At 71.7% G+C, this 115343-nt stretch carries 94 protein-coding genes and 5 pseudogenes (1 of these 99 running past the window's edge); 53 read left to right on the top strand and 46 right to left on the bottom strand.

Annotation, left to right across the window (positions count from 1 at the left end; all coding sequences use genetic code 11):
• Window positions 1-232: 232 nt before the first annotated feature.
• A complete protein-coding gene (gene polX / locus IE313_RS11765; protein WP_189931034.1) occupies window positions 233-1960 on the top strand; it encodes a DNA polymerase/3'-5' exonuclease PolX in 1728 nt (575 codons plus the stop codon).
• A 131-nt stretch (window positions 1961-2091) separates the two neighbouring features.
• Here polX and IE313_RS11770 read toward each other — a convergent pair whose 3' ends face one another.
• Together IE313_RS11770 and IE313_RS11775 are read right to left on the bottom strand one after the other, a co-directional pair.
• The gene (locus tag IE313_RS11770) at window positions 2092-3219 is read right to left on the bottom strand and encodes a CapA family protein (RefSeq protein ID WP_189931036.1); all 1128 of its coding nucleotides are present in this window, start codon (window positions 3217-3219) and stop codon (window positions 2092-2094) included.
• 21 nt (window positions 3220-3240) lie between these two features.
• Window positions 3241-3858 (bottom strand): annotated as a pseudogene (locus tag IE313_RS11775) (phosphoribosyltransferase); the annotation flags it as partial.
• 388 nt (window positions 3859-4246) lie between these two features.
• Here IE313_RS11775 and IE313_RS11780 point away from each other — a divergent pair.
• Window positions 4247-4921, top strand: coding sequence for a hypothetical protein (locus tag IE313_RS11780; RefSeq protein ID WP_189931040.1), 675 nt, complete (start codon window positions 4247-4249; stop codon window positions 4919-4921).
• Between the two features lie 186 nt (window positions 4922-5107).
• Here the strand turns inward: IE313_RS11780 and IE313_RS11785 are convergent, their stop codons facing one another.
• The 5 genes from IE313_RS11785 to IE313_RS11800 form a co-directional block, all read right to left on the bottom strand.
• Window positions 5108-5845 carry a toll/interleukin-1 receptor domain-containing protein gene (locus tag IE313_RS11785; protein ID WP_229924554.1) on the bottom strand — a complete coding sequence of 246 codons (738 nt, stop codon included), beginning with the start codon at window positions 5843-5845 and terminating at the stop codon, window positions 5108-5110.
• Between the two features lie 41 nt (window positions 5846-5886).
• Window positions 5887-6027, bottom strand: coding sequence for a hypothetical protein (locus IE313_RS35110; protein WP_229924555.1), 141 nt, complete (start codon window positions 6025-6027; stop codon window positions 5887-5889).
• A 21-nt stretch (window positions 6028-6048) separates the two neighbouring features.
• On the bottom strand, window positions 6049-6438 hold the full coding sequence (locus tag IE313_RS11790) for a toll/interleukin-1 receptor domain-containing protein (RefSeq protein WP_229924556.1): 390 nt from the start codon (window positions 6436-6438) through the stop codon (window positions 6049-6051).
• A gap of 225 nt (window positions 6439-6663) precedes the next feature.
• Window positions 6664-7539, bottom strand: coding sequence for a hypothetical protein (locus tag IE313_RS11795; RefSeq protein ID WP_229924557.1), 876 nt, complete (start codon window positions 7537-7539; stop codon window positions 6664-6666).
• A gap of 220 nt (window positions 7540-7759) precedes the next feature.
• Window positions 7760-8614 (bottom strand): aldo/keto reductase, encoded by an 855-nt coding sequence (locus tag IE313_RS11800; RefSeq protein ID WP_189931041.1) that lies wholly within the window; start codon window positions 8612-8614, stop codon window positions 7760-7762.
• Between the two features lie 387 nt (window positions 8615-9001).
• Between IE313_RS11800 and IE313_RS11805 the strand changes: the two genes are divergently transcribed.
• Genes IE313_RS11805 through IE313_RS11815 form a run of 3 tightly spaced genes read left to right on the top strand, consistent with a single transcriptional unit; the run spans window position 9002 to window position 12080 of the window.
• Complete coding sequence (locus tag IE313_RS11805) at window positions 9002-10291, top strand: extracellular solute-binding protein (protein WP_189931043.1); 1290 nt, start codon at window positions 9002-9004, stop codon at window positions 10289-10291.
• Window positions 10288-11262, top strand: a complete 975-nt coding sequence (locus IE313_RS11810) for a carbohydrate ABC transporter permease (protein ID WP_189931045.1) — start codon at window positions 10288-10290, stop codon at window positions 11260-11262. The genes IE313_RS11805 and IE313_RS11810 overlap by 4 nt, the downstream gene beginning before the upstream one ends.
• The gene (locus IE313_RS11815) at window positions 11259-12080 is read left to right on the top strand and encodes a carbohydrate ABC transporter permease (protein WP_189931046.1); all 822 of its coding nucleotides are present in this window, start codon (window positions 11259-11261) and stop codon (window positions 12078-12080) included. Before IE313_RS11810 ends, IE313_RS11815 begins: the two co-directional genes overlap by 4 nt.
• A gap of 37 nt (window positions 12081-12117) precedes the next feature.
• Here the strand turns inward: IE313_RS11815 and IE313_RS11820 are convergent, their stop codons facing one another.
• The 6 genes from IE313_RS11820 to IE313_RS35975 all read right to left on the bottom strand — a co-directional run bounded on the left by IE313_RS11820 (window position 12118) and on the right by IE313_RS35975 (window position 18159).
• Entirely contained in the window at window positions 12118-13380 is a 1263-nt protein-coding gene (locus tag IE313_RS11820; protein WP_189931047.1) for an amidohydrolase, read from the bottom strand.
• Window positions 13381-13579: 199 nt separating this feature from the next.
• The gene (locus tag IE313_RS11825) at window positions 13580-15307 is read right to left on the bottom strand and encodes an AbgT family transporter (protein WP_189931048.1); all 1728 of its coding nucleotides are present in this window, start codon (window positions 15305-15307) and stop codon (window positions 13580-13582) included.
• Complete coding sequence (locus tag IE313_RS11830) at window positions 15304-16536, bottom strand: threonine synthase (protein ID WP_189931049.1); 1233 nt, start codon at window positions 16534-16536, stop codon at window positions 15304-15306. The genes IE313_RS11825 and IE313_RS11830 overlap by 4 nt, the downstream gene beginning before the upstream one ends.
• Window positions 16537-16937: 401 nt before the next feature.
• Window positions 16938-17171, bottom strand: a complete 234-nt coding sequence (locus IE313_RS11835) for a hypothetical protein (RefSeq protein WP_189931052.1) — start codon at window positions 17169-17171, stop codon at window positions 16938-16940.
• A complete protein-coding gene (locus tag IE313_RS11840) occupies window positions 17168-17860 on the bottom strand; it encodes an RNA polymerase sigma factor (RefSeq protein WP_189931057.1) in 693 nt (230 codons plus the stop codon). Before IE313_RS11840 ends, IE313_RS11835 begins: the two co-directional genes overlap by 4 nt.
• A gap of 170 nt (window positions 17861-18030) precedes the next feature.
• On the bottom strand, window positions 18031-18159 hold the full coding sequence (locus IE313_RS35975; RefSeq protein WP_268256698.1) for a hypothetical protein: 129 nt from the start codon (window positions 18157-18159) through the stop codon (window positions 18031-18033).
• A 313-nt stretch (window positions 18160-18472) separates the two neighbouring features.
• Here IE313_RS35975 and IE313_RS11845 point away from each other — a divergent pair, with 313 nt between their 5' ends.
• The gene (locus IE313_RS11845) at window positions 18473-19105 is read left to right on the top strand and encodes a hypothetical protein (RefSeq protein ID WP_189931059.1); all 633 of its coding nucleotides are present in this window, start codon (window positions 18473-18475) and stop codon (window positions 19103-19105) included.
• 210 nt (window positions 19106-19315) lie between these two features.
• Window positions 19316-20881 carry an FMN-binding glutamate synthase family protein gene (locus IE313_RS11850; protein ID WP_189931558.1) on the top strand — a complete coding sequence of 522 codons (1566 nt, stop codon included), beginning with the start codon at window positions 19316-19318 and terminating at the stop codon, window positions 20879-20881.
• Between the two features lie 141 nt (window positions 20882-21022).
• On the opposite strand, the gene IE313_RS11855 is transcribed toward IE313_RS11850, so the two are convergent.
• Window positions 21023-21190: a hydrophobic protein gene (locus tag IE313_RS11855; RefSeq protein WP_189931062.1), complete on the bottom strand. Its 168-nt coding sequence runs from the start codon at window positions 21188-21190 to the stop codon at window positions 21023-21025.
• A 435-nt stretch (window positions 21191-21625) separates the two neighbouring features.
• Window positions 21626-22570 (bottom strand): Dyp-type peroxidase, encoded by a 945-nt coding sequence (locus IE313_RS11860; RefSeq protein WP_229924558.1) that lies wholly within the window; start codon window positions 22568-22570, stop codon window positions 21626-21628.
• Here IE313_RS11860 and IE313_RS35115 point away from each other — a divergent pair.
• Both IE313_RS35115 and IE313_RS36610 read left to right on the top strand, forming a co-directional pair.
• A complete protein-coding gene (locus IE313_RS35115) occupies window positions 22475-22714 on the top strand; it encodes a hypothetical protein (protein WP_229924616.1) in 240 nt (79 codons plus the stop codon). The genes IE313_RS11860 and IE313_RS35115 overlap by 96 nt on opposite strands.
• Before the next feature lie 549 nt (window positions 22715-23263).
• The gene (locus tag IE313_RS36610) at window positions 23264-23416 is read left to right on the top strand and encodes a DUF7848 domain-containing protein (protein WP_444546248.1); all 153 of its coding nucleotides are present in this window, start codon (window positions 23264-23266) and stop codon (window positions 23414-23416) included.
• Between the two features lie 882 nt (window positions 23417-24298).
• Here the strand turns inward: IE313_RS36610 and IE313_RS11865 are convergent.
• The 3 genes and pseudogenes from IE313_RS11865 to IE313_RS11875 all read right to left on the bottom strand — a co-directional run bounded on the left by IE313_RS11865 (window position 24299) and on the right by IE313_RS11875 (window position 26991).
• Window positions 24299-25430: pseudogene (locus IE313_RS11865) on the bottom strand (IS30 family transposase).
• 208 nt (window positions 25431-25638) lie between these two features.
• On the bottom strand, window positions 25639-26121 hold the full coding sequence (locus IE313_RS11870; protein ID WP_189931064.1) for a hypothetical protein: 483 nt from the start codon (window positions 26119-26121) through the stop codon (window positions 25639-25641).
• A 6-nt stretch (window positions 26122-26127) separates the two neighbouring features.
• Entirely contained in the window at window positions 26128-26991 is an 864-nt protein-coding gene (locus tag IE313_RS11875; RefSeq protein ID WP_229924559.1) for a Hint domain-containing protein, read from the bottom strand.
• 38 nt (window positions 26992-27029) lie between these two features.
• Between IE313_RS11875 and IE313_RS36615 the strand changes: the two are divergent.
• Window positions 27030-27322, top strand: a pseudogene (locus tag IE313_RS36615) (tyrosine-type recombinase/integrase); the annotation flags it as partial.
• Between the two features lie 88 nt (window positions 27323-27410).
• Here IE313_RS36615 and IE313_RS11880 read toward each other — a convergent pair.
• On the bottom strand, window positions 27411-27902 hold the full coding sequence (locus IE313_RS11880) for an SMI1/KNR4 family protein (protein WP_189931066.1): 492 nt from the start codon (window positions 27900-27902) through the stop codon (window positions 27411-27413).
• Complete coding sequence (locus IE313_RS11885; protein WP_189931067.1) at window positions 27902-35485, bottom strand: HNH/ENDO VII family nuclease; 7584 nt, start codon at window positions 35483-35485, stop codon at window positions 27902-27904. Before IE313_RS11885 ends, IE313_RS11880 begins: the two co-directional genes overlap by 1 nt.
• A gap of 753 nt (window positions 35486-36238) precedes the next feature.
• On the opposite strand from IE313_RS11885, the gene IE313_RS11890 reads away from it, so the two are divergent.
• The 12 genes from IE313_RS11890 (at window position 36239) to IE313_RS11945 (ending at window position 51283) form a co-directional block, all read left to right on the top strand.
• The gene (locus IE313_RS11890; RefSeq protein ID WP_189931068.1) at window positions 36239-37594 is read left to right on the top strand and encodes an MFS transporter; all 1356 of its coding nucleotides are present in this window, start codon (window positions 36239-36241) and stop codon (window positions 37592-37594) included.
• A gap of 262 nt (window positions 37595-37856) precedes the next feature.
• Window positions 37857-39758 carry a pectate lyase-like domain-containing protein gene (locus IE313_RS11895; RefSeq protein ID WP_189931069.1) on the top strand — a complete coding sequence of 634 codons (1902 nt, stop codon included), beginning with the start codon at window positions 37857-37859 and terminating at the stop codon, window positions 39756-39758.
• A 725-nt stretch (window positions 39759-40483) separates the two neighbouring features.
• The gene (locus tag IE313_RS11900; protein ID WP_189931070.1) at window positions 40484-41323 is read left to right on the top strand and encodes an ABC transporter ATP-binding protein; all 840 of its coding nucleotides are present in this window, start codon (window positions 40484-40486) and stop codon (window positions 41321-41323) included.
• A 10-nt stretch (window positions 41324-41333) separates the two neighbouring features.
• Window positions 41334-42128, top strand: a complete 795-nt coding sequence (locus tag IE313_RS11905; RefSeq protein ID WP_189931071.1) for an ABC transporter permease — start codon at window positions 41334-41336, stop codon at window positions 42126-42128.
• A 16-nt stretch (window positions 42129-42144) separates the two neighbouring features.
• Window positions 42145-43167: an ABC transporter substrate-binding protein gene (locus IE313_RS11910; RefSeq protein WP_189931072.1), complete on the top strand. Its 1023-nt coding sequence runs from the start codon at window positions 42145-42147 to the stop codon at window positions 43165-43167.
• A gap of 1 nt (window position 43168) precedes the next feature.
• Complete coding sequence (locus IE313_RS11915; RefSeq protein WP_189931073.1) at window positions 43169-44626, top strand: UbiD family decarboxylase; 1458 nt, start codon at window positions 43169-43171, stop codon at window positions 44624-44626.
• Window positions 44620-45402 (top strand): GntR family transcriptional regulator, encoded by a 783-nt coding sequence (locus IE313_RS11920; RefSeq protein WP_189931074.1) that lies wholly within the window; start codon window positions 44620-44622, stop codon window positions 45400-45402. Before IE313_RS11915 ends, IE313_RS11920 begins: the two co-directional genes overlap by 7 nt.
• Entirely contained in the window at window positions 45399-46022 is a 624-nt protein-coding gene (locus tag IE313_RS11925) for a (2Fe-2S)-binding protein (RefSeq protein WP_189931075.1), read from the top strand. Before IE313_RS11920 ends, IE313_RS11925 begins: the two co-directional genes overlap by 4 nt.
• On the top strand, window positions 46022-48445 hold the full coding sequence (locus IE313_RS11930) for a xanthine dehydrogenase family protein molybdopterin-binding subunit (protein ID WP_189931076.1): 2424 nt from the start codon (window positions 46022-46024) through the stop codon (window positions 48443-48445). Before IE313_RS11925 ends, IE313_RS11930 begins: the two co-directional genes overlap by 1 nt.
• On the top strand, window positions 48442-49365 hold the full coding sequence (locus IE313_RS11935; protein ID WP_189931077.1) for an FAD binding domain-containing protein: 924 nt from the start codon (window positions 48442-48444) through the stop codon (window positions 49363-49365). Before IE313_RS11930 ends, IE313_RS11935 begins: the two co-directional genes overlap by 4 nt.
• Window positions 49362-50207: an alpha/beta fold hydrolase gene (locus IE313_RS11940; protein WP_189931078.1), complete on the top strand. Its 846-nt coding sequence runs from the start codon at window positions 49362-49364 to the stop codon at window positions 50205-50207. The genes IE313_RS11935 and IE313_RS11940 overlap by 4 nt, the downstream gene beginning before the upstream one ends.
• Entirely contained in the window at window positions 50204-51283 is a 1080-nt protein-coding gene (locus IE313_RS11945; protein ID WP_189931080.1) for an amidohydrolase family protein, read from the top strand. The genes IE313_RS11940 and IE313_RS11945 overlap by 4 nt, the downstream gene beginning before the upstream one ends.
• On the opposite strand, the gene IE313_RS11950 is transcribed toward IE313_RS11945, so the two are convergent.
• Together IE313_RS11950 and IE313_RS11955 are read right to left on the bottom strand one after the other, a co-directional pair.
• A complete protein-coding gene (locus tag IE313_RS11950) occupies window positions 51213-51959 on the bottom strand; it encodes a GntR family transcriptional regulator (protein ID WP_189931559.1) in 747 nt (248 codons plus the stop codon). The two genes, IE313_RS11945 and IE313_RS11950, sit on opposite strands and share 71 nt — an antisense overlap.
• A 240-nt stretch (window positions 51960-52199) precedes the next feature.
• Window positions 52200-53540, bottom strand: a complete 1341-nt coding sequence (locus tag IE313_RS11955; RefSeq protein ID WP_189931081.1) for a Gfo/Idh/MocA family protein — start codon at window positions 53538-53540, stop codon at window positions 52200-52202.
• A gap of 632 nt (window positions 53541-54172) precedes the next feature.
• On the opposite strand from IE313_RS11955, the gene IE313_RS11960 reads away from it, so the two are divergent.
• The 14 genes from IE313_RS11960 (at window position 54173) to IE313_RS12020 (ending at window position 68874) form a co-directional block, all read left to right on the top strand.
• Window positions 54173-55405 (top strand): GAF domain-containing protein, encoded by a 1233-nt coding sequence (locus tag IE313_RS11960; RefSeq protein ID WP_189931083.1) that lies wholly within the window; start codon window positions 54173-54175, stop codon window positions 55403-55405.
• A gap of 160 nt (window positions 55406-55565) precedes the next feature.
• Complete coding sequence (gene adh, locus IE313_RS11965) at window positions 55566-57083, top strand: aldehyde dehydrogenase (RefSeq protein ID WP_189931085.1); 1518 nt, start codon at window positions 55566-55568, stop codon at window positions 57081-57083.
• Entirely contained in the window at window positions 57083-57502 is a 420-nt protein-coding gene (locus IE313_RS11970) for a DUF779 domain-containing protein (protein ID WP_189931087.1), read from the top strand. The genes adh and IE313_RS11970 overlap by 1 nt, the downstream gene beginning before the upstream one ends.
• Window positions 57503-58163: 661 nt before the next feature.
• Window positions 58164-59510 carry an amino acid permease gene (locus tag IE313_RS11975; protein ID WP_229924599.1) on the top strand — a complete coding sequence of 449 codons (1347 nt, stop codon included), beginning with the start codon at window positions 58164-58166 and terminating at the stop codon, window positions 59508-59510.
• 558 nt (window positions 59511-60068) lie between these two features.
• Window positions 60069-60281, top strand: coding sequence for a type A2 lantipeptide (locus IE313_RS11980; protein WP_189931091.1), 213 nt, complete (start codon window positions 60069-60071; stop codon window positions 60279-60281).
• A 151-nt stretch (window positions 60282-60432) separates the two neighbouring features.
• Window positions 60433-60561 carry a hypothetical protein gene (locus IE313_RS35985; protein ID WP_268256699.1) on the top strand — a complete coding sequence of 43 codons (129 nt, stop codon included), beginning with the start codon at window positions 60433-60435 and terminating at the stop codon, window positions 60559-60561.
• Window positions 60561-61427, top strand: coding sequence for an amidohydrolase family protein (locus tag IE313_RS11985; protein ID WP_189931093.1), 867 nt, complete (start codon window positions 60561-60563; stop codon window positions 61425-61427). The genes IE313_RS35985 and IE313_RS11985 overlap by 1 nt, the downstream gene beginning before the upstream one ends.
• Window positions 61420-62316: a substrate-binding domain-containing protein gene (locus IE313_RS11990; RefSeq protein ID WP_189931095.1), complete on the top strand. Its 897-nt coding sequence runs from the start codon at window positions 61420-61422 to the stop codon at window positions 62314-62316. The genes IE313_RS11985 and IE313_RS11990 overlap by 8 nt, the downstream gene beginning before the upstream one ends.
• Before the next feature lie 53 nt (window positions 62317-62369).
• Window positions 62370-63674, top strand: a complete 1305-nt coding sequence (locus tag IE313_RS11995; RefSeq protein WP_189931097.1) for a cation:dicarboxylate symporter family transporter — start codon at window positions 62370-62372, stop codon at window positions 63672-63674.
• Between the two features lie 280 nt (window positions 63675-63954).
• Complete coding sequence (locus tag IE313_RS12000; RefSeq protein ID WP_189931099.1) at window positions 63955-65145, top strand: acyl-CoA dehydrogenase family protein; 1191 nt, start codon at window positions 63955-63957, stop codon at window positions 65143-65145.
• 85 nt (window positions 65146-65230) lie between these two features.
• Window positions 65231-66235 carry an NADP-dependent oxidoreductase gene (locus IE313_RS12005; RefSeq protein ID WP_189931101.1) on the top strand — a complete coding sequence of 335 codons (1005 nt, stop codon included), beginning with the start codon at window positions 65231-65233 and terminating at the stop codon, window positions 66233-66235.
• The gene (locus IE313_RS12010; protein ID WP_189931103.1) at window positions 66232-66807 is read left to right on the top strand and encodes a winged helix-turn-helix transcriptional regulator; all 576 of its coding nucleotides are present in this window, start codon (window positions 66232-66234) and stop codon (window positions 66805-66807) included. Before IE313_RS12005 ends, IE313_RS12010 begins: the two co-directional genes overlap by 4 nt.
• Window positions 66808-67312: 505 nt before the next feature.
• Window positions 67313-68110, top strand: a complete 798-nt coding sequence (locus IE313_RS12015; RefSeq protein WP_189931105.1) for a hypothetical protein — start codon at window positions 67313-67315, stop codon at window positions 68108-68110.
• On the top strand, window positions 68107-68874 hold the full coding sequence (locus IE313_RS12020; protein WP_189931107.1) for a hypothetical protein: 768 nt from the start codon (window positions 68107-68109) through the stop codon (window positions 68872-68874). Before IE313_RS12015 ends, IE313_RS12020 begins: the two co-directional genes overlap by 4 nt.
• A gap of 158 nt (window positions 68875-69032) precedes the next feature.
• Here IE313_RS12020 and IE313_RS35990 read toward each other — a convergent pair whose 3' ends face one another.
• The 6 genes from IE313_RS35990 to ltaE form a co-directional block, all read right to left on the bottom strand.
• Window positions 69033-69164 (bottom strand): hypothetical protein, encoded by a 132-nt coding sequence (locus tag IE313_RS35990; protein WP_268256700.1) that lies wholly within the window; start codon window positions 69162-69164, stop codon window positions 69033-69035.
• Window positions 69165-69170: 6 nt separating this feature from the next.
• Window positions 69171-73160, bottom strand: coding sequence for an SGNH/GDSL hydrolase family protein (locus tag IE313_RS12025; protein WP_229924560.1), 3990 nt, complete (start codon window positions 73158-73160; stop codon window positions 69171-69173).
• 781 nt (window positions 73161-73941) lie between these two features.
• A complete protein-coding gene (locus tag IE313_RS12030; RefSeq protein ID WP_189931109.1) occupies window positions 73942-74874 on the bottom strand; it encodes a pyridoxamine 5'-phosphate oxidase family protein in 933 nt (310 codons plus the stop codon).
• 73 nt (window positions 74875-74947) lie between these two features.
• Window positions 74948-75403 carry a VOC family protein gene (locus IE313_RS12035; protein WP_229924561.1) on the bottom strand — a complete coding sequence of 152 codons (456 nt, stop codon included), beginning with the start codon at window positions 75401-75403 and terminating at the stop codon, window positions 74948-74950.
• A 606-nt stretch (window positions 75404-76009) separates the two neighbouring features.
• Entirely contained in the window at window positions 76010-77632 is a 1623-nt protein-coding gene (locus tag IE313_RS12040) for an APC family permease (RefSeq protein ID WP_229924562.1), read from the bottom strand.
• A 246-nt stretch (window positions 77633-77878) separates the two neighbouring features.
• A complete protein-coding gene (ltaE, locus tag IE313_RS12045; protein ID WP_189931113.1) occupies window positions 77879-78919 on the bottom strand; it encodes a low-specificity L-threonine aldolase in 1041 nt (346 codons plus the stop codon).
• 155 nt (window positions 78920-79074) lie between these two features.
• On the opposite strand from ltaE, the gene IE313_RS12050 reads away from it, so the two are divergent.
• On the top strand, window positions 79075-80292 hold the full coding sequence (locus tag IE313_RS12050; protein ID WP_189931122.1) for a cytochrome P450: 1218 nt from the start codon (window positions 79075-79077) through the stop codon (window positions 80290-80292).
• Between the two features lie 61 nt (window positions 80293-80353).
• Here IE313_RS12050 and IE313_RS12055 read toward each other — a convergent pair whose 3' ends face one another.
• From IE313_RS12055 to IE313_RS35120, 6 genes and pseudogenes are all read right to left on the bottom strand, one after another.
• On the bottom strand, window positions 80354-81616 hold the full coding sequence (locus IE313_RS12055; protein ID WP_189931124.1) for a cytochrome P450: 1263 nt from the start codon (window positions 81614-81616) through the stop codon (window positions 80354-80356).
• Window positions 81613-82230 carry a GTP-binding protein gene (locus IE313_RS12060; RefSeq protein ID WP_189931126.1) on the bottom strand — a complete coding sequence of 206 codons (618 nt, stop codon included), beginning with the start codon at window positions 82228-82230 and terminating at the stop codon, window positions 81613-81615. The genes IE313_RS12055 and IE313_RS12060 overlap by 4 nt, the downstream gene beginning before the upstream one ends.
• Window positions 82211-82567 carry a DUF742 domain-containing protein gene (locus IE313_RS12065; RefSeq protein WP_189931127.1) on the bottom strand — a complete coding sequence of 119 codons (357 nt, stop codon included), beginning with the start codon at window positions 82565-82567 and terminating at the stop codon, window positions 82211-82213. The genes IE313_RS12060 and IE313_RS12065 overlap by 20 nt, the downstream gene beginning before the upstream one ends.
• Entirely contained in the window at window positions 82564-82983 is a 420-nt protein-coding gene (locus IE313_RS12070) for a roadblock/LC7 domain-containing protein (protein WP_189931129.1), read from the bottom strand. The genes IE313_RS12065 and IE313_RS12070 overlap by 4 nt, the downstream gene beginning before the upstream one ends.
• A 123-nt stretch (window positions 82984-83106) precedes the next feature.
• The gene (locus IE313_RS12075; protein WP_189931131.1) at window positions 83107-84939 is read right to left on the bottom strand and encodes an ATP-binding protein; all 1833 of its coding nucleotides are present in this window, start codon (window positions 84937-84939) and stop codon (window positions 83107-83109) included.
• Between the two features lie 407 nt (window positions 84940-85346).
• Window positions 85347-85460: pseudogene (locus IE313_RS35120) on the bottom strand (chemical-damaging agent resistance protein C); the annotation flags it as partial.
• A gap of 427 nt (window positions 85461-85887) precedes the next feature.
• On the opposite strand from IE313_RS35120, the gene IE313_RS36195 reads away from it, so the two are divergent.
• Window positions 85888-86010 carry a hypothetical protein gene (locus IE313_RS36195; RefSeq protein ID WP_308439164.1) on the top strand — a complete coding sequence of 41 codons (123 nt, stop codon included), beginning with the start codon at window positions 85888-85890 and terminating at the stop codon, window positions 86008-86010.
• Here IE313_RS36195 and IE313_RS12085 read toward each other — a convergent pair.
• Entirely contained in the window at window positions 85983-86387 is a 405-nt protein-coding gene (locus IE313_RS12085) for a hypothetical protein (RefSeq protein ID WP_189931133.1), read from the bottom strand. The genes IE313_RS36195 and IE313_RS12085 overlap by 28 nt on opposite strands.
• Window positions 86388-86901: 514 nt before the next feature.
• Between IE313_RS12085 and IE313_RS12090 the strand changes: the two genes are divergently transcribed.
• On the top strand, window positions 86902-88776 hold the full coding sequence (locus IE313_RS12090) for a CASTOR/POLLUX-related putative ion channel (RefSeq protein ID WP_189931134.1): 1875 nt from the start codon (window positions 86902-86904) through the stop codon (window positions 88774-88776).
• Window positions 88777-89069: 293 nt separating this feature from the next.
• Window positions 89070-89807, top strand: a complete 738-nt coding sequence (locus IE313_RS12095) for a family 16 glycosylhydrolase (protein ID WP_229924563.1) — start codon at window positions 89070-89072, stop codon at window positions 89805-89807.
• A 60-nt stretch (window positions 89808-89867) separates the two neighbouring features.
• Here the strand turns inward: IE313_RS12095 and IE313_RS36200 are convergent.
• Window positions 89868-90107 (bottom strand): annotated as a pseudogene (locus IE313_RS36200) (ATP-binding protein); the annotation flags it as partial.
• A gap of 458 nt (window positions 90108-90565) precedes the next feature.
• On the opposite strand from IE313_RS36200, the gene IE313_RS12100 reads away from it, so the two are divergent.
• Together IE313_RS12100 and IE313_RS12105 are read left to right on the top strand one after the other, a co-directional pair.
• Window positions 90566-90832: a type II toxin-antitoxin system Phd/YefM family antitoxin gene (locus IE313_RS12100; RefSeq protein WP_189931136.1), complete on the top strand. Its 267-nt coding sequence runs from the start codon at window positions 90566-90568 to the stop codon at window positions 90830-90832.
• On the top strand, window positions 90825-91088 hold the full coding sequence (locus tag IE313_RS12105) for a type II toxin-antitoxin system RelE family toxin (protein WP_189931138.1): 264 nt from the start codon (window positions 90825-90827) through the stop codon (window positions 91086-91088). Before IE313_RS12100 ends, IE313_RS12105 begins: the two co-directional genes overlap by 8 nt.
• A 485-nt stretch (window positions 91089-91573) precedes the next feature.
• On the opposite strand, the gene IE313_RS12110 is transcribed toward IE313_RS12105, so the two are convergent.
• The 4 genes from IE313_RS12110 to ychF all read right to left on the bottom strand — a co-directional run bounded on the left by IE313_RS12110 (window position 91574) and on the right by ychF (window position 94528).
• Window positions 91574-92470: a hypothetical protein gene (locus IE313_RS12110; protein WP_189931140.1), complete on the bottom strand. Its 897-nt coding sequence runs from the start codon at window positions 92468-92470 to the stop codon at window positions 91574-91576.
• A 238-nt stretch (window positions 92471-92708) separates the two neighbouring features.
• Window positions 92709-92963, bottom strand: coding sequence for a Txe/YoeB family addiction module toxin (locus IE313_RS12115; protein ID WP_189931142.1), 255 nt, complete (start codon window positions 92961-92963; stop codon window positions 92709-92711).
• Complete coding sequence (locus tag IE313_RS12120; RefSeq protein ID WP_053623546.1) at window positions 92960-93241, bottom strand: type II toxin-antitoxin system Phd/YefM family antitoxin; 282 nt, start codon at window positions 93239-93241, stop codon at window positions 92960-92962. The genes IE313_RS12115 and IE313_RS12120 overlap by 4 nt, the downstream gene beginning before the upstream one ends.
• A 198-nt stretch (window positions 93242-93439) precedes the next feature.
• Window positions 93440-94528: a redox-regulated ATPase YchF gene (gene ychF / locus IE313_RS12125; RefSeq protein ID WP_189931143.1), complete on the bottom strand. Its 1089-nt coding sequence runs from the start codon at window positions 94526-94528 to the stop codon at window positions 93440-93442.
• 590 nt (window positions 94529-95118) lie between these two features.
• Here ychF and IE313_RS12130 point away from each other — a divergent pair.
• On the top strand, window positions 95119-95691 hold the full coding sequence (locus tag IE313_RS12130) for a DUF6542 domain-containing protein (RefSeq protein WP_308439165.1): 573 nt from the start codon (window positions 95119-95121) through the stop codon (window positions 95689-95691).
• A 220-nt stretch (window positions 95692-95911) separates the two neighbouring features.
• Here the strand turns inward: IE313_RS12130 and ppgK are convergent, their stop codons facing one another.
• Window positions 95912-96658: a polyphosphate--glucose phosphotransferase gene (gene ppgK / locus IE313_RS12135; protein WP_189931147.1), complete on the bottom strand. Its 747-nt coding sequence runs from the start codon at window positions 96656-96658 to the stop codon at window positions 95912-95914.
• Window positions 96659-96907: 249 nt separating this feature from the next.
• Window positions 96908-97945, bottom strand: a complete 1038-nt coding sequence (locus IE313_RS12140) for a 4-hydroxy-3-methylbut-2-enyl diphosphate reductase (protein WP_189931149.1) — start codon at window positions 97943-97945, stop codon at window positions 96908-96910.
• 171 nt (window positions 97946-98116) lie between these two features.
• Here IE313_RS12140 and xseA point away from each other — a divergent pair, with 171 nt between their 5' ends.
• The 3 genes from xseA to IE313_RS12155 all read left to right on the top strand — a co-directional run bounded on the left by xseA (window position 98117) and on the right by IE313_RS12155 (window position 100831).
• Window positions 98117-99487 (top strand): exodeoxyribonuclease VII large subunit, encoded by a 1371-nt coding sequence (gene xseA / locus IE313_RS12145; protein ID WP_189931151.1) that lies wholly within the window; start codon window positions 98117-98119, stop codon window positions 99485-99487.
• A gap of 9 nt (window positions 99488-99496) precedes the next feature.
• Entirely contained in the window at window positions 99497-99808 is a 312-nt protein-coding gene (locus IE313_RS12150) for an exodeoxyribonuclease VII small subunit (RefSeq protein ID WP_189931153.1), read from the top strand.
• Window positions 99809-100240: 432 nt separating this feature from the next.
• The gene (locus tag IE313_RS12155) at window positions 100241-100831 is read left to right on the top strand and encodes a malonic semialdehyde reductase (protein ID WP_189931155.1); all 591 of its coding nucleotides are present in this window, start codon (window positions 100241-100243) and stop codon (window positions 100829-100831) included.
• 223 nt (window positions 100832-101054) lie between these two features.
• On the opposite strand, the gene IE313_RS12160 is transcribed toward IE313_RS12155, so the two are convergent.
• On the bottom strand, window positions 101055-101573 hold the full coding sequence (locus IE313_RS12160) for a DUF4245 domain-containing protein (RefSeq protein WP_189931157.1): 519 nt from the start codon (window positions 101571-101573) through the stop codon (window positions 101055-101057).
• Window positions 101574-101790: 217 nt separating this feature from the next.
• Here IE313_RS12160 and glpX point away from each other — a divergent pair, with 217 nt between their 5' ends.
• On the top strand, window positions 101791-102822 hold the full coding sequence (gene glpX / locus IE313_RS12165) for a class II fructose-bisphosphatase (protein ID WP_189931159.1): 1032 nt from the start codon (window positions 101791-101793) through the stop codon (window positions 102820-102822).
• A 126-nt stretch (window positions 102823-102948) separates the two neighbouring features.
• Here the strand turns inward: glpX and IE313_RS12170 are convergent, their stop codons facing one another.
• Window positions 102949-103323 (bottom strand): WhiB family transcriptional regulator, encoded by a 375-nt coding sequence (locus IE313_RS12170; protein ID WP_189931161.1) that lies wholly within the window; start codon window positions 103321-103323, stop codon window positions 102949-102951.
• A 145-nt stretch (window positions 103324-103468) separates the two neighbouring features.
• Window positions 103469-104173, bottom strand: a complete 705-nt coding sequence (locus IE313_RS12175) for a DUF1707 SHOCT-like domain-containing protein (RefSeq protein WP_189931163.1) — start codon at window positions 104171-104173, stop codon at window positions 103469-103471.
• A gap of 359 nt (window positions 104174-104532) precedes the next feature.
• Here IE313_RS12175 and IE313_RS12180 point away from each other — a divergent pair, with 359 nt between their 5' ends.
• The 5 genes from IE313_RS12180 (at window position 104533) to IE313_RS12200 (ending at window position 112145) form a co-directional block, all read left to right on the top strand.
• Window positions 104533-106209: a fumarate hydratase gene (locus IE313_RS12180; protein ID WP_308439166.1), complete on the top strand. Its 1677-nt coding sequence runs from the start codon at window positions 104533-104535 to the stop codon at window positions 106207-106209.
• Window positions 106210-106344: 135 nt separating this feature from the next.
• A complete protein-coding gene (locus IE313_RS12185) occupies window positions 106345-107757 on the top strand; it encodes a class II fumarate hydratase (RefSeq protein ID WP_189931166.1) in 1413 nt (470 codons plus the stop codon).
• A 507-nt stretch (window positions 107758-108264) separates the two neighbouring features.
• Complete coding sequence (gene fomD, locus IE313_RS12190; protein ID WP_189931168.1) at window positions 108265-109029, top strand: cytidylyl-2-hydroxypropylphosphonate hydrolase; 765 nt, start codon at window positions 108265-108267, stop codon at window positions 109027-109029.
• A 118-nt stretch (window positions 109030-109147) separates the two neighbouring features.
• A complete protein-coding gene (locus tag IE313_RS12195) occupies window positions 109148-109825 on the top strand; it encodes a class I SAM-dependent DNA methyltransferase (protein ID WP_229924565.1) in 678 nt (225 codons plus the stop codon).
• Between the two features lie 76 nt (window positions 109826-109901).
• Window positions 109902-112145 (top strand): ATP-binding SpoIIE family protein phosphatase, encoded by a 2244-nt coding sequence (locus tag IE313_RS12200; protein ID WP_189931172.1) that lies wholly within the window; start codon window positions 109902-109904, stop codon window positions 112143-112145.
• A gap of 203 nt (window positions 112146-112348) precedes the next feature.
• On the opposite strand, the gene IE313_RS12205 is transcribed toward IE313_RS12200, so the two are convergent.
• Window positions 112349-114616 (bottom strand): transglycosylase domain-containing protein, encoded by a 2268-nt coding sequence (locus IE313_RS12205; RefSeq protein WP_189931181.1) that lies wholly within the window; start codon window positions 114614-114616, stop codon window positions 112349-112351.
• A 478-nt stretch (window positions 114617-115094) separates the two neighbouring features.
• Here IE313_RS12205 and IE313_RS12210 point away from each other — a divergent pair, with 478 nt between their 5' ends.
• Window positions 115095-115343, top strand: partial view of an SPFH domain-containing protein gene (locus IE313_RS12210; protein ID WP_189931567.1) — the start only. 645 nt of this gene lie beyond the right edge of the window; only the first 249 of its 894 coding nucleotides appear in the window; the start codon lies at window positions 115095-115097; its stop codon lies off the right edge, out of view.

A 115343-nucleotide genomic window follows, 5' to 3' on the forward strand; every position in this document is an offset into this window, starting at 1 on the left:
GCCGCATGACACCCACAAGTCAAACCACCCCAAACCGAACCCGAACACCTTGACGAAAGACATAGAGGCACCCCCCCCCGGGCCGGCCCACCGGCCCGGGGGCACCCCGCACCCGTGCCCGGCCGCACCCGCACCCGGCCGGATCCGGGCGCCCCGGGCGCCGGGGCGCCCCGTCCTCACCAGCCCCGCCCCCATGTGGCAAACGCGACATTTCCCCTCCTAGACTGGAGGAATGGCCCGGTCCAATGACGAGGTCGAGGCACTGCTCCGGGAGTACGCGGACCTCATCGCGATCACGGGAGGCGACGCCTTCAAGGCGCGCGCCTACGAGAAGGCGGCCCGCGCGATCGGCGGCCACCCCTTCGACGTCTCCCGCCTCGGGCAGCAGGACCTGCGGAAGATCCCCGGTGTGGGCAGGTCGATCGCCGAGAAGGTGGAGGAGTACCTGCGCACCGGCACCGTCGGCGCGGTCGAGCAGCGCCGGGAGGCGATCCCCGCCGGTGTACGGGAGCTCATCGCGATCCCCACCCTCGGCCCCAGGAAGGCCATGACGCTCTACGAGGACCTGCACGTCTCCTCGGTGGCCGAGCTGGCCGAGGCCATCCGGGCCGAGCGGCTGGGCGGCCTCAAGGGCTTCGGGAAGAAGACCGAGGAGAACATCCTGCACGGCATCGAGCTGATGGAGCAGGCCGGCGCCCGCATCCCGCTGGGCACCGCCATGGACCCCGCCGAGGAGATCGTCGCCGAGCTGTCCCGGCTGACCGGCTGCGCGCACTGCGCCTACGCCGGGTCACTGCGCCGGGTGAGGGAGAGCGTCGGGGACATCGACATCCTCGTCGCAGCGCGCCGCGCGGACCCGTTCATGGCGGCGCTCGGCGAGCTGCCGTCGACCGCCGAGGTGATCGCCCGCGGCACGAAGAAGACCTCGATCCGCACGGTGCAGGGCGTCCAGGTCGACCTGCGGGTGCTGCCGCCCCGGTCCTGGGGCGCGGGGATGCAGTACTTCACCGGGTCCAGGGCGCACAACATCCGCACCCGCACCATCGCCGTCCACCGCGGTCTGAAGCTGTCCGAGTACGGGCTGTTCGACATGGACAGCGAACGGTCCGTCGCCTCCCACACCGAGGAGGAGGTCTACGCACGGCTCGGCCTGCCGTGGATCCCGCCGACGCTGCGCGAGGACCGGGGGGAGATCGAGGCCGGCCTGCGGGGCGAGCTCCCCGAGGTGGTGACCGAGCGGGACATCCGCGGCGACCTGCACACGCACACCTCCCTCACCGACGGTCTCGCCCCCCTGGACGAGATGGTGGCGGCCGCCGCCCGGCGCGGTCTGCGGTACTACGCGGTCACCGATCACGCGCCCGACCTCGCCATGCAGCGCATGACCGACGAGAAGGCGCTGGCCCAGCGGGAGCGGGTGCGGGAGCTGGACGGCGCGCACCGCGGGATGCGGCTGCTGCACGGCACCGAGCTGAACATCGGCCCGGACGGCGAGGTGGACTGGCCAGAGGACTTCCTCGCCGGCTTCGACCTCTGCGTGGCCTCGCTGCACTCCCACTTCGGCCTCGGGCGGCGGGCCATGACCCGGCGTCTGGTACGGGCCTGCGAGCATCCCCGGATCAACGTCATCGGCCACCCGACCGGCCGTCTGATCGGCAAACGGCCGCCCGTGGACGCCGACTGGGACGAGGTGTTCGCCGCCTGCGCCCGCACCGGCACCGCACTGGAGGTCAACGCCCAGCCCGACCGGCTCGACCTCGGCGACGAGGACATCCTGCGCGCCAAGGAGTTCGGGGTGCGGTTCGCCGTGGACTCCGACGCCCACTCCGTCCTCCACCTCGCGCAGTTGCGCTACGGCGTCGGCACCGCCCAGCGCGGCTGGCTCACCCCGCGGGACGTCATCAACACCTGGCCGCTGGGGCGGCTGCGCGGCTTCCTGGCCAAGGGCAGGAAGCGGTGAGAGCGGGCCGGGGGCTCCACCGCCGAGGTGCGGACGCCACCGGCCCGGCCCGACGAGGTCGGCCGGGTCCGGGTGCGCACTGCCCGGGTGAGCGCATACCGCCGCGGGGCGCGGTGCGCCCGGCCGCGGCCTCATGCGCCGGGCGCGGTACCCGGCCACCGCAGTGCGAGCGCGCCGCCGGGCGCCGGATCGATCCGGCAGCCGAACTCCCGGCTGACCCCGTCGACGACGGCACGCAGCCAGGCGGTGTCCGCGGGTGAGGTGTGCCGCAGCCGCATCCGGTGCGCCTTGAGCGGCACCATCCGGACGCCGGCGAGGCGCCCGGTGTCCGGCTGCACCGACACCAGGTACAGCAGCCGCAGGTCGTCGCGGTACTGCTCGTGGCCGCCGATGCCCTCGTAGTCGTCGACCAGGTCGCCGCAGCCGTACAGCACGAGCCTGTCCCTGTACACCTCGAGCGGGCGCGGATGGTGCGAGGAGTGGCCGTGCACGACGTCCACGCCCGCGTCGACGAGGGCGTGCGCGAAGCGGGTGTCGGCGGCGGAGACCTCGTAGTCCCAGTTGCCGCCCCAGTGGACCGAGGCGACGACGATGTCGCCCGGCCGTTTCACCTCCCCCAGCCGCTCGGCGAGTGCCGCCGCGTACGCCTGCGGGTGCACGGCGAGGTCGACGCCGGCCCGTGTCCTGGTGGCGGCCCAACTGTACGGGATACCGCTGGTCGGCAGGCCGAGGGAGAAGACCAGCAGCCGTCCGCCGGACGGCAGCGGCACGAGGGCGGGCCGCCGCGCCGCGTCCGCGTCCCGGCCGGCACCTGCCGTGCCGAGCCCCGCGTCCGCCAGGACGTCGAGCGTCTCCTGAAGGCCGCGCCGGCCGAAGTCGAGCACATGGTTGTTGGCCAGCGCGCAGACGTCGGGGCGGACGGCGGCCAGGCACGGCAGGTTCGCCGGGCTCATGCGGTAGTGGACGCCCTTGCCGGACGCGAAGTCGCCGGCCCTGGTGACGCTGGTCTCCAGGTTGACCACCCGTGCGTCGGGCGCCGCCGCGTCCAACTGGTGCAGCACCTCGCCCCAGGGCCAGCGGTACCCGGCGGGGCGCGGGACGGGGCCGTTCACCGATTCGGCCAGGCCCACGTAGTCGCGGGCGTCGCGGACGTACCCCTCCCTGAGCGTCGGGTCGCCGGGGTGCGGCAGGATCTGGTCGACGCCGCGGCCGAGCATGACGTCACCGCAGAGGAACAGGGTGACGGCGGCGGTGGACACAGGTCACCGGGGCGGTGTGGCCGCGGCGGTCAGGCAGGCGACCACCTCGTCGTCGTCGGTCTGCGCGAAGTCGACGTAGAACTGGCCGATCGCGTAGAACTCCCGCGGTGTCTGCGGGCTGACCAGTTCGTCGGCCTCGCCGCCGAGCCGGTCGGTCCAGCCGTACGGCGCCACGGGCACGGCCAGCACGGTGCGCGCCGCCCCGCGGGCCCGGACGATCCGGCACGCCGCGCGGGCCGTGGATCCGGTGGCCACTCCGTCGTCGACCACCACCACGGTGCGGCCTGCCAGGTCGATCGGGCGGGCCCCGCCGCGGTAGCGCCGCGCCCTGCGCTCCAGGACGGCCCGCTCGCGCTCCTCGACCTCGGCCAGCTCCTCGCGGGTGACCCGGGCGTCACGCATCACCTCGTCGTTGATGACACGCACACCGTCCTCACCGAGGGCGCCCATCCCCAGCTCCGGCTGGAACGGCGTCCCCAGCTTGCGCACCAGGCACACGTCCAGCGGTGCGCCGAGCGCCTCGGCGACCTCGCGGGCGACCGGCACCCCGCCCCTGGGCAGCCCGAGCACCACGACGTCCTCGCCGGTCAGGTGCCGCAGATGCGCGCCCAGCCGGCGTCCCGCTTCCCGACGGTCCATGTAGATCACGATGCGTCCCTCTTCTCCTGTGGCGGCCCCGGGCCGGCCGGCCCACCGTGGACGGGCACCGCCCGGCCGCCGGTGTCGCCCGCGCCGGGCGCCCGGCCGGGCTCTCCTTCCACTGTGACTCGGGGTGCCGCCCGATGCCCAGTACAGGAGGCCGGCAGGGGGTGGCGGCAGGTACACCCCCGATCCACCGCCTGGGCCCAGGGACCCGGTGCGGCGATCCGGCGAGGATGGTGCGCGTCGGCACGGGAGGGAGAGCGCCGCCGCGAGGATCCGCCCCGCAGGGACCCGCAGAGGACACCCGCAGAGGAGACCCGCGGACGACACCCGCGGACGACACCCGCAGGAAGAACCCGCAGGAAGAACTGGAAGAAGACGAACCATGAACGAGACAGGCGCACGACGCCTCACCGGTGCCGCCGGCATCGCCGCCGCGGCCGCCCTCATCATCGAGGTACCTCTCTACTTCGTGTACTCGGGGCCGCCGACGGCCCCCAACGTGCTGTCCCGGCTGCTGATCGGGATCTTCGCGCTGGCCTTCCTGCTGGTCTTCGTGACCGGGCTGCGCGATCTCGTCAGGCGGGTCGGTCCGCAGTACGAGTGGGCCGGGACGCTCGCGTTCGCGGCAGGGATCGCGTACTGCACGCTCACGCTGGTCTCCAGCGGCCTGGAGGCGGGCGCGGTCATCGCCTCCGACCACCGGATCGACCCGACCGTCACCGTCGACGGCACCTACGTCCTGTACGGGTCCATCGGCCGGGTGCTGCTCGCGCTCTTCCTGCTCGCCCTCGGCCACGCCGTCTCCCGCACCGGCCTGCTGCCGCGCTGGACCGCGCGTTCGGCCTACCTGCTCGGTGCGGTCAACCTGGCGTTCGTCCCGTCCCTGTTCTTCGGCAACGACCCCGCGCACTTCTACGCCGCCAACGGCTGGGGCACCACGGCGCTGATGGGCGCGATCCTCAGCTACTGGCTGCTGGCCACGGGCATCGCCACGCTGCGCAGCGCCCGGGGGACGGCGGCGGGCGCGGCGCGCCGGGAGCTCAGCCCGCAGCACTGAGCCGCCGCCGTGCTGCCGCCCTCGCCATGACCCTCGTGTGGACCCTGCCGTTCCTGGCGTGGTGGGCGCTCGGGATCCCGTTGGGGCCGGGCGCCGCCGTCCGTTGGGCGATGCCGTTCGCGGACGTGCCGGCTCGCCCGCGCGTCCCGGCCCGCGGTCGGCCCCGCACCGGACGCGGCCGGGGTGCTACGTCGCCTCCCCCTGGAGGTCCTGGGCGTCCTCGCGGGCGTCCCCCTTGGCCAGCGAGGGCCGCGCCCTGCCGTCGATCCCGGTGTCCTGGTGCAGGTTCCGCACGTTCCTCAGCAGTTCCTCCAGCCGTGCGATCGGCTGTGTCTCCAGGTAGGCGGAGAGGTCCCCGGGCCTGAGATCGGCGGCCGACCAGACGGGCAGTGCGGCCGCTCTGAGCTGGTCGGCGAGCGCAAGGCCGTACGCCGCGTCGGCGGGGGCGTAGCAGACCACGAAAGCACGCTGGTCGGGCTCGGTCACGGGACGGGGCGGCGACGGCAGGGCCGCCGCGACGTTCTCCCGGCGCACCTGCGCGCCCTGGCCGTGCGGTGTCCGGCAGGCCGTCTCGTCCGCGATGACCGCGAAAAGCTCCTCGACCCTGTCCTCGTACTCCCGCTCGTCGACGTTCCCGAAGTCGCGCCAGACCCGGTTGGCGGCAAAGGGCGGAAGGACGGCACCGCCGATCAGCACGGGAATGAACCGCAGGTTGCGCGTCGCTCCGGCCGCGGCCAGGGCCGCGTACTCCTCAAGGGCCCGCGGTGATGTCGCAGAGGCCGGGCTGACGACCACGAGGGCGCACGCCGCGTCGCTGATCGCGGCGTCGGTGCGGTGCACCACCACATCGCCGGGGAGCACGTCCCACTCGTCGAAGAAGACGTTCAGACCGCGTCGGGCAAGACCGCTCGCCAGCCTCCGCACCCAGGGGCCGTCCTCGTGGGCGTGGGAGACGAAGACATCGATCAGGTGGCATCACTCCGGGGCCGTACGGCTCGCACCAGCATGGCGAGGCTCTGGTCGAACCGGTCGCTGCCCGGGTCCCGCAGATCCACCGGTCTGCGGATACGGGCGAAGGGCGGCAGGTCCACGTCCTCCACCAGCACGGGGATGAACCGCCGCCCTCCCTAGCGCACACGCTGGAGGAGGGCCGCGTACTCGTCGCGGATCGCGGCGTCGTTCATGGTCGCACCGCTGAACACCAGCAGTCCGTTGGCCGAGGCGCGCAGGGCCTCTTCCTTCTCCAGGCTCTCCACGAGGCCGGGGCCGATCCACCGGGCCAGGAAGACACGCAGTCCTTCGGCGTCCAGCCGGGACGCCAGCATCTCCGCAAGCCCGCTGTCCGCCTCGGCGTGGGAGATGAACACGTCATAGGTACCGCCCGGGTCCGCAGCAGGCGGGACAGGGGCGAAAGGCCGTCTGCGGGGCAGCCGGTCGCGAACCTCCAGGCCGGTCGAGACGAGCGCGGCGACCACACCGACGACGCCGATCACCAATCCCCACTCATCGGGATCCATGCCGCGACATTACCGGCGGGAAGCGTGGATGCCGGAGCCTTTCGCCGTCAACGGGCCACTTCGGAGGCTGGCTTGAGGTTGGCCCGGGGGCGCGGGCGTCGGGACCGTCCCTCCGTGCACGGCATGCCCCGTGGGACCGCCGGCCGCGGGTGCGTGCGACGGCTCGGCCCCGCGCCCGCCCCGCGGGTGTACGCCCACGGCGCGCGACGGGCCACGGGGCGGCCGTCAGGCCCCGTCGCGCCGGTACTCGTACACCGTCGTGCCGACCTGGCACGCCCCGGGCGGCACCACCTGCGCGCGCAGCACGCCGGAGTGCGGGTCGTAGTCCACGCCCTCGGCCTCGAAGGTGCCGGTGCAGACGCTCTGCTGCGGGAGGGGGCCGAGGTCGCTCACGTGCCCGGTGACCTCCGTGCCGTCCAGGGCGTGCGGCAGGTCCACCTGGAGCAGCGGGCGCGGGTCGGGGAAGAGGTCGGTGGCGGCGTCGTCGGAGGCGCACACCAGTTGGGTGGCGGTGACGAAGTCGCAGCCCTGGATGTCGCGCACCGGGTGGTCGAGGGTGATCTGCCCCGCCTGCGGGAGCGTCCCCCCGGTGGCCGGGGTGGCGGGGTTGAGCAGCGGGGCCGGGAAGACCTGGAGGCGGCCCTGGTCGCCCCACTCCCCGGAGACCAGCCACTGCGCGTCCGGGGAGACGGCGGCGAAGGAGTTGTTGAGCTTCTCGCCCGCGTCGAGCGGGTGCTCGTACAGATAGCGGGTCCCGTCCTGGGTGGTGACCGCGAACATCTTCTTCGTCGCCGTGTCGCCGCCCTGGTAGGCGTCGAAGACGTAGCCGCGGGAGGCGTCCGGGTCGCCGACGTGGTTCCAGCCCCGGATCCGCAGGTCCAGCGGTATCGAGCCCAGGCCGCGGTAGACCAGCGACCCGTCGTCGAGCGAGGCCAGGCCCTCCCCGCCGGTCAGGGAGCCGACGCTCAAGGTGCCCGTGCGCACCCAGCCCTGTGTGGCGGCGGACGCGGTGGCGGCGCACAGCGCGGTCAGCGCGGCGGCGCCGAGGAGCGCCGTGGTGGTGCGGGCGGCCGTGCGGGTGCGGGGACGGAACAGGCTCATGGTCACTGTCACCTCGTCAGGTCCACGGTGGGGAGCTGAGCGTAGCCCCGGCCCAGTGGCCTCGGCCACCCCTTCCGGCCCCCCGTGTCCCGTCCGTCCCCGGCGGTGCGCGCATGCCCGCAGACCGCGTCCGTCCCGCAGTCAAACGGTCAGCGGCTGCCGCGCAGGTGCGGCAGGCGCCGGGCACCTGCCGCACCGGCCACCCGCCCGGCGGCGCCGGCTACGCCCCGAGCAGGGCGAGCTCGTCCGCGTCGAGGGAGAGTTCGGTCGCGGCCACGGAGTCCCTGATGGTCTCGGGGCGGCTGGAGCCCGGGATCGGGATCACCACCGGGGACAGCGCGAGCATCCAGGCGAGGCAGACCCGGTGGGGGCTGACGCCGTGCGCCTCGGCGACCCGGGCGAAGGCGTCGTGGCTGGTGCCCAGGCTGTCCGCCCTGGTGATGCCGCCGAACGGGCTCCAGGGCAGGAAGGCGATGCCGAGTTCGGCGCACAGGTCCAGCTCCGGGCGGCTGGAGAGGAAGGCGGGCGAGAACTGGTTCTGCACGGACACCAGCCGGCCGCCGAGGACCTCGTCGGCCTGGCGTATCCGGGCGGGGTCGGCGTTGGAGATGCCCGCCATCCGGATCTTGCCCTCGTCCAGCAGCTCGGCGATGGCGCCGACGGACTCCTCGTAGGGAACGGCCGGGTCGGGGCGGTGGAACTGGTAGAGGCCGATCGCCTCGACGCCGAGCCGCTTGAGCGACGCCTCGCAGGCCCGCTTGAGGTGCTCGGGGCGGCCGTCGAGGGTCCAGGTGCCGTCCCCGGGGCGCAGGTGGCCGCCCTTGGTGGCGACCAGCACCTCCGAGCCTGCGGAGTGGGTGGCGAGCGCCTTGGCGATCAGTGCCTCGTTGTGGCCCACCTCGTCTGCGTGCTGATGGTAGGCGTCGGCGGTGTCGATGAAGGTGACGCCGGCGTCGAGGGCCGCGTGGATGGTGGCGATCGAACGGGCCTCGTCCGGGCGTCCCTCGATCGACATGGGCATACCGCCCAGTCCGATCGCGCCGACCTGGACGTCACCGATACGACGGGTCTGCATGAGTGCCATTGCCTTTCGACGGCGGGGTGCGGCGGGTGCCGCGGCCGTCCGGCTCCGTCGCGTGCCCGGCGGGGTCTTCGTCCCGGTTCGGGTACGGCGCGCCCGGCCGGACCGCCGCTGATGGGGACAGCCTCGCTCCGGCGACGGCCGGCTGTCCAATAGAAGGGAGCGAACGCATTGAGAGCCTGCTCCGCTGAATCGGACGGTGAACCGGAGAGTGAACCGGAGAGTGAACCGGAGCGGCTCGCTCCGCTGCTGCGGCCAGGACCGGGGGGACCGGAGAGGCCCCTCCCCTCTTGACACTTGCGCATCACCAGCAACAAACTTCCCGGCATTCACGAGCACTCACGGGAGCGCTCAATGGTCTCCGCTTCCGAAGGGTCCTCGATGACGCTGACTCGACGAAGGCTCCTGACGGGCGCCGCCGCCCTCGGCACCACCGCCCTCGGGGCCAGCGCGTGCTCCAGCCCCGCGACCGCCAACCCGGGCCGCCTCACGCTCTGGTACACCTACAACGGCCTGTCCGAGCACGTGCTGAAGGAGGCCGGGAAGCGGTTCGCCGCGGACCGGTTCGTCACCTCGCAGGTGAGCGGCGACCTGACACAGCGGCTGCTCGCCGCCCTCGCGGGCCGGGCCTACCTGCCCGACATCACCATGATCGGCGACAACATCTCCCGGTACTTCGCCGACAGCGACCGCTTCGTCGACCTGAACCGGCTCGGCGCCCGGAAGCTGGCGGACCGCTACCTGCCGTGGAAGTGGCAGGCGGGCGCGAGCCCGGACGGCTTCCAACTCGGCTTCCCCATCGACGTCGGCCCCGCCGCCCTCTACTACCGGCACGACATCTTCGAGGGGGCCGGCTTCCCGAGCGAGCCCGACGACGTCGCCGCCGCCGTGCCCACCTGGGAGAAGTACTTCGCCTTCGGCGAGCGGCTGCGGAAGAAGCTGCCGGGACGCTACCTGATCACGGACACCAAGACCGTGTTCACGTACTCCATGGCCCAGGAGCCGAAGAAGTACTTCGATCCGCACAACCACTACCTCGACGACCAGTCCCACGTCCGGCTGGCGTGGGACCGGTCGGTGGAGGCGTTCCACCGCCGCCTGACCGCCGGGTACGCGGGCTCGCAGAGCGTCAACGGCCAGTCCGTGGACCGGCACGCGGCATGGAACACCGGCCGGGAGCTGAGCCTCGTCAACGCCTCCTGGATCACCGGTGAGATCAAGCAGTCCGCGCCCCGCACCGCCGGCAAGTGGCGGGTGTGCGCGCCGCCCGGCGGCCCCGGCAACCAGGGCGGCTCCTTCCTCGCCATCACCAGCGCCTGCCCGCACCCCGAGGCCGCGTTCGAGATCGTCAGTTGGCTCCAGGACCCGGCGAACCAGACCTGGGACTACCTCGACATCGGCCTCTTCCCGTCCAGCCCCGCCGCCTTCACCGACAAGCGGCTCACCGCGCCCGACCCGTTCTTCGGCGGCCAGTCGACCGTGGAGGTCTTCGCCTCGATCGCCAAGCGGGTGCGGTACGCCTACTTCAGTCCCTGGGACATCACCATCAGCGACACCTACACCGACGAGCTGACCAACGTCGAGCTCGGCGGCAAGGACCCGGAGCGGGCCTGGCACGACGCCAGGACCCGCATCGAACGGCTGCTGCGCCGGCAGGGAGTGCTCTCATGACCGCGATACCCGGCGTCGACGCGCCGCCCGCCCGCCCGGCGCCGCCGTCGCCCTCGGACGCGGCCCGGCGCCGCCGCCGGTGGCGCCACCTGCCCCAGTACGCGGCCATCTCGCCGTTCTTCGTCCTCTTCGCCGTCTTCGGCCTCTACCCGGTGCTCTACTCGCTCTACCTGGCGCTCCAGCGCTGGGACGGGGTCGGCCCGAAGAAGTTCGTCGGCCTGGAGAACTTCCGCTACCTGCTCACCGACGGCCAGTTCTGGGACTCGATCGGCAACACCCTCCTCATCTGGGTGATGTCGACGGTCCCGATGACCGTGCTCGCGCTGCTCATCGCGCTGGGCCTGAACTCCTCGATCCGCTTCAAGGGCGCCCTGCGGATCGCCTACTTCATGCCCAACGTGACGTCGATCGTGGCGATGTCACTGGTGTTCGGCTCGATCTTCAGCGGCGAGTTCGGCATCCTCAACTGGTTCCTCGGCCTCTTCGGCCTCGGCCACGTGCCCTGGCTGGCCGACCCGTGGGCGATCCGCTCTGCCATCGCCATCATGATCGTCTGGCGCTGGACCGGCTACAACGCCATCATCTTCCTCACCGGGCTCCAGGCGCTGCCCACCGACGTCTACGAGGCCGCCCGCATCGACGGCGCGGGGCCCGTGCAGACGTTCTTCCGGATCACGCTGCCGCTGCTGCGCCCGGTGCTGCTCTTCTCGCTGGTGATGTCGGCCATCGGCGGTCTGCAGACCTTCACCGAGTCGCAGGTGCTGCTCGGGGACCGGGGCGGCCCCGGAGCGGCGGGGATGACGATGGTCCTCTACTTCTACGGCACCGCCTTCGCGGACAACGACTTCGGCTACGGGGCCGCGATCGCCTGGGGCATCTTCGTGGTCGTCGTGCTGTTCGCCATCCTCAACTGGCGGCTCGTGCAACGCCCCGACCGGGGCCAGGTCACCACCGAGGAGGGCGGGCGATGAGCACCCGCGGACGGATCCTGACGTACGCCGCACTCGTCATCGGCGCGCTGATCACCCTCTTCCCCTACTACTGGCTGAGCGTGATGGCGTCCAACACCACGGCCGACATCTACGCCGCCCCGCCGAAGCTCGTCTACGGCGGCCAGCTCTTCCACAACATCGGCGAGGTCTTCTCGAAGATCGACTTCTTCGGCTCGCTGCTCAACACGATGGTCGTGGCCGTGGTGACGACACTCGCGGTGCTGTTCTTCGACTCGCTCGCCGCCTTCACCTTCGCCAAGTACACCTTCCCCGGCAGCAAAGCGCTCTTCGGCATCCTGCTGGCCACCTTCGTGGTGCCCACCCAGCTCGCGGCCATCCCGCAGTTCTCCCTGATGGCCCACTTCGGCTGGGTGGGCAGCCTGAAGGCGCTGATCGTGCCCGCGGCCGCCAACGCCTTCGGCATCTTCTGGATGCGCCAGTACGCGGCCGGAGCACTGCCGGACGAACTGCTGGAGGCGGCCAGGATCGACGGCTGCGGCTTCTTCCGCACCTACCTGAACGTCGCCCTGCCCGTGCTGCGCCCCGCGCTCGCGTTCCTCGGCATCTTCACCTTCGTCAACGCCTGGAACGACTTCCTGTGGCCGCTGGTCGTCCTCATCGACTCCCACCACATCACACTCCAGCTCGCGCTCGCCCAGCTCAACGGCCTCTACGTCACCGACTACAGCGTCGTCATGGCCGGCACCCTGGTGGCCGTCGTGCCGCTGGTCATCGTGTTCCTCCTCGGTGCGCGCCACTTCATCCGCAACATCGCCTCGGGGGCGCTCAAGGGATGACCCGGCCTCCCGGGCCCGCCACGACGGCCGGCCGCCGTCACAGCGAACGCCGCACGGCCTCCTCCAGCAGGTCCACGCCCAGCCCCAGCGCCGCCTCGTCGAAGTCGAAGCGCGGCGTGTGGTGCGGGGCGGCGAGGTCGGCTCCGACCGCGAGGTAGCAGGCGCTCCCGCCCCGCTCCTGCACACGGCGCATGAACGCGGTGGCGTCGTCGCTCGCGACACCGCTCTCCGCGGAGGGTGTCACCAGGCGCAGGCCGCGGGCGGCGGCGGCCGCCTCGACCAGCTCCACCGCGCCGCGGTCCGCACGGGCCGTGGTGACCGAGCCGATCAGCTCGATGTCGACGCCGAGGCCGTACGTCTCGGCCGCGCCGCGCAGCGCACGCCGTGCCCGGTCCTCCAGGTCCGCGTTGACGTCGCCGTCGTCGGCCCTGGTCTCCAGCAGCACCTCGGCGGTGTCCGGCACGATGTTGCTGCTGGTGCCCCCGTGGATGGCGCCGACCGCCACCCGTGTCTCGTGGCCCGGGACGCGGGGCAGGCCCTGCACCGCAAGGGTGGCCGCGGCGGCGCCCAGCAGCGCGTTGCGGCCCTCGTGCGGGGCGAGCGAGGCGTGTGCGGCCACGCCGCGGAACACCGCGCGTATCTTGGCGTTGGCCAGCAGCCCGTCCAGCGAGCTGGCCACGGTGCCGGTCGGCTGGTTCAGGCCCAGGTGGGCGGCGAGGAAGACGTCGACGGAGTCGACCACCCCGCTCGGCACCATGGCCCGCGCCCCGCGCCCGCCCTCCTCGGCCGGCTGGAAGAGCAGGGTGAGCGAGCCGGCCTCCGGGGGCTCGGCGGCGATGCGTTCCGCCAGCTCCATGGCGATGCCGATGTGGCCGTCGTGCCCGCACGCGTGCATCACGCCGTCGTGCGCGGAGCGGAAGCCGTCCCGGGCCGGCAGGTGGTCGGCGGCGTCCGACTCGGTGATCGGCAGCGCGTCGATGTCCGCCCGCAGGGCGAGCGCGCGGCCCGGCCGTGCACCCTGCCAGGTGGCCACCACCGCGGTGTTGCCGCCGCGCAGCGAGGGCAGGTGGCGCTGGTCGGCGCCCTCCTCGGCGGCCCGCCGGTAGGCGGCCTCCAGTTGCTCGGCGCCGGGCACGCCCAGCCGTGCTCCGGGGCTGATCACCTCCTGACCGGTACGCACCTGCCAGCCGAGGTCGGCGAGACGGCCGGCGATCAGACTGGCGGTGCGGAACTCGGTGAAGCCGACCTCCGGGTGGCGGTGGATGTCCCGCCGCCAGCGGACCGCCGTGGTTTCCGGCATGCGCCGTCACCTCCTGGTACGTCGATTCGGGTTCGATCACTGATGAAGGGGTTGGGGGGATGGGGGGATGGGTCGGTGGGGGGAAGCCTGCGGGCGCGGAGTCGATCGGGGCGTGGGGTTCGACGGGAGGCGTGGGGGTCGACGGGGGCCGAGTCGGCGGGGCGGGGCCGGCGAGGGGTGCCGGCCCCGGGGCCGCGGCTCAGTGGCCCAGCCTGGTGGGCACGCCGGGGCCGAACGGGATCCCCGCGAAGTAGAAGACGGCGAACAGCGCCACCCACAGCACCGCCACCGGCACCACGAACAGGCTCAGCCGGGCGAAGACCATGCCCAGCGTGAAGTGCCGGTCGTAGGTGCGGGCGGACAGCTCCAGCATGTACACGTACGGGTTCAGCGGTGACACGGGGTGGGTCACCGAGTCGCCGACCCGGTACGCCGCCTGCACCACCGCCGGGTGGTAGCCGAGTCCGGCGAAGACCGGGACCAGCACCGGCGCCAGCACCGTCCACAGCGACGATCCCGAGAACACCACCAGCGACAGCAGCCCGCTGAACGCCATCGCCACCAGCAGTGCGGGGAACCCGGTCAGGTGCGCGGTGCGCAGCACCCCGGCGCCCTGCACCGCCAGGAACTCGCCGACGTGGCTCCAGGTGAACATGGCGATGAACTGGCCCGCGGTGAAGGCGATGACGATGTATCCGAGCATGCCCTGCAACGCCTCGGCCATCAGCCGCGGCACGTCGCCGGCCGCCCTGATGGTGCCGGCGGGCACGCCGTAGGCGATGCCGCAGACGAGGAAGGCGAGCATCACCAGGGTGACGATGCCGTCGAAGAACGGCGACTGGACCAGCCCGCCGCCCGGGCCGCGCAGCGGACCGGAGGGGATCAGCCAGCAGGCGAGCACCAGGACGAGGAACGCGGTCAGCGCGAGGACCGCGCACCGCAGGCCGCGGCGCTGCTCGGCCGTGATCGCCTGGCCCGCCGGTGCCGCACCGCCCGGTCCGGCGCGATCCGGTCCGGCGCCATCCGGTCCGGCGCGATCCGGTCCGGCGCCGTGGGAGGGCGCACCGCCGGAGGCCGCACCGCCGTGCTCCGTACGCTCGGCGGCCGCGCCGTCCCCGTCCCGCGCGGGCCGGTACGGCGGCAGGCTCGGCTCCACCCAGCGGACCAGCAGGAAGCCGGTGAGCAGCGGCAGCACCAGACCCGAGACGGCCTGGAAGAAGTAGTTCATCACCACGGAGGTGGTGATGCCGAAGCCGTGCGGGGCCACCGAGGCGGTGATGGCGGACAGGTTGGCGTCCAGCGCGCCGATCAGCACGCCGGAGGCGTAGCCGACGGTGGTGGAGGCGAAGCTGCCCAGCATCCCGGCGATCGGATGCCGTCCCACCGCGCGGAACGCCAGGGCGGCCAGCGGCGGCAGGATCACCATCGAGGCATCGCCCATCACATGGCCCTGGGCGGCGACGTAGGTCACCGCGTACGGCATCAGCCCGCGCGGCACCCGGGCCAGCACCGCGGAGACCACCGCGTTCAGGAACCCGGCGCGCTCGGCGACGCCGACGCCGAGCAGCATGGCCAGCACCACACCGAGCGGCGGGTAGCCGATGAAGTTGGTGACGAAGGTGGACAACAGGTGCTGGACGCCTGCGACGGAGAGCACCGACCGCACGGGAAGGGCCCCGTCGGCACCGGGGACGCGGGCGGTGGCGTCAAGGTGGGAGAGCACCGCCGAGGCCACCGCCAGGACGATCAGCAGGTAGAGGAAGAGCAGGAACGGGTGCGGGATGCGGCCGCCGGCCCGCTCCACCACGGAGAAGAAGCGGCCCAGGCGACCGAGGTCGAGTGCGCGGCTCCCGGCCGCGGTGGCCGTCCCCTCGCCCGGGCCGGCCGGCTCCCGGGACTCGGGGTCGGGACCGGAGGGAGAGGTCACCGAGGCTCCGGCGCGCCGGGTATCCGGCCGTCGACGGGCAGGGTGGGCACGTCCACCGGCACCGTCTCCGGGTACTTCAGGCCGGCCCCGGTGTTCAGCACCACGACCTCCTCGTCGCCGCGCAACCAGCCGGTGGCGCGCAGGTTCCGCACGGCGGCGAAGCAGGCCGCGCCCTCCGGGCAGATGAACGCGCCCTCGGTACGGGCCAGCTCGCCCTGGGCGGCGAGCAGTTCCCCGTCGCTGACGGCGACCGCGGTCCCCTCGGTCTTGCGGACCGCCTCCAGGACCAGGAAGTCGCCGAGCGCCTTCGGTACCGTGATGCCGAAGGCCACGGTGCGGGCGTCGGGGAAGGCCACGGACTCCGTGTCACCGCGCTGGTAGGCCTCCACGATCGGGGCGCAGCCCTCGGCCTGGACGGCCACCAGACGGGGCAGGTCGCCGCTGATCCAGCCCAGCTCCTGCATCTCCAGCAGCGCCTTGTAGATGCCGATGATCCCGACACCGCCGCCGGTCGGGTAGAGGATCACGTCGGGGACCCGCCAGCCGAGTTGCTCGACGATCTCGTAGCCCATCGTCTTCTTGCCCTCGATGCGGTAGGGCTCCTTGAGGGTGGAGATCTCCTGGTAGCCGGTGCGCTCGGCCACCGCGGCGGCCACCAGCCGTCCCGCGTCGCCGATCAGGCCGTCCACGAGGTACAGCTCGGCGCCGGAGACCACGCACTCGGCGCGGGTGATCTCGGGGGCGTCCACGGGCATCGCCACCAGGCTGCGCATCCCGGCCCGGGCCGCGTACACCGACCAGGCGGCGCCCGCGTTGCCGTTGGTGGGCATCGCGATGCCGGTGACGCCCAGCTCGGCGGCGCGGGAGACGCCGACCGCCGCACCGCGGGCCTTGAAGCTGCCCGTGGGGATCAGGCTCTCGTCCTTCATCTTCAGGGCGGGCACGCCGAGGGCCGAGCCGTAGCGGGGCAGGTCGAGGAGGGGCGTCATGCCCTCGCCGAGGGTGATCACGTTCGCCTCGGAACGCACGGGAAGGACCTCGTGGTACCGCCACAGCGACGGAGGCCGGGCGGCCACCTCCTCCTTGGTCACGGTGGCCCGGACCTGCTCCAGGTCGTAACGCGCCAGCAGCGGGGCGCCGACGGGCGAGGTGCCCTGCACCACATCGGCGTCGTGCCGGCTGCCGGTCCGTGAGCATTCCAGGTGGGTCAGGGCGGAGTACGCGGGCATCGGTTCCTTCTCGGGGTGGGGCCGGTGGTTGTGACTGGGCGACGCGGGTGCGCTGGTGGTTCGGAGGCTGGTGGTGCCACTGAGCACAACCCACCGGGGAATCGTGAGTCAAGTGTTCGAGTGCACTCCAGGTGGTGCGCGCGACCGTTTCGGGGCACCTCCCCCCGTCTCCACCGAGGCACGGGGAACGCGCCGCCGCGGCGCGGGGACCGGGCCACCGCGGCTCGGGGACCGGCCATCACGGCTCGGGGAAACGGGCGGGCCACCACGGCTCGGGACGCCGGGGCGCGGGGGAACGGGTCGCCGCCGCGCGGCACCCGGCCACCGCCGCCGGGCCACCCGCCGCGCCTCGGACCCGGCCACCCCCCCCATGCCCCGGACCCGGCCGCCCCCGCCGTGCCTCAGAGCTCCGTGACCGCGGCCAGCAGCCCCTCGTACTCGTCCGAGCACGGTCCGCAGGCCCGCAGATGGGCCGCGATGCCCGGGTAACGCTCCTCCGGTGCCTGGCCCGCAGCCCTGAGCTCGACGTACACGTGGAGCAGCTCCATCGCCCGCTCGCACCCGACGTCCCGCGGGTCCGTCTCCAGGAAAAGGCGCAGCCGATCGGCCAGGGTCGGCCCGTCCGCGTGGTTCATGACCGCCTCCGCGTCGTCGCGTCCAGGTACCCGTCGGCCTCCAGCCGCAGCCTCAGCTTGCGCCGGGCGTCGAACATCGTCTTGTACACGGCGTTCCTGTTCGTGCCCAGCTCCGCCACCACGGCCTCCAGCGGGACCCCGGCCAGCACCACGGCCACGAAGATCTTCCGCTGGTGGTCGGTGAGCACCTCGTCGATGCCGGAGCGCACCGCGGAGGCCAGTTCACGGGCCTGTGACTCCTCGGCGGGACCGGCGCCCAGCACGTCGGGCAGCCGCTCCCAGTCCTCCGTGTCCATCGGCACCCCGCGGGTGCGCCGGAAGTGGCGGCCGAGCTGGGTGGACACCTCGAAGATCACGAACTTGTACGCCCACGTGGTGAACCGGCTCTCGCCCCGGAACTGGCCGATCTTCCTCGTGATGGCGAGGAGCGCGTCCGCGGCGGCCTGCTGGCCCACGTCCTCCAGCTCCTGCCCGGACAGCCCGTGCCGGTCGTGGCGCCGCGCAAGCTCCTTGAAAGCGATCCGCAGGAGGTCCCCGTACAGCCGCGCGCACGCCTGCTCGTACTCGGCACCCTGCGATGTGAGGGCGGTCACCCACTCCTCGGACACGGGATCCAACGGCGGCGGGGACGACTGATGCGGGTCCTCGGCCGCGGCCCGACCGTTCTCGTCACGGCGTACGGAAGCCATGGTCGTCATCCTAGAGACCGCCCCCGCGGACCCGGGGCGGGCCCGGGTCCGCAGGGCGGTGGCGGCGCCGTGCTCGCGGGCGACGCGCCGGCGCGTTCCTCGACGCGCCGGACCGGGCCGACGCCGTCCCCCGGCACCGGGCGGCCGACGGCTGCGCCGGAGCGGGGTCCTCACGTGCCCGCGCTGACCGGCACGGCCCCGGGGCACCGGGCCGGCTCGTCCGGCACGGCGGTCCGCGCGTCCCGGGCCGCGTCGAGGGCGGGGTTCGCGCAGGCCGAGCCGCTGTCCGAAGGTGTCATGGCGAAGCTCCTGTTCGGGCGGTGGCGGCGGTGGCCGGTTCCGGTGGCCGGTTCCGGCGGTCGGTGCACCGGCTCATGTGCGTGGCGGCGCGGGGGCTTCTTACGCGCAGTACTCGTCTGGGCCGGCGCACACGGCCGAGCGCGGCGGCGGACACCGTGACCGCCGGGTAGCGCCGAGCCCACGGGCCGGGCAGCGGCGCGGGTACGGGGTGCCGGCGGGCGGGCGGCGGCGAGGAACGCCTCGGGACGGGTGTGGCGCCGTGGAGGGACGGGTGTGACGCGGTGCAGGGACGGGGGTGAGTAGAGTGACGGAATGGCGAATCGGGGGCGGGCGCTGAAACTGGCGGCGGTACTGGGCATGACGGCACTCGCGTTGACCGGCTTCGTGCCGGCGCGGAGCCACGGGGGCCACAGTCACCACAGTGGCGGGGGCGGGTGCAGCAGTTCGCACCAGGACCACGACGGCTCGTCGTCGGGCTCGGGCTACGGCTCGTCGTCGACGTCCGGCTCGTCGTCCGGTTCCTCGTACGGCTCGTCGTCGACCTCCGGTTCGGCGTACGGCGATGACGACGACGCCTACGGCAGCGGCGGGAGCACGAGCGGCGGCGCCTACCGCCGGTATCCGACCCGCCACCCGACCTCCTCCAGCTCCCCGACCGGCGACGGCCGGCTGAAGGACGCGAAGGTGAGGCTGATCGGCTGCGCGACGCAGAAGGCCCCGTACGCGACCGTCGAGCTCACCAACGGCAACACCAAGGCGGCCCGCTTCTGGGCGTCGGTCACCTTCGTGGACGCCGACGGCATCACCGTCACCGACGCGTCCGACGATCTCAAGGTGCCCGCCGGGGGCAAGGCGACCACCAGGCTGAAGGTGGGCGGCGAGGGCCTCGCCGAGCTGGTCGACCACTGCGACGTCGACCCGTACGCCACGCCCGTCTCCGACTGACACCCGCGACCGCCCGCGGGCTCCGCGCGGCCCGCGAGCCCGCGTCGGCGCCCCCGCCGGTTGGCCGCCGCCGGTGGGCCCCCGCCGGTGGGCACGGCGGCGCCGTCTCGGCCGACACGGTTACCGTGGCCTGCGAAGGTTCGCGAAGAACGGCGGCTGCGGGAGTACGGAGTGCGGGCGATGGCCTCTGGTGTGGCTAGATTCGTGTTCATGGTGGCGGTGGCGTGCGCCGCGTGCGTCTGCGCCGCCCTCGCCTGGGCCGTCTCGCCGTGGTGCTGGGTGCCGGCCGGCGTGCTGGTGGCGCTGACCGCCCTCGGGACGTGGGACCTGCTCCAGCGCAGGCACTCGGTGCTGCGCAACTATCCGATCCTCGGCCACCTCCGGTTCCTGATGGAGGGCCTCAGACCGGAGCTCCAGCAGTACTTCATCGAGCGCAACTACGACGGCCGGCCCTTCGACCGGGACGTGCGCTCCCTCGTGTACGAGCGGGCCAAGGGCACGGACGCGGAGGAGCCCTTCGGCACGGAGCGCGACCTCTACGCGGAGGGCTACGAGTTCCTGGTCCCGTCCATGGTCCCGAAGGCCGTTCCCGACGAGCCCCCGACGGTGCGCGTCGGCGGCCCCGACTGCACGCGACCGTACGACATGGCGCTGCTGAACGTCTCCGCGATGAGCTTCGGCGCGCTGTCGACCAACGCCATCCTGGCCCTCAACCGGGGCGCGGCGGGCGGTGGCTTCGCCCATGACACCGGCGAGGGCGGCCTGTCGGAGTACCACCTGCGGCACGGCGGCGACCTGATATGGGAGATAGGCACCGGTTACTTCGGGTGCCGCACGAGTGACGGACGGTTCGACGCGGGGAAGTTCGCGGACAAGGCCCGGCACGAGCAGGTCAGGTGCGTGTCCCTGAAGCTGTCCCAGGGGGCCAAGCCCGGCATCGGCGGTGTGCTGCCCGGCAGCAAGGTCAACGCCGAGATCGCCCGCGTCCGCGAGGTGCCCGAGGGCCGGACGGTGATCTCCCCGCCCTACCACCAGGTGTTCGGCACACCGCGCGAGCTGGTGCGCTTCGTGGCGCGGATGCGTGATCTGGCGGGCGGCAAGCCGACCGGGTTCAAGCTCTGCCTCACCTCGCGCCGGCAGTTCCTCGCGGTGTGCAAGGCGATGCTGGCCGAGGACGTCACCCCTGACTTCATCGTCGTCGACGGCGCCGAGGGCGGTACCGGGGCCGCGCCGCTGGAGTTCGCCGACCACCTCGGCACTCCGCTGACCGAGGGCCTGACCACCGTGCACAGCGCGCTGGTCGGCACCGGGCTGCGGGACCGGATCAGGATCGGCGCGAGCGGCAAGGTCGCCACCGGCGCCGATCTCGTCAAGCGCCTCATCCAGGGCGCGGACTACACCAACGCCGCCCGCGCCATGATGTTCGCCGTCGGCTGCATCCAGGCCCAGCGCTGCCACACCAACACCTGCCCGGTGGGGGTGGCCACCCAGGATCCGCGCCGGGCACGCGCGCTGGACGTCGCCGACAAGTCGGAGCGGGTGCGCCGCTTCCAGGAGGCGACCGTGCACAGCGCCCTGCAGATCATGGCGTCCATGGGCGTCACCGACCCGGCGGACCTGCGCCCCCATATGCTGCGGCGGCGCCTGGACGCCACCACCGTGGTCTCCGGCGCCGAGATGTACGACCTGCTGGAGCCCGGGCAACTGCTCGCCGAGCCGCCCCGCACCTGGGCCGAGGACTGGGCCGCGGCCGACCCGGACGAGTTCACCGTCTGAGCGGGGACCGGGCGAGCCCCCGGGCGGGCGACCCAACAGAAGCCGGGGCCGCCGGGGGAGGTCCTCCCCCGGCGGCCCCGGCGCATCACTGAACGCTCTCACGGCTGTCGGTACACAGATCTGAAGGATCGTTTCATCAGATCACCATCGGTACCATCGACGGCGCCTGCCGCCCTCGGCCGCACGGAACACGAAGCCGAGCAGCCAGATCACCAGGACCACCAGCGCGATCCACCACAGAAGCTTCACGGCAAAGCCGAAGCCGAAAAGAAGCAGTGCCAGTAGCAGTACGAGGAGCAAAGGGCCCATCGTCAATCACCTCCGCACCCGCTGGTGCCCTGTCCCGATCGCCTTATGCACTGCTTGTGAAGACGACGTGGCGGGCCTGCGCCCCGGCCGGGCACCGACGGCCCGTCGGGTCCGAACGGGCCTCCCGAACGGGCCCCGGGCCGAGGCGCGCCTGCCCGGGCCCGAGCCGCGGCACCGTGCCCGGCAGGCGCGCCTCGGCCGGGGGACGTCGCGCTCGGCAGCGCGTCCCGCGGTCCCCGGCTCGGCCGGGGAGACGTCGCGCCCGGCCCGGCACCTCACGGCGGGGGTCGCCGCGCCGGCAGCGGGCCTCACGCGGGGTCGCCGCGCCGGCAGCACACCTCACACAGGGGTCGCCGCGTCGCCAGCCCGCCTCACGCAGGGTTCGCCGCGTCGCCAGCCCGCCTCACGCAGGGATCGCCGCGCCGCCAGCCCGCCTCACGCGGGGAACAACGCATCGAGCCAGGCGCGCCCCTGCGGCGGGACGAAGAAGTACCCGCCGCCGACGGTGAGCGTGTACTTCGCCATCGACTCGCCCCGCAGCCTCCTCTGGACGGCTTCGAAGCCGTCTGCCAGGTCCCGCTGGAAGCAGGAGAAGACCAGGCCCCGGTCGCCGTGGCCGCGGTCGTAGTTGTAGCTGCGCCGCACGAGCGGCGGAGGATGACGGCGGTCCGGCGCCGCACGGCGCACATGCGCATCGAGGGGAGTGGCCCTCCCCCGCGGGTCGGCGGCGAAGTCCGCCCGCTGTGCACCGGGCGTCCCGTCCAGCCACCGTCCGTCCTTCCCCCGGCCGATGATCCGCTCCTGCTCGCGCGGGGAGTCCCGGTCCCACAGTCCGTCCGCGAGCCTGATGATCCGCACCACCTGGTAGCTGCCGCCCACCGCCCAGTCGGGCTCGCCCTGGCCGGCCCGGACGAACACGCGGTCGGCGACGGCCCGGTAGTCGCCGGGGTTGCCGTACCCCTCGGTGAAGTGGAACGGGTTCCGGGCCAGCCCCCTGCCGTTCTCCACACGGTTTCCGGGCCGGTTCCCCTCCGCCCTCCAGCGCACCCGCCAGTGCGGAAGGGCGCCCAGGATCCGCTGCGCTGCTCGCGCCGCCGTGTGCGCCGAGGCCCCGGTGACCTGCACCAGAAGATCACCGTGCGACCGCTGCCGGTCCAGCACGTCCCCGGGGAAGGACGGCATCGACCTGAGCCCCCTCGGTCTGGCAGCCGACTCGGGCACGAGCCCGGCCCCAAGGGCGAGCCACGCGGCGACGGGACCGTCGTCCGCCGCGGTGACGACCCGGTGGGCTTCGCCGACCGCACGCCCGGCTTCCTCTTCCGGCACGGCGAGATCGAGGGCGAGAACCTGCGCGTGGGCGAGTGGGGCGGCACCCCGCACGAAAGGGGGATGTGCATCTTCACCGGCGCCGCCGCCGGCAGGGCCGTCCCGCAGCAGGGCAGCGGAGACGGCAGCGGCGGAACCACCGCCCAGACCCGCGAGAACGGCGGAGAGAAGGAGTCTCCTCCTGCTCTTCGCCACTGATAAGCGGGGGACCCACTTCCCGACCATCGCCGCCCACCCTCCTCATCCGCCCCTCAACCACGGCCAGGCACAACCTCGCACGTGGCCACCCCCTCGTACAACGCGTTCGGCGGCCTCATCCCATCCGCCCGGCGGGCCGCCCCGCCCGGTCCGACGCCGTCCGTGCCTGCCTGGGCTTGACGGTGACGGTGACGGTGACGGCTGTCGGACGGCGCGGCGGTTCGCCGCCGTCCCGGGCGCCGGCGGCCGCAGTCACGGATCGGAGCACGCACCCGACAGCGCTTCGTGGTGCCGAGGACCACCGACTTGCCCTTCGGGACCAGAGATCGCGCCGCCGACAGCTCCCTCAACCGCCGGCCACCACCACGCCCACATCGGCGTCACGGCCACTCGACAGCCCGACGATCGCTGAGACAGGCCGCGCCAACGGCGACAAGACAAACCGTCACCCAGCAGCGCTCTCGTCCGCTGACGTTGCCGCCAACTACTGCCGAAACCCGCGCTGAAGCACCGCCAGGACGCACCTGGCGGGACGTCGGATCTACATGCGTGTCGATCCAGGTCCTTCTACGCGTCTCCGCCTGCACCAGAAACCGGCACGAACCGCAGCACTGGGTGCTACGCCACTGCGGCCAGAACCCATCCCACCACATCTACCGGGAGCTCATCACCCGGCCCTGGCGGGCCTGGCGGCAGATGTGACCCGTTCTGCTCGCCCAGGTGGCGCGCCGCGCTGACCCACCCGACTCCCGTCCCTGCCGGGCGTGACCGATCGAGGCTCCCCGTCCTCATCAGCCCCGGCAGGGACGGGCGCTCACATGCCGGCCCATGAGCACGGGGTTCTGGCCTCAGCCACAGAAAGTCAGCCACGATGGCGGGCACGCTGACCGATCGCCCGTCACGTGTGTCTCGCTCAACCCCGCACCGGCATCAGCCCAGTTATCTCTATCGTCACGGCCTCAGCCAGGCACAAAGGCCCAGGCGGCCGGGAAGTCAACTCGGCCCGGGTGCCGACGCACGGTACGAACCCGCCGGACGGCCTCTCAGCACCCGCCCGCCCTGCTGCAGCCGAAAGGGCTTCTGCCTGATGGTCCGGCCCGCGATCTCCGGATCTACGCGCCGAGCGGCCGGTGGGCGTCGCCAGCGGGGCGGCAGACAGGAGCGGGCGGCGGCCACCGGACGCCGGCGCGCGGCGGCCCGCGTCAGCGGGACGCCCTTGATCCAGTAATGAAACTCTTAACAGCCCAGCCGACCACGGCGTCAACGAGCCGCGGAACGACCGCTGCTCCGCTCCCGGTGACTCGGTCTGCAACGATTCCCCGTCCACCTCACGTCGGCCCTTCAACCTCTCCTGTCCTCGCGCTGCCCTGCTGTCGCGTCAGCCTCGGGACGCAATTGACACCCTCAGCATCGCGTTCAACGATCCTTCGAGCACCGCGAGGGCCACTGGCGACGGCAACGAATTGCCAACCTGCGCGACCTCCGTCCTCTGACGTTGCCGTCAACTACTGCCGTCACCTCACAGAGAAGCCCCGCCAGGGCGCGGGCGGATTCCAGGGGTTGTTGCAACACGTGGTCGGTTGATCAGGTCGCGAGGATTTTATGCAGGCGCTCGGCTGGGGTTTCCCAGTCGAGCGTTTTGCGTGGGCGGCTGTTGAGTTCGGCGGCGACGGCGTCCAGGTGCTCGCGGTTGTGGGCGGCCAGGTCGGTGCCCTTGGGGAAGTACTGCCGCAGCAGACCGTTCGTGTTCTCGTTCGAGCCGCGCTGCCAGGGGCTGGCGGGGTCGCAGAAGTAGACCGGGATGTCGGTGGCGAGGGTGAACGCGTGATGGGCGGCCATCTCCGAGCCCTGGTCCCAGGTCAGGGACTTGATCAGGTGCCGTGGCAGCGTCTGGACGGTGGTTTGCAGGGCCATGCTGACGTCTTCGGCGCCGCGGCCGCCCGGCAGGTGGACAAGCATGACGTAGCGGGTCGCGCGTTCGACCAGGGTGCCGATGGCAGAGGCGCCGTCCTTGCCGATGATCAGATCGCCTTCCCAGTGGCCGGGAACGGCCCGGTCGGCAGCCTCCGCGGGCCGTTGACTGATCATGACCATGGGATGGGAGAAACGTGGCTGCCGGGCGGCGGCCTGGCGGTGCGGCCTGCGCCGGGCCCGCCCCGTGCGCAGTGCTCGGGCCAGCTCGCGTCGGAGTTCCCCGCGGCCCTGGACGTAGAGGGCCTGATAGATCGTCTCGTGGACCACGTGCATCTCCGGCCGATCAGGGAACCATCTGCGAAGAGCGTGACAGATCTGCTCAGGACTCCACCGCATGGCCAGGTGAGCCTGGATGAAGTCCCGCAGCTCGGGGTTCTGGCCGATCTTGCCGGGCTTGGGCCGGGGCCGGCGCCGATCGGCTCGGCGCTGAGCAGCGTGGGGGCGGTAGGCCCACCGGGTGCGCTCACCGCGCAGCGGCATGCCGTTGCGGCGTATCTCCCGGCTGATCGTGGACGGGCTGCGGCCCAGCTCGGCGGCGATCGTGCGGACAGACGCCTTCTCCCGCAGCCGGTCGGCTATGTGGATGCGTTCGTCCTCACGCAGACCTCGTCGACGAAGGCTCGGGCTCCTGCTCCGCCAGAGCAGGAGCCCGCCGTCGCCTCGGGTCCCTCCGGCCATTTCGCCACTCGCGGCCGGTCCGCTCATGCACGCCGACGCGTCGGCTTGCCTCTCGGTTGGTCAGCCCCATCTGCACGAGCCGGAAGTATTCCTCCCGCTCAGCCCGGAGCTTCACAGGCCCCTGAGCCTTGCGAACCCTACGGATCTCGAAGTCCATCACACCCCTAGAGCTGGGGTGTCGCGACGACCACTAGAACCGAAGATCGCCCGGCGGGGCTTCAGATTTGCTGACGCTAACGAATCTTCTGCTTACCCGTGCGCCTCAGCGCCTGTCACTCCGCAAAAACCGGATTAAGCCAGACCGACACCAGATCACCATTGTCGACGCCCAAGACAGTTCCGCCAGCGATTTGGACGAAATTAGCGTCGGTGGCATCGTTCAGACGAATGGTAACCCACCCGGAGGAAGGATCATACGAAACCCGCCACCTGTCTCCAGGAACCTCGAAAGAAACCCCAGGCTCGAAAGAGTGGTCCGACGAGATGAATACCCGCCCGGGATTGAACTGTGGAGCAGTCAACTCGGCCACCACACCCCGAACGTGCGGGAAGTACCCCCAGGCGAACAGGACTTCCCGGGACTCAATATCGACCTCAAGTTGGAGCGTGCCGATCAGCACACTCGCAACCCCCTCCGAGCCGAGCCTCTCGCTCAACGACTCCCCGCTCTGCGCACTGAAGGAGAATCCGTACTCGGACTCGTCGTAAGTGAGGACACCCTCAAGAGGAGATCCATCTTGGATGGAGAATTTCATTTCGGGCTAGCCTTTTGTGCTCTTGAAGAGGAAGTGGACGATTCTGTTGGAATTTGCGTCGATGTTGAGCTCCCAGATCCCGTTGCTTCCGTTCATCGTTCCAGGCGTTCTCCACTCGACAACCCCAGGAGCGCCACGGGAATCCATCCTGGGCGCAGATCCCTCCATGATCTCCCGCAGAAGCAGCCCGTTATTGCCGTTCATGTAAGGACGTGCTGCCTTACCGAAGTTGGGGGCATCGACGTCCCGAGTACCAGCAATGTCCCAGGTGTGATTTTCGACGGTCTTGGTCATCGAAATGTTCTCAACATCGATCTTCGATGCCAGATCCGAGACGTCACAGTTACTGTTGTGAACGAGGACCGGCGTCTCGCCCGCCAGCACATAGTACGTATGCAACCCGCTCACGGTGAGGTTGTGGACCGTGGCCTGCCGGGTGTGGTGGCGGATTGCGGTGATCTGGATCCAGGTGCCCGCGCTGGTCTGGAGCCACTGGCCCAGTTCCAGGTCGGATGCCCGGACCCACCGGTGCAGGGCCGGGACCCAGAACGGGTGGCCGTCCGTGGCCGTGACGGTCGTGGACGTCCCCCCACCAAAGCCCCCGGAGACACCGGAACCGCCAGGACCGTAGACGGCAAGCGTGATCTCCGTCAGGTGTTTCGCGCCCGTGCCCTCGATGACCGCCGTCACCGTACGCGGACCACTCTCACCGGTCTCCGGATCGGTGGCGGCGACCTCATCGCCCACCCCCACATCCCGTATCGGCTTCCTCGTACCGTCCGCCATCAGAACCGGTGTGTCACCGGTGAAGCTGTTCGGCAGACACACGTCGTCCGCGACCCGGCTGACCGCCCTCCCCTCGCCCAACACACCACTCAGACAACCCGTCAGGGCCGAGGCACCGACCCGACCCCGCCAACCCATCCACCGCTTCGGCCCCATTCCTCAACCGGGCCAGGCCCCGCCGTATCCACTTCCACGACCACCACCACTCGACCGCCACCCTGCCCCTGGAACAGGGACTCGACCTCGCCGCGATCAAGGAGCTATTGGGTCACACACATCGGCGTCACTACCGGTGTCTACGCCCACGTCCGGCTCCGCCTCCAGCGCCACGCCATCGACCGACACCCTCGGCAACGCCCTCACCCAGGGCGACGACGCCGCCGAGGACCCACACGCCTCAACCCTCGTCCGCTGACGTGGCCGTCAGCGTTGCCGTCAAGAACCGCTGAAGCCTCGCCAGAAAACTCTGGCGAGGCTTCTCACTTTTCTCCCGGTTTTCAGCTTCAGCCAGACTCTTGCCAGCGTGTTACGGCTCGCTGGCACAGGGCGAACGCGAAGGACCCGAAATCATCCCCGAGTCTCTCCATGCTGTCGCGGTCCACATCTCCGGGGTTCCAAACGAGGACCGGATACTCGCCTTCCCGATCCACTTGAGAGGAATCGAGGGCGACCAAACCACCCATTCCATCGAACATCACAACGATCAGATCGGATGGCATTCCGTACTGGCTGCGAGCATCCAGAGTCTCCGTTACGGAACCCAACAGTTTCTGCCCCATCGCGGGCGTCTGATATACGCCGAGGAATTCCTCGCCAGCGATATCCCAGGTCCCGAACTCTTCGATCAAACGGCGGTACGAAGGTGGGAAGGCCACACCCAGATCGCTCTCAGCGGCGGCCATCGTCCCTGCGTCACATCCGTCGGCGTGGTTCGCGATGTCATCGTTCCCGCGAACCAGTTCGATCAGTTGCTCACTCGCCTCGACAGCGTTCATTATCCACCAAATCCTGCCGCTCTGTCTTTCCAGTACTGAGATTTCCAGGCATTGAAGGCGTCGCGATCAATTCCACTGGGGATCTTGGTGCCCGCCTTCCAGTGCAACTGACTATAGTTCCCGAAGTGCATCGAGTGCGTGACCTCGGCGATCGGCCCGTCCTGCGTCTGGAGCATGTGGTGAAGGTTCAGCGGCTTGCCGTCCGGGCCCATCGGGGCCAACCCCTGCTGCATTCTCTTGAGATTGCTACGACCGTACTTGTCCGCTGGCGAGAAGTATTCCGGATTCACCAGATCATCCCGCCGATAAATGCGCTGACCGCTGTAGTCGGTCCGCGACCAGAACTGGCAGTTTGAGTTATGAACCAGAACCGGCGTCGCCCCAGCCAGCACATAGTACGTGTGCAACCCGCTCACGGTGAGGTTGTGGACCGTGGCCTGCCGGGTGTGGTGGCGGATTGCGGTGATCTGGATCCAGGTGCCCGCGCTGGTCTGGAGCCACTGGCCCTGTTCCAGGTCGGATGCCCGGACCCACCGGTGCAGGGCCGGGACCCAGAACGGGTGGCCGTCCGTGGCCGTGACGGTCGTGGACTTCCCCCCACCAAAGCCCGCAGAGCCCCCGGAGACACCGGAACCGCCAGGACCGTAGACGGCGAGCGTGATCTCCGTCAGGTGTTTCGTGCCCGTGCCCTCGATGACCGCCGTCACCGTACGCGGACCACTCTCACCGGTCTCCGGATCGGTGGCGGCGACCTCATCGCCCACCCCCACGTCCCGTATCGGCTTCCTCGTACCGTCCGCCATCAGAACCGGTGTGTCACCGGTGAAGCTGTTCGGCAGACACACGTCGTCCGCGACCCGGCTGACCGCCCTCCCCTCACCCAACGCACCCAGACCCTCGCCCAACATGCCACTCAGACAACCCGTCAGGGCCGAGGTGCCGACCTGGCCCCAGTCGACCTTGCGGCCGGACAGGCGCTGGGTGAGCCAGTCGATGCCGCCGTCCATCAGGCCGCCGATCAGGCAGCCCGCGATCAGCGGGTTGTCGCCGGACGGGTCCGTGTACGTCGTCGGGGACGACAGCGCGTACTGGTAGAGGTTGGCGCCGCCGGCCTGCCCGGTCGGGTCCTGGGAGATGAAGCGGCCGGTCTCGGGGTCGTAGTAGCGGTCGCGGTAGTAGAGCAGGCCGGTGCCGTCGTCCTCGCGGCCGGTGAAGGTGTACGGGTTGGAGGCCGTGTCACCGCTGGTCGCGGTGCGACCGTTCGGGTCGTAGGTGTAGCGGGTGGCCACCGTGCCGTCGGTGTTCGCCAGGCCGAGGACGCTGCCGAGGGCGTCCGTGAGGTAGACCTGTGTCCTGCCGTCCTCGCTGCGGGTGAGGAAGTCGTCCAGACCGCCCATCGTCACCGTGGCCGCGATGTCGCCCGTGGCGTTCTGCTCGGCCAGCGGGTTGCCACCGTCGGTCAGGTACTTGCTGGTCGTATCACCTGTGGTCTTCGAGGCGCGGCGGCCCGAGGGGTCGTAGGAGAAGCTGCCGGACCGACCGTTGGCGCCGGTGCCGCCGGCCGGGGTGAGGCCGGTGAGCTGGCCGCGGGCGTTCCAGGTGTAGGTGCGCTGCCCGTCGTCCTTGAGTTGGCCGTCCTTGTCGTAGGTGAAGGAGCGGCCGCCGTAGGTGGTGATGCGGTTGTCGTCGTCGAAGACGGTGCCCGTCTCGGCTGCGGGGAGGGCGACGTCGGCGAGCGATCCGGTCAGACCGGTCTGAAGGCCCCGGGCGTCGCGGGTGTAGGTCAGGTCGCCGATGGACGCGCCGGTGTCCTTGGTGTAGGCGATGGAGCTGATGACGCCGGTCCTGTCGTGGCCCGTCGTCCGGGTGATGCCGCCGGGCAGGGTCGCCGTCCTCTCGCGGCCGACCTCGTCCAGGCCGAAGGCGACCTGCTGCGTGCCGGTGGTGAGGGTCGTGAGGATGCCGGAGTCGTCGTAGTCGTAGGTGGTCGTGGTGCCGGCGGCCGTCATGGTCCTGCGCTGGTCGAGCGCGTCGTAGGTGTAGGTGACCGTGCCGGTCGGGCCCGTCGTGGTGCGCAGGCGGTCGTAGGCGTCGTAGGTGAAGGACTGGGAGCCGGCCTGGCTGTCGGTGACGGTCTTGGGCAGGTCGACGTCGTCGTAGTCGTAGCCGACGGTGGACTCCGCGCTGCCGTCGGCCTTCACTCCGTAGGATGTGGTCCTCGTCCGGCCGAGCAGGTCGTAGTCGGCGGTGGCGACCTGGCCGGAGCGGTTGGTCACCTGCTTCAGACGGCCCGCGGCGTCATAGGCGAAGGATGCCTGGGCGCCGAGCGGGTCGGTGGCCGTCCTCGGACGGTCGGAGTCGTCGTAGTCCCAGGTCGTGGTGTGGTCGCGGGCATCGGTCAGGGTGCGCAGGTTGCCGCCCGCGTCGTAGGTGTAGGCGGTGGTGTGGCCGAGCGGGTCGGTGACCTCGCGGGGCTGGTTGAGCGCGTCGTAGGTGATGCGGGTGACCGAGCCCGCCTCGTCGCTCACCGCGCTCGGGCGGCCCGCGGCGTCCGTGAACTGTCCCGCCACACGGCCCTCTGCGTCCTTGACCGAGACCAGGTCACCGTGGCGGTAGGTGTACTCGGTGACGGCGTCGGAGGCGTCGGTGACCGTCCTGACCTGGCCGTCGGGCTCGTAGGTGTAGGCGGTGACCCGGTTCTCGGGATCGGTGGCCGTTCGAAGGTCGCCGTTCGCGTCGTAGGCGAGGACCGTCGTGTGCTGCTCCGCGTCCGTGACCGTGGTCGGCTGGTCGTAGGGGCCGTCGAAGGCGACCGTGCCGGACGAGCGGGCGTCCGCCGTACCCGCCAGCTCGATCGATTCCGTGACGTGGCCGCCCTCGTCGTAGCGCAGCTCGGTGCGCCGCCCGTAGGGATCCGTCACGGCGTCCACACGGTGGTAGGGGCCCCGCTCGTAGACCGTCTTACGGGCCAGGTCGCTGCCGTGGGCCACGGTCTGCGAGGTGCCGAAGCCGTCCGCGTCGAACGTCACCCGGCGCACCGCGCCGCCCGGTTCGGTCGCCTCCGCCGCGGTGACCTTCCCCGCGGAGTCCTCGGTGTAGGCGAAGGAGTACGTGGCGCCGTCGGTGAGCGTCTGCTTCCTGACCCTGCCGTCCGCATCGAACAGGTTGGTCATGTAGGTGATGCCACGGGCGTCCGTCGCCGTGGCGATCCGGTTCGACGTGCCGTCGTACGTGTACGAGCTGGTCTTGTTCGCGGTGTCCGTGACCGTCTTCAGGCGGCCCGCGCCGTCGTACCCGTAGGAGGTGCCGCGGCCCGCGTTGTCCCGCGCCGCGGTGATGCGCTTGTCCGAGTCGTAGGTGAAGGTCACCCAGCGGCCGCCCGGCGTGGTGATCCGGGTGACCGGACCGGCCGAGCCGCCCTCGCGGGTCAGCCGGACGGCGTTGCCGTGCCGGTCGCGGATCTCCGCGAGCGGTGAGTACTGCGGGAACACCCACACCGTGCCGTCACGGAACTTCAGGTTCCACTCGCCGCCGCCGTCCTGGTTCCACACGATCTTCGTACCGTGCAGCTCGGACGGCGTGTCGGTGGGCTCGAACACGGCGTCGCTGAAGCCGGTGCCGGGCGAGGTGCGCACGTAGTGGACCTTCTGCCCGCCGGGCAGGTACAGGTCGACCTGCTCGTACTGCTTCTCGGAGTGCAGGAAGACGTTGTAGGACAGGTCCCGGCCGATACCGAACGCGCGGGGCTTGTCGTCGCCCTGCCAGTAGGTGCGGGTGACCTCCGCGGAGCCCAGCGGGTCGGCCGCGCCCAGGTCGGTGTGGGAGTCGGTGAGCAGCCCGGTCCCCAGGTCGACCGGGTCGCCGGAGAGCCAGTCGACGACGTCCTTGACCGCGGACAGGTCCCACGGCAGCCAGTCGCTGATGTTGAACATCGCGCCCGTGAACGCCCACACCCGCGTCTTCGCATCGGGCACCACCTGCCTGCCGTCCGCCGTGACCTGCCCGTGGCCGTAGACGTGCCAGCCCTCGCCCTCGGGGTCGTAGGCCATGAACCGAGTCCGCGTACCGGGCGCGGCGTGGGTGTAGTTGGGGTAGACGACCTGCGCGCCCTCGGGGAACACGTACGTGCTGCCGGGCTGCACGGTGAAGTAGACCGGCACCACGCTGTTCCTCGGCAGCGGGAAGGGCGGGCGGTCGATCGGGATCGCCGTGATGCCCAGTTCGGTGACCGGCCTGCCCTGCTCGTCGCGGACCACGCTGCCCTTGGGGATGCGGACTTCGAGGCCGGGGACGGCCGGGGTCCTCAGGACGACGTCCTTCTTCGCCGGGGCGTCGAAGTGGACGGTGTGCCTGGTGTCCAGCGGAGTCAGCCACACGGGGAAGCCCAGGTCCGTGCTGCGGTGGGCCTTCGGGTGGATGCGGATGTCGTAGCGGCCGTACGTGCGGCTCCCGGTGTTCGCCGTCGAACCGTCCACGACCAGGGTGGTGGCGTCCGCGCTGACACCGGACAGCAGGAAGCGGCCCTTGGCGTCGGTGCGCGCCGACTTCTTGCCGACGCGGACCGAGACCTTGGGCAGCGGCCTGCCGTCCAGCCGCAGGACGTGGCCGGTCAGGGCGGTGGCACCGCGCGGAGCACGCAGCCTCGCCGGTGCCTTCGGCGCGGCACCGCGCCGGGTCGCCCAGTCGTGGCCCGTCAGGTTCGCCTTGTCGGGGCGCCATGCGTCCGGGCCGGCGGGCACGGTGCCGGCCTGCTGCCTGCCGGCCGCCGCCCGGTGCCGGTGCGCGCCGGCCGCCCCGGTGCGCTCCGCGGTCGCGCTCGCGCCGTCGTCCGCGGCACTCGTGCGCGTCGCCCTCTTCGCCGCCGTGAGGGCCGTGGCGGTCAGACCTAGGGAGTACGTGCCCGTCTTCAGCGAGGTCGGATCCACCGTCAGCGTGTACGTACCGTCCGCCGGGAGCGCGGGCAGTGCCTTGCCGGTCGTGCCGGTGCCCATCGACGCCGCGTCCACCAGCCAGTTGCCGTCCGGCCCGAAGACCGACAGCAACCAGGCGGCTGGGGGCGTACTCAGCCCCAGGGTGAGCTGCTGGCCCTTGGTGCCGGTGAACGTGTAGTGGGCGTTCTGCCCGGCCGAGGCGATGGTGACGGACTTCCTGGCGGCGCCCACGGTCAGCGCGCCGCCGTTCACGTCCGGGAGCAGGGTGGCCTTCGTGCTGCCGGTGTCCGGGGTGTCCGGTCGCACCACCAGACGGTGGGTGCCTGCGGCCAGTGGGGCCCGCAGCGGCACGTCCAGCGTGCTGCTCGCCAGCGTGCCCGCGTAACCGCCCGACGTCGCGCCCGGCTTCCAGTACTGAAGGGTCGGGCCGTGCGTGAACGTCGTACCGCTGAACACGACGGAGGCCCCCGCGCCTGCGGTCGCGGCGTAGGTGAACTCCAGTTGCTGGCCCGGCCGTGTCATCGTGCCCGTGGCGGGGGCGCCGGACGCCAGCGCGAGGGGTGCGGACGGCTTCGACACCCACAGCTTCATGGATCCGGTGACCGCCTGGTTGGTGGTCACCACCACGGCGTACGCCGCCCCCGGCGTCAGGCCCGTCAGGTACAGCGCCCGGGAGGACGTCCCGGAGAACGAGCCGAGGTAGGTGCCCTTGCCGCCGGACGAGGACACCAGGTAGGCGTCGCTGCTGCTGGAGACGGTGTTGTCGGTCACCGCGAACCCGAGCGACGGGGTGTCAGGGGCCGTGAAGGAGGCCCTGATCTGCTGGCCCGCGCGGGCGATCACCGCCGTCACCGCCGCGCCGTCCACCGCGGGCGCGGCCGCCACGTCCAGCGACAGGGTCAGCTTCAGGCTTCCCGTGCCGCCGTCGTGGGGGTTCACGACCACCTGGTAGGTACCCGTCTCCGGCAGGTCCGGAAGGGGGAGGGTGAGCGCCGACCCCGGTGACAGGAAGGAGCCGTCGACGACCTTCGCGCCGGACGGCGCGAGCACACTGACGTCCACGGACGAGGAGAAGGTGTCGCCGGTCAGACCCAGCGACAGGTCGTCGCCCGCCGAGGCCGCGAAGCTCGCCACCGCGTTCTGCCCGAACCGTGTGACCTGTGCCGTTCCCGCACTGCCCGTGCTGGTCAGCGCGCCCGCGTCCGCGTAGTGCGAACCGGTCACCCGCACGGTGCCGGTACCGCCGCCGGCGGGGTCGAGCAGCAGTACGTAGCGGCCCGTCGTGGGCAGGGCGGCCACGTCCACCTCACCCGTGGACCGCGCGGAGACGTACCGGTAGGCGACCTCGTCGCCGTCCGGGCCCAGCAGCCGGGCGTCCAGCGAGTCGTCCATTCCCGCCGTGTCCAGGGCCAGGCTGAGCGAGTCGGCGCCGTCCGCGTCGAAGCTCCAGCGTCCGTCCTGTCCGGCCCGCACCATCGCCGTGTCGCCCGCCGGACCCGCGAGGTCCAGCTCGCCGCCCGCCGGGTACGACGCCGTCACCGTGGCGGCACCGGTGTTGCCGGAGCCGGGGTCGAGGACGAGCGAGTAGGTGCCGGACAGCGGGAGGTCCCGCACCTCCCAGTCACCGCCGCCGGAGAACGTCACGTAGGTGCTGTCCCCGACCTGCCTGCCCTGCGGGTCCACCAGCGCCAGCTCCACGGAGGAGGAGAACGTCGACTCCGTGAAGCCGAAGCCGATGTCGTCGCCGCGCTCCGCGTCGAAGAGCACCCGTGCCCTGCCGTCGGACCGCGTCACCGCCACCGACGGCGGGTCGTCGTCGGTCACGGACGTCCGTACCGACGTCTCGAAGTCGTCGCCGCCCAGCGGGACGGTGAAGTCCCCTGCCGAGACCCCGCTGCCCCCCGGCGTCTCGACCTCCACCCGGCCCGTCGTCGCGCCCTCGGGCACCTTCACCGTCACGGACGTCGTCGTGGCGGACACCAACTGCGCGGCGGTGCCGCCGTTGAAGCGCACCACGTTGTCCGTGGCACTCGCAGCGAACCCCGCGCCCGACAGCACCACCTGCGTGCCCGGCACACCGGACGACGGCGTAAGCCCAAAGACCACGGGCGCCCCGGCGGCAACGGTGAACTCCTCCGCGGACCGTGCCGTGGCACCGTCCACCGCGACGGACACCGTGCCGTCGGCCGCACCGGACGGCACCGTCACCACGAGACGCGTCGCCGACGCCGATGCCACGGCCGCCTTCGCGCCGCCGAAGGACACCGTGTCCGCGGACGCGGTGGCGGAGAAGCCGGTACCCGAGAGCGTCACCTTCGCGCCGACCGGAGCCCGCGCCGGGACGACGGACAGCACCGACAGCGTGCTCGACGGATAGCGGTCGACACCGAGCCGGTTGCCGGCCTCGTCGTAGCGGTAGCGGGCCGTCTCGCCCGCCGGGTCGGTCACCCCGACCAGCCGGTCCGCCGCGTCGTAGGCATAGACGGCGTGGTCGGTGCCGGAGTCGGCCGCGGCCCGCCTCTCGGCGTCCTTGCCTCCGGGCGCGTCCTTGCCTCCGGGCGCGTCCTTGCCCGCGGGTGTGCCCTTCCCCGCGCCCTGGTGCGCGCCCCCGTCCCCGCCACCGGTCGGCCGGGGAGCGGTGGCCTGCGGCAACGGCGCGTCAGAAGGGGCTTCGGCAGTGGGCCGTGTCGTCCGATCCGGCCCCGGTGGAGCCGCCTGCGCGGAGAGGGAGCCACAGGCCAGTGCCAGCACCAGCGCACCGACCGTGGCAGACCGCCGACGAGCCCCCCTGCGTAAGACGAACCGCTCTCCGCGCCTGCGCACGCACCCTCCCCAGGGCAAACACATATCTCACGAGAAATCCATGACCCTTACATGTCACACGCAATGCGTGACACTTTATGCGCGCTCGGTCACATGTACGAGGACTCCTGGCGTGATTGGCCGGAATCACCATCCGCCCCTCCCGCCCCGGCGGCTTACCTTCCGCCTCATGCATCGCGTCGGGCCCCGTCGCATCCCGCCTCTCCCGCGTGGATCACGGGCGTGGCGGCCGGAGCCGACCCGCCCCGTGCCGCCCGTCCGTCGCTCCGTGCGGTGCCGCCGGCGTGAGGACGAGCACCGGTTCCGGCCACTCGCCCCCAGGGCCGCGGGGGCGAGGACCGGCCGCGGGGCCCGCGCACCCTGGCCAAGTCGGCCCCGGTGCCGGGACCATGGGCCTTTCGGCCCTCGCGTCGTGACGTCCCCGCACGTCCGCGCCCACGACCTCGTCCCCCGAGCCCCCGGGCCCCCGGCCCCGGCACCCCCCTCGCCCCGGCACCCCGCCACCATGTCGCCCCGCGTCGCCGACGGCACCGAAGGACGAACCGAACTCGAAGGACGCACCGAACCGAAGGACGGACCGAGATGACGACCGAGAGCCGGCCCCCGGCGCCCAGCACCCCGTCCACCGCGGCGCCTGCGGGCGCCCCCGACCCGGCCGCGGTGCGCCGCAGGGTCGCCGCCGCCACCGCCGTCGGCAACTTCGTCGAGTGGTTCGACTCGGGCGCGTACGCGATCATGTCCGCCACCATCGCCGGACTGTTCTTCCCGCAGTACGACAAGACGGCGGCGCTGCTCGCCACGTGGGCCGTCTTCGCCGGGGGCTTCGTCGCCCGGCCCCTGGGCGCCGCCTTCTTCGGGCGCTACGGCGACCGCATCGGCCGCAACCGCATGCTCGCCCTGAGCGTGCTGTTCATGAGCGGCTCGACACTGCTGATCGGGCTCCTGCCCACCTATGCGGCGCTGGGCGTCACCGCTCCGCTGCTGCTTTTCCTGCTGCGGGCTGTCCAGGGCTTCTCCGCGGGCGGCGAGTACACCGGCGCCTCGGCGTTCATCATGGAGTACGCCCCACAGGGCCGCCGCGGCCGTTACGCCAGCGTCGTGCCGCTCACCGTGGGGCTGGCCTCGGTGGCCGGGGCCATGACCGGACTGCTGATCACCTCCACCCTGGACGCAGCCGCACTGGACAGGTGGGGCTGGCGCGTGCCGTTCCTGCTGGCGGGGCCGCTCGGGCTGATCGGCCTCTACCTGCGCACCAGGATCGAGGACACGCCTGTCTTCAGGGCCATGGAACGGCGCAGGGCGGTCCGGCGGGCGCCGCTGCGCGAAGCCTGGCGGCTCTGCCGCAGGCAGGTGCTCACGCTCTTCGGCTACAGCATCACCAATGCGATCGGCTACTACCTGATGAGCAGTTACATGATCGCGTACATGTCGGAGGAGGTCGGCTACACCAAGTCGCAGGCACTGCTCGCCAACGTCGTCGCGATGCTCGCCTACAGCGCCGCCTGTCCACCGCTGGCCGCGGCCAGCGACAGGTTCGGGCGCAGGCCGATGCTCCTGATCGCCTGCGGCGGCTTCGCGGTGGCCACCCTGCCCGCCTTCTGGCTGATCGGCACGGGACTGGGCGGCGCGCTGGCCGGCACGTCGGTGCTCGCCGTGCTCGACGCCGTGATCGGCACGTCGAACGTCCCCGCGATGGTCGAGATGTTCCCCGGGCAGTTGCGCGCCAGCGGCTCGGCCATCGGCTACACGGCCGCGTACGTCCTCTTCGGCGGCACGGCCCCGTTCGTCGCCACCGGGCTCGTCTCCCTCGGCGGCAGCCCGCTCGCCCCCGGCTTCTATCTGATGGGACTCGCGATCGTGTCCGGGCTGGTCGTCCTGTTCTCGTTCCGCGAGACCGTGCGGCTGCCGCTGAACAGGACGACCGTGCTGGAGAAGTGAGGGGGACAGGGCCGCCGTGCCGGAGAAGCGAGCTGGACAGGACCGCCGCTCCGGAGAAGTGGGCGGCGGCCGGCCGGTCGGGGCCACCGCGGGCGGGTGCCCCCGACGTCCCGGATGTCTCACGAGACCTTGACGCCCCAGATGTCCCACGAGTTAAATCACGCCTTGAAAAAGGCCCCGGCGCCCTGGGTTGGCGCTGCCGGCGTTCCGGCCGGGGCCGTGAGCACCACATGGCTTCCGGCCCCTTCGAAGGGACGGTCCCGTGTCCGTTGACTCGCCCGAGAATCCTTCCGCCTCCGCACCGGAGCGCACCGGCCTGGGCCGGCGCGGCTTCCTCGCCGGCGCCTCCGGAGCGGTGGCCGCCGGAACCGGTGTCGCCCTCGGCAGCCCGGCCTCCGCGGCCGAGCGCCGGGCGGCACCGGCCGCGGCCGCCGCACCCGCCACGGCCACCGAGGCCATCAACGCCCCCAACGCCCCCAACGCCACGAAGGCGGTAGCGCCGCCGCCCGCCGAGCACGCCGCGGGAGAGCCGGACTTCGGCCCGAACGTCTACGTCTTCGACTCCAGCACGTCCGCACAGACCATCCAGTCCCTGGTGGACAAGGTGTACGCGCAGCAGGCGGGCGCGCAGTTCGGATCCGGCCGATACGCCTTCCTGTTCAAGCCCGGCCTCTACGACGTGGACGTCAACGTCGGCTACTACACACAGGTGTCGGGCCTCGGCCTGCAGCCGGCCGCCACGACCATCAACAACGCGGTGCACACCGACGCCGACGCGCACGGCCACGGCGCCCTGACCAACTTCTGGCGCGGCGTGGAGAACATCAACCTGGTGCCCCGCAGCGGCACCGCCCGCTGGGCGGTCTCCCAGGCGACCTTCTTCCGCCGGATCTACCTGCTGGGCAACATGCAGTTGGACGACGGCGGCTGGTCCAGCGGCGGCTTCATCGCCGACTGCAAGATAACCGGCCAGGTCAACTCCGGCACCCAGCAGCAGTGGCTGACCCGCAACTCCCTGGTGGGCCAGTGGACCGGCTCCAACTGGAACATGGTCTTCGTCGGCGTCGACAACGCGCCCGCCACCACCTTCCCGGCGCCCACCTACACCTCGGTGCCCCGGACCCCGGTGGTGCGCGAGAAGCCCTTCCTCCACGTCGACGGCGACGGCGCGTACCACGTCTTCGTGCCCGCAGTCCGCACCGACAGCCACGGCACCAGTTGGGAGGGCCGCAAGCCCGCCGGGAAGTCCCTGCCGATCGGCGACTTCCACATCGCGCACGACGGTGCCACGGCGGCGGAGCTGAACTCCGCGCTGCACCAGGGCAAGCACCTGCTGCTCACCCCCGGCACGTACCACCTCTCCAAGCCCCTGGCGATCACCCGTCCCGGCACCGTGGTGCTCGGCCTCGGCCTCGCCACCCTCGTCCCCGACGGAGGCGTGAGCGCGCTCGACGTGGCCGACGTCGACGGTGTGGTGATCGCCGGGCTGCTGGTGGACGCCGGCAGCACGGTCTCCGACGCCCTGGTGCGCGTCGGCCCCGACGACTCCCGCCGCGGCCACCGCGCCGACCCCACCTCCCTGCACGACGTGTTCGTGCGGATCGGCGGCGCGGGGGTGGGCAGGGCCAGGCGGTCGGTGGTGGTCAACAGCTCCGACGTGATCATCGACAACACCTGGCTGTGGCGCGCCGACCACGGCTCCGGCGTCGGCTGGACCACCAACACCTCCGAGGAGGGCCTGGTGGTGAACGGCGACGACGTCACCGTCTACGGGCTGTTCGTGGAGCACCACCAGAAGACGCAGGTGCAGTGGAACGGGGAGCGCGGCAGGACGTACTTCTTCCAGAACGAGATGCCCTACGACCCGCCCGGCCAGGCCGACTGGATGGACGGCGAGCACCGCGGCTTCCCGGCCTACCGGGTCGCCGACCACGTCCGCGCCCACGAGGCGTGGGGCCTTGGGAGCTACTGCATCTTCGCCGAGGACCCCACCATCGTCGCCGACCGCGCCTTCGCCGTACCGCGCAGCCCGGGAGTGCGGCTGCACAGCATGATCACCTTCTCGCTCGGCGGCGGCCAGGGCACGATCGCCCACGTCGTCAACACCACCGGCGGGCCCTCCGACGCGGAGGTCAACCTGGCACTGCTCACCACCTACCCCTGATCGCCCTGACCGGGGCAGCCCGGTGGGCGAGGACACGGGTCTCCGTCCGGCGGTCCCGGCGCGAGCACGGGCACAGGCACAGGCACAGGCACAGGCAGAAGGACAAGCACAGGCAGCGACAGGCACGGCCACCCCGGTCCGGGGTGGCCGTGCCGTTTTCTGCGTGGGCGGTGACCGAGGCGCCCGGGCGGGGGCACCGGGGCGCGCGCCCGGGCAGCGCGCGTGGCTCCGTCGGCACGCGTGGCTCCGTCGGCACACGCGGACCACCGGCACGCGGCACCCCACCGGCCACATGGCAGCGCGCCCCACCGCGTCGCGCATCTCAGCGGGCAGCGCGCGCCCGCCCCGCCCTGGGCGGGCAGCGCGCCGCCGCCCCTCTCAGCGGTGAATTCCGGCCAGTGGCACGGGCGTGGGCCGCACCGCCTTCCCCGCCCACCGACCTGCCACCCCCGGATGAAGTGTCGACACTTCAAGCAGAGGCGCGACGGAGGCCGGACACCACTCCCCCGACCCGACGGCCCATCCGCACCCGGAGGACCACTCTCGGTAGACAAGGATGCAGGCTCCACACAAGGGAGGCGCCCCTGCGCGCCCTCCAGCCCACGAGCCGGGTCCGACACTTCGCGGTAACCCTCTAGACACACGAGTCCCCCGCTGCTTGAATCCGAGTGTCGACACTTCAAGCCAGCGGCACTGAATCGACATCACCCTCCGAGGAGGTATCTGTGAACCTTCCACGACAGAAACTGGTCGTCGAAGACCTCAGGCTCGGGTACTGGTCGCGTCGGTCCCACTCCTTCTCACTCGCCTGCGACGGACTGAGTTTCGACGTGGCGGAGAACGAGTTCGTGGCCATCGTCGGACCGAGCGGCTGCGGCAAGACCACCTTCCTCACCGCGCTGGCCGGGCTCACCCCGGTGACCTCGGGTCGGCTGGAGCTGAACGGCGAGCAGATCGAGGGGCCCGCCCCGGACCGCTCACTCGTCTTCCAGCACGCCTCGCTCTACCCGTGGCGCAACGTGGTGGCGAACATCGAGTTCGGCCTCAAGGCCCAGAAGCGCCTGGACCGCCGCGGCAGGGCCCGCGTCGCCGAGCTGATCGACCTGGTCGGGCTCACCGGCAAGGAGGACACGTACCCGCGCGAGCTGTCCGGCGGTATGAGCCAGCGGGTCAATCTCGCCCGTGCGCTCGCCACCGACCCCGACCTCCTGCTGCTCGACGAGCCGTTCTCCGCGCTGGACGCTCAGACCCGCGAGCTGATGCAGGACGAGCTGACCCGCATCTGGCAGTCCGACGGCGCGGGCACCGGCAAGACCGCGGTCTTCATCACCCACGACGTCCCCGAGGCGGTCTTCCTCGCCGATCGCGTCGTGGTCTTCTCCAGCGGCCCCGCCCGTCTGGTCGAGATCGTCGACGTCCGCCTGCCGCGCCCCCGTGGCTCCGAGATCAAGCGGACCCCGCAGTTCCAGGAGATCCACGACCACATCCTCGATCTGGTGATGAGCCAGACCCAACCAGGCCGAAGGGCGGCCCCCCATGACAGCAACGCACCTGTCGCCGGATAGCACCCGTACCGTGGCGGCACCACCGGCCCGCCGCCGGCGCACCTCGGGAAACCGCCACCTCAACCTGTTCCTCGGCGTCATCGGCCTGGCCGCGGTCCTCGCCCTCTGGCAGATCTGCGCCGTGACCGGCATCGTCGACCCGAACTTCAGCAGCTCGCCCTCGGGCGCGTTCACCGCACTGGTCGACTCGATCAGCACCGGAGCCGTCTGGGACCCGCTGGGGTCCACCCTGTCGATCGTGGCCTGGGGCATGCTCATCTCGGTGGTCGTGGCCATTCCCGCGGGACTGCTGATCGGGCGGAACCGGATCCTCTACGGGCTGACCGACCCGCTGATCAGCATCATGTACTCCGTCCCCTACGTCGTCTTCCTGCCGATGCTCATCTTCTGGTTCGGCATCGAGATGAACGCCCGCATCGTCATCGTGGTGTGGAGTGCGCTGTTCCCGCTGCTCATCAATGTGATCGCGGGCGCCCGCAACCTCGAGTCCAGCCATATGCAGGTGGCCAAGGTGTTCTGCGCCTCGCGGGTGATGACGCTGCGTTCGGTCGCCTTCCCCGCGACCCTGCCCTACATCCTCGCCGGTGTACGCCAGGCGGTCGGCCGGGCGCTGATCGGTGCGATCGTCGCCGAGCTGTTCATGGGCTCCGCCGGGCTCGGCTACCAGGTCCAGCTCCAGACCTCCAACTTCGAGATGGACGACGCCATGGCCTCGATCGCGGTGATCGCCGTGGTGGCCATCGTGCTCACCCGCGGGGTCGCCTACCTGGAGCGGCGCTTCACGTTCTGGTCGGGCTCGGACTGAGGGGGTGGACCACTCGATGCGCACCGCCAGACCGCTCTACGCGGCACTGACAGCCGTGGTCCTGCTGGCCGCCGCGGGCTGTGCCGTGACACCCACCGCGTCCGTGCAGAGGGCGAGCATGAAGATGACGGTCGGGTACACGGCGATCGGAGCCGCCTACTCGGACCTGTACATCTGCGAGGACCAGGGTGTCTTCAGGAAAAACGGCCTCGACGTCAAGCTCACCCTGCTCAACAGCTCCTCGCAGCTCGTCGCCGCGCTGGTCAGCAACAGCGTCCAGGTCGGCGTGGGGGCGACGACCTCCACCGCGGCCGGCGCCATGAACCTCAAGGGCGTCGACCTGCGCTACATCGCGCTGCCGATCGACCACTACTACCTGGAGATGTGGGGCAAGAGGTCGGTCCGGCCCGGTGACGGAGTCAAGGGCCTGAAGGTCGGCCTCAGTTCACCGGGCTCGCTGGGCGACGCGGCCGTCGACTCGCTCATCGCGCACAACGGCTGGCGGCAGGGCGACATCCACAAGATCTTCCTGAAGAGCACCCCCGCCGAGGTCTCCGCGCTGGAGAACGGCGCCGTCGACGCCATCGTCACCCAGCCCCCGACCGGCGCGAAGACCCGTCAGAAGGGCTTCAAGAAGGTCATGGACTTCACCTCGCTGCCCGCCGCGGCGAACGCCTACACCGTCAAGTCCGACTACATGTCCGCGAACAGGAAGGCGGTGTCCGCCTTCGTGAAGTCCGAGACCGAATGCCTCGCCATGCTGCACAACGACAAGGCGGCGGCCCTGCGGAGCATCATGAAGCACAGCGGGGTCAGCAACCGCTCGCTCGCCGAGTACTCCTACGCGTTCTTCAACCCGCTGTGGGCCAGGACCCCGCGGGTCAGCCCCGCCCTGGTGCACGACGCGTTCGCCGCCACGGTGGCCAAGGGCGTGGGGAAGATGCCCGCGAACACCGGCGTCTTCGTCGACAACTCCTACGTGGACGCCCTGCGGCGGTCCGGTTTCATCTCGTCCCTCTACCGGCAGGGAGGCAAGTGAGGTGACCTCACTCGACGACATCGACGACCTGCGGGGCTGGCTGGCCCTCGCCGACAAGCTCGGCGAGGTCAGGACCGTCGCGGGAGCCCACTGGGACAAGGAGATCGGCGCCGCGTCCGAGGTGAACTACAAACGCCCCTCGCCGCCGGCGCTGCTCTTCGACGACATCGTGGGCTACCGTCCCGGCCAGCGCGTCCTCACCGCCTCCATGGGCAACGCACGCCGCCTCGGCATGACCCTGCGGCTCGGCACGGACCTCGACGACCGCTCCCTGGTCGACGCCCTGCGCACCAGGCCGGGCGAGTGGGCCGCCGGCGCCTCCCGCCACCCCGTGCGGGAGGTGTCCACCGGACCGGTGTGCGAGAACGTGCTGCGCGACGCGGACGTCAACCTGCTGGACTTCCCCGTGCCGCAGTGGCACGAGGGGGACGGCGGCCGGTACATCGGCACCGGCTGCGCGGTGTTCACCACCGACCCGGACACCGGCGTCCTCAACGCCGGCGCCTACCGCATGCAGGTGCAGAACGACGGCCGGGCCGCGAGCATCAACATCGAGGCGGGCAAGCACGGCGCCGCGCACGTCAGGGAGTGGTTCGCGCGCGAGGGCCGGGCACCGGTCACCGCCTCGCTGGGCCACGATCCGCTGCTGCTGGTCGTCGCGGGCACCGAGGTCCCCACCGGCGTCTCCGAGCTGGAGTACGCCGGCGCGGTCCTCGGCCGGCCCGTGGACGTGATCCGCGGCGAGCTCACCGGCCTGCCGATCCCGGCCACCTCGGAGCTGGCCGTGGAGGGCTGGCTGTATCCCGGGCGGCGCGAGCAGGAGGGGCCGTTCGGGGAGTGGACCGGCTACTACAGCGGCGGCACCGAGGCGGTCCTCACCCTCGACGTGCAGCGCGTCTACCACCGCGACGACCCGATCCAGCTCGGCGCCCCGCCCGGCAAACCGCCGCACGACTACTCGTACATGCGCAGTGTGATGAAGTCGGCGATGATCCAGGACGCCCTGGTCAGAGCGGGCCTGCCGGGTGTCGAGGGAGTGTGGGCGCACGAGGCGGGCGGTGGGCGCCAGTTGCTCGCGGTCGCCGTCCGCCAGCAGTACGCGGGCCACGCGCGGCAGGCCGGCTACCTCACCGCGCAACTGCCGTCCGCCGCGTACATGAACAAGTTCGTGGTGGTCGTGGACGCCGACGTCGATCCGCGCAGCCTCAACGACGTGGTGTGGGCGATGTGCACCCGCACCGACCCGGCCGAGGACATCGAGACGATGCGCTACACCTGGGGCAGCCGGGTCGACCCGCTGCGGGAGCAGGGCGCGCCCGCGTTCAACACCCGTGCCGTCATCGACGCCTGCCGGCCCTGGACGCGCCTGGCGGACTTCCCGAAGGTCGCCGAGGCGAGCAGCGAACTGCTCGACCGGGTGACCCGCCGCTGGCCCGACGTCCTGGGCGGCGCATGGTGACTGCCAAGGCACCCCCCACACCCGGCGGGCCGGGCCCCCTGCGGGACGTGCCCGCCACCGCCCGGCTGCCGGTCGCCGAGGCGGCCCGCCGGCTGGAGATCACCCGGACGTTCGGCCGCGGCACCTCCGTGCCCAGCATCGCGGACGAGATAGCGCTCGCGGTGGCCACCGAGATCATCGAGGGCCGCCTGTCGCCCGGCGATGACCTCAACTCCGTGGACCTCGCCCGGTCCTTCCACAGCAGCAGGACCCCGGTGCGCGAGGCACTGCTGGTGCTGGAGCGGGAGGGCTTCGTCGAGATCACCGCGCGGCGCCGCCCGCGCGTGGCCCGGCTGCTGCTGCGGGAGGTCAGGGAGCTGTACAACCTGCGGGCCGAGTTGTACTCCGTCGTCAGCCGGACCGTCGTCCAGGTGGCGACCGAGGCCGACCTGGAGACCCTGCGCGGCCACCAGCGAGCGCTGGAGGCCGCCGCCGCGGACGGCGACGTTGACCGCTACTTCTGGGTCAACGTGCAGTTCCGCAACACCGAGGCGGACATCACCCGGGACGCGACGCTGCGCCGGGTGCTCGACTCCCTGGGGCTGCGCGCCCTGCAACTACGCCATCTCAGCCTCGCCCAACCGGGCCGGCTCGAACCGTCCCTGCACGATCACGCCCGACTGCTCAAGGCGTACGAGGACCGGGACGCCGAACTCGCCTCCGCCCTCACCCAGTCACTGGTACGGGCCGGGTACGCGGCGATCGAGCGCTCGGGATGGACCGGAGAGGAACCATGACCGACACCACCACCCACAGGCCGGGCGACACCGCGGCAGGCGGACACCGGACGGCACCGGCGACGCAGTGCGCGGCGCAACCCGGTACCGCACCCGGCACGGCGCCCCGGGCGGGGACGTCCACGGCCGTTCCGCTGCGCTTCCGGCTCAACGGCGAGGACGTGGAGGTGCACGTCCAGGACCCGGCCGCCCCGCTGCTCGACGTCCTGCGCCACGACCTCGGCCTCACCGGCACCAAGTCGGGCTGCGCGATCGGCTACTGCGGCGCCTGCACGGTCATCGTGGACGGCGCCGCGGTGCCGTCCTGCCTGCAGATGGCCGGTCTCGTCGAGGGGCGCGACGTGCGCACCGTCGAGGGCCTGGAAGGGCCCGGCGGGCTCGACCCGGTGCAGGAGGCGTTCGTCGCCCGCGCCGGACTCCAGTGCGGCTTCTGCACGCCCGGCCACGTGATGGCGCTGCGTGCCCTGCTCGACGCGGACCCCGAGCCGGACGAGGAACGGATACGGGAGGTGGTCGACGGCAACTACTGCCGCTGCACCGGCTACGTGAAGATCCTCGACTCGGCGCGCGAGGCCGTGGCCCGGCAGAAGACGGCCCCCACCACCGAGGAGGAGCGCTGATGTCCACCGCCGAACTCCCGATCGCCCCGCTCGGCCTCGGCCGCGCCGCGCTGCCCCGGATCGTCGGCAGCCCGGTGGAGCGCATCGACGCCGTGGAGAAGGTCACCGGACGTGCGGTGTACGCGGCGGACAGCCGGCTGCCGCGGATGCTGCACGGCGCCGTCGTGCGCTCTCCGCACGCCTGCGCACGCATCATCTCGATCGACACCTCGCGCGCCGAGCGGCTGCCCGGTGTGCACACCGTCGTGACCGGCGCGGACACGGCACGGGTCAAGTGGGGCGCCTTCCGGCCCGATCTGTACCCGCTCGCCATCGGCCGCGTCCGCTACGTGGGCGACGAGGTGGCGGCGGTCGCCGCCCGCGACCCCGAGACGGCCCGCCGCGCCGCGGAGCTGATCCACGTCGAGTACGAGGTGCTGCCCGCCGTCCTCAGCCTGGACGAGGCGCTCGCCGAGGGCGCGCCGCTGGTGCACGACGACGCGCCCGGCAACGTGGCCCACGAGTTCGGCTTCGACCGGGGCGGCGTGGAGGCGTGGTTCGACCGCAGCGACGTCGTCGTGGAGGGCACCTGGCAGAGCGAGCGGCAGTGGCACGGCTCGATCGAGACCATCGGCTGCACGGCCGAGTGGACCCGGGACCGGGTCAGCCTGTGGGTCAACACCCAGACGCCGTTCCTCGCCCGCCAGCGGTACGCCACCGCGCTCGGGCTGCCGCTGCGCGCCGTGCGGGTGGTGCAGACCGAGGTCGGCGGCGGTTTCGGCGGCAAGTCGGGCGACGACAACACCTCCGTCATCTGCGCGCTGCTGGCCCGCAGGGCCGGCCGCCCGGTGCAACTGGTGAACACCCGCGAGGAGGAGTTCCTGGCCAGCCGCCCGCGCATCCCGATGCGCTACACCGTCCGGCTCGGCTTCACCGAGGACGGCCTGGTCACCGCGAAGGACATCGAGGTCGTCGCCGACAACGGCGCCTACACCGGCAAGGCCCAGGCCGTGCTCGGCGCCGCGACCGTACGGCACGACGCGCTGTTCAACTACCGCGCCGTGCGCGCCCACTCGCGGCTCATCTACACCAACCTCGAACCGACCGGCGCCTTCCGCGGCTTCGGCAACCCGTCCGCGGACTGGGCGGTCGGCCAGGCGTGGGACCTCGCGGCCGCCCGGCTCGGCATCGACGTGCCGGACCTGTTCCTGCTCAACGCCGTGGAGTCCGGCAGCGTCTCGCCGCACAACCACAAGATCACGAGCTGCGAGCTGAAGCAGTGCATCCGCAGGGCCGCCCAGGCGATCGGCTGGCAGGCCAAACGCGCCGAGCGCACACCGCACCGCGGCCTCGCCATGGGCGTGAGCGTGCACGTCTCGGGCCGGCGCAGCTTCGGCGACTACGACGGCAGCTCCGCGATCGTACGGCTCACCGAGGACGGCCGCGCCACGGTCATCGTCGGCGAGGGCGAGATCGGCACCGGCGCGAGGACCACCCTCGCCCAGATCGCCGCCGCCGAACTCGGCATCCCCGTCGCGGACGTCTCCGTGCCCCGCCCGGACACCGATCTGACCACCCATGCGCTCGGCGCGCTGGCGAGCCGGGTGACGTACGTCGCCGGCAACGCGGTCCAGCGGGCCGCGCAGCAGGCCTGCGAGCGCCTGCTGGACGCCGCGGCGCGCCAGCTCGACAGGCCCGCCGCCCAGCTCTGGGTCGAGGACGGCACGGTGCACGGCCCGGCCGGGCCCGACGGCGAGGGCCCGGTGAGCGCCCCGGTCGGCGCGGTCGTGCGGGCCGAGCTTTACCGGCCCGGCGGCGAGCCGATCGTGGGCCTGGGCTCGTTCGACAACCCCTCGGAGTTCCCCGACGGCAGCAGGTACGGCAACGAGTCCGGCGCCTACAACTTCGTCGCGGAGGCCGCCGAGGTCGAGGTCGACCCCGCGACCGGCGCGGTGCGCGTGCTGGAGCTGGCCGCCGTCGCCGACTGCGGCACCGTCCTCAATCCGCCGCTCGCCGAGGGCCAGGTCGAGGGAGCCATCGCCCAGGGCCTCGGCATGGCACTCACCGAGCGGTTCCACTGGCAGGAGGGGGCCCCGGTGCGGCCGAACTTCTCCGACTACAAGCTGCCCACCGCCGGTGTCATGCCGAAGCTGCACATCGGGTTCGCCGACTCCTACGAGCCGACGGGCCCCTTCGGCGCCAAGGGCGTGGGCGAGATCGCGCTGGACCCGGTGCCGTCGATCATCGCCAGCGCGGTGGCCGACGCGGTCGGCGTGCGCGTGCACGAACTGCCCATCACCGCCGAGAAGATCTACTGGGGCATGCGGAACGGCGAGCCGGGAGCCGCCGTACCGGTCACGTCCGCACCCGCCGTACCCGCCGTACAGGACCCGTCCCCACCCGCCGGCGCGGACCGCGCCGGCCAGGAAGGCGACCCGCGATGACCACCCTCGACTCCGGGCCGCTGCCGGTCGGCGCGTCCCCGGCACCCGTGACCCTGCTGACGCCCGCCACGCTCGACGAGGCGCTGCGGCTGATCGCCGGCGGCGGTGCAGCGGTGCTCGGCGGCGGCGTCGGCCACACGCTGCGCCGCGGTGAGCGGCGCCGGCCCGCGCCCTCCCCGCTGGTGTCGGTGGCGCACCTGCCCGGGCTCACCGGCATCACCCGGGGCGAGGACCACCTCGCCATCGGCGCGGGTGTCCGGCTCGCCGCCTGTGCGGCCGACGAGGAGCTGGGCCGGGCCTGGCCCGTGCTGACCGAGGCGGCGGGCTCCGTCGCCACCGGCCGCATCCGCGAGATGGTCACCCTCGGCGGCAACATCGCCGCCCGCGACGACAGCCATGACCCGCCCGTCGCGCTCACCGCCGTCGGCGCGACCCTGGCGGTGCGCAGCGCGACCGGTTCCAGGACGCTCACGGTCCCCGAGGCGGCGCGGCTGCGCCCCGACGAGCTGATCGAGCACGTCCGGGTGCCGCTGCCCGCACCGCGCACGGGCTCCGCCTACGAGAAGTTCCTCGTGCGCGGCGTGTGGGAGTACGCCTGCGTCAACGTCGCCGCGGTCGTCACCCTCGAAGCGGACGGCACCGCGGGGCACCTGGCGCTCGCGGTCGGCTCGGTGGCGGGCGGCCCCGTCGCCGTCGACCTCACCGGGCTGGCGGGCGCTCCCGCCGATGCCGCCCTCGTCGCCGAGGCGGCCGACCGCGCGGCCGCCACGACCTCGCCCTACGGCGACGTCAGGGGCTCCGCCGCCTACAAGACGCGGATGATCGCCGAATTCGCCCGGCGCGCCCTGACCACCGCGGTCCGCCGCGCCGCGGCCGCGCCCGACCGCCCCTCGAAGCACAGCGCAGGAGGAGACCGATGACGGCCACGGAGATCCTCGGGGAGGCGCGGACCAGGGACGGCGTCCCCCTGTCGTACACCCTGTACCCGGCGATGCCCGGCGCCCCGCGCATCGCCTTCGTGCACAGCCTCGCGCTCGACCGCTCGGTGTGGTCGCCGGTGGCGGCCGCGCTCGCCGGCCGTGCCGAGATGGTGGCCTACGACTGCCGGGGCCACGGCCGCTCGGGCCGCCCCGCCGGCCCCTACACCACGGACCAGTTCGGCGACGACCTCGCCGACCTGCTGGACCACCTGGGGTGGGCGGACACCGTCGTCGCCGGCTGCTCGATGGGAGGCTGCGTGGCGCAGGCGTTCGCGGCCGGGCACCCCGGGCGCACCCGCGGCGCGCTCCTCGTCGACACCACCGCCTGGTACGGGCCCACGGCGCCGGACGACTGGGCGAAGCGGGCCGCCGCCGCGCGCACGAAGGGCCTCGCGTCGCTGATCCCCTTCCAGCTCACGCGCTGGTTCGGCGACGCCTTCCGCACGGCGCAACCGGACCTGATGGCCCGGCTGGCCGAGGTGTTCACCGCGAACGACATCGACTGCTACGAGGCCACCTGCACCATGCTCGGCCGGACCGACCTGCGCGGCTCCGCACCCTCGATCCCCCGTCCCGCGGCCGTCCTGGTCGGCGAGGACGACGGTGCCACCCCGCCCGAGATGGCCCGGGAGCTGGCCCGGCTCATCGGGGACGGCCCCGCCACCGTGGTGCCCGGTACCCGGCACCTGACGCCCCTGGAGAACCCCGGCGCCGTGGTCGGGGCGCTGACGGCGCTGCTCGGCCGCACGGCGGCCGGCGAAGCGGTCGGAGAGAGCGCATGAGCACGTCCCTCGTCGTCGACACCCACGCACACCACGTCGGCGCGCACGCCATCGAGCGGATCAGGGAGGAGGGCGCCGGGCACCGGGTGCGCCTGGTCACCCAGGAGGTGGCGGGCAGGCCCCTCACCCGCGTCGAGGTCGCGGGGCGGCTCAGCGGGCTGCCGCTGCTCCCCAGGCTGAGCGACGTGGCCGCCCGGCTGGAGTGGATGGCCGAGGCGGGCGTGGACGTCCAGCTCGTGGCGCCCTGGATGGACCTCGCCGGCTACGAGCTCGACCCCGACGACGGGCTCTGGCTGGCCCGGGTGCAGAACGACTCCGCGGCCGAGCTGCGCGCCGCGCACCGGGAGTTCCTCGTCGCCGCGGCCGTGCCCCTCCAGCACCCCGGGTACGCGGCCGCCGAGCTGCGCCGTGCGGTCACCGAACTGGGCCACGCGGCCGTGCAGATCGGGGCGCGGGTGAACGAAGTCGGCCTGGACGACCCCTCGCTGGACGTGTTCTGGGATGCCGCCGAGGAGTTGGACGTGCCGGTGATCGTGCACCCGGCCGAGCTCGACGTACCGGAGCGCAGCCGGCGGCTGTTCCTGCACATCCTGGTGGGCAACCCGTCCGAGACGACGTTCGCGGCGGCCGCCCTGCTGCTCGGCGGGGTGCTGGAGCGGCGGCCCGGGCTGCGGGTGCTGCTGGTGCACGGCGGCGGGTTCGTGCCCTACCAGATCGGCCGGCTGGAGCGCGGGTTCACCGCGGCGCCGCCGCAGTTCCGCGCGAAGGGCACGCGCGCGCCGCGCGACCTGCTCGGGCAGCTCTTCTTCGACACCGTGCTGCACGACGACGCCGCGCTGCGCCACCTGGTGGCCTTCGCCGGCGCCGAGCACGTCCTGCTCGGCAGCGACTACCCGTTCCCGATGCGGACGGACCGGCCCCTCGAAGCGCTGGACGCGGCCCGGCTCGACGGCGACCTGCGCGCGGCCGTGCTCTCGGCGGCGCACCTCCTCGGTGCCGGCCCGCTCAGCCCGCGGCCCCCGTCCAGCCCGAGCGCTCCACCGCCGCGAGGCCGCGGCGCACGATCGACCGGGTGAGGGCACTGGCCAGCTCGGACTCCCGGTCCCGGTACGCCTGCATCAGCCGCCGGTGGTCGGCGACCGACGTGTCGAGCCGGCCCGGCAGGGACAGGCTCAGATGGCGCAGGTGCAGGGTTCTGACGCCGACCGAGTCGAGCACGCCCCGTACCGTCTCGTTCGCCGCGAGCCGTGCCTCGGTGTTGCGGAAGGCGACGTTGAGCCAGAAGTACCTGTCCAGCTCCCGGCCCGCTCCCGCGGCCTCCAGCTCGGCCTGCACGGCGCCCAGTTCTTCGAGCTGGGCGTCGGTGCAGTGCTCGACGATGCGCCGGCTCACCAGCCCGTACAGCTCGCCGCGCAGCTCGTATATCTCGCGGACCTCGTCGATGCCGAGCCGCCGAACCCGGGGCCGCTTGCGGGCTGCGATCTCGACCAGGCCCTCGCGCTCCAGCGTCGCGAGCGCCTCGCGCACGGGCGTGCGGCTGCTGCGGAACCGGCGGGCGAGCTCGACCGAGTTCAGGTCGTCGCCGGGGTGGAGCCGGCCCTCGATGATGTCGGCGCCGATCGAGACGAGGATCGCGTCACGGACGCTGTCCGGCTCCTGCGACCGGCCGAGCACCCGCAGGATCTCCCGCTCGCCCGCCGTCAGCCGGGCCGTCACCGGCAGGACCGGCCCCGTCCCGGCCGCCCCGTCCATTGCCACGGCCGCCCACCACCTCGTCATCGTCCAAGGCACCCAGAAAGGGGCCCCGCATGGATCTCCAGCCAACCACACCCAGGACGCCGTGGGTCATCGGCATCACCGGGGCCGGCGGCACACCGTACGCGGTGGCCGTCGTCGGGGGGCTGCTCGACGCGGGTGAGGCGGGCGCCCCGCCGCCGGGGGTGCGCCCCGCCGGGCCCGGTGCCCGGGTGCGACGGCGGTGGCGGTGGCGGCTCAGTTCTCCGGGATCTCCACCACATCGGTGATGTCCACCGGCGCTCCGGTGGCGAACGACTCGTTGGCGGCGAGTCCGGTGGCCAGCGCGAGAGCGCCGTCCACGGCCGTCGCGGGGTCGATCCCGGGCGCCTCAGCGGCCGGGCCCACGGGCCCGAACAGCGCATCCAGCATGCGCGCGTCCCCGCCGCCGTGCCCCGCGTGGTCGAAGGCCGGGACGGGCACCCGGTACGGAGGCCGCCACAGCGGGCCCACGGTGACGGCGGCACCGCCGGCCTGCGCCGCGGCGGTGTCCCCGTGCACCGAGCCCCTGGCGGAGTCCGCCCGGGCCCGCGGCGGCTGCCACGTGCTCTCCACCACGTCCAGTTCGAGCCTGCCGCCCGATCCGTTGAACACCACCCGGTACCCCTCGCCGGGAGCGTAGGCGTGCAGGTGGTAGCTCATCGTGGCGCCGGTGGCGTAGCGGACCACCAGCGCCATGTCGTCCTCGATGGTGATGCCGTCGCCGAACACGTTGCGGTCCCGCAGACAGCCGTCCTGCGACTCCGCGTCCAGGTAGAGCGACCGCAGCCCGGGGTCGTCGGCGAGGTGGAGGGCGAACGGGTCGTCGGCCGCCGCCGGCGAGCCGTGGGCGCGTTCGTAGGCACGCCGGTAGCCGTTGCGGGTGCCGGCCTCACGGCCGTAGAAGCCCAGTCCGCCGTAGCCGAACACCTGCTGCGGCCGGGCGCCGAGCCACCAGTTGACGAGGTCGAAGTGGTGTCCCGACTTGTGCACCGTCAGTCCGCCGCTGTTGGCCTTCTCACGGTGCCAGCGCCGGAAGTAGTCGGCTCCGTGCCGCACGTCCAGGTCCCATTCGAAGTGCACCGAGAGCACCTCGCCGATCGCACCGTCGGCGAGGTGGCGCCGCACCAGCTCGTGCACCGGGTTGAATCGGTAGTTGAACGCCACGCAGAGGTCGCCGCCGGTGCGCTCCAGCGTCCTGAGGATGCGGCGGCAGCGCTCGGCGTCCATCGTCATGGGCTTCTCGGTCACCACCCGGCAGCCGGCCTTGAGCGCCGCGACGACGTACTGGTCGTGGGTGGAGTCCATGGTGGTGACCAGCACCTGTTCGATGTCCTCCGCCTTCAGCATCCGTTCGAAGTCCTCGGCGGCCCAGGCGGTGGGCTCCGGTTCTCCGGCCGCGGCCAGCAGGCGCCGGTGGTGTGCGATGCGCACGGGGTTGCGGTCGCACAGGGCCGCCACGGTCAGGTGCGGGCGCCGGGCGAGGCCCTCGGTGAAGGTCTGCGCGCGGTGGCCCGTGCCCACGACGGCCACACGGGCCGTCGGCCGGTCAGTGCTCATGGGTGCCTCCATCGGCGGTCAGGTGTCACGGGTGCGGAGTCGGTGCTCGGAGGCGCGCTCGGGGCTCGTTCGGCCCGGGCACGTTCGGCCCGGGGCTCGTTCGATCAGGGACTCGTGCGGTTGGGGACTCGTTCGGTTGGGGCGCGCGGCCTGGCGCTGCCGCGCGCCGCATACGGCGCTGTGGCGCCGGCGGGTGCGCCGATGCGCTCCGCGCCGGTGTGCGCTGGGCTCCTGCCCCGCGGCCTGCCGCACCACGCGGACGACGCCCCCGAGGCCGGCGGCGACGGAGCCGCGAAGGGGACGCGGGCCCCGGGACGGCCGGGAGCCGCGGTCCGACCGGGGTCCGGGCCGCGGGCCGTGACCTGACCGACGGGCCGGGCCCGTACCGCCGCCGCTCCTGAACGGCGCACCGCCGCACCACCCCTTCAGGTGTGACACAGATCACAGCACTTGTCTCCATGTCGGGCACCCTCGACAGGGGAATGGCCTCAGAAGAGACCGACGGCGACAGCACGGGCCGCACAGCGACTCCTGTGGCCCGTGCATCCATCGGTCCGGTGCACCGGGCCGGGTCCTGCCCACCGCGTCACCGGCCCGTGCACACCTCGACGATCACCAGGCTGGGGATGCCGATGTCGGAGCAGGGAGCGCTGTGGCAGCGGCGGACCGTGCTGGAGCACCAGTGGGCCCGCCACGTACCGGGGTTGAGGGCCGCGGGGCCGCCGCCCGCAGGCCCTCCTCCGCTGCGCCGGGAGGTCACCGAGTCCTGGATCCGCTCGGTTCGGACGGTGGACCCCGGGCGCGACAGCGCTCCGTCGAAGGACGGCGTGCACGCCCTCTGGTCCCGCTCACCGCTGTACGAGCCCGTGTGCGACCTCGCGGACGAGCTCCGCAGCGTCGCGGACGACGCCGACTTCGTCGCTGCCGTGACGGACGAGACCGGCACGATCCTGTGGACGTACGGCGGACGGGTGATGCGGCGTCGCGCGGAACGGGTGAACTTCGCTCCCGGAGGCTGCTGGAACGAGCCGGCCATGGGCACCAACGCGCTCTCGCTGACCCTGCGCACCGGCCTGCCGAGCACCGTGTTCTCCGCCGAGCACCTGGTGGCGGCGCTGCACGGCTGGGTCTGCTACTGCGCGCCCATCCACGCCCCGGACGGCCGGGTGCTGGGCGTGCTGGACCTGTCGACGACCTGGGACCGCTCGCACCCGCTGGCCATGTCCACCGTGCGCATGATGGCGTCCGCCGTCGAGGGCGCGCTGCACGGCAGGGGCGAGTGGGCCGCCCGCCCGGGACCCGGCAGACTCCGGCTGACCTGCCTCGGCGGCGGGAAGGCGGTGCACGGCGGGGTGCCCCTGCACCTTCCGCCCCGGCAGATGGAGATCCTGGCGCTGCTGGCCCTGGAACCGGGCGGCTTCTCCCCGAAGCGGCTGCACGAGGCGCTGTACGGCGACCGGGCGGTCGGCGCGTCCACGTTCAAGGCGGAGGTGTCGCACCTGCGGCGGGCCCTCGGCGGCCAGATCGCCACGCGCCGCTACGAGCTGACCTCACCGGTGGTGTGCGATGCGACCGAGGTGCTGCGCGCCCTGGAGCGCGGCGACACGGAAAGGGCCGTGGAGCTCTACCGCGGCCCCCTCCTGCCGCACTCGGACGCCCCCGCCGTCGTCGAGTGGCGGGAGCACATCGAGGTGGCGGTACGGGAGGCGGTACTGGCCAGTGCTCGCCCCGAGCACGTGCTCCGCTACGGTGAACGGGCGCCGTACGACACCGAGATCCACGAGCACGCGCTGCGCATCCTCGGCCCGAACGACGCGCGCCGCGGCATCGCGGCGGGAAGGCTGACCACCGCCCTGCGCATCTGACCAGGTGACGGGGCGGCCGCCCGGCCGCCCGGCCCGTGCTGCGGTGGCCGGTCCCGACCAGGCGACCAACCTCTGACCAACCTCCTCCGCGCACAGTGTGCCCGCGCCACGACGGTCGATCCGTCCCGCACCCGCACCCTCTACCGCGAGGAGCACGGCCATGGTCTACGCACAGCCAGGCACCGAGGGCAGCATCGTCAGCTACGCCCGACGCTACGACAACTTCATCGGCGGCGACTGGGTGGCGCCCGCCGAGGGCCGGTACTTCGAGAACAGGTCGCCGGTGACGGGCGAGGTCTTCTGCGACGTCGCCCGCTCGACGGCCCCCGACATCGAGCGCGCCCTGGACGCCGCGCACACCGCCGCCGATGCCTGGGGCCGCACCTCCACCACCGAGCGCGCGGTGATCCTCAACAGGATCGCCGACCGCATCGAGGAGAACCTGGAGAAACTGGCCGTCGCCGAAACCTGGGAGAACGGCAAGCCGGTGCGCGAGACGCTGGCGGCGGACCTACCGCTCGCGGTGGACCACTTCCGCTACTTCGCGGGCGCCATCCGCGCCCAGGAGGGCAGCATCGCGGAGATCGACGCGGACACGGTGGCGTACCACTTCCACGAGCCGCTCGGCGTGGTCGGGCAGATCATCCCGTGGAACTTCCCGATCCTGATGGCGACCTGGAAGCTGGCGCCCGCGCTGGCCGCGGGCAACTGCGTGGTGATCAAACCGGCCGAGCAGACCCCGGCCAGCCTGCTGCTGGTGATCGACCTGATCGCCGACCTGCTGCCGCCGGGCGTGGTCAACGTGGTGAACGGCTTCGGCGTGGAGGCCGGCAAGCCGCTGGCGTCCAGCTCGCGGGTCGCCAAGGTGGCGTTCACCGGTGAGACCACCACCGGGCGGCTGATCATGCAGTACGCCAGCGAGAACATCATCCCGGTCACGCTGGAGCTGGGCGGCAAGAGCCCCAACATCTTCCTGCCCGACGTGACCGCGGCCGACGACGACTTCCTGGACAAGGCCGTCGAGGGCTTCGTGATGTTCGCCCTCAACCAGGGCGAGGTGTGCACCTGCCCGTCCCGGGCCCTGATCCACTCCTCGATCTACGACGAGTTCATGGCCCGCTGCCTCGAACGCACCAGGGCCATCACCGGCGGCGACCCGCTGGACCCCGCCACCATGCTGGGCGCGCAGGCCAGCAACGACCAGTACGAGAAGATCCTCTCCTACATCGACATCGGCCGGCAGGAGGGCGCGGAGGTGCTCACCGGCGGCGGCACCCGCAAGGTGGCGGGCCTGGAGGGCGGCTACTACATCGAGCCGACCGTCTTCCGCGGCACCAACGACATGCGGATCTTCCAGGAGGAGATCTTCGGCCCGGTCGTGTCCGTCACCACCTTCGACTCCGTGGACGAGGCCCTGAAGATCGCCAACGACACGCTGTACGGGCTCGGCGCGGGCCTGTGGACCCGGGACGGCAGCACCGCGTACCGGATGGGCCGGGAGATCAAGGCCGGCCGGGTGTGGACCAACTGCTACCACGCCTACCCGGCGCACGCGGCCTTCGGGGGCTACAAGAACTCCGGCATCGGCCGGGAGAACCACAAGATGATGCTGGAGCACTACCAGCAGACGAAGAACCTGCTGGTCAGCTACTCGCCCAAGAAGCTCGGATTCTTCTGATGGACGCCCGTGGCAGCGCTCCCGCCCGTGTCGAGCTGACCGCGGCCGCGGAGCGGCTGGTCGGCGAACTCACCCGGCGGCACGGGCCGTTGATGTTCCACCAGTCCGGCGGGTGTTGCGACGGCAGTTCGCCGATGTGCTACCCACGGGGTGAGTTCCGGGTCGGGGCCGCGGACGTGCTGCTCGGGCAGGTCGCCGAGCAGACCCCGTTCTGGATGAGCGCGAGCCAGTACGCGTACTGGAAGCACACCCATCTGACCGTGGACGTGGTCGAGGGACGGGGCAGCGGCTTCTCCCTCGAGGCCCCCGAGGGCGTGCGCTTCCTCCTCAGGTCCCGGCTGCTCACCGAGGAGGAACTGGACGCACTCGCCGCCCAGCCCCCGCTCCTGACCGGCGACCGCGTGGAGCACGGCGCCTGACGGGCTGCCGGTGCGCGGCATGAGCGGGCCCGCGGCGCCCGGTGGGCCCACCGCCCCCGGGCGCCGCGCCCGGTCGCGCCCGCTGTCCGCCTGAACGACGACGCGGCCGGGAGCGCGCCCCGGCACGGACGCGGGCGCCGGGGCGCCGCCCCGCCGAAGACCCGAGGCGCGCGGGGCGCGGGGCGCGGCCGGTGACGTCCGCGGGCACCCGGAGCCCTCCCCGGCAGGCTCAACGGATGCTCAATTCCGCCATCGGCAGGCTCAGACAACGCTCAATTCACGGTAACGATCATGTGTCCACGAGGGCCGCCTTTACGGCGTACGGTGTTCTTTGCCCTCATTTCCCTGAGATCTGCGTCACATTTCCTCCCGTCGCGCCGACAGGGCGCCGTGATAAATCTGCGCAACCACTTCGGGACGCCACCCCTGTTCCGAGCGCGCTCACGCCGACCGATCGCCGGCCACTCCGTCCATCCAGGGGGGATCGGATACCGCTCCACGACCGCCAGGGTCGTGGACCGGCAGGGAGAAAGGGCATACCACCATGGGGTCCGCGCAGATCAACAACCTTCCCGGTGGCAATGCGACATTAATCGAGAAGTCCAGTGCCGAAACGGCAGAAGAGGGTTACGAGCGGGGGCTCGGCAGCCGTCAGATCCAGATGATCGCCATCGGCGGCGCCATCGGCGTCGGGCTCTTCATGGGCGCCGGGGCGAACATCGCCAAGGCGGGCCCGAGCATCATCCTCATGTACGCCCTCGCCGGCGTCATCATCTTCTTCATCATGCGAGCCCTCGGCGAGCTGCTGCTCTACCGGCCCATCTCGGGTTCCTTCGCCGAGTACGCCAGGGAGTTCCTCGGCCCGTTCTTCGGTTACGTCACCGGCTGGACGTACTGGCTCAACTGGGTCGTCACCGGCATGGCCGAGCTGACCGCGGCGGCGATATACGTCCACTTCTGGTTCCCGCAGATCCCGCAGTGGGTGAGCGCGCTCACCTTCCTGGTGGTGCTCTTCGGGGTCAACCTCATCTCGGTGAAGATCTTCGGCGAGGTCGAGTTCTGGTTCTCGATGGTCAAGGTCACCGCCATCATCGGCATGATCGTCATCGGCCTCGGCGTGCTCACGCTCGGCTTCTCCGACGCGGGCGACACCGCGACCCCGGCGAACCTCTGGTCGCACGGCGGGATCTTCCCCAACGGCATCGGCTCCAGCCTGATGACGCTCCAGGGCGTCATGTTCGCCTACCTCGCCGTCGAACTCGTCGGCGTCACCGCGGGCGAGTCCGAGAACCCGGAGAAGACGCTCCCCAAGGCGATCAACACCCTGCCCTGGCGCATCATCATCTTCTACGTCGGCGCCCTGGCCGTGATCCTCTCGGTCGTCAAGTGGACCGAGTTCACCGCGGGCGAGAGCCCCTTCGTCTACGCCTTCGAGAAGATCGGCATCCCGCTCGCGGCGGGCATCGTCAACTTCGTGGTGCTGACGGCGGCGCTCTCCTCCTGCAACTCCGGCATGTACTCCACCGGCCGGATGCTGCGGGGCCTCGCGAAGAACAGGGAGGCACCCGAGGCATTCGGCAGGCTCAACTCCCGCAAGACCCCGGCGATCGGCATCGCCGTCTCGGTCTCCCTGATGGGCATCGGAGTGGTCCTCAACTACTTCGTCCCGGCGAAGGCGTTCGAGTACGTCACCTCGGTGGCCACCGCGGCCGGCATCTGGACGTGGATGATGATCCTCGCCAGCCACATCCGCTACCGCCGCGGTGTCGAGACGGGCCGGCTGCGGAAGTCGCCCTTCCCCGCGCCCGGCGGCTCGACCTGCAGTTGGATCGCCCTGATCTTCCTGCTGGTCGTCACCGTCATGATCGGCATCAACCCGGACTCGCGCGTGTGCCTGTACGTGGGAGCGGTGTGGGCGGTGGGCCTCGCCGTCGGCTGGCAGTTCGTGAAACAGCATCACCAGGAGCCCGCGGCCGCGGAACCGGCGCCCGCGCCGGCCCCCCGGTGACGACACTCCCCTCGGCCGCCCCGGATCAACCGATCCGGGGCGGCCCCGTCCGTTCCACCCGGCCCGGGGCCGGCGCCACGCCCCTCTCGGACCCGGCGGGGCGGAAAGAGGGGCGGAAAGAGGAGTGATGCCGGCCCGCGCCCCCCGCAACACATGCACACATGGAATCTTCACAATGTTTCACAAAGGACGGGCAACGGCGATGATTTGTTCGACGAATCGAGCGCTCAGCCCGATGATCGAACGCGGACTCGACCACGCGTGACTATTTCCATCAAAGATGTGAATATGCTGAGTGCGGCGCTCCTCACCTCGGTCGTTATCCGTTTGCACATTGCGCGTCTCATGGCGCTGGAACTCCCGTTCGGATGCCGAGCAGAGATGCCTCGTGCTTAGATCCCTGACGTAGCTGCAAGGCCGGATGGCAGCCGCTGACCGTCTGGGTCGCATCCCCCTGTTGCCCGCCCGACCGCGGGGTCACCACAGGAAATGCGCCAACCGCTCCCGTTCCGACGGCGGTCGCAATCCAAGAACCAAGAGTGAAGGGAAGTTTCACCCATGGCCTCCACCCCCAACATCGAGACCCACGAGATCTCCGACGCCGACCTGGACATGGTGTCCGGCGGCCTCGCCGACTCGCTCACGAGCATCGCCCCCAGCGTGACCGGTCTCGCCTCCGTTGAGGGTCCCCTGGCGACCGTCGTCAGCAACGTCGCGCCCTCGGTCGAGGTCAACGCCTCGGGCGTCTCGGGCCTCATCGGCAACGCCTGACCAATCCCCGAGCTGCCCAGCAGCTTGCGCGCCCCGGTCTCGCTCCGCGAGGCCGGGGCTTTGCGTTGCCCGCACACGGCGGCGGGATCGCCGCGAGTCGCACCCCTCACTGTCCGCTCACACCCCATCACCCCCCGGCATCGTCACCAAAATGATCCTCACGATCTCCTACGAGATTGTTGACGATCACGTTGACATCCGCTTCAGTCTCACCGGGAGCTGCGGCCGGGACGTCCGGAGCTCGCCGACCGCCACTCCGCTCGGCCCCCAGGAGGTCTGATGGACATCGTGGACACGCACACCCATGTCATCTCGCCGGACACGGTGCGATATCCGGTCGACCCCATCGGGGGGCGGCAGTCGGCATGGTCCCTGGACCACCCGGTGGACATCGACGGCCTGGTGCGGGCACTCGACCAGGCCGGCATCGCCAGGGCGGTGGTGGTGCAGGCGTCCACGGTGTACGGGCACGACAACCGCTACGTCGTTCAGGCGCTGCGGGCGCACCCCGACAGGTTCGCCGGCGTCTACTCGATCGACGCGATGGCCGAGGACGCCGTGGCGAGGATCGAGCACTGGCAGGGGCAGGGCCTGTCCGGCTTCCGCCTGTTCACCACCGGGACCACCATGCCCGGCCAGGCGGACTGGCTCGGCCACGAGAGCTCCTACCCCGCCTGGGCCCACGCCGAGGAACACGGCATCCCGGTGTGCCTGCAGATGACGATCCAGGGACTTCCCGCGCTGCGGCGGCTGCTGGAACGGTTCCCCGGTGTCCGCGTGCTGCTCGACCACTGCGCACGCCCGGACCTGTCCGACGGCCGGCCCTACCGCAGGGCGAAGGACCTCTTCGAGCTGGCGGCGTTCCCCGGGGTGCACCTCAAGCTCACGCACCGGGCCCTGGCGGCGTCGGCCGAGGGCGCGTCCACGCCGGCCCAGTTCCTGGCGGACCTGGTCGCGGCGTACGGCGCCGGCCGTATCGCGTGGGGCTCCAACTTCCCCGCGGCGGACGGGACGGCGGCGGACATCCTGGCAGAGGCCCGCGGCATGATGTCCAGCCTGCCAAAGGCCGACCAGGAAATGATCCTCGGTGGCACGGCCACCGCCTTCTACCCCTCCCTCGGGGCGACGGGAGGCCGTCGTGCCTGAGCCCACCGTGCTGCGCACCGTTCTCGCCGACTACCCGCACACGACGACGCTGAAGAGCGGCGAGATCGGCAGTGACCGGGTGCGGCTGGACTTCCGCACCGTCTCGCCGATCCACCGGGCGTTCGCCCCGATGGTGCGCGACGAGGCCTACGACATCAGCGAGCTGGCCATCGTCACGGCCCTGCAGGCGATCGCGTACGGACGTCCTGTGGTGCTGCTGCCCGCCGTGGTGGCCTCGCGTTTCCAGCGCGGCTGCCTCATCGCGCACGCATCGCGCCCGGTGGCTCCGCAGGACCTGGCCGGCCGGCGCATCGGGGTACGCGCCTTCACCCAGACCACCGGCATGTGGGTGCGCGCGCACCTGGCCGAGGACTACGGCATCGCGCCGCAGGACATCCGCTGGAGCACCCGCGAGGGCGCGCACGTGGCGGAGTACGCGGACCCCGGTTTCGTCGAGCACGACGGGTCGCAGGCGAGCCTCCTCGACCTGCTGCGCGAGGGCCGCATCGACGCCACCATCCTCGGCAACGACCTGCCGGGGACGGACGAGTTCGTGCCCGTCGTGCCCGATGCCGCGGCCCGCGACGAGCGGTGGTGGCGGCAGCACGGGTTCATGCCGGTCAACCACATGGTGGTCGCCGGGGAATCCGCGTGCCGCGGGGATGCCGCCGCGGTCCGCGAGGCGTACGCGCTGCTGCACCGCGCGGACGCCGCCGTGGTCCGTCGGGACGGCGCACCGCGGCCGACGCTCTTCGGCTTCGAAGCCCTGCGCGGGCCGATCGGGACCGTGATCGACGCCTGCCTCGCGCAGGGGCTGCTCCCGCGCCGACTCGGCGTGGACGAGGTGTTCGGACCGGCCAGGGACGTCCTCGGCCACACAGCGGACTGAACGGGGACCCAGGCCGGACACCGGCGCCGACGTTCGACGGAGAACCGGAGACGATGAGCGAGACCATATCCACGGGCAGCCCCGTGCAGAGACAGAAGCCCAGCACACCCTTCTACCGCGACCTGGCCTTCCAGGTCCTCGTCGGGGTCGCCCTCGGGGTCCTCGTGGGGGCCCTGGCCCCCTCGGTCGGACACCACGTCCAGTTCCTCGGCGACATCTTCATCCACCTCATCCAGATGGTCGTCGGCCTGATCATCTTCTGTACGGTCACCCACGGCATCACCAGCGTCCGCGACCTCGGCAAGGTCGGGCGCATCGCGGTGAAGTCCCTGGTGTACTTCGAGGTGGTCACCACGATCGCGCTCGTCATCGGCCTCGTCGTGGTCAACGTGCTCAGGCCGGGCGCGGGCATGCACATCGACCCGTCGTCGCTGCACGCCGACGCCGCCGGCACGGCGCCGGCCAAGTCGGAGGGCTTCGACGACTTCCTGGTCAGCCTCGTGCCGACCTCCGCGGTCCAGTCCTTCGCACAGGGCGACATCCTCCAGGTGCTGGTGTTCTCCGTGCTGTTCGCCTGCGGCCTCGCCTCGCTGGGCGAGAGGGCGCAGCCGGTGCTCGACATCGTCGGCACCGTGCAGCAGGCGCTGTTCTGGATCATCCGGAAGGTGATGCGCATCGCGCCGGCAGCGGCCTTCGGCGCCATCGCCTTCACGGTGTCCCGCTACGGGCTCGGCACCCTGCTCCCGCTCGCCCGGCTGGTGGGCGTGTTCTACCTGATCGTCGTGCTGTTCTTCGTGCTGGTGCTCTGGCCGGTCGCGCGGTACGCGGGGGTCAGCCTGCTGAAGCTGCTGCGCTACTTCCGTGCGGAACTGGTGCTGGTGCTGGGCACCAGCTCGTCGGAGAGCGTCTTTCCCCAACTGACGGCGAAGCTCAGGAAGCTGGGCGTGGACGAGCCCGTGGTCGGCCTCGTGCTGCCCACCGCCTACAGCTTCAACCACGACGGCACCTGCCTGTACTTCGCCGCGGTCAGCGTGTTCCTCGCCCAGGCCACCGGTACGGACCTGAGCTGGCAGGCCCAGCTCGGGCTGCTGCTCGTCCTGCTGCTCACGTCCAAGGGCGGTGCCGGGGTGTCCGGGTCCGCGATCGCCGTGCTGGCGCTGACCCTGAGCGCGACCCACACGATTCCGGTCAGCAGCATCGCCCTGGTGCTGGGCGTGCACAGCATCCTCTCGGCCGCCTTCGTGTTCACCAACATCGCCGGCAACTGCGTGGCCACCCTGGTCGTCGGGAAGTGGGAGAACGCGGTGGACCGGGTGCGGCTGCGCACCGAACTCGACGCGGGGTACCGGGCCGCGTGACACCACGGGGGTGACGCCCCTGCATGGTGCGGCGGCGCGGCGCGGCGGCGGCCGCCCGGGCGCCGTGCACGCAGAGCCCCCCGCCCCGCCCGCCAGGCGGCGCCCGGCCCCAGCGGCCGGGCGCCGCCTGGCGCGTTCCGGCCGCGCAGGGCCGTGACCGCCGGTGCGGAGCCACCGGGCCACCGGTACGGGGACACCGGTGCGGCCTCTTGACGTCGCACACCACCCTGGTTAGTTTTCTGAACCGGTAAGAAAACTGAACCGAGGGGGAGTTCTGCCGATGCCTCGCAGGGCCGGATCGACCGCGCACGACGACGACTGGGGCGGCTACGAGGACCTGGGCAGAGCCGCACGGGAGAGCGCGGACCTGGCCCGCAACCTGGCCCGCACCACCGAGGAACAGCGGTCGCTGCCGGACGAGCTCGTGACCGCCCTGATCGACGGCGGACTGTGCCGCACCGGCGTCCCGAAGGCCCTGGGCGGCCCCGAGATCCCACCCGCGCAGGTGCTGCGCTCCGCCGAGGCGGTGGCCCGGGGCGACGCGTCCGCGGGGTGGTGCGTGGCCATCGCGGCGACCACCAGCCTGCTGAGCGCCTACCTGCCGGCCAAGGGCGCCGCGGAGGTCTTCGGCGACCCGCGGTCGGTGGGCGCGGGCGTGTGGGCACCGCGTGGCAAGGCCCGGCTGGTGGACGGCGGCGTCCGGGTCTCGGGCCGCTGGGCCTTCTGCAGCGGCGTGACCCACGCCGACTGGCTGCTCGCCGGCTGCGTCCTCGCCGACCCGGGCGCGGCGCAGGACGCCGCGCCCCTCCTGCGGGTCGTCGCGATCCCCACGTCGGAGCTGGAGGTCCTGGACACCTGGCACACCGGCGGTCTGCGCGGCACCGGCAGCCACGACGCGGTGGCCGACGACGTGTTCGTGCCCGCCCACCGGATGGCGTCGGTGGTCGACGGACCGCCCGCGGACGCCACCGCGCTGCACCGCTTCCCGCTCTTCGGCTTCTTCGCGCTGTCGGTGGCCGCCGCCGCCCTCGGCAACGCCCGGGGCGCCATCGACGACCTCGTGGAGCTGGCGGGGGTCCGGCGGCCCTCCGGTTCGAGCAGGACGCTCGCCGAACGCGGTTCGACGCAGTCCGCGGTGGCCCGGGCTGAGGCCGCCCTGCGCGCCGCACGCCTGCTGTACTTCCGGTCGGTGGCCGACGCCTGGGACGCCGCGCAGGACGGGGCCCCGGTGGCGGACGACCTGCGGGTGGGGCTGCGCCTCGCCGCCACCCACGCGGCCGAGGTGGCGGCCGAGGTGGCGTCGCGGATGTACGAACTGGGCGGCGGCGCCGCCATCTACGCGGACTCCCCCCTGCAACGCAGGTTCCGCGACGCGCACACCGTCACCGCACACCTCCAGGTGAACCCCACCACCTGGGAGGTGACGGGCCGCCACCTGCTGGGTCTGCCGATCCGCACCGACCAGCTCTGAGGGCCGCGCCCCGCACCCCCCGCACCCCCGTCCCCGCATCCCCCGCATCCCCCGCATCCCCCGCACCGAAGAAGGAGTTCCGCACGTGACCCGGACCAACGCCCAGTACCGCCTCGTGGCACGGCCCGTCGGCCTGCCCCGGGCCTCGGACTGGAAGTACGTCGAGGAACCGGCCCCGAACCCCGGCGAGGGCGAGTTCCTCGTCGAGGTCGACTACCTGTCCATCGACCCGGCCATGCGCTCCTGGATGAACGAGGGCCGCTCCTACGTTCCCCCGGTCGGCCTGGGCGAGGTGATGCGCGCCGCCGGGATCGGACACGTGGTCGAGTCCCACCACCCCGACCACCCCGTCGGCGAGGTGGTGAGCGGCAGCTTCGGCGTGCAGCGGTACGCGGTCTGCGACGGCAAGGGCGTCACCCCGGTCGACCTGTCCCTCGGCGAGGCCCCCGTCCACCTCGGTGCGCTCGGCTTCAGCGGGCTGACCGCGTACTTCGGCCTGCTCGACATCGGCCGCCCGGAGCCCGGCCAGACGGTGGTGGTCTCCGCCGCCGCCGGCTCCGTCGGCAGCCTGACCGGGCAGATCGCCAAGCTCAAGGGGTGCCGCGTCATCGGCATCGCGGGCGGTCCCGACAAGTGCCGGTTCCTGGTGGACGAGCTGGGCTTCGACGGCGCGGTGGACTACAAGGCCGGGTCCGTGCGCGCCCGGCTCAAGGACCTCGCCCCGAACGGCGTGGACGTGTTCTTCGACAACGTCGGCGGACAGGTACTGGACGACGTGCTGGCCAGGCTCGCGCACGGCGCCCGGGTGGTCATCAGCGGCGCCGTGTCGCAGTACAACTCCACGCAGGGCATGAGCGGGCCGTCCAACTACATGCAGCTCCTCGTCAAACGGGCGTCGATGACGGGGTTCGTCATCTTCGACTACGCGGCGCGCTACGGCGAGGCCAGGGCTGAGCTGGCCGAGTGGCTGCGCTCCGGCCGGCTCAAGGAACGCACCCACGTGATCGAGGGCGGCGTCGAGCGGTTCCCCGAGGCGCTGCTCGGGATGTTCGCGGGGGATAACACCGGCAAGCTGGTCCTGGCCCTGTGACGGACGACCCGTCGCGGTCCGGGTCGGTCGAGCGCGACCTGGCCCACCGCTTCGACGCGGAGTCGGTCGAACGGACCCTGAGGCTCGTCGGCGAGCGCTGGACGCTGCTGATCCTGCGCGAGGCGTTCCTCGGGGTCCGCCGCTACAGCCGCTTCCAGCGGAACCTGTCGATCCCCCGCCCCACCCTGTCCGCCCGGCTGGCGACCCTGGTCGAAACGGGCCTGCTCACGCGGGTGAGGTACGCCAGCGACCCGGACCGCCACGAGTACGTGCTGACGCAGGCGGGGCGGGACCTGTTCCCCGCGGTGGCCACGCTGATGCGGTGGGGCGACACCCACCTGGCAGGACCGGCCGGGCCGCCCATCGTGCTCAGGCACCTGGACTGCGGACACCGGGCGGACGTCCGCCTCACCTGCACCGCCTGCGGTGGCGAGGTGGCCTTCCACAACGTCGCACCGGAACCGGGTCCCTCGTGGACCCGGGACACCGGCCCCGGGAGCGGGGGCGGGGGCGCGGCGGCCGGTGAGGGCGCGTCCACGGCGGACGGCACCGGTCCGGGCACGTCCGGCTGACCGGCGCACGTGGCCCGCTGGCCGCCCCGGGTGCTCGGTACCTTGAGGCTGCACAGTATGTCGCACGTCGTTCGAAGTCCCGGATGCCCTTGCCATCCGCGAACCTCCCCCTCACACTGCGCGGGCCGGGAGGCCGCAGCGCCGGCGGCAGGGCGGCCACCCTGGCGCCCGCACCGGCACCCGCACCCGCACCCAGTGCTGCACGGTGTGCTGGGCCACGAGCTGACCCGCGGCCGTGCGGTCCCCGAGGCACCGGCCCGGGATCGGCTCGTGATCGGCCCGGGAACCGTCTCCGACCCTGCCCGCCCTGCCCCGGCGAACGGAACGGCCGGCCCGGGCGGGGGCGGGCGCAGCCCGTGCGGGCCACCGCGTGCTGTGCTGTACTGGGCCGGTGAGGCTCAGGCACTCCCAGGGGGCACTCCGGGGCGCCCGGCGGTCCGGCGGGGCGGCCTCCGGCACCGCGCGGGACCGGCAGGCCGAGGAGGAGCGCCGCAGGGTCCGACTCATGATCGAGATCACGGCCCGGGCGGGAGCGTACCGCAAGGGGCTGGTGACGGCGGTCGGCCGCCTCAGCCCCGAGGAAGCGGCGATCCTTGCCGACCTGGAGCGGAACGGACTACAGGTTCCGCAACTGCACGACGTGCTGTGCGGCGGCCATGTACTGGTGGACGACCCGCAACTGTACGAGGACTGGCGGTTCGCCGGGCAGAGCCGGCCACGGCTGTCCAGCCACCACCGCGACATCGACAAGACGCTCTACCCGGACATCGGGATGCGCGGGCAGGTCGTGCGGGAGAAGCTGCACGGACGCACCGCACAGGGCACCTGGGTGCAGTTGGAGAAGACCCCCGCCGCCTTCGGTGAGCGCAGGCTGCCCGGCCTGAACGACGTGCGGCACCTCATGGACTACGTCGTGTACCGGATCACCCGCAGCAACGTCGGCCCCTGGGGCCTGTCGCGGATGACGGAGCGGCGCCCGATGTACCTGTCACCGGTCCTGGCCCTGCCCACGCCCCTGACGCCCCCGGTCGCGCGGTCGCTGACCCGGGCACTGCACCGGATCGAGGCGGACGACGACGTGACCGCCGTGTCGAAGGACCTGGCCGTGCGGTTCCCGCCGCCGGACCGGCCGGACCTGGCCGGCGAGCTGGGCCGGTCCCTGTCCGGCAGGGCGGGACGCGGACTGTTCGGCAACTCCGACGTGTGGGTCACCCAGACGCCGTCGCCCAGCGCCGCCGCGGTTCTCGGGGAGGGCTCCGAGCCGTCCGAGGCGGGCGCGTGGCCGCGAGGAGGGGCAGCATGAGCGACGCACGAGGCGAGGGGCCGCGGCCGGTGGCACCGGGCCTCGGGGACGCCGGTGACGTGTCCGTCCCCGAGGGGCTGGTTACTGCCGTACTGAACCTGGTGGACACCGGACCGGTCCTGCTGGGGGCGTACACCATCGCGGAACTCACCGCCGTGGACGCGATCGTGGACTTCCTGGAGGCCACGCCGTCGGACGAGGTGCTCGCCGAGGCGGTCCGCTCGCTGGCGGCGCGCCAACTGCTCCTGGCGGGTTCCACGGCCGAGCAGGTCCAGGTACGAGGTGACCTGGGCATCGCCGTGGCGTTCCAGCGCAGGGCGCGGAAGGTGCTGGACGCGCGCACCACCGGCACGGACCCGGGGGAACCGTGGCGCATCCTCCTGCTCCCCCAGCCGGAGGGGATCTGCCTGGTGGTCCGGATCGACGCGCTCGGCGTCCACCAGATCGGCCTGTACAAGCTCGACGAGGCGCTCCGCGTGCTCACCGACTGGTTGCCCCGCGGCCCGTCGGCCGACCCCGATCCCGCGGTGGACGTCGATGCGGTGCTCGCCGGCTCGGAGCGTTCCGCGCTCATCACCGTCACCCACTACACGGCGCGGGGGTCGGCCGAGACCGCGGGCACCAGTACCGACCTGGTCCTCGCCCGCGACGGCGGGCGGCTGCACGTCCTCTCCCGTGACCCGGACGACCGGGAGAGGCTGGTGCAGAGCCGTACGGAGGGCAGGGACGGCGTCCGCGAGAGACTCGTGGAGCTGCTGGCGTAGCCGCAGCCCGGCCGCGCGCCGGCACGGACACGCGGCCGCCCGCCGGGAGCGGCGGCACGGGTCCAAAGGCCGTCGCCCAGCCCGGCCGGCGGCCGCGCGGCGGACGCACCGCCGCGCGGCCACCGGTCACCGTTCATCAGCCACCGGTCAGGCGGTCCTCACCAGGGGAACGCGTCCGAGTGCTGCAAGGAGACGAGGAACCAGACGACCAGAGGGACGAGGACCACGAGGACGACGACGGCAAGGGCCTTGGCCCATGCCGCTGACTTCCCCGCGCTTTCTTCGGGCATGGCGACTCACAGTGTGGACACGGCGCGGTCGAACGCCTGGGCGTAGGCGGTGGTGCCGGTGCCGTTGGGGTGGTAGCTCTCGCGGCTGATGCACCAGGACCCTCCGAGTTCGCAGCGGAAGTCGCCGTCACCCTGGGGGGCCTTCACGATCTTGTTGATGCCTTCGGGGTCGTCGCAGGCACGTCTGCCCTGGAAGTCGCCGTCGGGCGACTCGTAGCCGACGGGCAGTCCGGCCGTGCGGAGCGAGGTGACCAGTTGCTCCTGCTTGTCCGCCATATAGCGGGCCATCGTGTTGACGCGTATCATCCCCGCGCCCCCGACTCCGCTCACACACAGCAGGACGTCCTCGTCGAAGAGCTGCGGGTACCCCATGAGGACGATCTTCGCGTTGGGCGCGGCGGTGTGGATCTCCCGCAGCACCTTCTCGATCTTCGGGATGGTGTGGTCGATGTCGCTGTCGACGTCGTCCTCGGACGGGCAGCCGGTGGTGGCGCACATCTGCATCACGCTCGGGAAGCCCGCGTCGTTGCCCCCGACGCTCAATGCCACGAGGGTGGTGTCCGCGCTGAGGACACCGGACTTGATCTGCCCCATCTCGTGGAACTCGCCGTCGGCCTGGGCGTACTTGCTCCGGTCGTCCCACGACAGGGGCCACGCGTCGTAGTCGTTGCCCTGGTCGTCGGTGTCCTTTCCGCGGACGTTCCACGTCAGGGCGCCGGAACAGGCGACGTCGAGGAAGTCGGCGGAGGCGGCGTACTGGTCGGAGAGCTCGCCGATGGTGGACGTCCTGCCGGGCAGGGTGGCCTTGCGCGCCCAGGAGTTGTCGCTGCGCCGGCAGGCGTTCCAGGTCTGCTCGTCGTGGTCCCGGTCGGACTCGGGCGAGTAGGAGCCCGCACCCTCGCCGGAGGAGTACGAGTCGCCCATGACGACGACCATGTCCTTGGGCTTGGCGGCGAGTTCCTGGAAGGCGACCGAAGTGAACGCGATGTCGTCGTCGGCCGTACCGTCGTCGGTGGTGTTCGACAGCTCCACGCGCGGTGTGCCGGTGAAGTGGTAGACGCCGAGCTCCACCCAGGTGTTCTCGCCGTAGTGGGTGTTGACGTAGCGGTCCCGGTCCCCGCCCTCCACGCCCTCGACCACGTAGTGGGCCTGCTGGGTGTGGGCACCCGTGTCGGGGAGCTGCACGAACACACGGGCCCAGCCGAGGCTCTGGCCGAGGGTCCAGGTACCCGTGATGGTCAAGGGGCCCCCAGGGCCGCCGAGGTGGGCCGAGTTGCGGCTGTGGGTGTACCAGAAGTGGCCGCCGTAGCCGCCGCCGACCTGGTGCAGGTCGGCCTTCGCTTCGTACTGGCTGTCGGAGTCGGCGTTGAAGCCGAACTGGAAGCTGCCCGACGACGTCACCTGTCCGCAGTCGCTCCACGACTCGGTTCCGTTGGGCACGGAGGCCACGACATGGGACCCGGTCGGCGCGCCGGAGCAGACCGGCTCACCGTTTTGGAGCCGGTAGCCGCGTCCTGGCTCCGCGACGAGCGTCTCGTACTTGAGGTGCTCGTGGCCGCAGTCGGTCGCGCAGTCGTCCTTCCAGGTGGCGTTCGGCGCGTGCCACCAGTACTGCTCGTAGCACTCCTCGGTGGGGCAGTCGGGCGGGCTGGTCGAGTCGCAGTTGTTGTAGCTGTTGCAGAACGTGTCCAGGGGCGGCGAGACCCGGCTGCGGTCGGCGTCGCTGACCCACCAGGCGGGGTAGAAGCCGGCCGAGGAGAAGCCCGACTCGCCCGGCCAGTCCTGGCGGCCGGAGGTGGCGTAGGAGAATCCGGTGTCGATGGACCAGGCGGACCAGCCCATCACCTTCTCCTCGTACGGCCAGTCCTGCGGGTGCGCCGCGTCGTGGTTGGCGTCGGGGTCGAGGCTGGTGTCCATGAACGGGTGGCCCCAACTGTTCTTGTAGATCGGGTTGGCCGGGTTGTTGTACCAGCCGAGTCCCCAGGGGCCGGTGGTGCCCGGCTGAGGGGGGTTGAAGCCGAGGTTGTAGTTCCACACCGCGGTGAACCAGTTCTCCACCCGCGAGGGGTCGTCGTCGTTGACGGTGATCGTCTGCCCGTCGGTGTGGACCTCGTTCCACTTGTCGGCGAGGATCTGCACGGCCGCCGCGACGTTCACCGCGTAGTCGACCGCCACGGCCTTCTGCTTCGTCGCGGAGAGGCTGGTCTCGCCCGGCTTCTCGTGCCCGGCCAGGCGCATCCCGTCGGTGACCTGGCCGACGCCGTAACCGCAGTCCGAGTCGTCCCAGTGGATCTTCCAGTAGTCGGAGGTCGAGCCGTCCGCGTCATGCCCGTAGTAGCCGTCCACGGCGGCCAGCGGGTTGCCCATCTGGCCGGGTATCACGCCGGATTCCGCCTGCCAGAGGTTGGACTCCTGGGCGAGGACGCCGAGCAGCACGTTCGCCGGCACGCGCCCGCCGCCGATCAGCGTCGGGACGGGGAACAGGTCCTGCGGGTCGATGGTGCCAAGGCCGGTCTGGTCGCGGTAGCCGCCCTGCCGGAGCCAGTTCGAGCGCAGGTCGCCGCGTACGGCCATGTCGACCGCCCACTCGACCTGGTTGGGCGTGGGTTGCAGTGCCTGCGCGCCCACGTCGTTGCGGGAGACGGAGCACCAGCGGTCGGTGTCGACGGGGGTGGTGGACACCGCGCCGGCCGTCGCCGTGTGCGTCAGTTGAGCGTGCGTCCCCTCGGCCGCGCCGCTGTCGGTGAGAGCCGGGGACAGCGTGGCCGCAGACGTGCCCGAGGACGCCTGCTCGACGCTCTGGCTGAGCTTCTCGCCGGTGGCGGTCGCCGTCGAGGTCACCGTGGTGGGCTCGGCCGCCGCCTGTGCGCCCTGCCCCCGTGCGGTGGTCCTCGGCTTGGTGAAGCCCCGGCCCGCGTCCTTGATCCGGTCCAGGCCCGCCTGCACGCCGGGGGTGAGGACCGGGTCGACGGCGAGCAGGCCGTGGCTGGAGACGGCCGTGTCGGCCGGCGCGTCGATGCGGGTGACGCCGGTGCCCCGGGTGTGCGGGGTGCCGGTGGGACGACCGGTGAGGAACACCCGGCCCGCGGTCCCCTGCGCCAGGTCGAGGTCACCGAGCCTGCCGGACGCGAGGGTGGTCGGTCTCCCGTGCCCGGTGAACACCTTGGCCTGCGCCGTGGAGGTGTTCCTACGGTCGACGAAGGCGATCCGCCCGTGCGCGGCGGGGCGGATGTCGAACGGGACGCTGTTCGCGCCGGCGAGCCTGGCCACCTTTCCCGTGCGGCCGATGTGGACCAGGTCGTGCCCGCGGCCGGCGACCGTGCCGTCCCGCACCGGCACCGCGCTGGTGATCTCACCGGCGGCGACGGCCGCACCGACGGTCCTGCCTGCCGTGTCGACGGTCGTCAGACGGGTCTTCGTCCTGCGGGCGTCGTTCATGTCCCGGAAGGCGGTGAACGCGGCGGTGTGCGTCGTCGGATTGCAGGACGGGTCGAAGTACGCGAGCGAAGCGGTGAACGGCAGCTTCGTCACACGGCCGGTGTCGAGGTCGACGACGGCGGTGAAGGCGCCGCCCTGCATCAGGTCCGGCTTGTTCGTGAAGTTCCGCGGCGCATAGGCGACGGCGGCGTGGGAGTGGTCCATGACGCAGGCGTTGCCGATCCACGAGTCCGCCGGCATGCCAGGTTCAGCCAGCATGGCAGCGGTCTTCCACGCGTACGCCTGCGCACTGTCCGCGAGAAGGATGCGCAGGCCGTCGGTGTCGGACGCGGCGACGACGGCCCGGTCCCCGGAGGACTTCCAGCCCTTGCCGAGCTTCCTGTCCGGGTCAGTGACCCGGCCCGGCGGCCGGGCCGTCGGCTGCCGTGTTCCCGGGCTGCCGCCGGGGTGCGGTCCGGGTGCGGCCGCGGCCGGCGTGCCCTGGAGCAGACCGCCGGCGAGTGCGGCGCAGACGGCCACCGCCGCCAGGGGCGCGTAGGTTCTTCGTCTCGCTCTCAAGAGGTCGTCTTCCCCACATTCGACGGATCTCCCGCGCCGGGTCGGCACACGGGAGCGCTCCCCTCCGGGACGCCGGTGCGTCGTGGGCGGGAGCGGAGTTTCGATGTGCTCTGCGGTAACTGCGGTGACTGAGGCGCCGGGCGGGCCGGACGGCGGCAGTACGTCCTCGGGGGACGAGCGGGCGTGACGGGGCCTCGCACAAGTCCCGGGGCGGTCGGATCCGCCCCTCGGCCGTGCGGCGTTCCCGGCGCCTGTCGCCCTGGTCGCGCCCTGGCCTCAGCCGGCGAGCCGGAAGGAGGGTGCCCTTTCGTCGCCGGCGCTCACGAAGCGGTCGAAGTGCCGGTCAGAATGTCACGTCCCGTGTCTCTCCGGTGTCGTCGGCGTGCGCCGCAGGAGGTGGTACCCGAATGGGATCCAGTTCTGGTCTGGTCCAGTGCACCGATGCGGAGCCACTGTAGGCGCGGGGCACGTGCAGGGGGCAACGATTATTCGAGGCATGACGGAAAATCGATCTCGTTGCGACGCCCGGGGCCCGTGCCCGCGGCAGCGTGGTCCCGGCCCCGCACCTGCGAACTCGCCGTGAACATGACCTGCGGTCGAGGGCGGCTCCGCGCCGTCGGCTTGGCCGGACTGCGGCCTTGGAGGACGTGCAGCCCGACGGACCCGTGGGGTCCGGTTGCCGGAGCGGGCCGGCGGGACGACACTCCGGCCCCGTCGCCACCACGGGGCGCGCGCCTTCCCGCCGGGCACGCCGGCCGCCGGCGTAGACACGTTGCCCGGGTCAGTGCGTCGGGGGGTTGAACCGGGAGTAGGCGGGCGCGCTCCAGCGCAGCGGGGTCGCCGCGGCGATCTCCCGCACGGCCCTGATGTGGTACTCCACCATGCGCTGGGCCCCGGGCACGTTCTCGACGGCCTCGGGATCCCACAGGACGCGGGCCGAACCGGTGAGCTGGAGGGCGGAGCCGGTCTCCCAGCCGGGAAAGAGCAGCCCCGCCCCGGGATGGAGGGCCAGGTTGCCGAGGGTCATGAACATGGCGTTCCCGACGTAGTCGGGCCAGCGCAGCACCGTGGGCGAGACGACCTGGACGAAACCGGGGTTGCCCCCGCGGTGGGACGCGTCCGCGTCGCCGTCGTCGGAGGCGGTGGCGATGAAGAAGGTGTCTGCCGTGCCGACCGTCCGCTGCTGCGCCGGGCTGAGCGAGGTGCCGTCGCTCACGGCCCCCGGGTGGGCGCCTGCCGTCCCGTCCTCGGGCAGGTGCGGGCGGAGCTCGCGTTGTTGCAGGTACTTCGGGCAGTTGGAGAAGACCTGGTCGAGGTCGACGTGCAGGCCCCGTCCCGCCCGGACCGCACGGCCGTTGAGCCGCATGCGCCGTCGGGTGGCCGGCTCGATGGCGAGCAGGCCGAGGTGGACGGGGGCGTTGGGCGCCCCCGCACCGCCGAGGATCCTGGCCAGGGGGTCCCCCGGTGGCGGCAGCGCGTCGATGAGGAGGCCCCAGGGGTCCACGGCGCGGAGGAAGCCGGGCGGGCCTGTCAACTGGGTGGCCCACAGGTTCCCCCCCGCGTCTGCGCCACCGGCGATGATCATCGGCTGCTCGGCGAGGAAGGCCGCGGCGACCGGCGGGATGGAGTCGCCGATGACACGGAGTGCGGACCGCGCCCGTGAGTCGAGTCCCGCCCGGGTCTGCACCGCGATCTCACCGCTGTGGTAGGCCATACCCCTCGGCCCTCCTTTTCCATGGTGCTCCGTGGCCGATGCCGATCCGTGCCCGCCAGCGGCCGCGGATCGTCTAGAAGAAGCCGCAGGTGGGGGCGCCGGGAGTGGGAGCGTCTGCCGGGTCGGCGCCGGAGGGCGCGTAGATTTCGAGGCGGGTCCCGTCGGGGTCGGCGAAGAAGATGCCTCCGGAGGTGCCGCCCTCGCCGTGCGGGACGACACCGTCATGGGCGAACTCGGCGCCCAGGGCACGCAGGACCTCCGCGGCGGCGTTGACCTCGTCGATGGTGCCGACCTGGAACGACAGGTGGTGCAGGCCCGGGGCCGCCGTGTCGAAGCTGCCCGTGCTCTGCTGCCAGAGGGTGACGAGGAGCCGTCCTTCCCGGCCGAGGAAGGCCCACCGCCTGTCCTCCTCCTTGCCCTCCGCCATCACCTCGAAGCCGAACACCGCGCGGTAGAACGCGAGCGAGCGCTCCAGGTCCGTGACGTTCAGGCCGACGTGCCCCGTTTCCAGCGTCCCGATCGCGCCCATGCCCATCCCCTGCCTTCCTCGGGGCCACGAGCAGACCCCACAACCCTTGAAAGGGACTTTACGGGTTAGAACCTGCGATGGTCAACCGCTACGGGAGCATGAGAGAGTTAGAGATGTGGACAGCACCCGGCGAGGAGTCGGGGGCGACCCGTCAGCCCCAGAGTTTATATCGGCCTATATAGTGAGCAGATGCCCCTTTGGTGACTACTGCGCCCCCTAACAGACATCACCGAGGACGCACAGCGGGGCCCGAAATCCTCACCCACCGGGTAACTGATCAACTCGGCATAGGCGGTTAAGGATTCGCCGAGCGGAGCGGCGCGCCGTCGCGGAGCGGGATCCGCAGGGTTCGACGGCCGAGCCGACGCGCGCCGACCGGCTGCCGTCCGCCTGACGGGACCCACGCGAGCAGGCCCGGCCGTGACGGCCGGGCCTGCTCGTACGAAACACACCCAACTGGGCGCCGCGCCGCAGCGCGTGGCGCCGTCCCGGGGGGCGGGTCCCGGGGGGCGGGTCCCGGGGGGCGGGTGGGCCGGACGCGGCCGCGAAAGACCCCCTCCCGCGCCCGGGACGGCACGGCACGGCACGGCACGGCAGCGGGGACCGTCAGGGGGCCTCGCCCAGTTCGGCCTGCTCCAGGCGGGACTCCTCCTTCGCGTCCTCGATGTGTTCGAGGACCCGCTCGCGCGGCAGCTTCACCCGCAGCGCCAGCAGGTAGACGATCGCGGTCAGCACCAGGTTGACCACGAAGCCCCAGCCGAGGCCGATCCAGCCCTGACCGCCGTCGTAGTCGCCGGCCCAACTGATCACGACGAGGCCGATCAGCCACGGCATGACCCAGGACGCGCCCGCCTTCCAGTCCATCTTCGGGGCGCGGCCCTTGTCCAGGGCCTGGAAGACCGCGAGCAGGACGAAACCGATGCCGATGGTGGCGAACAGCTTGTAGTTGGTGTTCCAGCCGGCCCAGTACACGATCAGGTTCGCCGAGTAGAGGCCGAGGAAGGGGATGACGTCGCCGCCGGGAATCCTGTACGGGCGCTCGTACTCCGGGATCTGGCGGCGCATGACGGCCAGCACCAGCGGTCCCGAGCCGAACGACAGCACGGTTGCCGAGGTGATGAACCCGACCAGTTCCTGCCAGCTCGGAAACGGGAGGAAGACCACGAGGCCGAGGACGAAGGTCACGATCAGACTGACCAGCGGGGCACCCTTGGGCGTGGTCTTCGCCAGGCCCGCGGGCGCGTTGCGGTTGCGGGCCATCGCATAGGAGATGCGGGCCGTGACGGTGGTGTAGATCAGGCCGGTGTCGGCGGGCGAGATGACCGCGTCCACGTAGAGGATGTAGGCCAGCCAACCGAGGCCGATGGCGCTGGAGATCGCGGCCAGCGGACCGAAGTCGTTCGCGAAGGCCAGGTTGAGCCAGCCGTGCGAGTGCTTGAGGTCGCCGTCGGGGACGGCGCCGAGGAAGGCCACCTCGAGCAGGACGTAGATCACGCCGGTGAGCAGCACGGAGCCGACGACGGCGAACGGGACGTTGCGCCGCGGGTTGCTGGTCTCGCCCGCCAGCTCCACACCCTGGCGGAAGCCGAGGAACGAGAAGGTGATGCCGGCGGTGGATATCGCGGTGAAGATGCCCTTGGCACCGCCGGGGGCGAAGCCGCCGTACTCCTTGGCGCCGATGTTGTGGCCGTGGAACGCGGTCACGAAGAAGGCCACGATCACCAGGGCGATGGCGAGCAGCTTCCACCAGACCAGGACGTTGTTGACGCGGGCGAACCAGCGGATGCCGTAGTAGTTGAGCATCACGAAGAACGCCATGGCGATCACCGCGACCACATAACCGAGAGCGGTCAGCGTGTACGCACCGTTCGCCTCATGGAAATCGGTGAAATGCGCCCATTTCGTGGCGTACTGAAGGGCGCCCTCGACCTCGATCGGCGCCACCGTCGCGGCGGCGACCCAGGTGATCCAGCCCATGGTGTAGCTGGCGAAGGAACCAAACGAAAGGTGTGGAAAACGCACCACACCACCCGAAACTGGAAACATCGTGCCCAGTTCGGCGAAACACAGCCCGATGAGGAGGATCATCACCGCCGCTATCGCCCACGAGAAGATCGACGCGGGCCCGGCGATCTTCGCCGCGTTCAACGCGCCGAAGAGCCAGCCGGACCCGATGATCGATCCCACACCTGCGAACAGCAGGCTGACGCGGCCCATGTCTCTGCGCAACGCCGGTTGTTGCTCCGGGGTACCCTCCGGAGACTGAGCGATCGTAGCCATCACCACACCCGTCCCTGATCTGAGACCCGCCCTTGTGAGGCCTGGGTCTCCGCCTGCTACTGAGACGGCCCCTGCCCGGCGATCCACAATCCATGCGTCTTGAATGTTTATCGGCTCGGGCGGGTGGACGTGCGCCTCACGGCGACCGGGCGCCCCGCCGGCTCGGCGAAGGCCCGGCCTCCGTGCTCGCGGGCCTCATCCGGTGGCGTCGGCCAGGGTCTGCCGCACCACGATCGCCGCCCGTTCCGCGTCCTGCCGCGAGACGTCGAGATGGAACACGAAACGGAAGTACGGGCGACCGCCCGTGCACAGCACGCCCCGGGCCGCGAGCCGCTCCACCAGGTCCGGCGGGGTGACGCCCGCCACGGCCCGGGCGAACACCATGTTGGTGCGCGCCGCGCCCACCTCAAGCCCCTTCGCACCGCCGACGGCCTCGACGAACAGCGCGGCGTTCGCGTGGTCCTCAGCCAGCCGCTCGACGTGGTGGTCCAGCGCGTACGACGCGGCCGCGGCCAGTACTCCCGCCTGCCGCATGCCGCCGCCCAGCGCCTTGCGCCACCGCCTGGCCTCGCCGATGAACTCCCGCGACCCCAGCAGCGCCGAGCCCACGGGCGCCCCCAGGCCCTTGCTGAAGCACACGGACACGCTGTCGAAGCGCTCCGCGATCCTGCGCGCACCCTGGCGGGGATCACCGCCGCCGGCCACCGCGGCGTTGAACAGCCTCGCTCCGTCCAGGTGCGTCGCCAGTGAGTGCCTGCGGGCCAGGGCCGTGGCCGCCCGAAGCTGCTCGGGAGCCATCGCCGTGCCGCCGTGGGTGTTCTCCAGGCACAGCAGCCGGGTCCGTGCGAAGTGCGGATCGTCCGGCTTGACCGCGGCCTCGATGTCCGCCAGGTCGATCGTCCCCTCTCCCCTGTCCGGCAACGGCTGCGGCTGGATCCCCCCGAGGACGGCCGCCCCGCCGCCCTCGTGGGTGTAGAGGTGCGCGTCCCACATCGCGAGGTACTCGTCGCCCCGCCCGCAGTGGCTGAGCAGTGCACAGAGATTGCTCTGGGTGCCCGAGGAGACGAACAGCGCGGCGGGGAAGCCCAGCAGCTCCGCCACCCGCTCCTGCAGAGCGTTCACCGCGGGATCGTCGCCGAACACGTCGTCCCCCACGTCGGCCCGCGCCATGGCGGCGCGCATCGGATCGGTGGGCCGGGTGACGGTGTCGCTGCGCAGGTCTATGACGTTGTCCATGCCCCTTTCCTACCGGATCGCCCACCCGGGGCCGTCGACGGGGCGGCAGGGCCCTCGTCCGCCGGGCCGGTGGGCGAGGCGCCCGTGGGGCTGTCCCGTCCGACGGGCGGCCAATAGCCTGGTGCAGTAGCCAACTACGCATACGAGGGAGCCCCATGTCCACCGCGCAGCAGGTCCCCGACATCCTCTCGCCCGAGTTCGCGGCCGATCCCTACCCGGCCTACCGGCTGATGCGTGACTCCAGGCCCCTCATCTGGCACGAGGCTACGCAGAGTTACATCATTTCGCGCTACGAGGACGTCGAGCGCGTCTTCAAGGACAAGAGCGGCCAGTTCAGCACCGACAATTACGACTGGCAGATCGAGCCCGTGCACGGCAGGACGATCCTTCAGCTCAGCGGCCGGGAGCACGCCGTGCGCCGCGCCCTCGTCGCCCCCGCCTTCCGCGGCAGCGACCTGCAGGAGAAGTTCCTGCCCGTCATCGAGCGCAACTCCCGCGAACTGATCGACACTTTCAGGCACACCGGCTCCGCCGACCTGGTCGCCGACTACGCCACCCGCTTCCCGGTCAACGTGATCGCCGACATGCTGGGCCTCGACAAGGCCGACCACGCCCGCTTCCACCGCTGGTACACGGCCGTCATCGCCTTCCTCGGCAACCTCTCGGGCGACCCCGAGGTGGCCGCGGCGGGAGAGCGGACCCGCGTCGAGTTCGCCGAGTACATGCTGCCGATCATTCGCGAACGCCGCGGGAACCTGGGCGGCGACCTGCTGTCCACGCTGTGCGCCGCCGAGGTCGACGGCGTGCGGATGAGCGACGAGGACATCAAGGCGTTCTGCAGCCTGCTGCTGGCCGCCGGCGGCGAGACCACCGACAAGGCGATCGCCAGCATCTTCGCGAACCTGCTGCTCCACACCGACCAGCTCGCCGCCGTCCGCGCGGACCGCAGCCTGATCCCGCGGGCCTTCGCGGAGACCCTGCGCTACACGCCGCCCGTGCACATGATCATGCGGCAGTCCACGACCGAGGTGACGCTCAGCGGCGGCACCGTACCCCCCGGCGCCACGGTCACCTGTCTGATCGGCGCGGCCAACCGCGACGAGAAGCGCTACCGCGACCCTGACCGCTTCGACATCTTCCGCGACGACCTCACCACCACGACCGCCTTCTCCGCCGCCGCCGACCACCTCGCCTTCGCGCTCGGCCGGCACTTCTGCGTCGGCGCGCTGCTCGCCAGAGCCGAGGTCGAGACCGGCGTCAACCAGCTCCTCGACGCCATGCCAGACCTCCGCCTCGCCGACGGCTTCGACCCGGTCGAGCAGGGCGTCTTCACCCGCGGCCCGCAGTCCCTGCCGGTCCGGTTCACGCCGTGAGCGCACGGCCCGCCCCCGGCCGGGGCTCCGGGCCCCGGCCGGGGGCCCCACGGGCACGCCCCTACTGCACCAGGGGCGTGAACTGCACCGGAAGCGCCGTCAGCCCCCGCATCCAGATCGACGGACGCCAGGTCAGCTCGTCGGGCTCCACCGCGAGCACCAGGTCCGGCAGCCGCTCCAGCAGCGTCTCGACCGCCGTCCGCGCCATCACGTCCGCCAGCAGCGGGGCCGGATAGGGGCAGCGGTGCTCGCCGTTGCTGAACGACAGATGGGCGGCGTTCTCCGCGCCCACGTGTGCCTCCGGCCAGATCTGCGGATCGGTGTTGGCGGCGGCCAGCCCCAGCACCAGGCAGTCGCCCGCCCGGATCTGCCGCCCGCCGAGCTGGGTGTCCCGCACGGCCCAGCGCCCGATGAAGTTCTGGGTCGGCGTGTCCAGCCACAGCGCCTCGTTGAGTGCTTCGCCCACGCTGAGCCGGCCGCCCGACACGTTCACGGCGAACCGCTCGTCCGTCAGCAGCAGCCGCAGCGTGTTGCAGATCCAGTTCGCCGTCGGCTGCTGGGCTGCGGCGATCACCGAGATCAGGTCCTGGACGATCTCCTCGTCCGTCAGCCCCGCCGGGTGCAGCAGCATGCGCGAGGTGACGTCGGGGCCGGGGCGGTCCCGCTTGGCCTTCACCAGTTGCCGCAGCCGCTCGCCCACGCGCGCATAGGCGGCCACCGGGTCGTCGCCCTCCGCCGCGTCCAGCGAGATCCGCAGGTCGTCGACGAACTGCCGGGTGTCCTCGCCCGAGTCCGGCATCCCGCACATCTGCACCACGGCCCGCATCGGCAGGGCGTGCGCGTAGCCGGCCATCAGCTCCGCCCGGCCGCTCCCCGCGAACTCGGCGATGAGCCGGTCGGCGATCATCTGGCAGTCACGGGACAGCTCGAACTGGTCGACGGCCTCCAGCGCCTCCGTGATCACCCCGGACCGCCGCCGGTGCTCCTCGCCCTCGGTGAACAGCACCGAGGGCTGGTACCCGACGAACGGCAGCAGAGGCCAGTCCGCGGGGATGCGCTCCCACTGGTTCCAGCGCCGGGAGTCCCGCGCGAACAGCTCGTCGTGGCTGGTCACGTACGTGACCTCGGAATAGCCGAGCACCAGCCAGGCCGGGATGTCCCCGTCGAGCAGCACCGGCGCGACCGTGCCGTGCTCCCGGCGCAGCGCGCGGTAGGTCTGCGACGGCGTCTGCTGGTATTCGAGCCCCGCCAGGCGCACCGCGCTGTCGTGGGCGGGGCAGCCCGGGGGAGCCGGGTGCGCGGAAGGGGAACCGGTGTCGGTCACGGTGTCGCCTCCTGGGCCAGGGCCAGTTCGTAGAGGTGGTCCACTAGGGTGATCAGCACGTCCTTGCCGGACTGCCGGACCCGCGCGTCGCAGTCGACCATCGGCACGTGCTCGGACAGCGCGAGCGCCTGACGGATCTGCTCCAGGGAGTACCGGGTGGTGTCGTCGTCGAACCGGTTGACGGCCACCACGAACGGCGTGCGGTGGTGCTCCAGCCGGTCTATGGCGTACCAGGAGTCGTCCATCCGCCGGGTGTCCACGAGCACGACCGCGCCCAGCGTGCCGGAGAACAGGCTGTCCCACAGGAACCAGAAGCGCTCCTGTCCCGGTGCTCCGAACAGGTACAGCACCGTGCGTTCGTTGAGACTGATCCGTCCGAAGTCGAACGCCACCGTGGTGGTCGACTTGGTCGCCACTCCCCTGGTCTCGTCGACGCCGACGCCGGCCTGCGTCATCACCTCCTCCGTGTTGAGCGGCCGTATCTCGCTCACCGACCGGACCAGGGTCGTCTTGCCGACACCGAACCCGCCCACGATGACGATCTTCAGACCGGTCTCCGCCGCGTCGGCCAGTGGCGTGCGGTGGGAGGGCAGCTCAGAGGTTGCGGAGCCCATGGAGCACCTCCTTGAGAAGGGCGGAATCGGGGAGCGAGGCGACGGACCGCGCCGCGCGCGGGTGACGGGCGGTGATGCGGCCCGTGTCGAGCAGATCGCCGAGCAGGATCCGCACCACGGTGATCGGTAATTTCAGCTCCGCGGCGATCTCGACCACGGCCGTCGGATGCCGGCACAGGTCCAGGATCCTGGCGTGCTCCGACTGCATCCCCGCCTTGGGTTCGCACTCACTGACGATGAGGGTGACGAGGTCGAAGGAGTCGTCGGCACGGCTCCGACCGCCCGTGACCGTGTAGAGCCGGTCGGGGTCACCGGTGTCCACGGGCTTGCGCGTCACGAGGTCGCACTCCCGTGGAGGGGCGCTCGGGGCTCGGCCCGCAGGTGCTCGCCGATCTGCTCGACCAGCTCCGTCATCTGGTGGCCCACCACGCCGGGGTCCGCGTCCTCCTCGGCGACGACCGCGAGGTGCGCCCCCTCACCGGCCTCCACGATGAACAGCAGGCCTCCGTGGAACTCGGTCATGGAGTGGCGGACACCGCCGGTGCCGTCGCCGAACTCCACGGACGCGCCCTGCGCGAGGGCCTGGATACCGGAACAGATCGCCGCCAGTTGGTCCGCCTGGTCCTCGGTCAGGTTCTCGGTCCAGCACAGCTTCAGGCCGTCCCGGGAGAGGGCGAGGGCGTGCCGGGTTCCGGGAGTGCGCTCCAGAAGGCTCTGCAGGAGCCAGATGAGGCTGTTGTCGGTGGTCTGCATGGTGGGTGATGGGACGGTGGTGCCCGGCTGAACCGGTCACCGGCCCGTTCCTCCAATCTCACGAACTTGAGCGCGTAAGTGGGCGCCGGGGCCCCGGGCGCCGTACGGGAAGGGTGAGGGGGGCTACGGAGCGGTCGGCGGCTCGGACTCGGGCCGGGCCTCGGGCTCGGGTCCGGCCTCGGGCTCGGGCCGGGCCTCGGACTCGGGTCCGGCCTCGGGCCGGGCACCCGGTCCCGCGGTTGCGCCCGCGGACCTGCGCCCTCGGTGGAAGGCGCCGAACCGGGACCCCGCGTCGCGTGCCGGGCGCTGCTCCGGCGGGACGCTCTCCACCGCCTCGGACGTGGACCGGCGCTGCTCGCGCTCCCGTTCCGCCTCGGCCATGGTGCGGCCGGGGGTGCGGACGGGCAGGCCGTTCAGCGTGTCGTCGTTCGACCGCCGGAACCGGCCCTGCTCGGGCTGCTCCGGCCGGGCGGCAGGCCGCTGGCTGTCAGCGGGGCGCGGGGCGGCGCCGGGCGCCGGGACGGACGGTGCGGCCGGGGCCGGCGCGGGTGCCGGCGCGGGTGCGGCCGCGGCCGCCGGGCGGCGGGGCGTCTCGCGCGGCGCGGGGTCGCGCTGCTGGGCGAGCAGTTGCGGGGGCAGCAGGACGACGACGCCGGTGCCGCCGCGTGAGGACGGGCGGTAGTTGACACTGATGCCGTACTTCACCGCGAGCCGTCCGACCACGGCGAGGCCGAGCCGGGTGCTCTGCAGCGAGGCGAGGTCGGTCATGCGGCCGGCCACGGCCTCCTCCGCGCGGCGCATCGCGGCGTCGGCCATCTTCAGACCGCTGTCCTCGATGGTGACGACGACACCGGCGCTGCGCTCCTCGACGTAGGCGTGCACCTCGTCGATGGGCGGCGAGAAGTTCGCGGCGTTGTCCATCAGCTCGGCGAGCAGATGCATGACGTCCTCGGCGGCGAATCCGGAGATCGCCGCGGTGGTGGAGCAGTGCAGGCGCACCCGCTGGTAGGCGGCGATGCGGCCGACGGCGCCGCGCAGGATGCTCTCCATCACGATCGGCTTGTTCCAGGCGCGGCTGGAGCGGCCGCCCATGAGCAGCGCCAGCCGGTCGGTCATCAGGCCGAGCTGGGACGTGCTGTGGTCCAGCTTCAGCAGGTCGCCGAAGACCTCCTCGCCGTGCCGGTCCTGCATCTCCCGCAGGTCGGCGAGCATGCTGACGGCCTTGGCCTGGACGCGGCTGAGCGCCTTGGCCGAGGCGACCTGTGCCGCGGCGGCGCGCCGCTCGCTGCGGGCGAGTTCGCGTAGGAAGGTTTCGACCGAGGCGTGGGCCGCGGGCAGCCGCGGCAGGTCGAGTTCGGCGAGCACCCTGTCGGCGGACTGGCCCTCGCGCAGTTGGGCGACCGCGGCCGGCAGCGTCTCCCGCGCGAGCCGGTCCAGCTCGATCACCGCCTGGTCCAGCTCGTACGCGGCCTGCTTGCGCTCGCCGTCCAGGGCTGCCTCCTGCCGCACGCCCTCCTCGACGACGGCGGCGAAGGTGTGCACGAGCCGGCGAAGCTGCGGGTCGGCCGGGAGCTGCACGCTGCCCAGTGCGTCGGCCGCGCTCGTACCGTCCCGCAGGCGCTTGGCCACGGCGGGCAGCGTCACGTTGACCAGGTGGGCGGTCTCCCCCGACCACTGCGCCGCCTGCGCCTTGAGATCGCCGGTCGCGGAGTCCTGCACGGCGGCGGTGCGCCGGGCCCGGTGGACGAGCCGGTGGCTGACGAGAACGGTGACGGCCACGCACGCCCAGGCCACCACCGCCACGACCAGTGTCCAGGTGCGGGCGTCGGACGGTGCCCAGGCGACCGCCGCGCCGGCGACCGCGGCGCTCACCACCAACACGGCCAGGGCCGCGGCCGGCGAGGTGCGCGGCACCTTCGCCGATCGGTGCTGACTGGGCGGTACATGCACTGACATTCCGCGGTCCCTCGGTCCGTGAGAGCAGGAGAAACGGGGGCGGCCGACACACGACGGCCGCAGGTCAGGAAGGGGTCACCGAAACGAACGGCGATCTTCCGGCCAGATAGCGGCTCATGGTAGTCACCTGCTGCGGCAAGGAGATCCGATTAGCTGCACAATGCACCAGCGGTTCGCGAACTTACCACTGTTACCGCCCGGTGTGGTAACGGAGTTGATGCTGGTCCCGCACCGGCCCCGGGACGTCATCGCCGCCGGTCGACGGCGCCGGTACGCGTTGATCGCCCGGCACGGGACGCGGGTGCGTTGCAGCCCCGGCCCGGGACGGGCACGGCTGCGGTCCCGGCCGGCCCGCCGGGCCCGCACACGCTTCGGGCCCGCGACGATGCCCCGGGTTCGTCCAGCACGAGCACCAGCGCCGACGCGTCAAGGCCGAAGTCCGCTCCGGTGGCGGTGGGGGCGCCCCGACCCAGCCCCACCAGCACAGCAGTCAGGCCCGGTGCCTCCGTGCCCAGCGACACGTGGCAGCCCGTACCGGGCCGCCGCCTTCCGTGCGGGCGCGCACGTGCGAGTGGTGCGTACGGTGTGTCAATGCGAGGCAGGAGGCTGACCGGACAGAAGGGGACCCGAGGTTGACGGAGTCCGAGCCGGGTCGTCAGCGCAGGCCCCACGGGGGACCGGGGACTCAGGTGCTGTCCGTGCTGCACGCGGCGCGGGGCCGGTGGCCGCGGGCTGGGTGCAGGGGCACCTGGCTGCCGATCCGGCGTCGACGACCGATCTGACGGTCCTGGCCCGCCCGCCGGCCGAGCATGTCCGAGCGGAACTCGGTAGTGGGCGTCGGGTGCCGTGACGCGCCGCCGCGAGTGCCGGTCGTTCGCATGGGTTCCGGTCGCCGACCACGCGTCGCTCACCGCCCCGAGGTCGCCCGCCGCCCTGAGAATGCGCCGTGTGCTCGACGGCGAGCGGGGCGGGAAGGCTGTACCGGCCGGCTTCGTCACCACGCTGTCGTCGCACGACGAGCAGCTCCCGCGTGATCTGCTGGATCAGGCGCGTGACGTGCCGGAGGAGTGAGCTGCGCCCGGGCCGTCACGCTCCCCCGAGCCGTCACGCTCCGCCCGCGCTGCGCGCTCCCGGCGGGCCTGACGCCCGTGCGCCTCGGCGAGCTGCCAGGCGAGGTCCCCTGCCAGCGCACCCACCGCGACTGCCGCGGCCACCGTCCCCACCGTTGTCATTCCCTCACCGACGTACGGGCGGCCGCTGAGACTGCTCAGGCCGAATCCAGCGAGCAGGAACAGCGCCGCGACGACCGCCGACAGGCTCGGTGCGACCAGCGCCAGCACGGACAGCGGGCTTCGGCCGCCGCCCGCGCCGGTCGTGGGGGGCGGCGCGGCCCCGCCGCGGTCCCCGTCGGCGTCGGCCGGCCACTCGCGAGGCCCGGGATCTGACATGTTCGCCTCGATGGAGAGAAGCTGCGGCGGCCTTCGGCGGACGCCGCGTGTGACAGAGGGCCTGCTGAGTGTAATGGTTCCCGACGGCCGACCGCGGACGGCGCGAAGTACCGTCGCGGACCGACCGCGCTCGGTGCGGCGGCGCACCTCTCACCGCCGATGAGACGCACGAGGCACCGTCGATGGACGCACGACTCAAGCCGATGGCCTGGGACACCGCAAGGCCGCCGGGACCATCGGGCCGCTGTCCTCGGCGGCGGGGCGAAACCCTCCTCGCCCGTCTGCCCGGCGCCGCGGCAGCACACGCGTCAGTTCGGCGGCACGTGTCCGATGCCCGGGCGGTGTCCCCGGCGGTGTCGCCGGGGGTCCGACGGTACGGCCGTCCCGCGCTGCCGGCCCGCGGCCAGAGCTCCTGAACGGTGACGGTGATCGACTACGTTTGGGGCGAAGGCGGCAGGCACGCGCTCGTGGTGCGAGGGCCGGGCCGAAGTGGCTGCTGGGGGATGGGGGCGGTATGCGGTTCAGGCTGCGGGACCGGTTGCGGTACTGGTTCGACGGCACGATGGACCGCGGCACCCCGGCTCTCATCGGCTGGCTCGCGCTGGCGTCCCTGGCCCTGGTCGCCGTCGTCTCCGCCCTGGTCGTCGCCTTCACCACCTCCGACGCCGAGCAGAACGGCGGCTGGCGCGGTGTCGTCTGGATGAGCCTGCTGCGCACCCTCGACCCGGGCACCATGGGCGGCGACACAGGTCGGCCGGTCTTCCTGGCCCTGATGCTCACGGTGACGATCGGAGGGATCTTCATCGTGAGCGCGTTGATCGGTGTACTGGCCAGAGGTCTGGAGAACCGGATCCAGGAGTTGCGCAAGGGCCGCTCGCGACTGATAGAGCGTGGGCACACGATCGTCCTGGGCTGGTCGGACCAGGTCTTCACGGTCATCGCGGAACTCGTCGAGGCGAACCAGAGCGAACGCCGCTCGTGCGTGGTGATCCTCGCCGACCAGGACAAGGTCGACATGGAGGACCAGATCCGCCAGCGCATACCGGACACCGGCCGTACCCGGGTCATCTGCCGCTCGGGCAACCCGCTGGAGCGGCCCGATCTGGAGCTGGTCAGTCCCGACACCGCGAAGGCGATCATGGTCCTGCCGCCGGTCGGGGACGACAGTGACGTGGACGCGATCAAGGTCTTGCTGCTGCTGAACAACCGGGTCTGGCGCGGTGAGCGCCCCACCGTCGTCGCGGCCGTCCAGAGTTCGGACAACCTGCCCGCCGCACGGCTGGCGGCGGGCGAGAAGTCCCTGATAGTCGACGCCGACGACATCGCGGTGCGCCTCATCGCGCAGTCGCACCGGCAGACGGGGCTGTCCACCGTCTTCAACGAACTGCTCAGCTTCGTGGGCAACGAACTCTATTTCCGTGACGAGCCGGCGCTGACGGGACGCACCTACGGCGAAGCACTCCTCGCCTACTCCCTCGGCGCCCCCGCCGGGCTGCGCACGCGCGACGGCAGGGTGCTGGTGAACCCGCCGACGGACACCGTCATCGCCCCTGGTGAGCAGATTCTCGTGGTCGCCGAGGACGATCTGGCGATACGGCTCGCCCAGTCGCCCCCGACCGTCGTCACCGCCGCCGTCACCGTGCCGCGCGAGCGGCCGCCGTCGCCCGACCGCACGCTCATGGTCGGCTGGAACTCCCGCGCGCCCAGACTCATCTCGTTGCTCGACAGTTTCGTCGAGCCCGCGTCGATCGTGGACGTCACGGCGCCGAGACGGCCGCCCGAGAAGGAGTTACCGCAGGGCCTGAGCCACCTCCAGCTCGGATACCGGTACTGCGAGCCGACCCGAAGATCCTCCCTGGAGGAACTCGACCTGGGGGGCTACCAGCACATCGTCGTGCTGTCCGACGACCGCGTCGCACCGGACCGGGCGGACGACCGGGCATTGGTGACCCTGCTTCACCTGCGCGACATCGAGATGGCGCTCGGTGACCCCTACTCGATCGTCACCGAGATGAACGACGACGGCAACCGCGAGATAGCCCAGGTCACCAAGGCGGACGACTTCATCGTGAGCACCAAGGTGATCACTCTGCTGCTGACCCAGCTAACCGAGAACCCGCACCTGGAGGCCGTGTTCACCGACCTGTTCAACCCCGAGGGGGCCGAGATCTACCTCAAGCCGGCGGCCGATTACCTCGTACCCGGAGCCGAGGCCAACTTCGCCACGGTGGTGGCCGCCGCACGCGACCGCGGAGAGTCGGCCATCGGCTACCGCCTGGCCCGGCACGGGCACGAGCCTCCCGGCTACGGCGTCTTCCTGAACCCGTCGAAGACCGGTTCGCTCGTGCTGGAGGAAGGGGATGCGGTGATCGTCCTCGCCGAGGACTGACGGCCGGCGCCGGCAGCCCGCGCATCCGGCGGGACGGTCGGAACGTACCCCCGTCCCACGGCCGGCGGGGCCGCGGCTGCCCGTTCGGCAGCGGGACGGCCGGGGCGGGCAGCGGGCCGGTCCGGGAGCACCCCGGCGCACGCCGCCCCACGGCGAGGGCGGCCTGCCGCCCCCATCGGGCGTAACAGGATGCGGCCCTCCGGCGCGGCTCCGCCCGTGCGCCACCGGCGCACGTAGGTTGGCGCCGCAACGGCCGGTCCCGGGTCTCTTGCGCCTCCCTGGAAGAAGAAAGCATGCCTGTTCGGACGTCAGCGGCCATCAGGCGGATGGGCCGGTGGCTCGGCTGGGACGCCGCTCCCCCGCGGGCGACCCCAGCCGGTCCCGGCGCGCCGCTGTTCACGGCGGACTTCTCCGCGGCCGGGCAGTGGGTGGCGGGGCGTTCCTGGGCGTATCCGGGCGGCGGGCCGACGAACCCCGGTGACAACAAGCTGGACCACCTGGTCACCGACCCCGACTACAGCCGTTCCGGCGTCTTCCGTGCGACGCGCCGCGCGGACGGCACGTGGAGTACGGGGCTGCTCACCACGGAGAGCAGCGACGAAGGATTCATGGTGAGAACGGGCGACGTCCTGCACGCCCGGGTGCGGTTGCCCCGCGAGCTCGGAGCGTGGCCGGCGATCTGGACGTGGCATGAAGGGGGCCAGGAGATCGATGTCTTCGAGTACCACCCGGACAACCCGGACGTGCTGGAGTTCTCGAACCACGTCAACGGGGGGTGTCACTACTACCGCAGCCCGGCGATCCGGCCAGGGGCATGGGTGGAACTGAAGGTCGAGTTCGGCGCGTCGTGCGTGGCCTGGTGGGTGGACGGACGCCTCGCCCATGCCGACGGCACCGGCGTGGGCGAGCACTGGAACGCCCACCTCATCGTGAATCTCTCCGTCTGCGCCGGTGAGCACCATCCGGCACCAGAACCGCACGTGTACGACATGGCGTTCGAGGTGAGCCGGCTGCACGTGTCCCGGTGCTGACCGCGCACCCGCGGGGGCCGCGGCCCGGGGCTCGGCAGCCGGGCCCGCCGCCGAGCTCAGGACCGCCAACGCTGCAACATCGAACGCGGCATCCCAGTTCTCCGGCCGCGCGGCGGCCACCACCCCAGCCAACGGCAGCGTCGATGCCTGGGCATCCCGGGCCAGCCGGGCCAGATCATCCCCAGCGGACGCACCGGTCGCCGCGCAGAACAGGAACGGGGCTCCGGAGCGCTCCGCAAACCGCTCGACCAGCCGCGACCTGCCCACCCGGCGCCGACCACGCAACATCACGCGGCCACCGATGCCCCGCAGCCGGTACGGAATCCGATGGAAGGGTCCGCGACCACGGCCAGGACGCCGGGAACGCGCATGATTTGCGTGGAGCTGGTCCGTGCACTCCCTGCTGTCAGGCACCGGACAGTGCCCAGCACCGGCGTCCCCGTGACACCCAGCACGGTGCGGATGACCAGGGATGACGACAGGTGACGAGGGGTCAGCCACCCCGGCACCATCCCAGCACGGAAAAAGTCAAGGGCCCGACTCCAAGGAGTCGGGCCTTTCCTGACCTGAATGTTTGCTAGATCAGCGACGTAGCGGTACGGCAGCCGCTAGACGTTGAACCGGAACGTTGAACAATCTGCTCCCCCCTGCGAAAACGCGCTTCCGGGAGGGTGAAACCAGCACCGGGGGAATTCCAGACACTCGAAGGGAGCACCGCGTCATTGTGTACATTTGGAACACCTGGTACGCTAGGGCGCATGATGCAGATGCCCATAGAGTCCATCCGCGACGTCCGCGCGCACCTCGCCGAAGTCGTCGAACGGGCCGATCGCGACGACCAGCCCACCGTGATCACTCGACGAGGCAAAGAAGTCGCCGCCGTCGTGTCGATGGACGTGTTGCGCAAATACCAGCAATGGGAAGAGCGCGAGATCAATCGCATCATCGACGAGCGGATGGCGAACCGATCGGCCGGAGTCCACATCGAGGACGTCATGAAGGAAACCCTGGCGCGCGGTGAGTGAGTACCGAACGGTCTTCCGCCCCGAAGCCCGAGATGAACTGCGCAAGATCCCGCGGGACATGGCACTGCGCATCCTGGCCAAATTGACCGAACTGGAAAGCGACCCCTTCGGCTTCAATACGACGGCACTCGTGTCCCAGCCGGAGCGCCGCCGTCTACGAGTCGGCGACCATCGCGTCGTCTACACCATCGACAACGGAGAACTGGTGGTCTGGGTCGTTCACGTCGGCCACCGGAGCACCGTCTACGACACGTGATCACGCGTCAGGAAATCCCGCACGTAACCAGCACGGGACCGGCGAAGGGGTCGGCTCCGCATGGACCGCCCCCTTCCGACCTGCATGCTTGACGAATTGCCTACCTTAAGGTAATGAACCGACTACACGTTGAACCTGAACCCCCAATAAGGAGCTTCCACCTGCAGAAACACGGCTCCCGCGGGCCTCATCCAGCACCGATCCAGCACGGTGCAAGGTCAACCAGCACATCCAGCACCCACGATCGCTACACGGAAACTGCCCGCCGCCACCCTGTCGAGGGCACCCTGAGGGAGACGCTGGTAGCCAGTGAGTGAGTCTCCCGGACCGTCTTCCGAGCCTAAGTACACCCCAATTGGCGGAGAAACCTCGCGATGCGGGAGGTTCAGCTTCCTGCGAACAAAGGTCCGCCCGGCGGCGCCACTGGATGGGGTCAGCATCAACTTCGAGACCATCGACCGGACGTACCCTCGCCACCTCCGAGGTCAGTCGAGCTTCTCGAACGCCGGCCTTGGTGCGATGACGGGCGTGCGCTTTTCATTGATATTGAGCCATGTCGGAGCTTCCACCGACATGAGCTTGCGGTCGACAGTAATCAGATTCTGCTGCGCCGCTTCGTTTAGGGCGTCAAGTATATCAACCACCTTCACCTTCCCATACTTCTCCAGTTGAGCCTGGATTTTCTGGGCCTTCGCGCTCGGCTTGTAATAATAGGGTGCGCGATCATGCCTGCCAACCGTCAGAATCGCTTCAGCAACTGCTTCATACGCATCGTCAAACAAGCCCATGAAGCCATCGGGGTCTGGCAGTGCAATCAGATGCAGACTGTTCCACCTCCGATATCCAGCCGAAAGGTCCACGGCCTGTGGAACAATGGCCACTCGGAGTCCATTGCCATCTTCGAGTTGATGCCAATTACTTTTGATAGTCGCGGCGGCAAACCGCGCCTTCTCCGTACTACTCAGGAACAGGTCGGTCTTCCATACCTTCTTGATCCGTTCCCGCAGATCAGGTTCGGCGGCGACACCGCGAGCAGCGATCGGCACCCAGGATCCAAATGCGAACGGCCGACCTGACCCGTCAGGCAACAGCACCGCATCGCCACTCGCGTTGTTGACGACGGCCTCAGTGAATCCGAGATGGCGTGCACGCTCGTGCCCGAACATCAGAGACGTAGGTCTGTCCAAGTCAGCGAAATCCCTAGGGCTCACCTTCCTGAGGGCTTCGCTGACCAGATCGGTAACGCGTGGTTCGCCGCCGACAATCGCCTCGTGAACGGCCCACTCAAACCCATCCCCACGCGATCCCTTGTCGCGGTGCAGGCGAGCGAGTTTCACCCCGATCGCAATTGAGGTCTTCAAGGTCTGCTTGCGACAATTCATCAAAATGGGCTCTCAGAATTGAGCGCGATACCGCATAAAGAGCACGACCGTACTCATCAACTGGTTCGGCCTGGCTAAGGAAGGTAACATCGGCCATTCAGCGACTCCCCATTTCGCCACACGAAAGGTTGAACTGGAATGCAGCTACGGCGGAGCTGAACGCCGAACACGGAGATCCCACCTGCGAAAACCGAGGTTCAAAGTAGCTAATCGTCCCAGCACACCGGACACTCACCGATCAGTAGTGATACCGGGCAGCGAGGATGACGATCTCATTGTCCGCCACCAGATAGACGAGGCGGTGCTCTTCGTCGATCCGTCGCGACCAGGCCCCAGGCAGGTGATACTTCAGCGGCTCCGGCTTGCCGATGCCCACGAATGGGTCACGCCTGACATCTTCGATGATCTTGTTGATCCGGGCGAGCATCTTACGGTCGTTCTTGAGCCAGGACGTGTAGTCTTCCCAGCCCTGATCCTCGAAGACGAGCCTCACGCGGCACCCGCACCTGCGTCCGGTGACTCGGGATCGATCAGCTCACGCTCCGACACGTTGATGTGCGACAGGGCGTTCTCGTACGCCTTGAGCAACCGCCGGGCGTTCGCTGGCGAGCGCAGCAGGTAGGAGCCCTCGCGCAGCGCCATGTAGTCCTCAGCCGAGACAAGCACCGCGTTACCGTGCTTGGAGACGATCTCGATGGCCTCATGATTCTCGTTGACCTTTTTGATCAACGGAAACAGTTCCTTGCGCGCTTCACTCGCAGTGATGGACATGACTTCAACCCTCCCATCAAGTGGTACTCAATAACGTACCACTCCTGGTGCCGTCTGAGAGAGGAGCCGACTGATGGTGCCTCAGCCGATCCAGCACCCATCCAGCACGGAGAAAGGCCAAGACTCCGCCTCCGGAGAGGTGGGCCACATCTGACCTGCATGTTTGCCACGTCAACGACGTGGTGTTATTTCATCCGCTCACACGTTGAACCGGAACTCCACCACGTCCCCGTCCTGCATCACGTACTCCTTGCCCTCCATGCGGGCCTTGCCCGCCGCGCGGGAGTCGGCCACGGAGCCGGCCTCGACCAGGTCGTCGTAGGAGATGACCTCGGCCTTGATGAAGCCCTTCTGGAAGTCGGTGTGGATGACTCCGGCGGCCTCGGGGGCGGTGGCGCCCTTCTTGATGGTCCAGGCGCGGGCCTCCTTGGGGCCCGCGGTCAGATAGGTCTGCAGGCCCAGCGTGTCGAAGCCGACGCGGGCCAGGGTCGCCAGGCCCGGCTCCTCCTGGCCGACGGACTGCAGGAGTTCCAGGGCCTCGTCCGCGTCGAGCTCCGCGAGGTCCGCCTCCAGCTTGGCGTCGAGGAAGATGGCCTCCGCGGGAGCGACCAGGGCGCGCTGCTCGTCCTTGAAGGACTCGTCGGCCAGCTCGTCCTCGTCGACGTTGAAGACGTAGAGGAACGGCTTGGTGGTGAGCAGGTGCAGGTCGTGCAGGGGCTCGGCGGCCTCGGTGCCCTGGGCGATGCCGGCCGCGAAGAGGGTGCGGCCTGCGTCCAGGATCTCCTTCGCCGACTCCACCGCCTTCAGCTTCGGCTGTATGTCCTTCTTGACCCGCGCCTCCTTCTGCAACCGCGGCAGGACCTTCTCGATGGTCTGGAGGTCGGCGAGGATCAGCTCGGTGTTGATCGTCTCGATGTCGCTCTTCGGCGAGATCTTGCCGTCCACATGAACGACGTTCTCATCCTTGAATGCCCGGATGACCTGGCAGATGGCGTCGGACTCGCGGATGTTCGCCAGGAACTTGTTGCCCAGCCCCTCGCCCTCGCTGGCGCCCCGCACGATCCCGGCGATGTCGACGAAGTCCACGGTGGCCGGAAGGACGCGCTGCGAGGAGAACATTTCGGCCAGCTTCGCAAGCCGCGGGTCAGGCACGCCCACCACGCCGACGTTCGGCTCGATCGTGGCGAACGGGTAGTTGGCCGCGAGCACGTCGTTCTTGGTCAGGGCGTTGAACAGGGTCGACTTGCCGACATTGGGCAGACCGACGATTCCGATCGTGAGCGACACGTTGCGACTTCCCGTATGTCTGGGCGGGGCGGGGGCCTGGAGCGGCGGCCCGGGTGGTGCGGGCCGATCCACCAGTCTACGGCGTCCCGGCGACGGCCCCTTCCGACGGCCGCGGGACCGCTCACCGACGGTCGCGGGACCGCTCACCGACGGCCTCGGGACCGCTCACCGACGGCCTCGGGACCGCTCACCGACGGCCTCGGGACCGCTCACCGACCGCCGCAGGCCGCGCCACGCGCCGTCGCACCGCCCCGCGGGGCCCCTCGGCCGCCCCCGCGCCCCCTCTCCGGGGGCCGCCGCGGGCCCCCGCCCGCCGCCCGCCGCCCCGCGGCGCACCGAACGCCCGGTGAAGCTCGGCCAAAGTGCGTGTCCCAGGACCTGTTCGGCACATGATCGGACCTAGGTTGGTGCATGTGGACCACCCAAGGACGCGTCCCCCACAGTCCCGACCGCGCCGGACCACCCCGCTGCCGCCGCAGGGCGGACCGCGCGGCTCCACCGCGGTGTGCCGCGCCTCGAACAGCTCGCGCCGCCCGGCCCCGCCGCTCGCCCGCTCCGTGCCCCGCCTCGTGCGGACCGTCCCCCGCCTGGTGAGAACGGTGCGCAACGCCCCCAACCCCCGGCTGACCGGTCTTGGCAGCGGTCTGTTCTGCGCCGTGGTGATGTTCCTGATCGCCTGTCTGGATCTGGAGCTCCTGGGCGGGTCACCGACGGTCTACGGGGTGTTGTTCCTGCCGGTGAGCACCCTGACCGCGCTCTGGGTGCGGCGCGCCGACCTGGTGGCCGCGCCGGTCGCCGTTCCCATCGGCTTCGCCCTCGGGGCGCTGCCGATCTCCGGCGGCGCCGACGACGGCTTCGGCAGCCGGGTGATGGGGCTGTTCACGACGCTGGCGATGTACGCGGTCTGGCTCTACGGCGGCACGCTGATCGCCGGGGTGATCGCGACCGTGCGGAAGATCCGTCTGATGCGTCGCAGGGCCGCGGCGCTGCGGGAGCGGACGGCCCGCGGCCGGAGTGGCCCAGGACGCGGCGCCGGCAACGGCGGCGGCCCGGGCGGTGGCGGTAGGGGTGGCGGCGCCCCGGCCGAGCGGGCGGCGCGGGGCCGGCTGCGGCCGCCGCGACCCGGCCAGGCGCCGCCGGGCCCCAGACGGCGGTCCGCCTGACGAGCGGTCTGCCCGAGGACGCGCCCGGCCGCCTTGGCCGCGGACCCGCCCGGCCGCCAGCCGGGGACTCGCCCGGCCGCGTTGGCCGCGGACCCGCCGGGGCAGGCGCCCCGCCCGGTCATGCACGGCGGGTGGGCGGCCCTTCGGGTGGGCGGACCGGCGGCCGGTACGGCCGGACAGGGCGGCGCGGGTGGGCAGGCGGGCGGCGCCCCCGCGGCCCTCACGCCTCCTTCGTCGCCTGCATCGCCGCACCCACGATCCCCGCGTTGTTCTGCAGCCGGGCGGGCACCAGGTCGGCCTTGATGCCCTTGATGAGCGGCAGGAACTTGTGCGCCTTGCGGCTGACTCCGCCGCCGATGATGAACAGGGACGGCGAGAACAGCATCTCGACGTGCGCCAGGTACTTCTGCACGCGGCGTGCCCAGTGCTCCCAGGTCATGTCGTGGTCGTCCTTGACCTTCGTGGAGGCGTGCTTCTCGGCGTCGTGCCCGCCCAGCTCCAGGTGGCCCAGCTCGGTGTTGGGCACCAGGCGGCCGTCGATGAAGAGCGCGCTGCCGATGCCGGTGCCGAAGGTGAGGACGAAGACCGTGCCGCCGTGTCCGCGGCCGGCGCCGAACTCCATCTCGGCCACACCCGCCGCGTCCGCGTCGTTGATCACCGTCACGGCCGTGCCGCCCATGCGCTCGCTGAGCAGGGCGCGCGCGTCCACGTCGATCCAGGTCTTGTCCACGTTCGCCGCCGTGCGCACCGTCGACCCGTCGGTGACCACGCCGGGGAAGGTGATGCCGACCGGGCCCTGCCAGCCGAAGTGGTCCACCACCTCGGCCACCCCGTCGGCCACCTTGTCCGGCGTCGCCGGATGGGGCGTCAGCACCTTGAAGCGTTCGTCCGCCAGGTCCCCGCGGCCCAGGTCGACGGGCGCGCCCTTGATACCGGAACCGCCGATGTCCACACCGAAGATCTGCATATAGCTACGGTACGGCGATCAGGGCCCACCACGCGCGCGTACGGGCACTCGCAGTACGAGCACCCGAGCACACCGGGTCCGCCCGACCGAGCCCGTCCTGGCGGGCGCGGGCCGGTCGTGCGCCTGGCGGGGCGCTCCGGGCACGCGCACCCGGGTGCACCGCGAGCGTGCACCGGGCACACGGTTCTGAACGCAGGCGGCACGCACGTGGGGGCGCCGACGCGCACGCCCCTGCGCCCCGTCAAGCTCCTAGGCGCCGGCCCCGGCGTCGCCCGGCACCGCGGCCGAACCCGCCCGCACCCCGGCGGCCAGCGACGCGGCCTCGGCGCGCAGATCGCGGCGGAGCTCCTTCGGGAGCGAGAACGTGATCGACTCCTCGGCGGCCTTGACGATCTCCACGTCCTGGTAGCCACGGGCCGCCAGCCACTCCAGCACGCCCTCGACGAGCACCTCCGGCACGGAGGCGCCGGAGGTGACGCCGACCGTGCCGACGCCGTCCAGCCAGGTCTCGTCGATCTCCTCCGCGAAGTCGACCAGGTGGGCATCGCGCGCGCCCGCCAGCTTGGCGACCTCCACGAGCCGCTTGGAGTTGGACGAGTTCCGCGAGCCGACCACGATCACCAGGTCGGCCTCCTCGCCCATCTGCTTGACGGCCAGTTGACGGTTCTGCGTGGCGTAGCAGATGTCGTCGCTGGGCGGGGAGATCAGTTGCGGGAACTTCTCCTTGAGGGCGTCGACCGTCTCCATCGTCTCGTCGACGGAGAGCGTGGTCTGCGAGAGCCAGACGACCTTCGAGGGGTCGCGGACCTCCACACCCGGGACGTCCTCGGGACCGTCGACCAGGGTGATGTGCTCCGGGGCCTCGCCCGAGGTGCCGATGACCTCCTCGTGGCCCTCGTGACCGATCAGGAGGATGTCGAAGTCCTCCTTGGCGAACCTGACGGCCTCCTTGTGGACCTTGGTCACCAGGGGGCAGGTCGCGTCGATGGTGGCCAGCCCGCGCTCGGCGGCCTCCTCGTGGACGACGGGTGCGACGCCGTGCGCCGAGAACATCACGATCGACCCCTCGGGCACCTCCGCCGTGCGCTCGACGAAGATCGCGCCCTTTCTCTCCAGGGTCTGCACGACGTGCTTGTTGTGGACGATCTCGTGGCGGACGTAGATCGGGGCCCCGTACTGTTCCAGGGCCTTCTCGACGGCGATCACGGCACGGTCCACGCCCGCGCAGTAGCCACGGGGGGCGGCGAGCAGGACGCGGCGGGCTGACGAAGCGGTCATGGCCACCATCGTAAGGGCGGGCCCACCGCCGCCCGGACCCCCCGGGGCGCGTCGCCCGAGGGCGGACCCGGCAGGAGCACCAGGTCCGGGGGCGCCCCGTAGCCCGATGCCCCGATGCCCGGCGCCCGGCGCGGTCCGCGGGGGCGGGGACTGTCGGTGCCGGCCGATACTCTCGGGCGCATGGCTGTGAACACGTCCGCGGACGCCCCGCTGCCCGTCGGCCAGGTGTCGCGGCTCATCGGCGGGTGGATCGACCGGCTGGGCGCCGTCTGGGTGGAGGGGCAGATCACCCAGCTCTCGCGGCGGCCCGGCGCGGGAGTCGTCTTCATGACGCTGCGCGACCCGTCGTACGACATCTCCGTGAGCGTCACCTGCTACCGCACGGTGTTCGACGCGGTCGCCGAGGTCGTCTCGGAGGGCGCCCGTGTCGTCGTGCACGCCAAGCCGGAGTGGTACGCGCCGCGCGGCCAGCTCTCCCTGCGGGCCACCGAGATACGTCCCGTGGGCGTCGGCGAGTTGCTGGCGCGGTTGGAGCAGTTGAAGAAGGCGCTGGCGCGCGAGGGCCTCTTCGCGCCCGAGCGCAAGAAACCGCTGCCCTTCCTGCCGCAGCTCATCGGCCTGGTCTGCGGCCGCGCCTCGGCCGCCGAGCGTGACGTCCTGGAGAACGCCAGGCGCCGCTGGCCCGCCGTCCGCTTCGAGGTGCGCAATGTCGCCGTCCAGGGCGTGCACGCGGTGCCGCAGGTGGTCCAGGCGGTCAAGGAGCTGGACACGCTGGACGACATCGACGTGATCATCGTGGCGCGGGGCGGCGGCAGTGTGGAGGACCTGCTGCCGTTCTCCGACGAGCAGTTGGTCAGGGCGGTGGCCTCCTGCCGTACGCCGGTGGTCTCGGCCATCGGCCACGAGCCCGACAATCCGCTGCTCGACCACGTGGCCGACCTGCGCGCCTCCACTCCGACGGACGCCGCGAAGAAGGTCGTGCCAGACGTCGGCGAGGAGTTCGAGCGGGTGCGCCGGCTGTGCGACCGCGCGCGGCGCAGCGTGGCCGCCCTGCTGGACCGCGAGGAACGCGGCCTCGCCCATGCGCTCGCCAGGCCCTCGATACAGCACCCGCACCGCATGGTCGACGACCGGGAGCAGCAGGTCGGGGCGCTCGCCGACCGTGCCCGCCGGACCCTCGGCCACCTCCTCGACCGCGCCGACTCGGAGCTGATGCACACCCACGCGCGCGTGGTGGCCCTCTCCCCTGCCGCCACCCTGGAGCGCGGGTACGCGGTGCTCCAGAAGGCCGGCGGCCAGGCGGTCCGGGCCCCCGGCGAGGTGGTGCGGGGAGAGGAACTGCGCGCCCGGGTGGCCGCGGGCGAGTTCCCGGTGCGGGTGGGGGCCGTTACGGACGGTCGCACGGACACCGGGCCCGAGGCCCCCGCCCATCCCGGGGGCTCCCCGGGCGCCGTGAACTCCCCGGACACCGGGTACGCCGCCGACTCCCCGGGCACCGCCGAGTCCGCGCCCACGCCCACGCCGCATCCTGTCGACACTCCGGACTCTTAGGGTGATCCCATGACCAGCAGCACCGAAGCCGGTACGGACGAGGCCACGCCCGGTTACGAGCAGGCCCGGGACGAGCTGATCGAGGTCGTCCGCCGCCTGGAGACCGGTGGCACCACGTTGGAGGAGTCGCTCGCCCTGTGGGAGCGCGGCGAGGAACTGGCCAAGGTGTGCCGCCGCTGGCTGGCCGGTGCCCGCGCCCGCCTCGACGCGGCTCTTGCGGAGGGCGAGGAGCAGGACGTCACCCGGACGGAGGTCCGCGAGCCGGGCGCCGCTCGCGGCGGTGAGGCGGACGGCGGGGACGGCGCGGACGACGTGGGCTGAGCCGGGCGGCTCGCCCGCGCGGAGGGCAGCGCTTCCCATGGGGGTCTGCGGCTCTTCCACGGGCGAGTGGGCGGCGCCATCCGCAGGGCGAGTGGGCGACGCCACCCCCGCCCCCAGGGGGACGGGCGCCGCCGCACGGGCGCGTGCGCGCTTCCCCTACGGCACTCGCTTCCCCTACCGGACGCGCTCCCCTACCGCACACGCCGTCCCGCCCTCACGCGTTGTGTGCCGGAGCCCCATGCCACGCACTGCGTGCCCCGCCCGCGCGGCCGACGTTCCGTGCCGGACCCGCGTGGCCGAGCGCGGTCGGCCGACTGCCGGAGCCTGGTGAGGCAGCTCACAGATACCCGCGTTTGGTTGAATTATAAACTTCATAGCCGTAGAGTCACTGCTGACCGGTGATCCATCAGTCCGTGACCATAAGGTTGTCTCATGTCCCTCGCCCTAGACCCCACCGCCCAGGACCTGCTGTTCCGGGAGGCCCGTACGGCCCGGACCTTCACCGCGGAGCCGGTGAGCGACGAACAGGTCAGGGCGATCTACGACCTGGTCAAGTACGGCCCGACCGCCTTCAACCAGTCTCCCCTGCGCATCACGCTGATCCGCAGCGCCGAGGCCCGCGAGCGGCTGCTGCCGCACCTCGCCGAGGGCAACCGCCCCAAGAGCGCCCAGGCCCCGCTGGTCGCGATCCTGTCCGCGGACAACGAGTTCCACGAGGAACTGCCGCAGCTCGTCCCCCAGGCACCGGCGCTCAAGGACATGTTCTCCGAGCGTGCGGTACGCGAGCAGAACGCCGGCCTGAACGCCGCCCTGCAGGCCGCGTACTTCATCATCGGCGTCCGCGCCGCGGGCCTCGCCGCCGGCCCGATGACCGGCTTCGACCCGGCCGGCGTCCAGAAGGAGTTCCTGGACGACGACCACACCCCGCTGATGATCGTCAACATCGGCAGGCCCGGCGAGTCCGCCTGGCACCCCGAGCGCTCCCCGCGGCTCGACTTCGAGCAGGTCGTCACCGTCCTCTGACCGCGTCCCGAACGGCCGGCCGGGTACGCGCCCGCCGGCCGCGGGTACGCCCGACCGCGAGCGACCCCCCGAGGGAACCGGGCCGGGGCCCGGGCGGGGGTGTGACCGGGGCCTGGTGCGGCCGGGGCCCGGGCCGAGGGGCACGGCGCGGCCGGGACCGCGGCGCGGGACGGGAGCCGGGGCCGCAGCGCCCCGGGGCCCAAGGCCCCGGGGACCCGGACCCTCAGGACGCCTTCAGCGCCTGCGCCATCCTGGCGAGCTCCGCGAAGGACGCCGTGCCCGTGACGACCGTCGTGGAGCCCTTGTCCCGGTGGACCAGGGCGTCGTAGTGCCCGCCCTCGTAGCGCTGCCAGGTGCGGTCCCCTATGCGCTGCGTGGCCGTGGTCCTCCTGGCGCCCTGACTGGCGCCGGAGATGAACGGCGCCGGCTCCTGGGTGGACTGCTCGATGGCGACGTACTGCCCGGTCGGGTCCTGGAAGCCCAGGTGCCAGGCGTTGCCCTTCTCGCCCTGGAAGCGCACGGAGGTCGCCTTCCACTCGGCGGGCAGTCCCTCGGGCGCCGCGACCGGGTAGGGCGCCGCTCGGCGCGCCGTCAGCAGCTCGACGCTGTAGTCGACCCGCTTGACGGGGTCCTTGGAGTCGTCGTGCGGGATGAAGACGTACATGACACCTGCGACGAGGGCGATGACGCCCAGCGACAGCAGCATGTCCCGCACCTTCTGCTTGCCTTGCCTGCCTGCCACGCCCCCATCGTCGCAGGCCGCCCCCCACCCCTTGCGACCGCCCCGCCCCGACGGGCCCCGTCCCGCCCCATCGGCCACCCAAGGCCCGATGGGTGACCGCTCCCACACGCTCCGTATGCGCTCATCGGTGGTGGCCCCTGCTCATCGCGTGGGGACAGCGGTTATTGTCGGAGACAACCCTCGTCCGGCCACCGCCGTTTCAGGAAGGTGCGTTTCGATGACCGAGCACCACCTCCCCTCCGAACTCGAAGTCTCACCCGAGGCCCCCGACCGCAACCTGGCCCTGGAACTCGTCCGGGTCACCGAGGCCGCCGCGATGGCCGCGGGCCGCTGGGTCGGCCGGGGCGAGAAGAACGGCGCGGACGGCGCCGCCGTACGGGCCATGCGCACCCTCGTCTCCACCGTCTCGATGAACGGCGTGGTCGTCATCGGCGAGGGCGAGAAGGACGAGGCCCCGATGCTCTTCAACGGAGAACGGGTCGGCGACGGCACCGGCGCCGAGTGCGACATCGCCGTGGACCCGATCGACGGCACCACCCTCGCCGCCAAGGGCATGCCGAACGCGGTCGCCGTGCTGGCCGCGGCGGACCGGGGCACCATGTTCGACCCGTCGGCCGTCTTCTACATGGACAAGCTGGCCGCCGGTCCCGAGGCCGCGGACTACGTGGACATCGACGCCCCGGTGGCGGTCAACATCCGGCGGGTGGCGAAGGCGAAGCGGTCCTCGCCGGAGGACGTCACCGTCGTCATCCTGGACCGGCCGCGGCACGAGGGGCTCATCAAGGAGATCCGGGAGACCGGCGCCCGCATCAAGCTGATCTCCGACGGCGATGTCGCAGGATCGATTCTCGCGGTCCGCGAGAACAGCGGCGTCGATCTGCTGCTGGGCATCGGCGGCACCCCGGAGGGCATCATCTCGGCCTGTGCCATCAAGTGCCTGGGCGGCACCATCCAGGGCAAGCTATGGCCCAAGGACGACGAGGAGCGGCAGCGCGCCATCGACGCGGGGCACGACCTGGACCGCGTACTGCACACCGACGACCTGGTCTCCGGTGAGAACGTCTTCTTCGTGGCGACGGGCATCACCGACGGCGAGTTGCTGCGCGGGGTGCGCTACCGCGCCGAGACCGCGACGACCTCCTCGCTGGTGATGCGCTCGAAGTCCGGCACCATCCGGCAGATCGACTCCACCCACCGGCTGGCGAAGCTGCGGGCCTACAGCACCATCGACTTCGACCGCGCGATGTAGGCCCCGACTCCGGCCGGGGGTACGGCACAGGATGGCGGGGGTCCTTGCACCGCCGGACCGTCGGGCCGCCGCGCCTTCGGAGCCGCCACGCCGTCGGGCCGCCGCAGGAGGGGCGGCCCGGACGCGCTAACCGGCCGCCGCTATGGGACCCGCCGCATGGGCCTTGTTGAGTTCGAGGTCGCGCCTGCGCCGCCTGGCCAGCACCACGCGCCGCTCCGCCGCGGTGAGCCCGCCCCACACCCCGTACGGTTCGGGCTGGAGCAGGGCGTGCTCGCGGCACTCCACCATCACCGGGCACCGGGCGCAGACACGCTTCGCGGCCTCCTCGCGGGAGAGCCTGGCCGCGGTGGGCTCCTTCGACGGGGCGAAGAAGAGTCCTGCCTCGTCACGCCGACACACCGCTTCGGTATGCCAGGGGGCGTCCTGATCCCGTACCTCCGCGGACGCCCGCCGGGTGGTGACGGCAGCGATCTGCAGGGACTGGCGCGGCGGTTGCAGCACGGTCTACTCCTGACGACGGCTTCGCGAGCGAGCGACGATGCAGCAAGGCCTACCCGCTGTACGCGCGCCTAAGCACTGAGTTCCGATGCACGGGTGTTCTCGGCCAGCGGGGAACCGGCCATGAGCAGGGCTTGTGCGCGCCGGGTCAGTGATCGAGATACTTGCGGAGCTTGTGCTGGAGGTCCCGCACCAGCCGGCCGCGCCTGGGCTTCGCCTCTATGTTGCCGAGCACGGCGACACCGTCGACGAAGACCACGGGGGCGTCGGGGTCCGGGGAGTCGAGGGTGTCGACCTCGAAGTTGCCGAGGACGCCGCCGCCGCTGCCGCGCAGGGAGATGTTCTCCGGGACGGTGATCTCCACGTTGCCGAAGACGGAGACGGCCTTGATGACGACCTGCTGGTACTCGAAGAGCGCTTCGCTCAGGTCTATCTCGACGTTGCCGAAGATCGCGTAGGCGTGGGTCCTGCGGCCGACGCGCCAACGGCCCCTGCGGGCCGAGGAGCTGAGCACCGCCACGAGATTGTCGTCCGCCTCGGCCGGTATCGCGCCGGCGGTGGGCCGGGACGGGGCGGAGGCGGGCGGCGTGCGCCGCCGGTAGGAGTCCTCGGAGGCGGCCCGCGGCAGGTCCTCGACGAGGGGTTCGAGGTCGCCGACCGTCTTGGCGCGGTAGACGCCCTCGACGCGCTCGGCGTGCTCGTCGGCCGTGAGGCGGCCCTCGGCGAGCGCCTCGCGCAGGATGTCGGCGACGCGGTCGCGGTCGGCGTCGGACGCGCGCAGCCCGCCGGAGGGGTTGGCCTGTGCCGTCGGCGCGGCGGGCTCCGGGGACTGGGGGCGCTTTTGGAGGTCCACGGGGGACAGCGTACCCAAACGCGATAGATCGCGACTAGCCCCCGTGGCGGCTCGGCCTCCCAGGAGGCGGGGGATACCGCGGGCCGCCGCCGTGCGGGACCCGAGGAGCCGCCGCACGTCCATCCGGGGCCGGGCGGCGTGCGTCCAGGTCACGGCGTGCACCGCGGCGTGCACCCCGGTGGCGGCGTGCACCGCGGCGTGCGGGGGTGCACACCTCGCCCGCACCGCGATGGCGGCGCGCACCCCGGATGGTGCGCGCCGTGACTGTGGCGCGCACCACGGACTGCGGGCGTACGCACCGGGATTACGCTGGGGGCGCGCTACCGGCGGTGGTGGTGTCGCTGTCTGTCGAGTGAGGAATGGGCGTCATGCCAGAGTTTCAGTACTCCGATCTGCTGCCGACCGGGGAGGACACCACCCCGTACAGGCTGGTGACCGCCGAGGGTGTCAGTACGTTCCAGGCGGGAGGGCGGACGTTCCTGAAGGTCGAGCCGGAGGCGCTGCGCGCGCTCGCCGAGGAGGCCGTCCACGACATCCAGCACTACCTGCGGCCCGCCCACCTCGCCCAGTTGCGCCGCATCGTCGACGACCCGGAGGCCTCCGGCAACGACAAGTTCGTGGCCCTCGACCTCCTGAAGAACGCGAACATCGCCGCGGCCGGTGTGCTGCCGATGTGCCAGGACACCGGCACGGCCATCGTCATGGGCAAGCGCGGCCAGCACGTCCTCACGGAGGGCGAGGACGAGAAGGCCCTCTCCCGGGGCATCTACGACGCCTACACCAGGCTCAACCTCCGGTACTCCCAGATGGCCCCGCTGACCATGTGGGAGGAGAGGAACACCGGCTCCAACCTCCCCGCCCAGATCGAGCTCTACGCGACGGACGGCGGCGCCTACAAGTTCCTCTTCATGGCCAAGGGCGGCGGCAGTGCCAACAAGTCCTTCCTGTACCAGGAGACGAAGGCGGTCCTCAACGAGACCTCCATGATGAAGTTCCTGGAGGAGAAGATCCGCTCCCTGGGCACCGCCGCCTGCCCGCCGTACCACCTGGCGATCGTGGTGGGCGGCACCTCCGCGGAGTTCGCCCTGAAGACCGCGAAGTACGCGTCCGCGCACTACCTGGACGCGCTGCCCTCGGAAGGTTCCGAGCTGGGCCACGGGTTCAGGGACAAGGAGCTGGAGGAGAAGGTCTTCGAGCTGACGCAGAAGATCGGCATCGGGGCGCAGTTCGGCGGCAAGTACTTCTGCCACGACGTGCGCGTCGTCCGCCTCCCGCGGCACGGCGCGTCCTGCCCGGTCGCCATCGCGGTCTCCTGCTCGGCCGACCGGCAGGCACTCGCGAAGATCACCGCCGAGGGCGTCTTCCTGGAGCAGTTGGAGACGGACCCGGCGCGCTTCCTGCCCGAGACCACGGACGCGCAGTTGGACGAGGCCGGCGACGTCGTCAGGGTCGACCTCAACCGCCCCATGGACGACATCCTCGCCGAGCTGACCAAGTACCCCGTCAAGACCCGGCTGTCGCTGACCGGCCCCCTGGTGGTGGCCCGTGACATCGCGCACGCCAGGATCAAGGAGCGCCTGGACGCCGGCGAGGGCATGCCGCAGTACCTCAAGGACCACCCCGTGTACTACGCCGGGCCCGCGAAGACGCCCCAGGGGTACGCGTCGGGCTCCTTCGGTCCGACGACCGCCGGGCGGATGGACTCCTACGTGGCGCAGTTCCAGGCGGCCGGCGGTTCCAAGGTGATGCTCGCCAAGGGCAACCGCTCCGGGCAGGTCACCAGCGCCTGCCAGGAGCACGGCGGCTTCTACCTCGGCTCCATCGGCGGCCCCGCCGCACGCCTCGCCCAGGACTGCATCAAGAAGGTGGAGGTCCTGGAGTACGAGGAGCTGGGCATGGAGGCCGTCTGGAAGATCGAGGTCGAGGACTTCCCCGCGTTCATCGTCGTCGACGACAAGGGGAACGACTTCTTCACCGATCCGGCCCCGAGCCCCACGTTCACCACCATCCCGGTCCGCGGCCCCGGCCAGGGCTGACCGCGGCGCCCGGCCCCTCGTACCCGCCCTCCCCGGTCCTCCACCGGGGAGGGCGTCCCCCGTCGGGCGTACATCCGCTTCCGGCGGGAACACGGGACGCGTCCCGGACGCTTACCGGGCAGGAGGTACGACGACATGACGAGCGACGAGGCGACCGGCGGCGAGCCCGAGTACCGCACGGAACACGACTCCATGGGCGAGGTGCGGGTCCCCGCCCACGCGAAGTGGCGCGCCCAGACCCAGCGCGCGGTGCAGAACTTCCCGGTCTCCGGGCAGCGCATCGAGCGTGCGCACATCGAGGCCCTGGCCCGCGTCAAGAGTGCCGCGGCCAAGGTCAACGCCCACCTCGGCGTCATCGACGAGGACATGGCCCGGGCCATCCGGGAGGCCGCCGCCGAGGTCGCGGAGGGCCGCTGGGACGACCACTTCCCGGTCGACGTCTTCCAGACCGGCTCCGGCACCTCCTCCAACATGAACACCAACGAGGTACTGGCCACCCTCGCCACGGAGCGCCTCGGCCGCGCCGTCCACCCGAACGACCACGTGAACGCCTCGCAGAGTTCCAACGACGTCTTCCCCTCCAGCATCCACATCGCCGCCACCGCCGCGGTCACGCACGACCTCGTCCCCTCCCTGGAGCACCTGGCGGCCGCCCTGGAGCGCAAGGCGGACGAGTTCAAGGACGTCGTCAAGTCCGGCCGCACCCACCTGATGGACGCCACCCCCGTCACCCTGGGGCAGGAGTTCCACGGCTACGCCGCACAGGTCCGGCGCGGCGTCGAGCGCCTGGGCGCCGCGCTGCCCCGCCTCGCCGAGCTCCCGCTCGGCGGCACCGCGGTCGGCACCGGCATCAACACCCCGCCCGGCTTCGCCGCCGCCGTCATCGCCGAGATCGCCGAGCAGACGGGTCTGCCGCTGACGGAGGCCCGCGACCACTTCGAGGCCCAGGGCGCCCGGGACGGGCTGGTGGAGACCTCAGGCCAGCTCAGGACGATCGCCGTGTCCCTGACCAAGATCTCCAACGATCTGCGGTGGATGGCCTCGGGCCCGCGCACCGGCCTGGCCGAGATCAGCCTGCCCGATCTGCAGCCCGGCTCCTCGATCATGCCCGGCAAGGTCAATCCCGTCATCCCGGAGGCCGTTCTCCAGGTCGCCGCCCAGGTCACCGGTAACGACGCCACCATCGCCACCGCAGGAGCCGCGGGGAACTTCGAGCTGAACGTCATGCTTCCCGTGATCGCCAAGAACCTGCTGGAGTCCATCCGGCTGCTCGCCAACGTCACCCGCCTGCTCGCGGACCGCACCGTCGACGGCATCACCGCACACGTCGAGCGCGCCCGGGAGTACGCCGAGTCCTCGCCCTCCGTGGTGACACCCCTGAACAAGTACATCGGGTACGAGGAGGCCGCCAAGGTCGCGAAGAAGGCGCTCGCCGAGCGGAAGACCATCCGCGAGGCGGTCCTGGAGGCGGGCTACGTGGAGCGCGGCGATCTGACACGGCAGCAGCTCGACGAGGCCCTGGACGTCCTCCGTATGACGCACCCTTAGCGCCGGCCCCACCCGGGGCACCCCCGAGCGGCCGTCACACCCTGGGCGGGTGCGCCCCCGGCACACCGCCGGCAGCCACCGCCCCGAGTGCACCCGTCCCGCCCGGGCCCTCGGCGGCCGGCACCCGTTCAGCGCCCGCGGCCCCGGCACACCCTCGGCGCGGCGCCACCGCCCTGCCCCGGCACGGCACCCCCGCCGGCACACACCCCGGACACGCACCGCCGCACCCGCACCGCCGGAACCACCCGAGGACGGGACCAGTCGCCAGTTGACCGGCCCGAGCAGGCCGCCGACGGCCGCGCGGCCTGCTCGGGCCGCCGATGACCAGGCCCACGTAGGACCCGGCGCCGGCGACGGCCCTCAGCCGCCCCACGACGCGCGGGGAGGGTCCCCCGCACGCACCCCCTCCGCCCCTCGCGCACCCCCGTCCGTCCCTCCCCATCAGCCCTCTTTCAGCAGACGACCTGCGTCGCAGCGACGCCTGCGCACGCCACCTAATATCTGTACATGGCAGAGGAATCAGCGAACGGCCAGGCGGACGGCACCGCGCCCCGGCCCACGGCCACCGAGGCCGCGGACCGGGCGGCCGGCGGCGGGACGGCCGACACCACCACCAGGCGCTGGGCCCGGGGCACCCACATCCTGTGGCGCTACCGGGAGAACGGCGGGCCCCACTTCCACATCTGCCGCCCCGTCACCGTCGTCCAGGACACCGAGGACCTGCTGGCCGTGTGGATGGCCCCCGGCACCACCTGTGTGAAACCGGTGCTCGCGGACGGCACCCCCGTGCACGTCGAACCTCTGACCTCCCGTTACACCAAACCGCGTGCCGTGATGCGCGACCGCTGGTTCGGCACTGGCCTGCTCAAGCTCGCCCGGCCCGCACAGCCGTGGTCGGTCTGGCTGTTCTGGGAGCCCGGCTGGCGCTTCAAGAACTGGTACGTCAACCTGGAGGAACCGCTCGCGCGCTGGTCCGGCGGTGTGGACTCCGAGGACCACTTCCTCGACATCAGCGTCCGCCCCGACCGGAGCTGGCGGTGGCTCGACGAGGACGAGTTCGCCCAGGCCCAGCGTGCCGGGCTGATGGACGCGGCCAAGGCGAGGGCCGTACGGCAGGCCGGGCTGGCGGCCGTCGAGGCGATCACCGCCTGGGAACCGCCCTTCTCGGAGGGCTGGCCCGACTGGCGGCCAGATCCGGAGTGGACGGTTCCGCAGCTTCCGGACGATTGGGACCGCACCCCCACTCCCCAGTCCTCGCATCAGTCGTCATGAGACCCTTGATGTGCCCCCGTGGTGCAAACATAGGATCGCCCGTGGCAGGGGTGCCGGGGCGGCAACTCCGCTCGTCTGCACCATGCCTGACACAACGTCATCGAGGAGCGGCAGTAACGTGAAAGGTAGCGAGGCGTGCCTGGAGGTGCGGGCCGCGGTGACGGACCGCACCGACCAGGTAGCGGCCTTCGACGCCATCGGGGCGCGCTACGAGCAGGCCTTCCCCAAGAAGGCGGGCCAGATCGCGGCCGGTGCCCGGCTGGCGGCCGAGCTGCCCCCCGGCTCCCGCATCCTCGACGTCGGCATAGGCACCGGACGGCCCACCGCACGCCAGCTCGTGGACGCGGGACACACCGTGGTGGGCGTCGATTTATCAACCGCCATGCTGGAGCTGGCCGGAAAGAATGTGCCGGAAGCGGAGCTGCTGCACCGCGACCTGCTCACCCTGACTCCGCACGGCCGCCAGGGACTTGGCCTCTTCGACGGTCTGACCTGCTTCTTCACCATGCTGCTGCTGTCCAGAAGAGAGATCTACTGCGCACTGCGGCTGTTCCACAGCATGCTGCGACCCGGTGGCCAGTTCGCACTCGCCATGGTCGAGGCCGACCTGGACGACACCGAGATTCCGTTCCTGGGACACATAATGCGGGTATCGGGATTCCTGCGGGACGAATTGCGCCAGGTCGTACACGATGCGGGTTTCGAGATCGCCGGGGAGGCCGCGTTCGCGTACAGCCCGGCGAGGACCGACGCACCACCCGAGCACCAGTTGTTCCTCAACTGCCGACGCGCCTGATCCTCGCGTGACGCACCCAGGTGACGCATGGACGGCGCGCTCGGCGCGCAGCCCCGGACGGACGGATTCGACACGCGTGACGGAGCACACCACCTCCCACGAGGACCGACAGCCCAGCGCTGTCCGGCCACCCGACCCCGCGGACCCACGCGGGGCGCTGCTGCGTACCCCGGAGGCACCCGAGGCAGCGGCCGCGGCGGCCCCGGCGGCCCACGGACGCCCGAACGACCCCGCGCACCCCGGCGCTCCCGCGCCCTGCGGAGCGCAGGAGAGAGCCGTCGGCGGAGCGCAGGACCAGGCCCCCGGCCGGCACGACAGAGCCGGTGCGAGCGCCGCGTCCGGCACCGGCGACAGCAGTGAGCATGCCCAGCCCTCCACGGACCAGTCGTCCCCCGACCAGCCGGATCCCCACCGGCCGCGCCCCGCTCATCCCGGAGCCATGACCCCGACGCCCGCGCAGCACCCCCTGTCGCCGGACCCCCTGCCGGCCGGAGCACTCGTCCCGGGCGCCGCCCTGCCCGGGGTGCCCGCCCCCGGCGTACCCGCCCAGGGCCCCGCGCACGCGGTGGGCCAGGCCGCGCTCCAGAGGGACGGCGACCGGCTGCGTTTCGTGGGAGCGGCGACCCGGCGCATCGCACGCGGCATGGACCTCGACGAGATCGTGATGGGCCTGTGCCGGGCCACCGTGCCCACCTTCGCCGACGCGATCCTGGTCTATCTGCGCGATCCGCTGCCGGTCGGCGACGAGCGGCCCACCGGGCCCGTGGTGCTGCGGCTGCGCCGCACCGACCGGCTGCGGATGATCGAGGACGGCACCGAGGAACAGGAGAGCGAGAGCACTCCGCTGTCGCCCGCCCTCCAGCCCCAGTTGGTGCCGGCCCAGCCGGACCTCGCCGCCACCGCCGAGCTGTGCGAGGTGGAGCCCGGCGGCGCGCTCGCGGAGGTGCTGCGCGGGGTGCGGCCGGTCTTCGCCGACTCCCCCGCCGCCCTCGCCGCGCTGCCCGAACTCCTCGGCGGCTCCCGGTCCGTGCCGGGCGGCCGACGCGCGATACTCGCCCCGCTGCGCGGCCGGCGGCGGGTGATCGGAGCTGCGATCTTCCTGCGCGGGCCCGAGCGCCCCGCCTTCGAGAGCGAGGACCTGCTCGTCGCCGCGCAGCTCGCCACGCACAGCGCGCTGGGCATCGACAAGGCCGTGCTGTACGGCCGCGAGGCGTACATCGCCGACGAGCTCCAGCGCACCATGCTTCCCGAGACCCTGCCGCGGCCCACCGGGGTCCGGCTCGCGTCCCGCTACCTGCCCGCCGCCGAGACGGCCCGGGTGGGCGGTGACTGGTACGACGCGATTCCGCTGCCCGGCAGCCGGGTCGCCCTGGTGGTGGGCGACGTCATGGGCCACTCGATGACCTCCGCGGCGATCATGGGTCAGCTACGCACCACCGCGCAGACCCTGGCCGGCCTGGACCTGCCGCCCCAGGAGGTCCTGCACCACCTCGACGAGCAGGCCCAGCGGCTGGGCTCGGACCGCATGGCCACCTGCCTCTATGCCGTCTACGACCCGGTCTCCCACCGCATCACCATCGCCAACGCCGGCCATCCGCCGCCGGTCCTGCTGCACCTCGGCGGTCGTGCCGAGGTGCTGCGGGTGCCGCCCGGCGCGCCGATCGGGGTGGGCGGCGTCGACTTCGAGGCCGTCGAGCTGGACGCGCCCGCCGGTGCCACGCTCCTGCTCTACACGGACGGCCTCGTGGAGTCCCGGCTGCGGGACGTGTGGACGGGCATCGAGCAGCTTCGGGAGCGGCTCGCCGCCACCGCCCGGCTGACCGGGCCGGATCACCCGCCGCCGCTCGAAGCCCTCTGCGAGGAGATCCTCGACATGCTCGGCCCGGGCGACCGGGACGACGACATCGCGCTGCTCGCCGCCCGCTTCGACGGGATCGCGCCGAGCGACGTCGCCTACTGGTTCCTTGAGCCGGAGGACGCGACGCCGGGCCGGGCCCGCCGCCTGGTGCGCAGCGCGCTGGCCCGCTGGGACCTGGACGACCTCAGCGACGCGGTGGAGCTGCTGGTCAGCGAGGTCGTCACCAACGCCGTACGGTACGCGTCCCGGCCGGTGACACTGCGGCTGCTGCGTACCGACGTGTTGCGCTGCGAGGTCGGCGACGATGTGCCGCAGCTCCCGAGGCTCCGCCAGGCCCGTGCCACGGACGAGGGCGGCCGCGGGCTCTACCTGGTCAACAAACTGGCCCGGCGGTGGGGCGCGACCCGGCTGAGCACCGGGAAGGTCGTGTGGTTCGAGGTGCCCCGGCCCGGGCTCGGGTGACCGGCTGACCGGCTGACCGGCTGACCGCGAGCCGGAACCCAGGGTGCGCGCTCGAACCGGGCCCGCCGCTACCGGGCTTCTCCCCGGCCGCGGCGGGCCCGGCTGTTGCGGTGCGGATCCGGGCGCCTGCGGGTCCGGGCGCCTGCCGGGTCAGGGGCCTGGGCCCCTATTCCTGGACAGCCCTCGACGCCCCGTGGGGCGCCTCAGTTGCCGTCCTGCCTGCCCGGACCCGGATCGTTCGGGAGGGGGCTGTCGGAGGGGGGCGGGGGCGCGGTCGGCGGGGTCGTCGGCGGCGTGCTCGGCGGGGTCGTGGACGGGGTGGGCGGGGCGGTCTCCGACGGCGGGGCGGACGGCGGCGCGGTGTCCGAGGGCGGGGCCGACGGCGATTGCGAGGGGCTCTGGGCGGGTGCGCTGCCGGCCGGGTCCGGCGGCGGTGCGATGCCGTCGCCCAGGTCGGTGTCCAGGTCGAAGTCGCTGGGCGCGCCCATCGCCTTGAAGGTGTACGCGGCCCAGATACGGGCGGGCCAGCTTGCGCCGTCGACGCGCGACAGCCCGCCCGCGCCCGCCATCGAGACGTGCTGGCCCTGCCTGATCGCCTTCCCGTCGCTGGTCGTGCGGCTCTTCGCGGCCTCTCCGAACAGGCCGACCGAGGTCACGAGCTTCGGGGTGTAGCCGGAGAACCAGGCCGACTTGTTCTCGTCCGAGGTACCGGTCTTGCCGGCGACGGCCTGCTCGGGATCGCGCACCGCGGATCCGGTGCCGTCGTTGACCACCCCGGTCAGCACCGAGGTGACGGCGTCCGCGGCCTCGCGGCTGATCGCCTGGCCGCCGATCGCCTCCGGGAGGTCGACGGGTGCGCCCTGGTGGGTCGCCGACTTCACGATCTGCGGGGTGACCTTGCGGCCGTGGTGGTCCAGGGTGGCGTAGATGCCCGCCATCTCCATGGGGCTCGCGCCCATCGAGCCGAGGGTCTGCGCGGGCACCACCGGCAGGTCCTTCACGTCCATGCCGAGTTCGCCCGCGGTCTGCAGGACCCGGTCCATGCCGACGTCGATGCCCATCTGCGCGAAGACCGCGTTCACGGACTTGTTCATCGCCTTCTGGACCGTGATCTGCCCGTAGGAGACACCGTCCTCGTTCGGCGGTGCGAACGGGATGTCGCTGCCGACGACGGGACGGCGGCTGTTGCCGTTGTAGATGGTGTCGGACGTGATGGGGCGGCCGTCCTGGGTCTTGGCGTGGTCCTCGAAGGCGGCGGCGAGGATCACCGGTTTGAAGGTGGAAGCGGGCTGGTAGTCCCTGCGGGTGGCGTTCGAGGTCCAGTGCTCGGTCAGGCCGCGGCCGCCGTAGAGCGCGACGACGGCGCCGGTCCTCGCGTCCACCGAGACGGCCCCGGCCTGCACGTCGCCGTCGACCCTGCGGGTCTTCGGGTCGAGCCGGTCGTTGAGCTGGGCCTGGACGGCGTCCTGGAGGTCCCGCTCCTTCTTCTTGTCGATGTTGAGCGTGATCGTCCAGCCACCGGACTCGAACTCGGCGTCGGTCAGGTGCTCGTCCCGCATCACCTCGTCCTTGGCGGCCTGCACCACGTAGCCGTCCTGGCCCTCCAGACCGGCCGCGGCCCTGGGGCGCTGCGGCACGGGGAACGTCATCGCCTGCCGCTTGCCCGCGTCCAGCCAGTGCTCCTCGACCATGTTGTCGAGGACGTAGTTCCAGCGGTCCTTGGCCAGCCGCTTGCCCTCGTCCGTGGCGATCGCCCAGTCGTACTGGTTGGGCGCCTGGAGCAGGGCGGCCAGGTACGCGCCCTGGGCGACGGTGAGGTCTCTGGCGTCCTTGCCGTAGTACGCCTGGGCGGCCGCCTGGATGCCGTAGGCGCCGCGCCCGTAGTAGCTGGTGTTGATGTAGCCCGCGAGGATGTCGTCCTTGGACTTCTGGCGGTCGACCTTGAGCGAGATGACCAGTTCCTTCAGCTTGCGGGTGACGGTCTGGTCCTGGTTCAGGTAGTAGTTCTTGACGTACTGCTGGGTGATCGTCGAGCCGCTCTGCCTGCCCTTGCCGGACAGGGTGTTGAACAGGCCGCGCGCCGTGCCCTTGAGGTCGACGCCCTGGTCCTTGTAGAAGGTCTTGTTCTCGGCGGCCACGAAGGTCCGCTGGACGCCCCTGGGCACCTCGGAGAGATCGACGATCTCGCGGTTGACCTTGCCGGTGCGGGCCATGACCGTGCCGTCGCTGTACTTGAAGACATTGCTCTGGAGCTTGGCCTGCGCGTTGCCCTGGGGAACCGGTACGACCAGGTAGAGCACGACGAAGGCGCCCATGCCGAGCAGGCAGAGGCCGAAGAGCGTACCGAGCAGCTTCTTCCAGGTGAACAGGCGCCGTATCCGCCCGGACCCACCCCCCGCCGAGCGCCCGGGCGCTGCCCGGCGTGCGCCTCCGCGCTGCCGTGCTCGTCTCGCTTCCGCTCGTCGTCCCATGAGTGCGATGACTCCGCTTCGTTTCGCTCTGCCGCCGTCGGTGGGCGCCGGGGTCGGTCTGAAACTAACACCGCGCCTTGGGACAAACGCCTGTCGATCCGGCTTTACCGGACGTGACAATCAGCACCGTCCCCTGGGGGAACCCGCAAGGGTCTCCAACGGAACCGACGAGCGAAGGGGCCGGAAGGTTGCCAGGAGAGTTATTCTGCTAACACTTAGCTAGCGTTGTGAGAGAACAATCAGGGCGGTCGGAGAGCGGGGAGTTCCCATGTCTGCATCCAGTGGTGAGTCCGGTGCGGCGGGCGGCAGGTCGGCCGATGACGTGGCGGGGGGCGGCGCGGCGGGCGGCGGCGCGGCTTCCGGCAGCGCGGCGGCCGTCGGCGGCGGTCCGTCCGGGGGCGGCCTGCCCGCCGGTGGCCCGTCCGGCGGCGGTCCGTCCGGCGGAGAGCGGGGGCAGGTGCCGGAAGGCGTGCCCGAGATGCCCCGGCCGCGGGTACGGGAGTTCGCGGCACACAGCATCGGCGGCGGCCTCGCACTGCTGCTCGGCCTGGTGGGGCTGCTGCTGGGCGCGGCCCTGATCGCGGTAGGCGGAGCGGCGGCCTCCGGTGGCGCGCGGGGCGCGCTGATCATCCTCGGCATCGCGGTGGCCATCGCGTCGGTGTTCGCCATGAGCGGGCTGAACACGGTGGCGCCCGGTGAGGCCCGGGTCGTCCAGCTCTTCGGGCGC

Origin of the sequence: Streptomyces sulfonofaciens, from assembly GCF_014656295.1 — a bacterium.
Lineage (GTDB): Bacteria > Actinomycetota > Actinomycetes > Streptomycetales > Streptomycetaceae > Streptomyces > Streptomyces sulfonofaciens.

Excerpts from the sequence above, each read along its gene's own strand:
- glpX (WP_189931159.1), top strand. The coding sequence starts at position 101,791 with ATGACCGAGCACCACCTCCCCTCCGAACTCGAAGTCTCACCCGAGGCC.
- IE313_RS12020 (WP_189931107.1), top strand. The coding sequence starts at position 68,107 with ATGAGCGACGCACGAGGCGAGGGGCCGCGGCCGGTGGCACCGGGCCTC.
- IE313_RS12085 (WP_189931133.1), bottom strand. The coding sequence starts at position 86,387 with ATGTCAGATCCCGGGCCTCGCGAGTGGCCGGCCGACGCCGACGGGGAC.
- IE313_RS11975 (WP_229924599.1), top strand. The coding sequence starts at position 58,164 with ATGATCGCCATCGGCGGCGCCATCGGCGTCGGGCTCTTCATGGGCGCC.
- IE313_RS11805 (WP_189931043.1), top strand. The coding sequence starts at position 9,002 with ATGACGCTGACTCGACGAAGGCTCCTGACGGGCGCCGCCGCCCTCGGC.
- IE313_RS11780 (WP_189931040.1), top strand. The coding sequence starts at position 4,247 with ATGAACGAGACAGGCGCACGACGCCTCACCGGTGCCGCCGGCATCGCC.
- IE313_RS11955 (WP_189931081.1), bottom strand. The coding sequence starts at position 53,540 with ATGAGCACTGACCGGCCGACGGCCCGTGTGGCCGTCGTGGGCACGGGC.
- IE313_RS11960 (WP_189931083.1), top strand. The coding sequence starts at position 54,173 with ATGTCGGAGCAGGGAGCGCTGTGGCAGCGGCGGACCGTGCTGGAGCAC.
- IE313_RS11935 (WP_189931077.1), top strand. The coding sequence starts at position 48,442 with ATGACCACCCTCGACTCCGGGCCGCTGCCGGTCGGCGCGTCCCCGGCA.
- IE313_RS11820 (WP_189931047.1), bottom strand. The coding sequence starts at position 13,380 with ATGCCGGAAACCACGGCGGTCCGCTGGCGGCGGGACATCCACCGCCAC.
- IE313_RS12050 (WP_189931122.1), top strand. The coding sequence starts at position 79,075 with ATGTCCACCGCGCAGCAGGTCCCCGACATCCTCTCGCCCGAGTTCGCG.
- IE313_RS11815 (WP_189931046.1), top strand. The coding sequence starts at position 11,259 with ATGAGCACCCGCGGACGGATCCTGACGTACGCCGCACTCGTCATCGGC.
- IE313_RS35985 (WP_268256699.1), top strand. The coding sequence starts at position 60,433 with ATGATCCTCACGATCTCCTACGAGATTGTTGACGATCACGTTGACATC.
- IE313_RS11970 (WP_189931087.1), top strand. The coding sequence starts at position 57,083 with ATGGACGCCCGTGGCAGCGCTCCCGCCCGTGTCGAGCTGACCGCGGCC.
- IE313_RS11845 (WP_189931059.1), top strand. The coding sequence starts at position 18,473 with ATGGCGAATCGGGGGCGGGCGCTGAAACTGGCGGCGGTACTGGGCATG.
- IE313_RS11950 (WP_189931559.1), bottom strand. The coding sequence starts at position 51,959 with ATGGACGGGGCGGCCGGGACGGGGCCGGTCCTGCCGGTGACGGCCCGG.
- IE313_RS11795 (WP_229924557.1), bottom strand. The coding sequence starts at position 7,539 with ATGAGCCTGTTCCGTCCCCGCACCCGCACGGCCGCCCGCACCACCACG.
- IE313_RS12180 (WP_308439166.1), top strand. The coding sequence starts at position 104,533 with ATGGGCGTCATGCCAGAGTTTCAGTACTCCGATCTGCTGCCGACCGGG.
- IE313_RS11850 (WP_189931558.1), top strand. The coding sequence starts at position 19,316 with ATGGTGGCGGTGGCGTGCGCCGCGTGCGTCTGCGCCGCCCTCGCCTGG.
- IE313_RS11980 (WP_189931091.1), top strand. The coding sequence starts at position 60,069 with ATGGCCTCCACCCCCAACATCGAGACCCACGAGATCTCCGACGCCGAC.
- IE313_RS12120 (WP_053623546.1), bottom strand. The coding sequence starts at position 93,241 with ATGTCCATCACTGCGAGTGAAGCGCGCAAGGAACTGTTTCCGTTGATC.
- IE313_RS11920 (WP_189931074.1), top strand. The coding sequence starts at position 44,620 with ATGGTGACTGCCAAGGCACCCCCCACACCCGGCGGGCCGGGCCCCCTG.
- IE313_RS12090 (WP_189931134.1), top strand. The coding sequence starts at position 86,902 with ATGCGGTTCAGGCTGCGGGACCGGTTGCGGTACTGGTTCGACGGCACG.
- IE313_RS12070 (WP_189931129.1), bottom strand. The coding sequence starts at position 82,983 with ATGCAGACCACCGACAACAGCCTCATCTGGCTCCTGCAGAGCCTTCTG.
- IE313_RS12205 (WP_189931181.1), bottom strand. The coding sequence starts at position 114,616 with ATGGGACGACGAGCGGAAGCGAGACGAGCACGGCAGCGCGGAGGCGCA.
- IE313_RS11890 (WP_189931068.1), top strand. The coding sequence starts at position 36,239 with ATGACGACCGAGAGCCGGCCCCCGGCGCCCAGCACCCCGTCCACCGCG.
- IE313_RS11985 (WP_189931093.1), top strand. The coding sequence starts at position 60,561 with ATGGACATCGTGGACACGCACACCCATGTCATCTCGCCGGACACGGTG.
- ltaE (WP_189931113.1), bottom strand. The coding sequence starts at position 78,919 with ATGGACAACGTCATAGACCTGCGCAGCGACACCGTCACCCGGCCCACC.
- IE313_RS12185 (WP_189931166.1), top strand. The coding sequence starts at position 106,345 with ATGACGAGCGACGAGGCGACCGGCGGCGAGCCCGAGTACCGCACGGAA.
- IE313_RS35975 (WP_268256698.1), bottom strand. The coding sequence starts at position 18,159 with ATGACACCTTCGGACAGCGGCTCGGCCTGCGCGAACCCCGCCCTCGAC.
- adh (WP_189931085.1), top strand. The coding sequence starts at position 55,566 with ATGGTCTACGCACAGCCAGGCACCGAGGGCAGCATCGTCAGCTACGCC.
- IE313_RS11910 (WP_189931072.1), top strand. The coding sequence starts at position 42,145 with ATGCGCACCGCCAGACCGCTCTACGCGGCACTGACAGCCGTGGTCCTG.
- IE313_RS11835 (WP_189931052.1), bottom strand. The coding sequence starts at position 17,171 with ATGAACCACGCGGACGGGCCGACCCTGGCCGATCGGCTGCGCCTTTTC.
- IE313_RS12015 (WP_189931105.1), top strand. The coding sequence starts at position 67,313 with ATGATCGAGATCACGGCCCGGGCGGGAGCGTACCGCAAGGGGCTGGTG.
- IE313_RS11995 (WP_189931097.1), top strand. The coding sequence starts at position 62,370 with ATGAGCGAGACCATATCCACGGGCAGCCCCGTGCAGAGACAGAAGCCC.
- IE313_RS12155 (WP_189931155.1), top strand. The coding sequence starts at position 100,241 with ATGTCCCTCGCCCTAGACCCCACCGCCCAGGACCTGCTGTTCCGGGAG.
- IE313_RS11945 (WP_189931080.1), top strand. The coding sequence starts at position 50,204 with ATGAGCACGTCCCTCGTCGTCGACACCCACGCACACCACGTCGGCGCG.
- IE313_RS11925 (WP_189931075.1), top strand. The coding sequence starts at position 45,399 with ATGACCGACACCACCACCCACAGGCCGGGCGACACCGCGGCAGGCGGA.
- IE313_RS11855 (WP_189931062.1), bottom strand. The coding sequence starts at position 21,190 with ATGGGCCCTTTGCTCCTCGTACTGCTACTGGCACTGCTTCTTTTCGGC.
- IE313_RS12035 (WP_229924561.1), bottom strand. The coding sequence starts at position 75,403 with ATGGGCGCGATCGGGACGCTGGAAACGGGGCACGTCGGCCTGAACGTC.
- IE313_RS12100 (WP_189931136.1), top strand. The coding sequence starts at position 90,566 with ATGATGCAGATGCCCATAGAGTCCATCCGCGACGTCCGCGCGCACCTC.
- fomD (WP_189931168.1), top strand. The coding sequence starts at position 108,265 with ATGGCAGAGGAATCAGCGAACGGCCAGGCGGACGGCACCGCGCCCCGG.
- IE313_RS11870 (WP_189931064.1), bottom strand. The coding sequence starts at position 26,121 with ATGAAATTCTCCATCCAAGATGGATCTCCTCTTGAGGGTGTCCTCACT.
- IE313_RS11810 (WP_189931045.1), top strand. The coding sequence starts at position 10,288 with ATGACCGCGATACCCGGCGTCGACGCGCCGCCCGCCCGCCCGGCGCCG.
- IE313_RS12110 (WP_189931140.1), bottom strand. The coding sequence starts at position 92,470 with ATGAATTGTCGCAAGCAGACCTTGAAGACCTCAATTGCGATCGGGGTG.
- IE313_RS12095 (WP_229924563.1), top strand. The coding sequence starts at position 89,070 with ATGCCTGTTCGGACGTCAGCGGCCATCAGGCGGATGGGCCGGTGGCTC.
- IE313_RS11800 (WP_189931041.1), bottom strand. The coding sequence starts at position 8,614 with ATGCAGACCCGTCGTATCGGTGACGTCCAGGTCGGCGCGATCGGACTG.
- IE313_RS11790 (WP_229924556.1), bottom strand. The coding sequence starts at position 6,438 with ATGGATCCCGATGAGTGGGGATTGGTGATCGGCGTCGTCGGTGTGGTC.
- IE313_RS11930 (WP_189931076.1), top strand. The coding sequence starts at position 46,022 with ATGTCCACCGCCGAACTCCCGATCGCCCCGCTCGGCCTCGGCCGCGCC.
- IE313_RS12140 (WP_189931149.1), bottom strand. The coding sequence starts at position 97,945 with ATGGTGGCCATGACCGCTTCGTCAGCCCGCCGCGTCCTGCTCGCCGCC.
- IE313_RS12000 (WP_189931099.1), top strand. The coding sequence starts at position 63,955 with ATGCCTCGCAGGGCCGGATCGACCGCGCACGACGACGACTGGGGCGGC.
- IE313_RS12075 (WP_189931131.1), bottom strand. The coding sequence starts at position 84,939 with ATGTCAGTGCATGTACCGCCCAGTCAGCACCGATCGGCGAAGGTGCCG.
- IE313_RS35990 (WP_268256700.1), bottom strand. The coding sequence starts at position 69,164 with ATGCCCGAAGAAAGCGCGGGGAAGTCAGCGGCATGGGCCAAGGCCCTT.
- ppgK (WP_189931147.1), bottom strand. The coding sequence starts at position 96,658 with ATGCAGATCTTCGGTGTGGACATCGGCGGTTCCGGTATCAAGGGCGCG.
- IE313_RS11840 (WP_189931057.1), bottom strand. The coding sequence starts at position 17,860 with ATGGCTTCCGTACGCCGTGACGAGAACGGTCGGGCCGCGGCCGAGGAC.
- IE313_RS11880 (WP_189931066.1), bottom strand. The coding sequence starts at position 27,902 with ATGAACGCTGTCGAGGCGAGTGAGCAACTGATCGAACTGGTTCGCGGG.
- IE313_RS12150 (WP_189931153.1), top strand. The coding sequence starts at position 99,497 with ATGACCAGCAGCACCGAAGCCGGTACGGACGAGGCCACGCCCGGTTAC.
- IE313_RS11940 (WP_189931078.1), top strand. The coding sequence starts at position 49,362 with ATGACGGCCACGGAGATCCTCGGGGAGGCGCGGACCAGGGACGGCGTC.
- IE313_RS12030 (WP_189931109.1), bottom strand. The coding sequence starts at position 74,874 with ATGGCCTACCACAGCGGTGAGATCGCGGTGCAGACCCGGGCGGGACTC.
- xseA (WP_189931151.1), top strand. The coding sequence starts at position 98,117 with ATGGCTGTGAACACGTCCGCGGACGCCCCGCTGCCCGTCGGCCAGGTG.
- polX (WP_189931034.1), top strand. The coding sequence starts at position 233 with ATGGCCCGGTCCAATGACGAGGTCGAGGCACTGCTCCGGGAGTACGCG.
- IE313_RS12060 (WP_189931126.1), bottom strand. The coding sequence starts at position 82,230 with ATGGGCTCCGCAACCTCTGAGCTGCCCTCCCACCGCACGCCACTGGCC.
- IE313_RS11830 (WP_189931049.1), bottom strand. The coding sequence starts at position 16,536 with ATGCCCGCGTACTCCGCCCTGACCCACCTGGAATGCTCACGGACCGGC.